Genomic DNA, 113,926 nt, shown 5'->3' on the forward strand with positions numbered 1-113,926 from the left:
CCCGCCGGTGCCCGCCCCCGTGCGTGTCGGTGGCCGTGCGGGGGAAGGGGAACGGCCATGGTTGAACGCATGAACGTCACCGACATCCTGACCGATGGGTACTCCCGCATCCAGGAGACCGTGCACGCGGCCGTCGAGGGCCTGGACCCCGACGCCCTCCACGCCCGGCTCGACGACGACGCCAACTCGATCGCCTGGCTCGTCTGGCATCTCACCCGCGTCCAGGACGACCACATCGCGGACGCGGCCGGCACCGAACAGCTCTGGACCGCCCAGGACTGGGCCGGCCGCTTCGACCTCCCCCTCCCCGCCGACGCCACCGGCTACGGGCAGAGCAGCAAGGAGGTCGCCGCCGTCCGCGTGGGCTCCGCCGATCTGCTCCTCGGCTACTACGACGCCGTCCACGAGAACACGCTCGCCTACCTCCGCGGCCTGGACGGACACGCGCTGGCCCGTGTCGTGGACGAGGCGTGGGACCCGCCCGTCACGCTGGGGGTGCGGCTGGTCAGCGTCCTGTCGGACGACCTGCAGCACGCGGGTCAGGCCGCTTTCGTACGCGGAGTGCTCGAACGCCGCGCATAGTGGCCCGGGCCCGTTCCCACGATCCGCTTGAAGTGGCGGGTCAGGTGCGACTGGTCGTAGAAACCCGCCGACGCGGCGACGGCCGACGCCGGGACCCCGCTGAGCAGCAGCCGCCGCGCCAGATCGACCCGCCTGCCCGTGACGTACTGGTGCGGTGCCATCCCGAACTCGCGGCTGAACGCCCGTACCAGATGGGCGTGATGGGCGTGCAGCCGCGCACCGGCCTCCTGGAGCGTGATGCCCTCGACATACGTCGCGTCGAGCAGCTCGCGCAGCCGGTGCGCGATCCTGCCGTCGTGGACGTACGGGGCCGAGCCGACCCGGTCGCCCAGGTGCTGTGCGAGCCGTTCCGCGACGAGGGCGAGCCGGCTGGCCGCCTCCAGCTCGTCACCCGGGTGCGCGAGCGTGCGGTGGAGGCTGTCGATTCGGCCGCGCAGCGCCGGGTCGTGCAGCACCGGCCGGTCCACCGCCCGGCCGATCAGCCGCTCGTCCACCTGGCCGGTGTCCAGATACAGCACGCGTTTGCGGAAGCCCTCGGGGGTGGCCGCCGCGCCGTTGTGCGGGACGTGCGGCGGCAGCAGCGTCACCGTGTGGGTGAGCACACCGTGCTCGTGGTGGTCCAGGTCGTAGCGCACCATGCCCTCGTCCACGACCAGCAGCGTCCAGGCGTCGTGCGTGTGCATGGGGTAGGCGTGGTCGGTGAAACGCGCGTGGAAGACCTCGGCGATCCCCTCCACGGGCGGCGACCACGCGGTGATCTCGGGACGTGCTGCGGCCATACGCCGATCGTACGCCGGGTGGTCGCCGCGCCCCGACGTGCAAAGTTCGTACAAGACCGGGCCCCGGCCGCCCCGGCAGGCTCGGGGCATGACAGCCGATACCGCCGCAACCGCCCCCGTCCGCTTCGACACCAAGATCGCCGTGCTGCTCCGCAACGACCTGGAGACCTGGCAGCGGCTGAACGTCACCGCCTTCCTGGTCAGCGGTCTCGGTACGGCCGCCCCGGAGCTGATCGGCGAGCCCTACACGGACGCGGACGACACCCCGTACCTGCCGATGTTCCGCCAGCCCGTCATGGTCTTCGAGGGCACGAAGGAGATGCTGACCACCGCCCACACCCGTGCTGTGGGCCGGGGCGTCGCGCTGTCCGTGTTCACCTCGGACCTCTTCGCGACGGGCAACGACCGCGACAACCGCGCCGCCGTGCGCGCGGTGCACCGCGACTCGCTGGACCTGGTCGGGATCGCGGTGCACGGCCCCCGCAACGCGGTGGACAAGATCCTCAAGGGTGCGTCGATGCACCGGTGACGACGGCCGCGCCGCCCGCCGGAACGAGGGGCGGCGCGGTGGCGTCACAGGGCGCGGTCCACGACGTACGGGAACAGCGTGAGCATCTCCTCCAGGGCGTCGGGCGCCGACGCGACGCTCTCCAGGCAGGCCCGCGCCCGCTCCAGGTGGCCGTGCGCCTCCGCCGTGGCGGCGGCCCTCCCGCCGGCCTCCTCCACCAGCCCGGCGGCCCGCCGCACCGATGCCTCGTCGAGCGGGCCGCCGCGCAGCAGCGCCGCCAGCTCCGTCGCGGCCGGGCCGCCCGCGGCGAGCGCGGCGAGCACCGGGTAGGTCTTCTTGCCGCGCCCGAGGTCGCCGTGCACCGGCTTGCCCGTGACCGCGGGATCGCCCCAGATCCCCAGCACATCGTCCGCCGCCTGGAACGCCACGCCCAGGTGGCGTCCCGCCGCGGCCAGCGCGTCGGCCTCCGTGCGCCCGGCGCCCCCGAGCAGGGCGCCCAGACCGGCGGCGCAGCCCAGCAGCGCACCGGTCTTCCGCTCGGCCATCTGCCGGTACTCGTGCGCCCGCACGGCGTCGGGACCGGTCCAGGGCCGCGACTCGAAGAGCAGGTCGTCGGCCTGGCCGTGCACCAGGTCGGTGAGGGTCCCGGCGAGCAGCCGCAGCGCCGGGGCGCACTGCCTGCCCGGCGCGTCGGTGAGGGTCCGCACCGCCTGGGCGAACAGCGCGTCCCCCGCGAGGACCGCCGGACCGGTTCCGTAGGCCTTCCAGGCGGTGGCGCGCCGCCTGCGCGTCTCGTCGCCGTCCATGATGTCGTCGTGGAGCAGGGAGAAGGTGTGGATCAGCTCGACGGCGACCGCTCCGGGGACCGCGTCCCGGGCCTCCGCCCCGACGGCCTCCGCGCCGAGCACGGCCAGCGCCTGACGTAGGCCCTTGCCCTGGGCGCCCGGCACGTCGTCGCCGTCCACGCCGTCCCACCCGAGCGAGAACGCGGTGATCTCGGCGTGCCACGGATGCAGTTGGCGCACGGCCCGGGACAGGGCGGGGCGGACCAGGGCGCGGCAGCGGGCCAGGATGCGCGGTGCGGTCACCGGGGAGGCCGTCGGGGACGTCATCGCCCACCGCCCGCGTCCGCGGCCGTGTCCCCGGCCCGCTCCACGCCGAGCTCCGCGTACGCCCGGTCGACCATGTCCCGGGCGTTGAGCAGCCCGATCCGGTCGAGCGTGGCCCGCAGCGCGTCCAGGTCGGCGGCCGTCTCCCCGGCGTCCCGCCCGAGCCGGGCGAGCGACTTCACCAGGCCGAGCCGCGCCAGCGCCTCGCCCCGGGGCTCCGCCATCGCCCGGAACTCCTCCAGCGCCCCCGCGTAGCCCTGCCGGGCCTCCTCGTGGCGTCCGGCGCGGTAGAGCACGTTGGCGCGCATCTTGTGGTTGTACGCCAGGGCGCTCGACAACTTCATCTCGCGGCAGGTGACCTCGGCCTCCGCCAGCAGTTCCAGGGCGCGGTCCGGGTCGTGGTCGCGTACGGAGATGATGTCGGCCATGCCGCGCAGCGCCCAGGCCCGGCCCCGCCGGTCGTCGGCGTCACCGGCCAGCTGGGCCGCCTCCTCGAACATCGCCAGGGCGGTGTCGAAGGAGCCGGTGTTGCGGTGGATCTGCGCGATGCCCTCCAGGGCCCAGACGGTGTGGCGCGCCTCGCCGCGTGCCCGGGCCTCGGCGAGCAGTTGCTCGTGCAGCGCGGCGACGGTCCGGTAGTCGCCCTGGATGCGCCCGGTCTCCGCAAGGCCGGCGAGCGAGTAGCCCCGGGCGACGACGTCCCCGCCCCTCTTGCCCATGTCGGCCGCCAGGCCCAGGAGCCGGAACGCGAGCCGGAGCCGGCCGCGCTGGCGGGCCAGCGTGCCGCCGCTCCACAGGGCCCAGGCCATCGCCCCGGCGTCGTCCGCCGAGCGCGCGGCGCGGTAACTCGCCTTCCACGCGGAGTCGGCGTCCCGGACCTGGCCGAGCCTGCGGTGCGCCTCGGCCACGGCGAGACCCGCACGGGCCACTTCCCGGGCGGAGCCGGAGCGTTCGGCCTCTGCCAAGTGGCGTACGCCCTCGGCGAGTACGTCCGTGAGGGAGGCGTTCACGGACATCTTGGTGAGGGCGCCCTGGTATTCGGGCGCCAGTGCCTTGCTGTGCATGGAAGCCTTTCGCGCGGGCACGGGCGGCCTCGGCCATGACTATACGCTGCATGTATACGCGCAGCGTATAGTAGGCCGGTTCTCCGGTCCGTGCTCAGGGGGGAGGGGCGAGAGTGGTCGTGTGTGCGGCGTGCCGCCTTGCTGTGGATCAAGACCACGGATCGGCGCCCGGGGTTGCCTCGTCCCGGGAATTGTCGTCGCAACGGTGGACCGGGCGTGCTCGTCGCCCCGTCAGGCGGCCCCGTCGGCCAGGTGTCCGGCGAACCAGTCGCGGGCCCGCTCGGCGACGTCGTCCAGCGTGCCCGGCTCCTCGAAGAGGTGCGTCGCGCCCGGGACGACGTCGAGCCGGTTCTCGCAGCGCAACTGCGCCTGCGCCCGGCGGTTCAGGTCCAGCACCTCGGTGTCCCGGCTCCCCACGAGCAGCAGTGTGGGGGAGCGGACCTCGCCCAGGCGGGCGCCCGCCAGATCCGGCCGCCCGCCCCGCGAGACGACCGCGCCGATGCCCGTCTCCCGGTCCGCACCCAGCACGGCCGCCGCCTGGAGTGCGGCGGCCGCGCCCGTGCTGGCGCCGAACACGCCGAGGGGCCCGGGCGCATGGGCCCGTACCCAGGCCGCGGCGTCCACCAGGCGCCCGGCGAGGGCCGAGATGTCGAAGACATGGCCGCCCTCCGCCTCCTCGTCCGCGGTGAGCAGGTCGAAGAGCAGAGTGCCGAGACCGGCCCGGTTCAGCGCCGCGGCGACCGACCGGTTGCGCGGGCTGTGCCGGCTGCTCCCGGAACCGTGGGCGAACACCACGAGCGCCCCGGAGTCACCGGCCGGGGTGAGGGTGCCCGGCAGGTCGACCCCGCCGGCCTCCACCAGGACGTCGCTGGTCAGCCGGGGCCCGGTCTGCCGCGCGGCCCGGGCCAGGAGCGCGACCACCTCCTCGTCCGGGGTCTGGCCGAAGTCCCGGTACCACTCGCCCACCGCCGAGAACGCGGCCGGTGACGACAGGCAGACCAGTTCGTCCGCCTCCTTCCGCAGCCGGGCCGCCGCGGACGGCGGTGCGACCGGCACGGCCAGCACCACATGCGCGGCGCCCTGCGCCCGGGCTACCGCGCAGGCGGCGAGGGCGGTCGCGCCGGTGGCGATCCCGTCGTCCACGACGACCACGGTGCGCCCGTCGAGCGGGACGCGCGGCCGGTCGCCGCGGAACTCGCGGGCCCGGCGGCGCAGTTCGGATTCCTCCGCCTCCTGGACGGCCGCGATGTCGGAGTCCGACACCCCGGCCCGGCGCACGATGTCGTCGCTGATGATTCGGACGCCGCCCTCCCCGATGGCCCCGAAGCCCAGTTCCGGGTGGCTCGGGACGCCCAGTTTCCGGACCACGATGACGTCGAGCGGGGCGCCGAGCTCCTGAGCGACGCGGAAGGCGACCGGCACACCGCCGCGCGGGAGTCCCAGCACGACGGGATCGCTCTGCGCGAGGGGCCGGAGGGCTTCGGCGAGCCGACGGCCCGCGTCGGGACGGTCGGCGAACAGCACAGGACTCACCCCACATCGAGGTCCACGCACGGCGCCCGCCCGTCTGTCGCCGGGTGACGCACGTACCTCATTCCAATCAACCGCGCTCGCCGGACCCGCGCAAATCGGCGGAAACGCACGGGATTCCGACAGCTAGATGACAATGAAAACGATTGTCGTTAACGTATGCGGGGTCGGGCGCGCAGCCTGCCGGCCGTCTGCCGGCGTGTGCCCGGAATTCCGCAACCGTGCGTCCAAGAGGGGGAGTTGTGGCTCATCTGCTGATGGTCGAGAGCTGGGTCGGGTCGATGAGCAGACTCTTGCCCAGAGCGATCCGGGAGGGCGGGCACGAGTTCACCTTCCTCACCCGCGATCTGCACCACTACCTGCGCTCGGCACCCGAGGGCACCCGGCACCCGCTGCTCTCGGCCCGGAACGTGCTGACGGCCCCCACCAACGACCCGGAGCAACTGCTGCCGTTCGCCGAACGGGCCCACCAGGCCCTGGGTTTCGACGCCGTGGTCTCCTCCTGCGACTACTACCTGCCGCTGGCCGCCCGGATTGCGGCCCGCCTGGGCCTGCCGGGACCCGCCCCGGAGGCGATGGAGAACGCCTGCCGCAAGGACGCCACCCGGGACGTCCTCGCCCGTGCCGGAGTGCCCGGGCCGCGCTACGCGGTCTGCGCCGACTGGGCCGGAACCGCCGAGGCGGCGGCCCGGATCGGGCTGCCGCTGGTCGTGAAGCCGGTGGACCTGTGCGCGGGGATGCTGGTGCGCCGCGTGGACGACGAGACCCAGCTCGCCGACGCCCACCGCGCCCTCGCCGACTTCCCGGTCAACGCACGGGGACAGCGGCGTTCCCCCGTCATCCTGCTGGAAGAGCTGCTGCACGGTCCCGAGGTCAGCGTCGAGACCGTCACGCACCGGGGGAGGACCCGGGTGATCGGAGTGACCGACAAGAGCGTCGGCGGCGCCCCGGCCTTCGTGGAGACCGGGCACATGTTCCCGGCCGCCCTCACCGGACAGGACGCCCGCGCGGCCCGGGACACCGCGGTCCGGGCGATCGAGGCGCTGGGCCTGGACGGCGTCGTCGCGCACACCGAGATCAAGCTGACGCCCGCCGGACCCCGTGTGGTGGAGGTCAACCCCCGCCCGGCGGGCAACCGCATCACCGAACTCGTCCGGCACGTGACCGGCATCGACCTCGCCGCCGCCTGTGTGAGCGTGGCCCTCGGCGAGGAGCCGGATCTGCGGCCGCACGACACCGGCCTGCGCAGCGCCGCCATCGGCTTCCTGGTGCCCGCCACCGGGGGAGTGCTGGACGGCATCGACGGCGGCGACACGGCCGGCGAGGCCGACGACGTGCTGGAGCTGAGCCTCGCCGCGCCCGGCACCCGGGTCACCGCCGAGGGCAGCAACAACGGATACCTCGGGCATGTGATGGCGGGCGACACCGACGGGCCGGGCGCCCGTGCCCGCGTGGAAGCGCTGCTGGCGGGCCTCCGCCCCCGGGTGGTGTCCCGATGACCGCGCCCACCGCCCCGGCCCCCGGCTCGTGCGACGAGCTCGTCTCCCGCGTCCTGTCCGGCGCGTACGGGCACGACCCGAAGGCCCTCCGTGTCAGCACCGCCTTCACCACCCGCCAGTCCGTCAGGCATACGGGACGGGCCGGCGGCTACCGCAACGAGGTCCTGAGCCTGCGCCTCGGTGCCGCCGTCGGCTCCTGCGCGGTCGAACCGGGCGAGCTGCCGGACGGCGCCGCCGACGACTGCGTCGGCACCGACGCCGCCACGCTGCTCGCCCACCCGCTGCGGCCGGTACGGATTGCCGCGCTCGACGCCTTCCTCATGCACGTCCTGCCGCATGGCCCCGCCTCGGGGGCCCGGCCGTTGCCGCTGCCCGCCGGGGGCTCCCTGGAGAAGTCGCGGGCCCGGGCGCACGCCGTCGTCGGCCTGCTCGACCTCCCGCCCGGCCGCTCGGTGCTCGTCGTCGGCGTCGTCAACTCGCTTCTGGAGGCGTTGCGCGAGCGCGGACTGCGGTACGTGCCCTGCGATCTGAAGGGCGGCACCACGGAGTGGGACGAGCCGGTACGGGGCGACGCCTCGGACCACCTCAGCCGCTGCGACGCCGTCCTCGCCTCGGGGATGACCCTCGGCAACGGCACCTTCGAACAGCTCAGGACCCACGCCCTGCGCCACGGCAAGCCCCTCGTGATGTTCGCCCAGACGGGCAGCGCGGTCCTGCCCCGGCTCATCGGTTCGGGGGTCACCGCCGTCTCCGCGGAGCCGTACCCCTTCTTCTGGCTCGACGGCGGCCCCGGCACCATCCACCAGTACGGAGGCACCCGGTGACCACGGCACTCCTGCGCCCCGCCGGCAACCGCGAACTGCTCGGCCTGGTCGGGCGCACCCCGCTCGCCCGGATCACCGCGCCCCTGCCCTGTCCGCACCCCGGTTTCTGGGCCAAGCTCGAAGGCTTCGGGGTGGGCGGCATGAAGGCACGCGCCGCCGTCTCGATGCTCCAAGGGGCCGAGGAACGCGGCGAACTCCGGCCCGGAGCCCCGGTCGTGGAGTCGACGTCCGGCACACTCGGCATCGGCCTCGCCTTCGCGGGCCAGGCACTCGGGCACCCCGTGATCCTGGTGGGCGACACCGAACTCGAACCGTCCATGCGGCAGCTGCTGCGCGCCCACGGGGCCCGGCTCGAACTGGTCGACCGCCCGGCCGAGGAGGGCGGCTGGCAGGCGGCCCGGCTCGCCCGGCTCCACGAGCTGCTGGCCACCCTGCCGGACGCCTACTGGCCCGACCAGTACAACAACCCCGACAACACCGCCGGTTACGCCTCGCTCGCCGCCGAGATCGCCGGCCGGCTCGACCGGGTGGACGTGCTGGTGTGCAGCGTCGGCACCGGCGGACACAGCGCCGGGACCGCCGCCCCGCTGCGCGCACACTGGCCCGCCCTGCGGCTGATCGGCGTCGACGCCACCGGCTCGGCCATCTTCGGCCAGCCCGCCCGCCCCCGGCTCATGCGCGGCCTCGGCAGCAGCATCCATCCCCGCAACGTCGCCCACGACCGCTTCGACGAGGTCCACTGGGTCGGCCCGGCCGAGGCCGCCGACAGCTGCCGCAGGCTCGCCAGGGGCAACTTCGTCAGCGGCGGCTGGAGCACCGGGGCCGTCGCCCTCGTCGCCGCCTGGGCCGCCCGCGTGCACCCGGGCGCGGTCGTGGCCACCATCTTCCCCGACGGACCGCACCGGTACCTCGGCAGCGTCTTCGACGACGGCTTCAACGCCCTCCACGGCCTCCGTACGGGTACCCCCGCGACCCGCCCCGTCGAGATCTCCCACCCCGGCGCGGCGGAGGCCACCGGCTGGACCCGCTGCACCACGGTCACGGACCCCCGGGAGCACCGATGAAGTGCACCCTCGGCACCGTGGAACTCCGGCTCGCCGAGCCGCTGCGGATCTCCCGGTCCACCACGACCGCCCGGCACGCCGTCCAACTGTCCGTCGAGCACCAGGGACTCCACGGCCACGGCGAGGCCGTCACCAGCGTGTACTACGGGCTGGACACCGGCGCCCTGCACCAGTGGCTGCACCGGTCCTCGCGCGCACTCGCCCGCTTCCCCGACCCCGAGACCGCCCTCGCCGCACTCCCCGAGGACGCCACCTCCACGCCCCCGGCGGTCACGGCCGCCGTCGAGTCCGCGCTGCTCGACCTCGCCGGCAAGCGCGCCGGGAAGCCCGTGCACCGGCTGCTCGGCACCTCCACCGCGCCCACCGCCGCCACCGCCCGGACCCTCGGCATCACCACGCCCTCCCGGGCCGCATCCTTCGCCACCCGCCTCGCGGACCGGGGATTCACGGTCCTCAAGGTCAAGGCCGGATCGGCGGACCCGGAGGACGACATCGCCCGGGTCCGCGCGGTCCGCGCCGCCGCCCCCGGCGTACGCCTGCTGCTCGACCCGAACGGCGGCTGGAGCGGGTCCGCCGCGCCCCGGCTGCTGGGGCGGTTCGCCGAACTGGGCGTCGAGGCCGTCGAACAGCCCGTGGCGCCGGGCGACCCCGAAGGGCTGGCCCGGCTCGCCGCACGGTCACCGCTGCCGGTGATCGCGGACGAGGACGCGGTCTCCTTCGAGGACGCCCGCCGCCTCGCGGGCCGCGTCCACGGCATCAACGTCAAGCTCGCCAAGTGCGGCGGACCGGGCGCCGCCCTGCGCATCGCCGCCCTCATCGCCGGAAGCGGAACGGATCTCATGCTCGGCTGTCTCACCGCCAGTTCGCTCGGTATCGCCCCCGCCGTCCACCTCGCCGACCGCGCCCGGTGGACCGACCTGGACGGCCACCTCCTGCTCGCTCACGACCCCTGGACCGGCATCGGCGGCGACGACGGCACCGTACGCGCGAGCACGCGACCGGGGCTCGGCGTCCATCCGAGCCCGGCGCCCGCCCCGGCGGAGGTGCGACCGTGACGACCTGGCGCGAGATCCGAAGCTTCAGCCCGGCCGTCCGGCTCCTGCTGGTCAACCAACTCGGCGTCAACACCGGCTTCTACCTCCTCATCCCCTACCTCGCCGTCCATCTGAGCCGCGACCTCGGCATGTCCGCCGCCGCCGTCGGCACCGTGCTCGGCGTGCGCAACCTCAGCCAGCAGGGGCTCTTCATCCTGGGCGGCTCGGCGGCGGACCGGCTGGGCGCCCGGGGCGTGATCATCACTGGCTGCGCGCTGCGGACCGCGGGCTTCGGCCTGTTCGCCCTCGGCGACGGAACGGCGGTGCTGCTGGCGGCCTCCGTGCTCAGCGGGCTGGCCGGCGCCCTGTTCAACCCGGCCGTCCGCGCCTACCTCGCCCAGGAGGCGGGGGAGCGCAGGGCCGAGGCGTTCGCCCTGTTCAACGTGTTCGCGACGACCGGCGCCCTCGTCGGCCCCCTCCTCGGCAGCGCGCTCCTTCTGGTCGACTTCCGGGCCGCAGCCCTGACGGCGGCGGGACTCTTCGCGCTCCTGACCGTCGCCCAGGCGCTGATGCTGCCCGCCGGACAGGTCGCCCCGGCCAAGGAGAGCGTGCTCGCCGACTGGCGCGAAGTGGTGGGGAACCGCGCGTTCATGGCGTTCGCCCTGGCCATGGTGGCCATGATCGCGCTGGAGAGCCAGCTCTATCTGCTGCTCCCCGAGGGCGCCCGCCGGGCCACCGGCTGGGACGGTGCGGCCGGACCGGTCCTCGTCGTGGCGACGCTCGCCGGGCTCGGGCTCCAGCTGCCTATCACCCGGGCGCTGCAACGCCGTGGCAGCCGGGCGGGCTGGATCAGCTGCGGCCTCGCGCTCATGGCAGCGGCCTTCGTACCGCCCCTGCTCGTGACCTCCGGACCGGGCACGGACCCGGGAGACCTGCCCGGCACCGCGCTGCGCATGGTCCCGGTCCTGGCGGGTGCCCTGCTCCTCCAGACCGGCCTCATGGTCGCCCAGCCCTTCGTGATGGAACTCGTGCCCGCCTTCGGCCGGTCCCGGCTCACCGGCACCTACTTCGGCGTCTTCTACGTGGTCTCCGGCATCGCGGCCGCCTTGGGCAACGCCGCCGTCGGCTGGGCGATGGACACCGGGGCGCGCATGGGCGCCGGGTGGCTGCCGTGGGCGTGCTGTACCGGACTCGGGCTCGCCTCGGCGGCCGCCGTCGCCCGGCTGCACCGCACCGGGGCCCTGCCCGTCGCGTCGGCGCCCCTGCCGGTCCGGGCGTGAGGGGGCCGCGATGAACGACAGGAACCTGCTCACCGACAGCCCCGCCCTGTACGAGACGCGCTTCCCCGACGCCGAACGGCTCGCCGGACGCTGGACCGAGGAGTGCCTGCGCGCCCACGGGTCCGGCGACCGCGTCCTGGACATCGGCTGCGGCACCGGCCGCGACGCCGCCCACCTGCAGGAGGCCGGCCGCACGGTGACGGGCGCGGACCTCTCCGACGCCATGCTCCGGTACGCCGCCCGGCACCACCCTGGCCCCCGCTACCTCCGGGCGGACCTGCGCCGCTTCGACCTGGGGGCGGGGAGCTTCGACGCCGTGGTCTGCCTGGACAGCGCGCTGCTCTACTGCCGGACCGACGCGGAACTCGCCGGATGCCTCGCCTCCTGCCACCGGACGCTCGCCCCGGGCGGCCTGCTCGTCGCGGAGATGCGCAACGGCGCCTACTTCCTGGGCCGCGCCCACCGCGACGGCGCCCCCGCCGCCCACGCGTTCACCCACGAGGGCGTCACCTACCGCTCCGTCACCCGGCTCCGCGTGGATGCCGCCGGACGCCTCCTGCACCGCTCCCGCACCTGGACCACGGACGACGGCTCGCCCCCGGTCGAACAGCGCTCCGCCTGGCGGCTGCTGCTGCCCGACGAGCTGCACCGCACCGTGACCGGGGCCGGATTCGAGGTGCTGGCCCTGCACGACGGGCCGGGACCGCGCACCGAACCCGCCTGGCGCGAGGGCGCCTTCCCCGCGGGCACCACGACCGGTGACCGCCTCCACCTCATCGCCCGTCGCCGGGCCCCGATACCCACCGCACAGCAAGGACGACCGTGATGCACGACGACCACTTCCCCGGCCTGCACCGCCGAGGCTTCCTGATCGCCTCGGGAGCCGCCGGAGCCGCCGGAGCCCTCGCCCTCTCGGGATGCGCGGGCACCCCCGCCCCCGCCAACTCCGACGCCAAGCAGGAAGCAGGCACCCCGAAACGCGGCGGACGCCTGAGGGCCGCCTTCGCCGGAGGAGGGGCGAGCGAGACCCTCGACCCGCACCTCAGCAACCTGTTCGCCGACGCGGCCCGCGCCAAGGCCTTGTACGACAAGCTCGCCGACTACGGCGCCGACCTCTCCGCACAGCCCCGCCTCGCCGCCTCCTGGGAACCGGACACCACTCTGAAGCGGTGGAAGGTCTCCCTGCGCTCCGCCGTCTTCCACGACGGGAAGCCCGTGACCGCCGCCGACGTCCTGCACAGCTACCGGCGGATCGCCGACCCGAAGCGCGCCTTCCGGGCCAGGGCCTCGCTCGAACCGATCGACCTGGCGGCCAGCCGGGCCCTGGACGAGCGGACCGTGGAGTTCGTCCTCAAGCGCCCGACCGCCGAATTCCCCAACGTCATGGCCGCGTTCGGCGCCTACATCATCCCGGCGTCGGCGCGCGAGGGCGACTTCGACCACGCACCCGTCGGCAGCGGACCCTTCCGCCTCGTCTCCTTCGCACCGGGGCGCTCCACCCTCCTGCGCCGCAACGACGCCTACTGGGAGGGCGCGCCGCATCTGGACGAACTGGAGTTCGTCGTCGCCGACGAGGAGTCCGCGCGCGTCAACGCCCTGCTCGGCGGTCAGGTGGAGTACGCCCACGAGCTGAACCCCGCCACCGCCCGCGCCCACGAGCACGGCGGGCGCGTGACCATCGTGCGGCTCCGCAACAGCGCCATGCAGTCCTTCGCCATGAAGTCCGACCGGCCGCCCTTCGACGACCGCCGCGTCCGCCAGGCGCTGTTCCTCGTCGCCGACCGCGCGGAGCTCGTACGCAGCGCCCTCTCCGGAGCCGGTGAGACCGGCAACGACCTCTTCGGCAAGGGGTACGAGTACTACGCGGACGGCCTCCCGCAGCGCGAGCAGGACCTCGGCCGCGCCCGGCGGCTGCTGAAGGAGGCGGGCGCCGACGATCTGCGGATCACCCTCGACACCTCACCGGTCGCCACCGGCTTCACCGAGGCCGCCGCCGTCTTCCGCGACCAGGCCGCGAAGGCGGGCATCACCGTCCGCGTACAGACCGGCAGCAAGGACACGTACTGGAAGGACATCCTCGACGCCGGCACCCTGTGCTGCTACCGCTCCGGGGCGATGCCCATCGAGTCGCACCTGTCGCAGCGCCTGCTCACCGACTCGACCACCAACGCCACCCACTGGCGCCACCAGGACTTCGACGCCCTGTACCGGCAGGCCCAGTCCACGAAGGACCCGAAGCAGCGCGCCGACGTCTACGCCCGCATGCAGCGCCGCCTGTACACCGAGGGGCCGTTCCTCATCTGGGGCTTCGCCGACTGGATACTCGGCACCGCCCGCAACGTCCGGGGCATCGAGCACCAGGCCCCCGCCAACACCCTGGACTGGGCCCGCTTCGACAAGGTGTGGCTGGCGTGAGCGCGACCGGACACCGGGTGGCGCGACGGCTGCTGCTCGGCGGCGCGCAGACCGCCGCCGTGGTCCTGCTCGTCTTCGCCGCCACCGAGGCCCTGCCCGGCGACGCCGCCGTCGCCCTCGCAGGCGACCAGCCCGACCCCGAACGCATCGAAGCCGTCCGTACGGCGATGCGGCTGGACCGGCCCGCCCACGAACGCCTCCTCGACTGGACGGCCGGGCTGCTCCACGGCGACCTCGGCACCTCGCTGACCTCCGGGCGGCCGGTCGCCGCCGCGCTCGCCGACGGCATCGGCCCCACCCTGCTGCTCGCCGTACCGACGGTCCTGCTGCTGGTCCCGGCCGGAATCGGCCTCGGGGTGCTGGCGGCCCGGCGCGAGGGAGGCGCGGTGGACCGGACCATCAGCGCGGTGCTGCTCGCCCTCTACGCCGTCCCCGAATTCGCCCTGGGAGCCCTGCTGGTCACCGTCTTCGCCCTGCGGCTCGGCTGGTTCCCGCCGACCGCGGTGGGGTACGGCACCGAGCTCTCCTCCCACCCCGCCGCGCTCGTCCTGCCCGTCCTGGTCCTGCTCGCGCGCCCGGTCTGCTCGCTCGCCCGGCTCGTCCGCGCGGGCATGCTCGACGCGCTGGCCTCCCCGTACGTGGCGCAGGCCCGCCGCTGCGGCCTCTCCCGCGCCCGGGTCCGCTATGCGCACGCCCTCCCCAACGCGCTCACCCCGGCCGCCCAGCAACTCGCCCGCACGGTCGACTGGCTGCTGTGCGGGGTGGTTGTCGTGGAGGCCCTGTTCGTGGTCCCCGGGCTCGGCACCGTCCTCATGAACGCGGTCGCGGAGCGCGACCTGCCCACGGTGCAGGGGCTCGCGGTGGTGTTCGGCCTCGTCACCGTCCTGCTCAACCTGGGCGCCGACCTGGTCACCCACCGCCTCGCGCCCCGGACGGAGGTCGCCGCATGATGGCCGTCGCGGTGGCCCGCTCCCGGCGCGGGCTGAAACGCATCGTCGTCGGCCGTCCGTACCCACGCACCCCGGGCGCAGCACGGCTCGTCCCCGGTCTCCTCGTCCTCGGAGTGCCGCTCCTGATCGCCCTGGCCGGGCCGCTGTTCGCCGGTGAGGCGGGACCGCGCGGCACCTCGCTGACCACCGGGGCCGGCCACCCGCTCGGCACCGACTTCACCGGCCGCGACGTGCTGCGGGAGATCCTGCTCGGCGGCCGGTCCGTCGTCCTCGTCGCCGTCGCCGCGACGGCCCTGACCTACGCGGTGGCGCTGCCCGTCGGTTTCGTCTGCGCCCTCACCCGGCGGGCCTGGCTGGAGGAGGTGCTGATGCGCCCCCTGGACGTCCTGCTCTCCGTGCCGTCCCTCCTCGCCGTCCTGCTGGTGGCCGCCGTCGTGCGGCCGGGCCCGGCCGGGCTCGCGGCCGTCGTCGCATTCGTCGGCATCCCGGACTCGGCACGGATCGTCCGGGCCGCCGGAGCGGAGGCCGCCGCGCGCCCCGCCGTCGAGGCGCTGCGTATGCAGGGCGAGAGCTGGGCGCGCCTGGCCCTCGGCTACGTAGGGCGGGCCATCGGCCGCACCCTCGCCGCGGACGTCGGCGTCCGCCTCACCGGCGCGGTCTACCTCGTGGCCACCGCCGCCTTCCTCGGCGTGGGCGTGGCCCCGGACGCGGCCGACTGGGCCGTCATGGTGGACCGCAACCGCACCGGCCTGTCCGTGCAGCCGTGGGCGACGGTGGTGCCCGCCCTGCTGATCGTCGCCCTCACCATGGGCGGCAACCTGCTCGCCGACGCCGCGCTCACCCGCCCGCACCGCACGGGGAAGAACCGATGACACCTGTACGCACCGCCGCGCGCGAGCCGGTCGCCGTGATCCAGGGGCTGCGGGTGGAGGTCGGCGGGCGCGCCGTGCTCGACGGGGTGGATCTCCGCCTGCGGCCCGGCCGGATCACCGCGCTGACCGGCGGGTCGGGCAGCGGCAAGACGACCACCGGGCTCGCCCTGCTCGGCGAGTACCCGCCCGGAGCACGGGTGACCGGCAGCGTACGGGTCCCGCAGGGCCTCATCGGCTACGTACCGCAGCACCCGGCCGCCGTGCTCAACCCGGCGCGCCGCATCGGCGCGTTGCTCATGGACATCGCCCGCGACCGGGTCCGGCACCTGCCCCGGCCGGGGCGCCGGGCGGCGGCGCGGGAACGCGTGCTCAACGCCCTCGCCCGCGTCCGGCTGCCCGCCGACGGACGTTTGCTGCGCCGCTTCCCGCACCAGCTCTCCGGCGGCCAGCAGCAGCGCGTCGTGCTTGCCCAGGTGCTGCTGCTCGGCGCGCGGGCCGTCGTCGCGGACGAGCCGACCACCGGTCAGGACCCACTGACGAAGCGCGGGATCGTCGACCTCCTCGCCGATGTGGCCCGGCAGGGGATCGCCGTACTCCTGCTCAGTCATGACATGGACGTCGTCCGGGCGCTGGCCGACGAGGTGGTGGTCCTGCACGACGGACGGGTACGGGACGCGGCTCCGGCGGACGCGCCCGCCCGGGCCCCGCTGGGCGGTGCGGAGCGGGAGGGCGTGGTGCTCGACGTGCGCTCCCTCGTCGCGCGTCACGGCCGGACGCCCGTGCTCGACCGCGTGTCGCTGACTGTCCGTGCCGGTGAATGCCTCGCCGTCGTGGGCCGGTCCGGAAGCGGCAAGACCACCCTGGCCCGCTGCCTGAGCGGCCTGCACCCCCGCCTCGGCGGGGACGTGCTCCTCGACGGCCGGTCCTTGCCGGCCGGGCTGCGCGAGCGTTCCCGGAGTCAGGTGGCCGGTGTGCAGTACGTGTTCCAGGACGCCAAGGCGGCCTTCGACGCGTACCGCCCCGTGCTCGACCAGGTCGCGCGGACGGCGGTACGCCTGCGAGGTGCGGTCCCGGCCGGGGCGAGGCGCGAGGCGCTGGCGCTGCTGGGCGACCTCGGGCTCCCGGAGGCGAAGGCGGCGCGCCTGCCCGCCCACCTCTCCGGCGGCGAACTCCAGCGCGCGGCACTGGCCCGCGCCGTCCTCGCCCGCCCCCGGGTCCTGGTGTGCGACGAGATCACCTCCGGCCTCGATCCGCTGACCCGGGACGCGGTGCTCGGCCTGCTCGGCGGGCTGCTGCGCTCGGGGCACACCGACGCGCTGGTCCTGATCACCCACGACCTGGCGACCGCCGCCCGGGCGGACCGGATCGCGGTGATGGACGACGGCCGGGTCGTGGAGGCGGGGGCGGCGGAGCGGGTGCTGGGCGCGCCGGAGCACGCGTGCACCAGGGAACTCGTGGCGGCGGACCGGTCGTTCGCGGCGGCGGGCTGAGGAGCGACCGGGGTGCGCCTTTCAGCCGTCCCCGTCCTTCAGCGCCTCGATCAGGAGCAGCGCGATGTCGTCGCTGCCCGGCGTGACGTCCTTCGCGTACCGGACGAGGCTGTCGGCCACGGCCTCCATCGGGCGGCCGGTGCTCCGGCTGAACTGGTCGGCGAGCGCCGCCGTCGACCGGTCGGGATCGGTGCCCGGCACCTCCACGAGCCCGTCCGTGTACAGCGCGAGCGCGGCACCCGGCGGCAGCGGGATCTCGGTCGTCGGGTAACGGGCCTCCCGGTCGACGCCGAGCAGCAGACCGGGCGGCAGCCGCAGCACCTCCGTGTCTCCGCCGGGATGGCGCAGCAGCGGCGGCGGGTGGCCCGCCGTGGCCAGCAGGGCGCGGTGGCCCGCCAGGTCCAGATGGACGTAGAGGCAGCTGGTGAACAGGTCGGCGTCGAGGTCGGAGAGCAGCCGGTTGGTGCGCGCCAGGACCTCGGCGGGCGGCGCCCCGGCCGAGGCGTGCACCGCCGTGCGTACCTGCCCCATCAGGGCGGCGGCCGTCACGTTGTGGCCCTGTACGTCGCCGATGGCCGCGGCCGCGGTGGTGGCGTCGAGCGGGATGACGTCGTAGAAGTCGCCGCCGATGCCCATGCCCCGGGTGGCGGGCAGATAGCGTGCGGCCACGTCGAGCCCGTCGATCCGGGGCAGCGTGTGGGGGAGCAGATGGGCCTGGAGGCTGTGGGCCAGTCGCTCCTTCGTGTCGTACAGGCGGGCCCGGTCCAGGGCCTGGGCGATGAGCCCGGCGATCGAGGTGAGCAGGGCCCGTTCCTCCGGCTCGAAGGAGCGCGTGCGGTCGTATCCGAACACCATCGTGCCGACTGGGCGCCCGGACGCGAAGAGCGGCAGGAAGGCCCACGCGGCCAGGCCCTCCTGGAGCGAAGCGGGCTCGAAGGCGCGCCGGAACTCGTCGAAGGTCCGGTAGAAGGCGGGCACACCGGTGCTCAGCACCCGCGCGACAGGGGCGCCGGAGGTCAGCGGCGCGCCCTCGAAGCACTCCATCAGCTCGTCACCGAAGCCCCGGTGCCCCTCGATGCGCAGCCGCCCCTCCGCCACGGTCAGCACGGCGAGCGCCTGGATGCGGAAGGCGGGCACCAGTTGCTCGGCGATCAGCTCCACCACGTCCTGGATGCCCACGGCCTCCGTGAGCGTCGCGGCCAGGTGCATCAGGTGGTAGAGCGCGACGGCGCGTCCCGGGGCGCTCGGCGAAGAGGCGGCGCCTGTGGCGGTGGGGAGCGCCGAGGCGTGCGGATCGGTGACCGGGGTGATGTACACGCTGATCCCGGACGCGTCCGGGTAGAGGCGGAACGACAGCCACTGGTCCGGTGGCCGCAGGGCCACGAAGGACATGGGCTCCCGGCTGATCATCGCGCCCCGGTACTGGTCCTCGAACACCGGATCGGCCATCCAGCGCAGTGACTCCCACGGCAGCGTCCCCACCAGGTCCTCGACGCGTCCCCCGACCAGTTCGGCGCCGGTCTCCGTGAGAAAGGTGATCCTCCCGTGCATGTCGAGGGTGCAGCAGCCGCCCGGCAGGCGGCCCACGAAGTCCGCCGCGGCGACCGCCTCGGTGTGCGCGGGCGGCGGAGCGGTGACCGGGGGCAGCACCCGTGGTCCCCGGCCCGCGCTCACCGGGTGGCCCCGCTCCCGCGCTTCGTGCAGCACCCGCGCGGCCTCGCCGCAGCAGTCGTGGACCGCCGCGCGCTCCTGCGGCGTCAGCTGCGCCGGGTGCGAGCCGGGCCACAGCAGCACGAGACCGCCCAGCGCCTCCGTTCCGCCGACCAGGGGCGCGGCGGCGAGCGCGAAGCGGTACGGCAGGACGAGCGCGGGGCGCGGATAGCGCCGGGCCAGCTCCTCCTGGCTGCCGAGCCACACCAGGTGCCGGTCCTTCACCGCGTCGGACACCGGTATGGGCGCGGACAACGGCACCCGCAGCCAGGGATCGGCGATCTCCGCCGGAATCCCGGCGAGCACGGCGAGCCGGAGCGTGGATTCACCGGGCGGCAGCAGATAGAGCATGGCCACGGCGGCGCCCGTCTCGCGCACGGCACAGGCCACCGTCGCGTCCAGCCGCTCCTCCGCCGAGTCCACGACGGATCCCACATTGCCCATAAACGGACAATACGCCCACGTCTCGCGGTGGACACCGCGATGGCGCCCACCGTGACGCGCTTCCCGGTGCCCGCCCGGACGAGTCGGTGCGTGCGCGGCCGGTCAGCCCGCCGCCGCCTCCCGGCTGATCTGCTCGAACCGCGCCCCCATCTCCGCGGCCAGCGCCTGTGCGGCCGACAGGGGGCGGACCATCACCATGAGGTCGTCGATCAGGCCTTCCTCGTTCAGGTGCAGGAAGTCGCAGCCGGTGATCTCCCGGTCGCCGACCTTCGCGGTGAAGACGAGCGCGTGGTCGCGCCCGTCCGGGCTCGCCATCTCCCGTACGTAGCGGAAGTCCCCGAACACCTCCGAGACGGCCCGCAGGATCGCAGCCGTGACCGGCTTCCCCGGGTAGGGCTTGAACGCCACCGGGCTGGTGAAGACGACGTCCTCGGCCAGCGCGGCCTCCACCGCCGCCAGATCGTGCGCCTCGACCGCCTTGCGGAACGCGAGCATCCAGGTCTCCATAGTCAATTTGTTGAATAGGTGCGATCGACATTAATCACATGGGTGCTAGCGTGTCCAGATGTCCCTCAAGTACGCGGTCCTGGCAGCCCTGCTCGAAGGCGAGGCGTCCGGGTACGACCTGGCGAAGGTCTTCGACGTCTCGGTGGCGAACTTCTGGTCGGCCACCCCGCAACAGCTCTACCGGGAACTGGACCGGCTCGCCGAGGACGGCCTGATCGAGGCGCGTGTGGTCGAGCAGGTGCGCCGGCCCAACAAGCGGCTCTTCACACTGACACCGGCCGGCCGCGACGCGCTCGGCGCGTTCACCGCCGAGGCGCCCCGGCCCACGGCCATCCGGGACGAACTGCTCGTGATGATCCAGGCCGTGGACATCGGCGACGCCGGGACGGTACGCGCTTCGGTCGAGGAGCGCATGGAGTGGGCGCGCGCCAAGCTCGCCCGCTACGAACGCCTGCGCCTGCGCCTGCTCGACGGCCGCGACGAGGCGGCGTTCCTCGCGGACACCGACCGCGTGGGCCCCTATCTGACGCTGATGCGCGGCCGGTCCTTCGAGGAGGAGAACCTGCGCTGGGGCGGGCGGGTCCTGGAGATCCTGGAACTCCGTTCCGCAGCAGGGGCGATGGGCGGCGCGGACGCGGGCTGACGGCGTTGTCGTACCCCTCCGCTAGGGTCCCCGGCATGACTGATTTCGTACTGGTGGCAGGCGCCTGGCTGGACGGGACGGCGTGGGACGAGGTGGTGCCGGGGCTGCGCGCGGCCGGACACGGCGTCCACCCGCTGACCCTGTCCGGGCTCGGCGGGAGGCGGGATCGGCCGGTCGGCCGGCAGACCCATGTGGCCGACATCCTCGGGGAGGCGGACCGGCTGGGCCTGCGCGACGTCGTCCTGGTCGGCCACAGCTACGCGGGCATCCCCGTGGGCCAGGCCGCCGAGCGCCTGGGCGACCGCCTGGCCCGTGTCGTCTTCGTGGACGCCTGCGTCCCGGCCGACGGCGAGTCGTTCGTCTCCGCGTGGTGGCAGGGGCCCGCCGCGCTCCAGGAGCAGCTGGACGCGAACGGCGGCCTCTGGGCCGTACCGGAGGCCGATGAGTTCGGGGGCCAGGAGCTGACCGGCGAGCAGATCGCACGGTTCCGGAAGGGCGCGACGCCCCACCCCGGAGCCGCCCTCGCCGACCCGGCCGTCCTGGACCGCCCGCTCGGTGAGCTCCCGGCGACCTACATCAAGTGCCTCCTCGACGGACCGGAACCGGGCGAGGACGTGGCCCGGCTGCTGACGAGCGAGCGGTGGGAGCTGGTCACCATGGACACCGGCCACTGGCCGATGTTCTCCCGCCCGGACGAACTGGCCGCCATCCTCGACAAGGCCGCCTCCGCTTCCTGAGCCCGGCGGCCCGGTGGCCCGATCGGACGACCCGGACGCGCGCGCCCGGGCCGTGCGGGCTGCAATGGACGGGTGACCGCGCCCCCCGACGACTGCCTCGCGCGCAACGAGTGGGTCTGCGGCGCCTACCTCAGCAGCCGCCGCCACATCCTCTGGGAAGCCGCGCTGCAACACGTCCAGCTGACCGCGGTCGCCGTGCTCATCGGCCTCGCCCTCGCCCTGCCGCTCGCCCTCGCCGCACGGCGTTGGCGCTGGGCCGCCGGTCCCGTCCTCGGCGTGACGACGATCCTGTACACCATCCCGTCGCTCGCCATGTTCTCGCTGCTGCTGCCGGTGTACGGGCTCTCCGCCTCGCTCGTCGTCGCGGGACTCGTCCTGTACTCGCTGACCCTGCTCGTACGCAACATCCTCGCCGGGCTGCGCGCCGTACCCGAGGACACCAGGCAGGCCGCTCGGGGCATGGGCTACGGCCCCGTGCGGCTGCTGGTCGCGGTGGAGCTGCCGCTCGCCCTGCCCGCCGCGATGGCCGGGCTGCGCATCGCCACCGTCTCCGCGGTCTCCCTGGTCACCATCGGCGCGATCGTCGGCTACGGAGGACTCGGCAACCTCATCTACGCCGGGATGAACACCTACTTCAAGGCCCAGGTGCTCACCGCGTCCGTCCTGTGCGTCGTCATCGCCGTCGCCGCAGACCTGCTCCTCCTGCTGCTGCAACGCCTGCTCACCCCCTGGACGAGGAGCCGGTCGTGAACACCCTGACGGACGCCTGGTCCTGGCTCACCACCTCCGCCCACTGGCACGGCCAGGACGGCATCTGGGCCCGCCTCGGCCAGCACCTCTACCTCACCGTCGTCTGCCTGCTGATCAGCTGCCTCATCGCGCTGCCCGTCGCCCTGCTCCTCGGCCACCTCGGCCGGGGCGGCGCGCTCGCCGTCAACATCTCCAACGTCGGGCGCGCCGTACCCACCTTCGCCGTCCTGGTGCTGCTCCTGCTCACCCCGGTCGGCCGCTGGGGCGAGGGCCCGACGGTCGTCGCGCTCGTCCTGTTCGCCGTGCCCCCGCTCCTCACCAACGCGTACGTCGGGATGCGCGAGGTCGACCGGGACGTCGTCCGGGCCGCCCGGGGCATGGGCATGACGGGCCGCCAGCTGCTCCTCCAGGTCGAGGTGCCGCTCGCCCTGCCCCTCATCCTCACCGGGGTGCGCATCGCCGCCGTCCAGCTCGTCGCCACGGCCACCATCGCGGCCCTCGCGGGCGGCGGAGGGCTCGGCCGCATCATCACCGCGGGCTTCAACCTCGCCTCCACCCCGCAGGTGGTCGCCGGAGCGGTCCTGGTCGCCGCGTTCGCCCTGGTCGTGGAGGGTGTCTTCGAGGCGGCCCAGCGGTTCGCGCCGCGCCGGTTCGGGCTGCGCGTGGCGGAGGCGACCGCGTGAGGGCCGGACCCCGAGTCCGGGCCGTCCGCCCGCTCGCCGCGCTCCTGCTGCTGGCGGCCACCGCCTGCACCGGCGGACCCACGCTGGAGAACCAGGGCGCCGTCACCGCCCCGCCCGGCGACAGCAAGCACCTGACCATCGGCTCCGCCGGGTTCACCGAGAGCGACCTCCTCGCCCAGATGTACGCCCTGCTGCTGGACCGCGCCGGATACTCCACCAAGATCATTTCCGTCACCAACCGGGAGATCTACGAACCCGCCCTGGAGAACGGCCAGATCGACGTCGTCCCCGAATACGCGGCCACCTTCGCCGACTGGCTCAACGCCAAGGAGCACGGCGCCGACGCCGCCCCCGTCGGCTCACCCGACCTCGACGCGACGATGAAGGCCCTGCGCGCCCTCGCCGCACCGCGCGGGCTCACCGTCCTCGACCCCGGCAAGGCCGTCGACCAGAACGCGTTCGCCGTCACCGCCGCCTACGCCCGGAAGCACCACCTCAAGACGCTCAGCGACCTCGGCCGCTCCGGCCTCCCGGTCCGCCTCGCGGCCGGCGACGAGTGCGTCCAGCGCCCGTACTGCGCTCCCGGGCTGAAGAAGACGTACGGCATCGACATCACCGCCGTCGACCCCAAGGGCGTCGGCACCACGCAGGCCAAGCAGGCCGTGCAGAGCGGCCGCGACCAGATGGTGCTGACCACCACCACCGACGCCACCCTGGACGACTTCGGGCTCGTCCTGCTCGCCGACGACAAGCACCTCCAGAACGCCGACTACCTCGTCCCCGTCGTCAACCGGGCCCGCGCGGGCGGCCCGGGGGTGCGCAAGGCCCTGGGCAAGCTGAACACCGTACTGACCACCGCGGACCTGGCCCGGCTCAACGAACAGGTCGACAGCTGGCGACGACTCCCCGAGGACGTGGCCCGCGCCTATCTGCGCTCCGAACACCTCATTCCCGGCGCGAAGGGGTGAGCGCGCGTGAAGGAGCCGCGCGCAGGCCGATGAGTCCGCGCCGCCGCACCAGTCAGTCTTTCGGAACACCCCCGGACAAGGCGGAGCGATGAGCACCCTGCGCGAAGTGATCGAGAAGCACGTCCACGACGGATCAATCCCGGGCGCCGTGGCCCTGGTGGCGCGCGACGGGCGCGTCGAGGCGGTGGCCGTGGGCAGCGCCGGTACGGACGACGGCGCCCCGATGGCCCGGGACTCGGTCTTCAGGATCGCCTCCCTCACCAAACCGGTCGTCGCCGCCGCGGCCATGCTGCTGATCGAGGACGGACGGATCGCGCCGGACGACCTGGTCGCGCGCTGGCTGCCCGAGCTGGCGGCGCCCGTCGTGGTCCGCACCCCGGACGGCCCGGTGGACGACGTGGTCCCGGCGTCCCGCCCCCTCACCCTGCTCGACCTCATGACCTCGCGCGCGGGCTACGGATTCCCGTCCGACTTCTCGCTGCCCGCCGCCCGCCTCCTGTTCAGCGACCTGAAGCAGGGCTCGCCGCTGCCGCGCGACGTCGTCCCCCCGGACGCCTGGATGGACACGCTCTCGCGCATCCCGCTGCTGGCCCAGCCGGGCAGCGCGTGGCTGTACAACACCTGCTCCGACATCCTGGGCGTGCTCATCGCCCGGGTCGCCGGGCAGCCGCTGCCGGAGTTCCTCGCCGAGCGGATCTTCGCCCCGCTCGGCATGAGCGACACCGGCTTCACGGTCCCGGCGGAGAAGCAGGGCCGCTTCACCACTCTGTACCGGCCGGGCGCGGACGGCGGGCTGGTGCTGGTCGACACCCCGGACGGGCAGTGGAGCGGCATGCCGGACTTCGCGTCCGGGGCCGGCGGACTGGTCTCCACCGTGGACGACCTGTACGTCTTCGCCCGCATGCTGCTCGGCGAGGGCACCGTGGACGGCCGGCGCCTCCTGACGGCCGCGTCCGTACGGCAGATGACGACGGACCACCTGACCCCCGCACAGCGCGAGGCCAGCGGGCTGTTCACCGAGGGGCAGGGCTGGGGCTACGGCGGCTCGGTCGACGTCGACAGAAGCGCCCCGTGGAACGTGCCGGGGCGCTACGGCTGGGTCGGCGGCACCGGCACCACGGCGCACATCGTCCCCGCCACCGGCACGGCCGCGATCATGCTCAGCCAGGTGGAGATGACCGGCCCCACCCCGCCGCGGCTGATGCGCGACTTCTGGCAGTACGCGGCGGACGCCTGACCGCCCACCGGAGCGCGCCCCCTCAGGCGTCCGCCACCGAGTCGAACCGCACCTCGTCGCGCCCCACGCCCTGCGCGTCCGCGTCCACCGAACGCCGCAGGGCCTCATGGAGCTTCGCCGGGGTCAGCACACCGAGGAACCGCGCCCCGTCCAGCACCGCGATCCACCCCGCGTCCCGCTGAAGCATCTCGCTGAACGCCCGCTTCAGCGGCGCGCCCACCGGCACCCACGCGTCCATCCGGCGGGCCAGCTCACCCACCGTGCCCTGGTCCCCGGCGATCCGCAGCGCGTCCGCCGACACCCAGCCGTGCAGCTCGCCCGCCTCGTTCAGCACGACCGCCCAACGCGCGCCCGCCGCGCCGAGCCGGGCAGCCGCCGCCCCCGCCGGCTCGTCCAGCCGGGCCAGCGGCGGCTGTTCCAGGTCGTCCGGCTCGATCGCGGTGACCGACAACCGCTTCAGCCCCCGGTCCGCGCCGACGAACTCCGCCACATACGGGGTCGCGGGCGAGCCGAGCACCGCGCCCGGCGTGTCGAACTGCTCGATGCGCCCCTCCCCGTACACCGCGATCCGGTCACCCATCCGCACCGCCTCCTCGATGTCGTGGGTGACCATCAGAACCGTCTTCCTCACCCTCGACTGGAGCTTGAGGAATTCGTTCTGCAGCCGCTCGCGCACCACCGGGTCCACCGCCCCGAACGGCTCGTCCATCAGGAGCACCGGCGGGTCGGCCGCGAGGGCCCGCGCCACGCCGACGCGCTGGCGCTGGCCGCCGGAGAGCTGCGCGGGGTAGCGGGAGCCGTACACCGACGGGTCCAGGCCCACCAGATCGAGCAGTTCGGCCGCCCGCTCCCGCGCCCTGGACCGCTTCCAGCCCACCAGGGCCGGCACGGTCGCCGTGTTGTCGAGGACCGTGCGGTGCGGGAAGAGCCCCACCTGCTGGATGACGTAACCGATGCCGCGGCGCAGCTTCACCGGGTCGGTCCTCGCGATGTCCCGGCCGTCCACCAGGATGCGGCCCGAGGTGGGCTCGATCAGCCGGTTCACCATCATCATCGTGGTCGTCTTGCCGCAGCCCGAAGGGCCCACCAGGGTGACCAGTTCTCCCTCGGCGACCTCGAAGGACAGCGCGTCGACCGCGGTCGTGCCGTCCGGATAGACCTTGCCGACCTGTTCGAACCGGATCATGAGAGCACGGTAGGAGCCCGGCGCCCCGGCCGCACACGGGCCGCGACCGTCCGGGGCACACCCGTGTGCTGAACTGTCCGGGAACCGTCCGATCCAGGAGCACCCTTGAACAGCTACCGGCAGCCCGGCCTCGTCCTCACCGACCACCGCTTCACCGTCCCGCTCGACCACGCCGACCCCGGCGGTGAGCAGATCGAGGTCTTCGGCCGGGAGATCGTGGCCGCCTCAAAGGCCGGCCAGGAGCTGCCCTGGCTGCTGTATCTGGAGGGCGGTCCCGGCTTCGGCGCCCGGCGCTTCACCGGCGCGGAGGCCTGGCTCGGGCGGGCCGTGCGCGAATTCCGGGTGCTCCTGCTCGACCAGCGCGGCACCGGGCTGTCCACCCCGGCCAACCGGCAGACCCTCCCGCTGCGGGGCGGGCCGCGCGAGCAGGCCGACTACCTCGCGCACTTCCGGGCGGACACCATCGTCCGCGACTGCGAGTTCATCCGCCCGCAGCTGACGGGCGGCGCGCCCTGGACCGTACTCGGCCAGTCCTTCGGCGGCTTCTGCGCCGTCCGCTACCTCTCCGCCGCCCCCGAGGGACTGAGCACCGTCCTGATCACCGGCGGTCTGCCCTCCCTCGACGCCCACGCGGACGACGTCTACCGGGCCGCGTACCCCCGCATCGAGCGCAAGGTCGCCGCGCACTACGCCCGCTACCCGCAGGACGTCGAACGGGCCCGGGAGATCACCGCTCACCTCGCGGAGCACCGCCCCGAGAGCGCCGGGCACCGGCTGACGCCCGAGGGCTTCCAGTCCCTCGGCATCATGCTCGGCGGCGGCAGCGGCAGCCACCAGCTGCACTACCTCCTGGAGAACGCCTTCGTCCGCACCCCGCACGGCACCGAGCTCTCCGACACCTTCCAGGAGGCGATGCGCGCCGCGACCTCCTTCGCGGGACACCCCCTGTACGCCCTCATGCACGAGGCCATCTACGGTCAGGGCGGGCGCCCCACGGACTGGGCCGCCGAGCGGGTGCGCGCCGAGTTCCCGCAGTTCGACGCCGCGACGGCCCTCGCGGGCGACGGACCGGTCCTGTTCACGGGCGAGTCCATCCACCCCTGGCACTTCGAGGTGGACCCCGCGCTGCGCCCGCTGCGCGAGACGGCCGAGCTCCTCGCCGCCCGCACCGACTGGGAGCCGCTGTACGACCCCGAGCGCCTGGCCGCCAACGAGGTCCCGGTGGCCGCCGCCGTCTACCACGACGACATGTACGTGGACACCGCCCACGCGCTGCGCACCGCCGCCGCGATCCGGGGGCTGCGCACCTGGGTGACCGACGAGTTCGAGCACGACGGGCTGCGCGCCGGCGGGCCCCGTGTGCTGGACCGGCTGCTCGCGCTGGTCCGCGACGAGGTCTGACGTACAGCGCGGGGCCGGTCGTACGGGACCGGCCCCGCGAGGTCTCAGCCCTGGAGGGCGTCCAGCGTCGCGTTCAGGCTCGGCGCCGAGCGCGGCGCGCGGTTGTGCGGAAGCTTCGACAGGACCGCCGCCATCCCGCAGGTGTCGGTGACGGCGGAGAAGACGAGACCGGAGCCGACACCGGCGGACAGCCAGCGCGCGGCCGGATACCGGATCCCCGCCAGCAGCCCGGCCACCACGAGCGAGCCGGCCGCCAGCCGGACCTGGCGCTCCATCGGCCAGGTGGCCCGCGCGCCCTCCGGGCGCTCCAGGCCGTGGCCCTCGCTCTCCCAGGCGGAGGTGCCGCCGGTGAGCGTCGCCGCCTCGATGTCGGCCGCCGACAGGAGGTCGCAGGCGCGCGTCGAGCGGTTGCCCGAGGCGCAGACCATGAGCAGCGCGCCGCGGGCGGACGCGGACTTGAGCGCGGGCAGCGCCTCGTCGAGCCGGTCGAGCGGTATGTTCACCGCCCCCGGCACATGCCCCGCCGCGTACTCGCCGGGTGCGCGTACGTCGATCACGGTGAACTCCGTGAGGCGGGCGGCCGCCTGGGCGGGGGAGAGGGATACGAGGCTGGTCACGAGCTGTGTTCCTTTCGTTCACCGGGGTACGGGACAGGTCTCGCTCTCCTGCCCCGGACGGCCCAGGATACCCCCCTGGGTATCAAGGCCGTTCGTGTCACGGGTCTCACCCCCCGCCTTGCCGGTTAGCCTGCGGATATGACCGAGCAGCTGAAGCCCATGCCCGAGGACTGGCGGCGCGCGCTCGCCGTGGTCGCACACCCCGACGACCTGGAGTACGGCTGCGCGGCAGCGGTGGCCGGCTGGACCGACGCCGGACGCGAGGTCACGTATCTGCTCGCGACCAGGGGCGAGGCCGGGATCGACACCCTCGAACCGGAGGAGTGCGGGCCGCTGCGCGAGCGGGAGCAGCGGGCGAGCGCGGCGGCCGTCGGTGTCTCCCGCGTCGAGTTCCTGGACCACCGTGACGGGGTGATCGAGTACGGCGTCCCGCTCCGCCGGGACATCGCGGCCGCCATCCGCCGGTACCGCCCCGAGCTGGTGATCACGCTCAACCACCGTGACACCTGGGGCGGGGTCGCGTGGAACACGCCGGACCACCGCGCCGTCGGCCGCGCCACGCTCGACGCGGCGGGCGACGCGGGCAACCGCTGGATCTTCCCGGAGCTGGGGGAGCAGGGCCTCGAACCGTGGGACGGCGTGCGCTGGGTGGCCGTGGCGGGCTCGTCCACTCCCACCCACGCGGTGGACGCGACCGCCGGTCTGGAACGGTCGGTGCAGTCCCTCCTGGCCCACCGCACGTACATCGAAGTCCTCACGGACGAGGACCCCGAGACCTACTGCCGCTCCTTCCTCACCGGCAACGCCGAGGCCGCCGCCGACCGCTTCGGCGGGCGTCCGGCCGTCCCGTTCGAGCTCTTCGCCCGGTAGCCGCACAGGGGGCGGGTGGCCGTAAAACCGCAGGTCGGCGCGTTGATGTTGTCCAGACCATTGACATGTAAGCGCCAGGATGTTGCATTCGGTGACGTTGTGTTGCGCGATTTTGGTGTCCTGAGTGACCAATGGAGGATCTGTGACGCCTCGCCCACCCCGCATCACCGCTCTCACCGCCGCCGCGGCCCTGCTCGTAGGCGGCATGCTGGCCGCCGGACCATCCGCCCGGGCGGCCGGAACCCCGCCCGCACCAGCCACGGCCCGGGACACGCCCTCGATCACCCCGACCCCGCAGTCCGCCGAGCCCCGCCCCGACCGGGTGACCGTCACCCCCACCGTCACCCTGGTCGCGGGCGAGACCGCCGACGGGTCCACGCTCGACGTGGTGGAGACGGTCCTGCGCGAGGCGGGCGCCCAGCACGTCGTCCGCGCGGAGCACCCCGTCCCCGGCAGGCTCACGGTGTACGCCGGTGACGCCGCCGCCCTCGCCCCGCAGAAGCTCGACGGGCCCGCCGGACTGCCCGCCGAGGGCTACGTCCTCGGGATCGGCGCCGGCCGGATCGTCCTCGCCGGCAAGGACACCACCGGCACCTACTACGCCGCGCAGACTCTGCGCCAGGTCCTGCCGCACCGGGGCCACCCGGGCGGCAAGGTCGCGGGACTCGCCGTGCGCGACTGGCCCGGCACCGCGCTGCGTGGGGTCATCGAGGGTTTCTACGGCACCCCGTGGTCGCACGAGGCCCGCCTCGACCAGCTCGACTACTACGGCGAGCACAAGATGAACATCTACGTGTACTCGCCCAAGGACGACGACTACCTCCGGGCCAAGTGGCGCGACCCCTACCCCGCCGACCGGCTGGCGCAGATCAAGGACCTCGCCGACCGGGCGGCCGTGCGGCACGTCGAGTTCACCTACGCCCTCTCGCCCGGTCTCTCGGTCTGCTACAGCTCCGACGCGGACGTGCAGGCGCTCATCGACAAGTTCCAGACGATGTGGGACATCGGCGTCCGCACCTTCGCGGTCCCGCTGGACGACATCAGCTACACCGACTGGAACTGCGACGCCGACAAGGCGAAGTGGGGGACCGGCGGCGGCGCGGCGGGCGCCGCCCAGGCCCATCTGCTCAACCGGGTCAACCAGGAGTTCATCGCCACCCACCCCGGTGCCCAGCCGCTCCAGATGGTCCCCACCGAGTACTACAACGTCAGCTCGTCGGCGTACAAGACGGCTCTGTCCGAACAGCTCGACCCCGATGTGCTGGTCGAATGGACCGGAGTCGGGGTCGTCGCCCCCACCATGACGGTGGCTCAGGCGGACGCCGCCCGTAAGGTGTTCGGCCACCCGATCCTGACCTGGGACAACTACCCGGTCAACGACTACGCGACCAACCGGCTTCTGCTCGGCCCGTTCAACGGCCGCGAGAAGGGGCTGCCCGGGCGGCTCGCCGGCATCACCGCGAACCCGATGATCCAGTCGTACGCGTCGAAGCTCTCGCTGTACACCGTCGCCGACTACGCCTGGAACGACGCCGCCTACGACCCGCGCGCGTCCTGGGGCAAGGGCATCGAGGAGTACGCGGGCGGCGACGCCCGGACCGCGAAGGCGCTGCGGGCCTTCGCGGACGTCAACTACAGCTCCGCGCTCAACACCGCGAAGGCGCCCGAGCTGTCCGCCGCCTTCGCCCGCTATTGGGAGACCGGGGACGCGAGGCGGCTCGACTCCGTCCTCGCCTCGCTGGGCGCGGCCCCCGCCCGGCTGCGCGCGGCCCTGCCCGACCGGGGCTTTCTCGCGGACTCCGGCCCCTGGCTGGACGCCACCGAGTCCTGGGCGACCGCCGCGCGCACGGCCCTTCGCATGGTCGAGGCCGCCCGCGCCGGGGCGGGCGCCAGGGCATGGGAGCTCCGGCAGCAGCTGCCCGCGCAGGTGGAGCGCGCCGCCTCGTTCACGTACACCGGGCTCGACGGGCGCAAGGTACCGGTGCTGGTCGGTGACGGACAGCTGGACGGGTTCACCGACGCCGCCACCGCCGCGTACGACCGCCTGCTCGGTGTGAGCGGCAGGCCGACGGCCTCGACGAGCCTGGGCACGTACCAGGACAACACCGTCGGCCGGATGCTCGACGGCGACGACTCCACGTACTTCTGGAGCGACGGGGCGCCCGCCGCCGGGGACCAGCTGACCGTGGACCTCGGCGCGTCCCGGGCCATCGGCTCCGTCACGCTCGCCATGGCCAAGCCGGGCAGCGCCGATGACTACCTCCACGAGGGCGTCCTCGAATACTCGGAGGACGGCAAGAGCTGGCAGAAGCTCGCGGACTTCTCCGGGAAGCCCGACGTCACGGCGGCCCCGCCGGCCGGGACGAAGGCGCGCTATGTGCGGGCCCGGGCCACCGCCGGGCAGAGCAGCTGGGTCGTCGTCCGCGCGTTCCAGGTCGCGACCACGGACGGCACGGTCGCCGGGAACCCGACCGCCGCCACCGGCTCCTCGCTGCGCGCGGCGGCCGACGGCGACCCGGGCACCGTGTACAAGGGCGCGCGGGCGGCCGTGAAGGGTGACGCGCTGGAGGTGGACCTCGGCGCCGCGCGGCCGGTCGGCTCGGTGACGGTGCTGCGGCCGTCCGGCGCCGAGGGCACCGCCGACGTCCAGCTGCGTACGGCGGACGGCACCTGGCACACGGTGGGCGCGCTGCACGGCGCCTACACCGCCATCGACGCCGCCGGACGCACCGCCGACGCCGTGCGGCTGGCCTGGCGGGCCGGACCGGCCGCGCCCCAGGTCGCCGAGGTGGTCGTGGGCGAGTAGCCCTCGCGTACGGTCGTGCGCCCGGCGCTCCGCGTTCCGCGTGGAGGGCCGGGCGCACGGGCGTGTCCGGGACCGTTGTTCCGAAGGTTGTCCCGCAGGTTGTTCCCACGGAGGCAAGCGACCGCTTAGTATGCGCCGGAGCAGTGGTAATGCCGACAGTGTTGTGGAGGCCCCTCATGCAGGCATGGCGAGTGCACCGGAACGGCGAGCCGAGCGAGGTGATGCGGCTGGAGGAGACGGACCGGCCGGTGCCCGGCGACGGGCAGGTGCTGGTCGAGGTGCTCGCGGCGAACATCAACTTCCCCGACGCGCTGCTCTGCCGCGGCCAGTACCAGGTGCGGCCCCCGCTGCCGTTCACCCCGGGCGTCGAGATCTGCGGCCGCACCGAGGACGGGCGCCGGGTGCTCGCCACCCCCGCCCTGCCGCACGGCGGCCTCGCCGAGTACGTCGTCGCCGACGAGGCGGCCCTGCTGGACGCCCCGGAATCCCTGGACGACGCGGAGGCCGCGGCCCTGCACATCGGCTACCAGACCGGCTGGTTCGGGCTGCACCGGCGCGCCCACCTGAAGGCGGGGGAGACCCTGCTCGTGCACGCCGCCGCCGGCGGGGTCGGGAGCGCCGCCGTCCAGCTCGGCAAGGCCGCCGGTGCCACCGTCATCGGCGTCGTCGGCGGACCGGAGAAGGCGAAGGCCGCCGCCGCGCTCGGCTGCGACCTGGTCATCGACCGGCGCACCGAGGACATCGTCGCTGCGGTCAAGGAGTTCACCGGCGGCCGGGGCGCCGACGTCGTCTACGACCCGGTCGGCGGGGACGCGTACGCCAAGTCCGTGAAGTGCATCGCCTTCGAGGGCCGCATCGTCGTCGTCGGCTTCGCCTCCGGCACGATCCCCACCCCCGCGCTCAACCACGCCCTCGTCAAGAACTACTCGGTCCTCGGCCTCCACTGGGGCCTCTACAACACCAAGGACCCGCAGGCCGTACGCGACTGCCACCGGGAGCTGACGCGGCTCGCCGCCGAAGGCGTCATCAAGCCGCTGATCAGCGAGCGGGTCGCGATGGGCGAGGCGGCCGCCGCCGTCCAGCGCGTCGCCGACGGCACCAGCACCGGCCGCATCGTCGTCCTCCCGTCAGGAGCCGCCCGATGACCGCACCCGACGCCGCCGAACTGCGCCGCCGCACGCGCGAACTGCTCGCCGCCCACCCCCCGGCGACCACCGGGCGCACCGACTTCCTCAAGGCGCGCTTCGACGCCGGACTCGCCTGGGTGCACTACCCGGCCGGGCTCGGCGGACTGGACGCACCGCGCTCCCTCCAGCCCGTGGTCGACGCCGAACTCGCCGCCGCGCACGCCCCCGACAACGACCCGCGCCGCATCGGCATCGGCCTCGGCATGGCAGCCCCGACCATCCTCGGCTTCGGCACCGACGAGCAGAAGCAGCGGTTCCTGCGACCCCTGTGGGTGGGGGAGGAGGTCTGGTGCCAGCTCTTCAGCGAACCCGGCGCCGGTTCCGACCTCGCCGCCCTCGGTACGCGCGCGGTGCGCGACGGCGAGGACTGGGTGGTCGACGGACAGAAGGTGTGGACCTCCAGCGCCCACCTGGCGCGCTGGGCGATCCTCATCGCCCGCACCGACCCCGACCTGCCCAAGCACCGCGGCATCAGCTACTTCATCTGCGACATGACCGACCCCGGCGTCGAGGTCCGTCCGCTCCGTCAGATCACCGGTGAGGCCGAGTTCAACGAGGTCTTCCTCACCGGAGTGCGCATCCCCGACAGCCACCGGCTCGGGCCCGTCGGCGAGGGCTGGAAGGTCGCCCAGACCACCCTCATGAACGAGCGCGTCTCCATCGGCGGCTCCCGCATCCCCCGCGAGGGCGGCATGATCGGCCCGGTCGCCAGGACCTGGCGCGAACGGCCCGAACTGCGCACCCACGACCTGCATCAGCGCCTGCTCACCCTGTGGGTCGAGGCGGAGGTCGCCCGGCTCACCGGTGAGCGCCTGCGCCAGCAGCTCGTCGCCGGGCAGCCCGGCCCCGAGGGCTCCGGCATGAAGCTCGCCTTCGCCCGGCTCAACCAGGAGATCAGCGGCCTCGAAGTGGAACTCCTCGGCGACGAGGGCCTGCTGTACAGCGACTGGACGATGCGGCGGCCCGAACTGGTCGACTTCACCGGCCGCGACGCCGGCTACCGCTACCTCCGCTCCAAGGGCAACTCCATCGAGGGCGGTACGAGCGAGGTACTGCTCAACATCGTCGCCGAGCGCGTACTCGGTCTGCCCTCCGAGCCCCGCAACGACAAGGACGTCGCCTGGAAGGACCTCTCCCGATGACCGCACGGACCGAAGCAGGCCAGGCGCCCGACCTCCTCTACTCCGAGACCGAGGAGGACCTGCGCGCCGCCGTCCGCTCCCTGCTGGCGGACCGGGCCGACGCGCCGTCGGTGATCGCGCGCACCGAGTCCGACACGCCGTACGACCCGCAGCTGTGGAAGGCCCTCGCCACCGGCATCGGCGCCGCCGGACTCCTGGTGCCCGAGGAGCTGGGCGGCCAGAGCGCCACCCACCGCGAGGCCGCCGTCGTGCTGGAGGAGCTGGGCCGCAGCGTCGCGCCCGCGCCGTTCCTGACCAGCTCCGTCGTCGCCACCGAGACGCTGCTGGCGCTCGGCGCGCAGGACGGGCCGGCCGCGGAACTCCTCGCCGGACTCGCCGAGGGACGCCAGGTCGCGGTGGTGGCCGTGCCGTTCGCGGCCACTTCGGCGGACGTGCGCGCCTCGGTGGCGAGCGGCGCCCTGGACGGCACGCTCGGCCCGGTCGCCGACGCGGCCGCCGCCGATGTGCTCCTGGTGCCCACCGCGGACGGCCTGTACGCCGTGGCCACGGACGCGCCCGGCGTCCGCGTCGAACCGCTCGTCGCGCTCGACCTCACCCGCCCGCTCGCCACCGTCACGCTCGACGGCGCCGCCGGAACCCGCCTCGCGGACGCCGGAGCCGGATCGCGCGCCGTGGACCGGGGGCTGCTGGCCGGGGCCGGACTGCTCGCCTCCGAACAGCTGGGACTCGCCGAGTGGTGCCTCACCGAGACGGTGCGACACACCCGGGAGCGCCACCAGTTCAACCGGCCCATCGGCTCCTTCCAGGCGCTCAAACACCGCATGGCGCAGCTCTGGCTGGAGGTCGTCTCGGCCCGGGCCGCCGCGCGAAACGCCGCCGACGCCCTCGCCACCGGCAGCCCCGACACGCCGTTGGCCGTGGCCGTCGCGCAGGCGTACTGCTCGAAGGTCGCGGTCCACGCCGCCGAGGAGTGCGTGCAGTTGCACGGGGGGATCGGGATGACCTGGGAGCACCCCGCGCACCTCTACCTGAAGCGGGCCAAGGCCGACGCCACCGCGTACGGCACGGCGGGACGCCACCGGGACACCGTGGCCGCGCTCATGGAGTTGCCGGCGCCCTGAGGTTTCGCCGCAGGGGGCGCGGGAACACCCCCGCGCCCCCTGCGGCGATCGATGCCTCTTCCCCGGTTCGGTGGCCACGACTCAAGCGCTACCCGTTTGGCGGACACGCCGGTGCGCCGGACGGCCCGCGGGCTGCGCCACACTGACGCCGAATGCCGCAAATCAGGCGCGGCGGAGGAGGCTGGCCATGGCAATTTCGATCTCAGTGGTGCTGCTTCTGCTGATTCTCGCGGTGGTCTTCCTCCGCAACGGCGGAATGAAACTCTCGCACGCGCTGGTGTGCGGCATGCTCGGATTTCTTCTCGCGGGCACCAGCATGGCCCCCACGATCCAGGACGGCATCACTGCCACCGCCGACGTGGTCAGCGGCATCAGGCCCTGACCGTTCGCGCGGCACATTTCGGCGGCCGGTCCCGTATCCGTACGGGACCGGTCATTCCGAGCCCGCCGCCTGCTCGGGGCCCGGCTGAAGCACCGGAACCGTCGCCGCCGAGCCCTGCCGGACCGCCTCCACGGCGGCCGCGTGCAGTGCGCGGCTCGCTTCCTCCGACGGACAGGGCACGGGGCTGCCCGCCATGGTGAACCAGTCGGCCGCATCGGTGTACTGCACGGTGATCTGTGCCGTGCCCTCGGCCCAAGTGGTGTGGATGGTCAGGTCACCGGACAGCGGCCCGACCTCATCGGTGAGCACGCCGCCGTGCCCCGAATACACTCCGCGTGTTGTCCAGGACGCCCAGGTCATGCTTTCAGGCTCGCACCAAAGCGGCCGGATCGCGACCCGCGTGACCAGGGAATTCGGACGGTCGTCGCATCTTCGCCCGCCGTGCACGAAATCCCCCCGAACCCCGGCGACACGCGGGACCGGGACGGGATGGCGATCGATCGGGTGACACTGCCGGGTCATCCCACATGCCGGGGCCGCGCGGCGGTTAAGCATGCGGGCATGACATGTGACTCCCCCTCCAAGAACACCGGATTCCTCCGTGCCCACCGCGTGCGCGCCGCCGGCGTCGCCTGCGTCGTGGTCACCGCCGCCCTGCTGACCGGCTGCGGTCAGGACAGCGGCAGCACCTCCGCGAGCACGAAGACCTCGGAGGCGGCCCGCGCCGTGCCCGAGGCCACGACGAGTCCGTCCCCCACCGGGAGCGAGAGCGCCTCGCCGGGCCAGATGACGGATGACCAGCAGGAACGCAAGGACCTGATCTCCGCCACCAAGGTCACCTACGACAAGGCCATCACCACGGCCGAGGGCGAGGTCAAGGGCGGCAAGCTCGTCGATCTCGAACTCATGACCGCCAAGGACGCGGCCGACGAGGACGAGAGCCCCAGCCCCTCCCCGACGGGCAGCCCCTCGCCCACCGGCAGCCCCTCGCCGACGGGCAGCGCCGCGGCCGGTGCCCCGCAGTGGGTCGCCACCGTCGCCGCCAAGACCGGCACCAAGCACAAGGTCCACATCGACGCCGTCTCCGGCAAGGTCGTCAGCTCCTCCGAGGACACCGACCAGAGCACCTCGGACAAGGCCAAGACGGCCAAGCGGATCACCCAGGCCAAGCAGACCCCGCAGCAGGCGGCGAAGGCCGCCCTCGCGAAGCAGCAGGGCACGGTGACCGCCCTCGACCTGGACGACAACGACCAGGGCACGCTCGTCTGGAAGACCGACGTCGTGACGAAGGACTGGAAGAAGACGACCTTCGACATCGACGCCTCCAACGGCTCGGTCACCCACCAGGAGACCGACAACGACTGAGCACCCCACGCTCCGAGCGCCCCCGGTCCGCACGGACCGGGGGCGCTCGCGTCAGGCGGACCCCACGGGCTCCTGCTCCTCGCCCGCCGCGTCCCCCGAGGCGAACTGCGTCCGGTACAGCTCCTCGTACCGGCCCCCCGCCGCCAGCAGAGCGGTGTGCGTACCCCGCTCCACCACCCGGCCCTCCTCCACGACCAGGATCAGATCGGCGGCCCGCACCGTCGAGAGCCGGTGCGCGATCACCACGGCGGTGCGGCCCTCCAGCGCCTCGGCCAGGGCCTCCTGCACGACCGCCTCGGACGTGGAGTCGAGGTGCGCGGTCGCCTCGTCCAGGATGACCACCCGCTGCCGGGCCAGCAGCAGCCGGGCGATCGTCAGCCGCTGGCGCTCGCCGCCGGAGAGCCGGTATCCGCGCTCGCCGACGACCGTGTCGAGCCCGTCGGGCAGCGACGCCACCAGACCGTCGAGCCGGGAGCGCCGCAGAGCGGCCCAGACCTCGTCCTCGGTGGCACCGGGCCTGGCCAGCAGGAGGTTGGCGCGCACCGAATCGTGGAAGAGATGCCCGTCCTGGGTGACCATGCCGAGCGTTTCCCGGATCGACTCGGCGGAGAGATCGCGTACGTCGACGCCGTTCAGCCGTACCGCTCCCTCGTCGGTGTCGTACAGCCGGGGCAGCAACTGGGCGATGGTCGACTTGCCGGCGCCCGACGAGCCGACCAGGGCGACCATCTGGCCGGGCTCGGCCCGGAACGAGACCTCGTGCAGCACCCGCGTGCCGCCTCGCGAGTCCAGCGTCGCGACCTCCTCCAGCGAGGCCAGCGACACCTTGTCGGCCGACGGGTAGCCGAAGGAGACCCCGTCGAACTCCACGGACACGGGTCCCTCGGGCACCGTACGGGCGTCCGGCTTCTGGGTGATCAGGGGCTTCAGGTCCAGGATCTCGAAGACCCGCTCGAAGCTCACCAGCGCGCTCATCACCTCGACCCGGGCGCCCGCCAGCGCCGTCAACGGGGCGTAGAGCCGGGTGAGGAGCAGCGCCAGCGTCACGACCGCGCCCGGCTCCAGGCTGCCGTGCAGCGCGTAGTAGCCGCCGAGTCCGTAGACGAGGGCCAGGGCCAGCGCGGACACCAGGGTGAGTGCCGTGATGAACGTGGACTGGGCCATCGCCGTACGGATGCCGATGTCCCGTACCCGCCCCGCACGCGCCGCGAACTCGGCGGACTCGTCGGCGGGCCGGCCGAAGAGCTTCACCAGGGTCGCGCCCGGCGCCGAGAACCGCTCGGTCATCTGCGTGCTCATCGCCGCATTGTGCGCGGCCGCCTCACGCTGCATGCATGCCATCCGCGAGCCCATCCGCCGGGCCGGAACGACGAACACCGGCAGCAGCACGAGCGCGAGCAGCGTGATCTGCCAGGAGATCGTCAGCATCACGGCGAGGGTCAGCACCAGCGTCACCACATTGGAGACGACGCCGGACAGGGTGTTGCTGAACGCCCGCTGGGCGCCGATGACGTCGTTGTTGAGGCGGCTCACCAGCGCCCCGGTCCGGGTCCGGGTGAAGAACGCCACCGGCATCCGCTGCACATGGTCGAAGACCGCCGACCGCAGGTCCAGGATCAGCCCCTCACCGAGCGTGGCCGACAGCAGCCGGGTGAGCAGCCCGAGCCCGGCCTCCGCCACGGCGATCACCGCGATCAGCAGGGCGATACGCACGACCATGCCGCTCTCCTTCCCCTGCACGATCGCGTCGACCACCCGGCCCGCCAGCATCGGCGTCGCCACGGCCAGCAGCGCGCTGACCACGCTGAGCAGCAGGAACCGGTACAGCTGTCGGCGGCGCGGCCGGGCGAACGAGGCGATCCGGCGCACCGTGGCCCGCGAGAAGGGGCGGCGGTCCGCTTGCGCGTTGATCGTGCTGTGCAGCGACGTCCACGCGGTCACTTCCATGCTCATACGGGTGCCTCCGGGGCAGAACGGATCGGAACGGCCCCGGCGGCCGGTGCGGACCGGGGGTGTGAGAAGAACGCTAGAAGCTCAAGCGAACTTGAGGTCAAACGTGCGGTGCCCCGTGCGGACCCGGCACCGGACCTGCGTAGAATCGGCCCCTGTTTCCGGCCGGACCACGGCAGACACGACCGATTGAGGCAGTTCGACGTGAGTTTCACAGACAGTTCCGACGCACCCATCTACGCCGGTCTCGTGGAGGAGCACGGGGATGTGATGGCCGAGGTGCGCCGGGTGGCTGAAGAGACCATGCGGGAGGCCGACCGGGCCATCGACTTCAGCGATATCCGCAGGTCACCGGCGTACCGCTAGCCCACGAACCGTCCTGGCCAGGGCTGACGTCCGAGCGCTTCCCGACCCGCCGGTCACCCCGGCCGGCCCGCGCGGACGGCCCGACCGTCCTACCCGCCCGGCACATTCCGGGGGCGGTGGGGCGATGTCTCGCACTGCGGACCCGGCTCTCCCGTCGGAGCATGGAACGAACAGTCGCCGACGGCATCGGGACGAAGGGAAGCCGGATGGGTGGTGAACGGCATGAGCCACCGACCGACGCGTTCGAGGCGGAGCTGGACCAGATCGAGGCGCTGAACCGGATGCAGGCGCCGGGCCCCGATCCGGCGCTCCCCCCGGGACCCGACAGCGGGACCCGCGCCGCGGGCACGCCGGAAGAGGCCAGGCGCCGCGACTCGCTGCTGCTCTCGGCCGGACACGCGGTCGCCGCCGCCGACACCCTCGACGAGGCCCTCAGACTCGCCGCCGGCCTGTACGCCCCCGATTTCCCGCTGGACGGCCAGTGCGTCTTCGGCGTCGCCGAGGGCAACCTCACCGCGCTCGGGCAGTACGGATTCCGGCCCGGCGGCGCGGGACGCGGCTTCCGGATGCCGATGAACACCGGCTACCCGGCCGCCGAGGTCGCCAGGACCGGGCGCGCCGTCTACCTCGCCTCCCCGGAGGAGTACCGCCGCCGCTTCCCGGCGACCTGGCACATGTCCGCGCGCAAGGGCCGCGAGGCGTGGGCCTTCCTGCCCCTGGTGACCGCCGGCCGGGTCGTCGGGGTCTGGCTGGCCGCCTTCCGCACCACCCTGGACTTCACCGCAAGCGAGCGCGCCCTGCTCACCGTCACCGGACGCATGATCGCCCAGGTCCTCGAACGGGCCCGGGCCAGCCGCGCCGAACTGGAGCTCTCCCGGGGCCTGCGCCGCAGCATGCACACGGCCGGGGCGGCCCTGACCGGCCTCAGCGTCGCCACCCGCTACGTGCCGACCGGCGGCGGCCTCATGGTCGGCGGGGACTGGTACGACAGCATCGACCTGCCGAACGGACGGATGGCCGTCGTCATCGGCGACGTCCAGGGGCACGACGTGCACGCCGCGGGGCTCATGGCCCAGCTGCGTACCGCCGTGCACGCGTACGCCGCCGAGGGGCACGGTCCCGACGCCGTCCTGGCCCGCGCCTCCCGCTTCCTGACCACCCTGGACGAGGACCGCTTCGCGACCTGCCTCTACATCGAGGCCGACCCGTCCACCGGCGACCTGCACATCGCCCGCGCGGGCCACCCCCACCCCGTGCTGCGTATGCCGGACGGCACATGTGTCCTCAAACACGTCAGCGGCGGGCTGCCGCTCGGACTGATGCCCGGCGAGGAGGACTACCCGATCGACACCGTGCGCCTGCACGAGGGCGAGATCCTCATGCTGTGCACCGACGGGTTCATCGAGAACGGCGGCCACGACATGTACACCGGCTGGGTGCGGGTGCGCGACGCGTTCTCGCCCGGCCCCACCGACGACCTGGAGGGCATGGCCGACCGGCTCATGGCGGCCGTCCTCGACCCCGGTCCCGGCGCCCGGGAGGAAGCCGTCGCCCGCGACGGCGACGACATCGCCCTCCTGCTGCTGCGCCGCGACGCCATCCACGCCCGCGCCGAGATCAGCCAGCGCCGCCTGATGCTCACCGTCGGCCAGGACCAGGGTGAGGGGCTGGCCGAGGCCCGCGCGGAACTCAAGGCGCTGCTGCACGACTGGGCGCGCCCGGACCAGGTGGACACCGCCGTGCTCCTGGCGACCGAACTCCTCGGCAACGTCCTCGTGCACACCGACCAGGACGGCGCCCTCAACGCCACCGTCTCCGGCGAGACCGGCACCCGCCGGCTGCTGGTCGAGGTCATGGACCGCGGCGACGAACTGCCCCACCAGCGCACCCCGGGCGAGCTCGCCTCCTCGGGCCGCGGACTGCTCCTGCTGGACATCCTCGCCGACCAGTGGGGCGTACGGCCCGAGCCGGAGGGGAAGACCGCCTGGTTCGCACTCAACGAGGCAGCCCCGGCCGACGGTGTGGACGCGCCGAGCATCTGAGAGCGGTCAGGCGCTGTCGTCCGGCCGCTGCGCCAGGACCGCGCCCAGGAGCAGCCCGGTGCCGATCGCGGTCACCAGGGTGATCAGCTCCGTGAGGTCCCGGAAGCCCTCGATCGCGTACCCGCCCGCCAGGGCCGTCAGCCCCCGCATCCCGAGCGAGCCCACCGTCAGCGTGAAGAAGCCCGGCAGCACCAGGACCAGGCGGGGCGGGCGGCCCGGCCGGCGCGCCAGCCAGGTCGTGGCCGCGCCGAGCACGACCGCCGCAGCGAACGTGCCGCCCACGTCGCCGAGCAGCTTGGTGAACCCCGTCTGCACGCCCACCGTCAGATACACGAGCACCAGGAGCATGCCCAGCAGCCGGGCGGGTACGGCGAAGGCGAGCAGGGCGCCCACGGTGAAGACGGTCCAGCTGGCGAACAGCACCCAGCGCGGCAGGTCCGCCGCGGCCGCCACGTCGAACAGGTCCTGACGCGGCCGGCCCGTGATGACCAGGCCCAGGACCACGCCCACATAGAGCTGCACCAGGAGGGCCACCGCGTACACCAGGCGCACCGCGCCGGTCGTGAGGTACCCGGCGGCGAGCTCGGCCGCCGCCGCGCTGAGGTAGTCACCGGGGACGAAGAAGAACAGCGCCGGAAGCATCAGCAGCACGGGTCCGCCGTGCTCGGGGGAGCGGGCGAACAGCTCCAGGGCCAGCAGCGAGACGGTCACCGCAGCGACCAGCGGCAGCACCTTCGCCAGCCGGGGCAGCCGGTCGGCCGCGACGGCGAGGCACGCCGCGACCGTGCCGAGGACCGCCGTGCTCCCGACCTCGTACCAGGTCGGCTGCATCAGCGGCGCGAAGCCCACCGAGAACAGCACCACGCCCAGCAGCTTCGCCCACCAGGGGTACGGGGGAGCGGCGCGGGTGATCGCGGCGAGCCGGTCGCTCGCCCTGCGGGCGTCCAGCCGTCCCGCCGCCACCTCGTCCAGGAGCGGCTTGAGCGCCACCACCCGGTCCATCCGGAAGACCTCGGGGAAGGCGCGCACCACGAGGGCCGAGCGGCGGCCGTGCGAGGTCACGGCGACCGTGGCGGCGTCGGGCAGCACCGCCACCGACGCGGTGCCGCCGAGCCCGCGGGCCGCCGAGGTGACGGAGCGTTCGACCTGCTCCGCGCCCTCGCCGCTGGTCCCGAGCAGGAGCCGGGTCAGCCCGTCGAGGAAGCCGACGAGGGCGTCGTGCTCCGCGTCGCGGTCGGTTCCCCGCACCGCGTTCAGCGCGGCGCGCGGGCGAAGGCGTGCAGGAAGAGGGCCTCCACCTGGGCCATGTGCTCGATCTCCGTCGGGTCGACGCTCTCGTTGGGCGCGTGGATGAGGCACCGCGGCTCTTCGACGCCCATCAGAATGATCTCGGCCGACGGGCAGACCTCCGCGAGGACGTTGCAGAGCGGGATGGACCCGCCCTGGCCGAGGTACGTCATAGGTTTGCCGTACACCGTCCGCATCGCCTCGCCGAGCGCCCGGTACGCCGGACCGTCCGTGGCCGCGCGGAACGGCGCACCGGCCTGTTCCGGCTCCACCTGGATCCGAACACCCCAGGGGGCGGCCCCGGTCAGATGGTCCGTCAGCGCGCGCTGGGCGGCCTCCGCGCCGGTGCCCGGCGGGATGCGCAGGCTCACCCGGGCCCGTGCGGTGGCGGGGACCGACGCGGAGGAGCCCACCACGGGAGGGCAGTCGATGCCGAGGACGGTGACGGCCGGGCGGGCCCACAGCAGGTCGGACACCGAGCCCGTGCCGGTGAGGGGCACACCGTCGAGGACGCCCGCGTCCTTGCGGAACTGCTCCTCCTCGTAGCGTGCCCCCTCCCAGGTGCCCGAGGCGTCCAGCCCTTGTACGCGGGTGGCCCCGGTTTCGGGGTCGCGCAGGGTGGAAAGCAGCTGGATCAGCGCGGCCAGCGCATCGGGGGCCGGGCCGCCGAACATCCCGGAGTGCACCTCGCCGGCCAGGGTGTCGACGGTCACCACGACGTTGACCACGCCGCGCAGGGAGGTGGTGGCGGTGCCGACGCCGACGGCCGCGTTCCCCGTGTCGCAGATCAGCAGGGCGTCGGCGGCGAACTGTTCGGGGTGCGCGGCCGCGTACGCCTCGAGGCCGCCGGTGCCCTGCTCCTCGGAGCCCTCGGCCACGAACCTCAGCCCGACGGGGATGTCGTCGCCGAGCGCGCGCAGGGCGGTGAGGTGCATGACGATGTTGCCCTTGCAGTCGGCCGTGCCCCGCCCGTACCAGCGGCCGTCGCGCTCGGTCAGCGTGAAGGGCGGTGTGGTCCAGGCGTCGTCGTCCAGCGGGGGCTGTACGTCGTAGTGGCAGTAGAGCAGCACGGTCGGGGCGCCGGGCGGGGGCGGGCGGTGCCCGATCACCGCGTTGCTGCCGTCCGGGGTCTCCACGAGGCGTACGCCGTGCAGACCCGCCTCGGTGAAGGCGTCGGCCACCCACTGGGCGGCCCGTACGCACTCCTCGGGCGGGTACTGCCGGGGGTCGGCCACCGAGGGGATGGAGACCAGTTCGGTCAGGTCCGCCTGTGCGCGGGACATCAGGCCGGAGATGCGGCCGGCGAGTTCGTCGGTGGCCATCAGCGCCTCACTGTGTTCTCGGTCTTGAGGTCGGCGATCTTGTCCTCGATCTTGTCCAGCTTGTCCGGACAGTAGATCTCCAGGATCTTCGCCTCCGCCCGGATCGCCTCGGTGTCCCCGATCACGGGGCGCATGCCGGGGCCGGTGGCGCCGTTGGAGATGCTGATCTTCCACAGCGCGGACTTGAGCGAGGAGCCGGGCTTCTCGCAGACCTGGCCGCCGTCGTCGCCCAGGGTGCGCTTGATGGTGCCTACGTCGGGCCGGGGGTAGCCGGCCGCCACGGCGGCGTCGGCCAGCTGCTCCGCTTTCTCCGTCGCCTTGTTGTTGGTCTTGACGTTCTCGTACCGGATGATGCCGACGACCACGAGCGCCACCAGGAGGACGATCGCGCCGATGTAGAGCCAGCGGTGCTCGGAGGCGAAGCGGGTCGGGCTCATGACGCGGCCTCCTCATCGGCCGCCGCCGTGCGCCAGCCGGGTTTGCGCAGTTTCAGGAACAGCCAGGGGATCAGCAGCCCGAGGATGACCAGTCCGCCGCCGACGATGGCCACGTACACCCCAACGCTGCCGCCGCCGAACTGGGAGGGCGGTACGAAGCCGATGGCCAGGGCGGCGATCGACGCCAGCAGACCGACCGTGCACAGCAGCCCGAGCGCCGGGACGCGGTAGCCGCGCGGGTGGTCCGGCTGGGTCTTCCGCAGCCGGACGGCCGCCACGAACATCAGCAGGTAGACGATGAGGTACACCTGCGTCGTGATGGTGGAGAAGATCCAGTAGACGCTGGACACGTTCGGGATCAGCGCGTACAGCAGCGCGATGACGGTGGTGACGATGCCCTGCGTGACCAGGATGTTCTGCTGGATGCCGTTCTTGTTGAGCCGCTGGAGATAGGGCGGCAGGTAGCCCTCGCTGCGGGAGATCTCCAGCAGGCCCTTGGACGGCCCGGCCAGCCACGTCAGCATCCCGCCGAGCGCCGCAGAGATCAGCATCACCGCGGCGATCGGCGTCATCCAGCCGACGTGGAAGTGGGAGAAGAACGCGTCGAACGCCTGCATCACACCGGCCGTCAGGCTCAGCTGGCTGGAGGGCACCACCCAGCTGATCGCGAGCGCCGGCAGGATGAAGATCAGCAGCACCAGACCCATCGCCAGGAACATCGACTTCGGGTACTCCTTCGCCGGATCGCGCAGCGAGGAGACGTGCACGGCGTTCATCTCCATGCCGGAGTACGACAGGAAGTTGTTCACGATGAGCACCAGGCTGGCGAGCCCCGTCCACTGGGGGAGCAGATGTGACGAGGTCATCGGCGCGGCGGAGGCGTTCCCCTGTCCGAGGAAGACCATGCCGAGCACGACCAGCACCGCGCCGGGGATCAGCGTGCCGATGACGAGCCCCCAGGAGGACAGGCCCGCCAGCGCCTTGGTGCCCCGGGACGAGACCCAGACACCGGTCCAGTAGAGCACCATGATCACGATCGCGGTGTACAGGCCGTTGGACGCGAGCGAGGGATCGATGACGTACGCGATCGTGGACGCCACGAAGGCCAGGAGGCTCGGGTAGTAGAAGATCGTCATCGCGAACTGGCACCACACGGCGAGGAATCCGAGCGGCTTGGACAGCCCTTCGCTCACCCAGCGGTAGACGCCGCCGGGCCAGCCCGAGGCCAGTTCGGCCGAGACCAGCGCGGTCGGCAGCAGGAACACGACGGCCGGCAGGAGATAGAGGAAGACACAGGCGAGTCCGTAGACCGCCATCGTCGGCGCGGCCCGCAGACTCGCCACCGACGCCGTCGTCATCAGGGCGAGCGTCAGCCAGCTGATCCTGGGCGCTGCCGGCCGCTCCCTGGCGGCGGTGCGTGCCGAATCCTTCGGCAGATCCGCCGGCATGTCCATCGCGCTCATCTGTACCTCCGGTCGCGACGCCACGGGTGCGTTCAGAACGCCAGCCTTGGCCGCTTCACGCCCGTTCGCGCGCGGGGTCACCCGAACGGGTGGCCTATGCGGTGTTTACGGGTGGCCGTCGCGCTGAAGAGGGCGTGCCGCAACCGTTGACAGCTCTCCCGGGAACTGGCTTCATGAGCAACGCCCTTGGGAGCGCTCCCACGCTCCGAGGGGCCCGCACGCACCCCCGCACACACCCGGCACCCCCACCGACGTGACGAAGGGAAAGTCCGTTGCGCTCGCTCCCCCTCCCCGCCCTGCGAAGGCGCTCCCGAAGACCAGGCCGCCCGCTCGGAGCCGTAGCCCTGGCGCTCGCCGTCGGCGCGGGCCTGCTGCTCCCGCTGTCCCTGCCGGCCGGCGCGGCGGCCGCCCCCGCCTTCGACTACGGCGAGGCGCTGCAGAAGTCCGTCCTCTTCTACGAGGCCCAGCAGTCCGGAAAGCTGCCCGACACCAACCGCGTCTCCTGGCGCGGGGACTCCGCGCTGGACGACGGCAAGGACGCCGGCCTGGATCTGACGGGCGGCTGGTACGACGCAGGGGACCATGTGAAGTTCGGCCTCCCCATGGCCTACTCCGCCACCATGCTCGCCTGGGGCGGCACGGAGCAGCGGGCGGCCTACGAGGCGTCGGGCCAGCTGCCCCACCTGCGGAACAACCTGCGCTTCGTGGACGACTACCTCCTGAAGGCCCACCCCTCGCCCAACGTGCTGTACGGCCAGGTCGGCAACGGCGGCGACGACCACAAGTGGTGGGGCCCCGCCGAGGTGATGCCGATGAAGCGCCCGGCGTACAAGATCGACGCCTCCTGCCCCGGAAGCGACCTGGCGGGCCAGACGGCCGCGGCCCTGGCCTCCTCCTCGATGGTGTTCTCCGACCGCGACCCGGCGTACGCGGCGAAGCTGATCACCCACGCGAAGCAGCTGTACACCTTCGCCGACACCTACCGGGGCAAGTACAGCGACTGCATCACCGACGCGCAGAGCTACTACAACTCCTGGAGCGGGTACAACGACGAACTCGTCTGGGGCGCCATCTGGCTGTACAAGGCGACCGGCGACACCGCGTACCTCGCCAAGGCCGAGTCGTACTACGACAACCTCTCCACCGAGCCGCAGACCACCACCCGGTCCTACCGCTGGACGCTCTCCTGGGACGACACCTCCTACGGGGCCTATGTGCTGCTCGCCCAGCTGACGGGCAAGCAGAAGTACATCGACGACGCGAACCGCTGGCTGGACTGGTGGACGGTCGGCGTCAACGGGCAGCGGGTGCCCTACTCACCCGGCGGCCAGGCCGTGCTGGACAGCTGGGGCTCCCTCAGGTACGCCGCGAACACCGCCTTTGCCGCGCTGAGCTATTCCGACTGGCTGACCGGTGACGCCACCCGCAAGGCCCGCTACCACGACTTCGCCGTCCGCCAGATCGACTACGCGCTCGGCGACAACCCGCGCGGGTCCAGCTATGTCGTCGGCTTCGGCGAGAATCCGCCGACCAAACCGCATCACCGCACGGCCCACGGCTCGTGGACCGACCAGATGACCAACCCGGTCGAGACCCGGCACACGCTGTACGGGGCACTGGTGGGCGGTCCGAGCGCACCCGACGACACGTACACCGACGACCGCGGCAACTACGTCAACAACGAGGTCGCCACCGACTACAACGCCGCCTTCACCGGGGCGCTGGCCCGGCTCTACGCGGAGTACGGCGGGAGCCCGCTCGCGGACTTCCCGCAGCCGGAGGAGCCGGACGGGCCGGAGATGTCCGTCCAGGCGTCGGTGAACGCGGCCGGAGCGAACTTCACCGAGGTCAAGGCGTATCTGATCAACCGTTCCGCGTGGCCCGCCCGCGCGCTCACCGACGCCTCGGTGCGCTACTACTTCACGCTGGAACCGGGCGTCGCACCCGGCGACATCAGCTTCACCACCAACTACAACCAGTGCGGCGAGGTGACGGGCCCGACGCATCTGACGGGCGACGTCTACTACGCGACGGTGGACTGCTCGGATACGGACATCGCTCCGGCCGGCCAGTCCGCGTACCGCAAGGAGGTGCAGTTCCGGATCAGCTCGGCCGGTGCCTGGGACCCGTCGAACGACTGGTCGTACCCGTCGACGGCGACGACCCCGGGCGGCACGCCGGTCGACGCCCCGCACATGGTGCTCCTGGAGGGCTCGGCGCCCCAGTGGGGGACCGCACCGGACGGCACGGACCCCGGGCCGGACCCCGACCCGACGACCACCCCCGACCCGACGACGACCCCCGAGCCGTCCCCGACGCCCGACCCGACGGACACGCCCGACCCCGAACCGGGGGCCTGTGACGTCACCTACCGGGTCAGCCAGGCGTGGGGCACGGGTTTCACCGCCGATGTGACGGTGAAGAACACCGGGTCGGCTCCGCTCGACGGCTGGCAGCTGGCCTTCGACTTCCAGGGCGCCGAGAGCGTCAGCAACGCCTGGAACGCGACCGCCACGCAGAGCGGCACCCGGGTCACCGTCAAGAACGCCGGCCACAACGGCTCCGTTCCGGCGGGCGGCAGCGCCTCGTTCGGCTTCCAGGCGAACGGCGCGCCGGGCGCCGACCCGCACTCCTTCACGCTCAACGGGAAGGAGTGCGGCTGAGACCGCTGGCTCAGCGCGGGCAGTTCCAGTGCCCCTTCACCCAGTGGGTGTCCCAGTGGCCGGGGACGTATGCCTTGGTCCAGTGGCCCTTGACCCACTGGGGGTGATGGGTCCAGTGGCCGGGCTTCCAGTGCCCGTGCCGGTCGTAGTGTCCGGGGTGCCAGACCTTCTGGTCGGCGTAGTGCCCCTTGACCCACTGCTTCGCCCAGTGGCCCTTGACCCACTGTTTCTGCCAGTGGCCCTGCTGCCAGGTGCAGTGGCCGTGGTGGTGGGTCGCGGCGGACACGGCGGCCGGTGCGGGGGCCGGTGCGGCCTGCGCCGCCCCGGCGGTTCCCAGGGCGGCCCCGCCGGCGAGCAGTCCGGTCGCGGCGGCGCCGGCCAGCAGGCGGCGGACTCGGGTGGAAGCGGTCATCGGACGCACCTTCCTCCTGTTGGAACGGATCCCCGAGCCCAGTGAAGGGAAAAGCCACGAAGACATAAATATAGCCCGAATGGGGGAATATGGCCGCTCTACCGGGGTGCGGCCGTCACGCCTCGGACGGCGTCCTCAGCGCCGCGTACGTCCCCGCCACCGCCGCCAGCAGCATCACGCAGCCCGTGAAGACCAGCCCGGCATCGCGCAGCCCCACCGCGGTCGCCAGCGCGCCCACGCCGACCACCGGCAGGGAGATCCCCGTGTAGGCGACGACGAAGAACGCCGAGATGGTGCCGCCCCGGTGCTCGGCGGGGGCCGCCTCGCTCACGAGCGTCAGCGCGGCCCGGAAGGCGAGCCCCTGCCCGATGCCCCCGCAGACGGCACCCAGGACGAGCAGCACCAGTGACTTCGCCAGCAACGAGGAGGCGACCAGCAGAAGCCCCACGATCAGCACACCGCACCCCAGCGGCAGCGCCCGGCGCGCCCCGATGCGCGGGGCCAGCGACTGCCCGATCGTCGAGGCGCAGAACACCGAGAAGACCACCGCGCCCGTCACCGCCAGGTTGTGCACGTCCAGCGTCTCGGCCGCGAAGCTGGGCGCGACCGCCGTGAACAGGCCGAGCAGCGCGAAACCGGCGAAGGCGGCCAGCGAGGCCGGGACGAACACGCCCTTCACCTCGGCGGGCACCCTGACACCCTGCGGCTGGAGCCGGGGCCACCGCCGCGGCTCGGCCACCGTCTCCGCCAGCCGCCACGTGATGAGGCACGCCACGGCGACCAGACCCAGGTGCACCCAGAACGGCAGGGACAGCGGCCAGGGCGTGTACTCGGCCAGCACCCCGGAGAGCAGCGGGCCGCAGCCCAGACCGCCCATGTTCGCGGCCGTCGCGGCGAACCCGGCGCGCGCCTTCTGCCCCGGGGCCGCGAGCTCGATGACCGCCGCCGTCGCCGCGCCGCTCAGCAGCCCCGCCGCGCCGCCGGACAGCACCCGGCCGGCGAAGAGCAGGGGCAGCCCGCTCTCCAGCAGGAAGCACCCCGCACTCGCGGCGGACAGGGCCATGGCGGCCAGCAGCACCGGCTTGCGGCCCACCTTGTCCGAGTAGTTGCCCGCCACCAGGAGCACGGAGATGACCGCGACCGCGTACACGGCGAAGACCACGGTCACCATCAGCTCGGAGAACCCGATCTCCTTCTGGTAGAGCCCGTACAGCGGCGTCGGCAGCGTGGTGCCGGCCATGCCGATGGCGAAGACCACCGCCGCCGCCAGGTAGCCCGCGCGGCGCCCGCCCGTCCGTCCCGTATCCTCACGCACCATCACGCACGCCACTCTATGCAGCGGGCGGCCCCCGGTCGGAGCGACGGGCGGCAGCCCGTCGCAGCCCGAAAGAGAGCCACCATGAGGATCGCCGACGCGCAGGTCGTCGTCACCAGCCCCGGCCGCAACTTCGTGACGCTGAAACTGACGACGGACGACGGTGTCACCGGTCTCGGCGACGCCACGCTGAACGGCCGCGAGCTCGCCGTGGTCAGCTACCTCACGGACCATGTGGTGCCTCTGCTCACCGGCCTGGACCCGCACCGGATCGAGGACACCTGGCAGTACCTCTACCGGGGCGCCTACTGGCGGCGCGGCCCGGTCACCATGGCCGCCATCGCCGCCGTCGACGTCGCCCTGTGGGACATCAAGGCGAAGGCCGCCGGACTGCCCCTCTACCAGCTGCTCGGCGGCGCCTCCCGTGACCGCCTCGCCACCTACGGCCACGCCAACGGCCGAGACATCCCCGAACTCCTCGACTCCGTGCGGCAGCGGCTGGACGAGGGCTACCCCGCCGTCCGCATCCAGACGGGCATCCCCGGTCTCAAGGCCGTCTACGGGGTGCACACCACCGACGAGCAGGGCGAGCGCGTCCTCCACCAGCAGACCCGGCCCCTGGTCGAGGACTGGGACACGGACGCCTACCTGCGCCACACCCCCGCCGTGTTCGAGGCGGTACGCGCGGAGTTCGGCGCCGGGATACCGCTCCTCCACGACGCCCACCACCGCCTCACACCCATTCAGGCGGCCCGGCTCGGCAAGGACCTGGAGCCTTACCGCCCGTTCTGGCTGGAGGACTGCACCCCCACCGAGAACCAGGAGGCGCTGCGGCTGGTGCGCAGGCACACCACCACGCCCCTCGCGACCGGCGAGGTCTTCAACACGGTGTACGACTACCAGACGCTGATCACCGAGCAGCTGATCGACTACGTGCGCAGCGCGGTCACCCACTTCGGCGGGGTCACCCCGCTGCGCAAGCTCTTCGACTTCGCCGCCCAGTACCAGATCAAGAGCGCGATCCACGGACCCGAGGACATCTCCCCGGTCGGGATGGCCGCCGCCATCCACCTCGGCTACGCCGTGCACAACTTCGGCATCCAGGAGTACTCCGGCCACAACGCCCTCACCGAGGAGGTGTTCCGGCACGCGTACACCTTCACCGACGGCTTCCTGCACCCCGGCGAGGCGCCCGGAATCGGTGTGGAGCTGGACGAGGAGCTCGCGGCGGCCCACCCGTACGAGCAGACCTATCTGCCCGTGAACCGGCTCCTGGACGGCACCGTCCACGACTGGTGAACGAGGGGCCCGGGAGCGCCCGGGCCCCTCCGCCGCTAGGGGAACGCCGGCTGAAGGCCCGCGTACACCCCGTGGCGGCCCAGCAGTTCCTCGTGCGTGCCGACCTCCACGACCCGGCCGCCCTCCATCACCACGATGCGGTCGGCGCCCTGGATCGTGGAGAGGCGGTGCGCGACGACGAAGACGGTCCGGCCGTGCACCAGCCGGGACAGCGCCTCCTGCACCAGCGCCTCGGAGCGGTTGTCCAGCGCCGAGGTGGCCTCGTCGAGCACCAGGACCCTCGGATCGCGGATCAGCGCCCGGGCGATCGCCAGCCGCTGCTTCTGGCCGCCCGAGAGCCGGGCCCCACGCTCACCGACCACCGTGTCCAGGCCCTGGGGCAGGCGGCGGACGAACTCCATGGCGTTGGCGTCCTCCAGGGCGCTGAGCAGCGTCGCGTCGTCGGTGTGCCCGAGGCCGTACGTGACGTTGTCGCGGATGCTGCCCTCGAACAGGATCGACTCCTGCGGCACCACCGAGAGGAACCGCCGATAGCTGCGCAGGTCGAGCCCGGCCATGTCGGTGCCGTCCAGCAGGATGCGCCCCGCGGTGGGCCGGATGAACCCGATGAGCAGGTTGAGCACCGTCGACTTGCCCGCCCCCGACGCGCCGACCAGGGCGATCGTCTCGCCGGGCCGCGCGGAGAGCGTGAACCCGTCGACGGCCGGCCGCTCGTCCTCGTACGCGAAGGAGACGTCCTCGAAGTCGATGCGCCCGGTGACCTGCTCCACCTGCGCCTTGCCCGCGTTGTGCTCCAGGTCCGGTGCCTGGAGCACCTCACCCGCCGAACGCACCGATTCGAGGCCCTTGGTGAGGATCGGGGCGAGCCCGAGCAGCGTGGTCACCGAACCGGTCAGGACGGTGAAGAAGGCGCTCAGCATGACGACGTCACCGGCGGTGACGGCCAGCCAGCCGTGGTACGCCACCAGCGCGGACCCGGTCAGGCAGAGCACACCCAGGGTGTTGAGCAGGACCCAGGCCAGCGAGCCGAAGCGGCCGTTGAGCATGTCCAGGCGCAGACCGGCGACGAACACCTGCCGCAGGGAGCCGTCCACGCGCCCCAGAGCGGTCCGCTCCAGGCCGTGGGCGCGTGTGATGGGGATGAGGGTGGTCATCTCGCCGACCCGGGACGACAGCTGCTCCACCTCCCGCCGGAAGGACTCGTTGTGGCTGCGCAGCCTGCCCCGGAGCTTCATCACGAGGAACCCGGCGGCGGGGACGACGACCAGGAAGACGGGCAGGAACGAGGGGACCCGGACACCGATGACGACGAGCCCGCCGACCAGCGTCACGACGGCCCCGAGCCCCATGTCGGCGCTCTGCTGCACCATCTGCTCGACGGCTTCGACATCGCGGACCACTTTGGCCTGGAGCACGCTGGAGCTGACCCGGGCGTGGTACCCGACGGACAGCTGCTGCATGCGGCGGCAGAGCGCGGAGCGCAGCGTGATGCCCATGCGGCGGATGCTGCCGCCGAGGCACCGTACGTACCACTGATGGAGCGGGTAGTTGAGGACGAGGATGAACAGCAGGAGGCCGGTGGCCTGCCAGAGCTCGGACTCCGCACCGTGCTGGACCACCACGTCCAGCACGGTGGCGGTGATCAGGGGGAGCAGCCATATGGGGCTGTGCTTCACGGTGAAGAGGACGACGGCGAGGGCGAGTCGCCCCCGGTCCGGGCGGAGGAGGAGTGCGAGGGTGCGGACCGGGTGTTCGCCGCGGTAGCGGTGGTCCAGGTGGTCGAAGGGTGCCAGGGATTCGGCGGAGGGTGGGGATACCGCTTTCTGCATGACACCATCCCAACCCGCGACCGATGCCCGGGGCAACTGTGTTCCACGTATGGGACAGGGGACCTTCGGCGGTACGGAAGCGGTCAGCGCACGGGGACCCCGGCCGGCCGCGGCTCCGGTGCCGGTTCCTCGCGGCGCGGGCGGCCCACCGTGGCGATCGCGCTGGTGACGAGGCCGGCCAGCAGCCCCCAGAACGCCGAGCCGATGCCCAGCAGCGTCACGCCCGAAGCGGTGGCCAGGAAGGTGACGACGGCCGCCTCGCGCGACGCCCTGTCGGCGAGAGCGGTGGCCAGCGAGGACTCGATGGTCGCGAGCAGCCCGATCCCCGCGACGGCCAGGACGAGTTCGTGCGGCATCGCCGTCAGCAGCGAGGCGACGGTCGCGCCGAGAAGCCCCACGCACAGGTAGAAGAACCCCGCCCACACCGCCGCCAGATAGCGCTTGTCGCGGTCCGGGTGCGCCTCGTCCCCCGTGCAGATCGCGGCCGTGATGGCGGCGAGGTTGAGCCCGAAGGCCCCGAAGGGCGCCAGCACGGCGTTGGCCGCGCCGGTCCACGTCATCAGGGGGGACACCGGCACGTCGTAGCCGGAACCGCGCAGTACTGCGACTCCGGGCAGGTTCTGCGAGGCCATGGTCACGACGAACAGCGGTGCGCCGACGCTGATCAGCACCTTCCAGTCGAACTCGGGCGCGGTGAAGACCGGGGTGGCCAGGGAGAGCCGTACCTCGCCGGTCCGCCAGCCCCCGGTGAACAGGGTGGCCACCACGCCCGAGGCCAGCGCCAGCAGCACCGCGTAACGCGGCAGCAGACGACGGCCCAGCAGGTAGACCACGAACATCGGGAACGCGACCGCGAAGCTGTGGTGCATGGTGCTGAACAGGCCCGTACCGAACCTCAGCAGCACCCCGGCGAGCAGTGCGGCGGCCAGCGGGACGGGGATGCGGTTCATGGCCCGGGCGAACCATCCGGTGACACCGCTCACCACGATGAGCAGCGCCGAGAAGATGAACGCGCCGACGGCCTGGGCCATGGACACCCCGCTCAGACCCGTCGTCAGCAGGGCCGCGCCGGGCGTCGACCAGGCGGTCACGACCGGTGCCCGGTGACGCAGCGACAGACCGGCGCAGGTGCAGGCCAGTCCGACGCCGAGCGCCAGCATCCAGGAGGAGATCTCCCGCGCGTCCGCCCCCGCCGCCTTCGCCGCGGTGAAGACCAGTGCGGCGGAGCTGGTGACCCCGACCATGACGGCGATCAGCCCGGCCGCCACGGCGGAGGGAGGTGCGGCCGAACGTATGCGGGTCAACGCGGACATGAGTGTGCCACTTCCGGGAAGCTGCCGGGCGTTCCGTATATGGAACGTTCTGTTTGTGGAACACTAGGGACGCGGGCCGGTGCCCGTCAACCGGATGGGCGAGCGAGCGGACGGCGATGGGGCTGAACGAGGACGTGGGGCGCAGGCTGCGGGCCCTGCGGCACGGCATGGACGTGTCGCTCTCCGAGCTCTCCCGGCGCTCCGGGGTCGGCAAGGGCACGCTCTCGGAGCTGGAGAGCGGCCGGCGCAACCCCACGCTGGAGACCCTGTACGCCCTGACCACCGCCCTCGGCCGCCCCCTCAGCGCGGTACTGAGCGACCCCTTGCCGGACGGCGCCCCCTCCAAGCAGCGGGCGGGCGTGTCGGGCAGCGCCGTCACCGCCGTGCTGATCGAGCGGTACGAGGACGGGGAAGCGGTCACCGACGTGTTCCGGGTGACGATTCGCGCCGGGGCGGTCCAGGAGTCGGAGGCCCATGTGCCGGGTACGTCCGAGAGCCTGATGGTGCTCGCCGGCACGGCCGTCGTCGGGCGGCCGGACGACCTCAGCGCCGTGGGGCCCGGGGCCTCCGCCCGGTGGCGGGCCGACGTGCCCCACGTCTACAGCGCGCCCGACGGCGACGTGCAGGGAATCCTCTTCGTGCGCTGCCCGGTCAGCCCGCGCCGAGAAGGTTGACCAGGCGGATGTAGCGGACCCAGTCCCAGTTCGGGCCGGGGTCGGTGTGGTCGGTGCCCGGGACCTCGACGTGTCCGAGGATGTGGGCCCGGTCCTTGGGGATGTTGTAACGGTCGCAGATATTGGCCGTGAGCAGCGCCGACTGCTCGTACATGGAGTCGGTGAAGTACTCGGGCTGGTCCACCCAGCCCTCGTGCTCGATGCCGATGCTGCGGGTGTTGTAGTCCCAGTTCCCCGCGTGCCAGGCGACGTCCTTCTCCCGCACCATCTGGTTGACGTACCCGTCGCCCGAGCGCACCACATAGTGCGCCGACACCTGCTTCGCCGGGTTCTGGAAGATGGACACCGTGTTGGAGAACGTCTCCTGGGTGACATGGATGATGACGTACTGGACGGGGTACGCCGAAGGGCGCGAAGAGACCGTGTAGTTGGACGTCGAAGCGGGAACCCAGTGCCCCGCCGGGTAGTCCGTGGCACCGGTCGTCGCGGCTGCGGCGCGGACGGAGGGGGGAAGCAGCGCTCCCACCGCCGCCACCGCGGCGCCCTGAAGGATTCTTCTGCGTTCCATGCGAACTCCTGTGGGGGGTGAGACGGGCAGGGATACGGAAGGCGCGGCGCCGAGTGCGGCCCCACGGTACGGGCGCCGCGCAGGTCGCGGAAGACGGCAGGAACCCCAAATCCTGTTCATGCAAGGGGTGTTCAGGCGGAGCCGACCCGTCGTCAGACGCCTTGCGCCTCCGCCCAGGCGGCCGCCGGGTCGTCGTCGGACGGCCCCGCCGGGAACCACTGACCGTTCTCCTTCCGGTACGGATACCAGCGCCCGTCCGGTCCGTAGCGGAGTTGGAGGCCGCCGTCCGCCGACGTCCAGCGGCTGCGCTCGGCCCGCAGCCGGGGCGCCTCGTCCTCCTCCCACGCCTCGGCCAGCCGGGTCCTGGCCCGGGCCAGCGCCTCGCCGTCCAGGGGCCGGTCCTCGTCGAGCACGGCGAGCGCGGTCGCCCCACCGTACCGCCAGGCCGCGGCCGCGGCGGGGAGCCCGGCGCGCGTCCTTCCCGCGCCGCTCGCCAGCCGGTGGACGATCCACGGCTCCGGGCGCGCGTCCGCCGCCAGTCTGACCGCGTCCTGGCGCACCGTCAGCGACTCGGGCACCGGGCGGCCTTCATGACCGGGCGTCAGGGCGTCGGCGAGCATCCGGTGCGCCCGGGCCGCCGCGTCCCGCGCCAGCATCTCCAGCGCCGTCGGGTCCACCCCCGCCTCGGGGTCCGTCTCCGTGTCCAGCGAGGGGGCGGCGCCGGGCTCCCCGGGAAGCTCAGGAGGCGCCGGCAGCGCGGGCAGGATGGAGCCGGCTGCGTACGCCTGCTCCGCCGGTACGCCGGACACGCCCGGGTCCGGCACCGGCTCCTCGGCCTCGGCCGCGACGTCCGGGGCACCGGCCGTCGCCGCGATCCGCTCCTGGAGCCCGTCGAGCAGCATCCGTTCGCCGCGCCCCCGCATCAGCAGCAGCACGAACGGGTCCTGGTCCAGAAGCCGCGCCACCTGATAGCAGAGCGCGGCGGTGTGCGGGCAGTGGTCCCACGCCTCGCACGTGCACCGCGGTTCCAGGTCACCGATCCCCGGGAGCAGATCCATCCCGGCCGCTGCGGCGTCCTCGACCAGGTGCGGCGGCATCTCGCGGTCGAGCAGCGCCGCGATGTGCCCCGTCCGCTCGGTCGCCATGCCGAGGAAACGGTCCCACTCCTGCTCGTCCAGCTCCTGAAGCAGCACATCGCTGCGATACGTACTGCCGTCCCGCTCACGCACCACCGCCGTGATCCGGCCCGGCCGTACGGACACGGCACCGACCCCGCCCTCCCGTGCCACACGGCGCCCCGCCTTCAGCTGCCGCAGGTCCAGAGCGGTGTCCTCCAGCGCCTTGAGCCACGCCTTTCCCCACCAGGAAGCGGCGAAACCGCGGCCGGGCGCCGGAGGCAGGGCGGCGAAGGTGCGCTCCTGCGCGGCCAGCCCGTCCTCCCGTCCGTCGCCACCGTCGGTGAACTCCTCGGCCTCGTATCCGTCGCTCATCGCGTCCCCCCTCGAAGCTCCACCAGATCGGCCAGTTCCGCGTCGCTGAGTTCCGTCAGGGCGCTCTCCCCGGACCCCAGCACCGCGTCGGCAAGACCCTGCTTGCGGGCGAGCATGTCCGCGATCCGGTCTTCGATCGTCCCCTCGGCGATCAGCCGGTGGACCTGCACCGGCTGGGTCTGCCCGATCCGGTACGCGCGGTCGGTGGCCTGCGCCTCGACCGCCGGGTTCCACCAGCGGTCGAAGTGCACCACATGACCGGCCCTCGTCAGGTTGAGGCCCGTGCCCGCGGCCTTCAGCGACAACAGGAACACCGGCGCCTCGCCCGCCTGGAATCGGTTCACCATCTCCTCCCGCGCGGCGACCGGAGTGCCGCCGTGCAGGAACTGCGTGCCGATGCCGCGTGCCGCCAGATGCCGTTCGAGGAGCCGGGCCATGCCGACGTACTGCGTGAACACCAGCACCCCGGCGCCCTCCGCCACGATGGTGTCCAGGAGTTCGTCCAGCAGTTCCAGCTTCCCCGAGCGGCCGGCGATGCGCGGCTCGTCCTCCTTGAGGTACTGCGCCGGGTGGTTGCAGATCTGCTTGAGCGAGGTCAGCAGCTTCACCACGAGACCGCGCCTGGACATGCCGTCGGCCTCCGCGATCGCCGCCAGCGTCTCCCGCACCACCGCCTCGTACAGCCCCGCCTGTTCGGGCGTCAGCGACACCGCCCGGTCCGTCTCCGTCTTGGGCGGCAGCTCCGGCGCGATGCCGGGATCCGACTTGCGCCGACGCAGCAGAAACGGCCGTACCAGCGCGCCAAGCCGCTCGGCCGCCGCCGGGTCCCCGCCCTCCACCGCCCGCGCGTACCGGGTGCGGAACGTGCCGAGCCGCCCCAGCAGCCCCGGTGTCGTCCAGTCGAGGATCGCCCACAGCTCGGAGAGGTTGTTCTCCACCGGGGTGCCGGTCAGCGCCACCCGCGCCCCGGCGCCGATGGTGCGCAGGGCGCGGGCCGTCGCCGAGTACGGGTTCTTCACATGCTGCGCCTCGTCCGCGACGACCATGCCCCACCGCGCCGAGGCGAGCCTCGGCGCGTCCAGCCGCATCGTCCCGTACGTGGTGAGCACGAACCCGTTCTCCGGCAGATCGTCCAGAGTGCGGGACGCGCCGTGGAAGCGGCGGACCGGGGTGCCGGGGGCGAACTTCTCGATCTCGCGCTGCCAGTTGCCCATCAGCGAGGTCGGGCAGACCACGAGCGTGGGCCCGGCGCCCCCTTCAAGGGTCTGGCGGTGCAGGTGCAGCGCGATCAGGGTGATGGTCTTGCCGAGCCCCATGTCGTCGGCGAGGCAGCCGCCCAGCCCGAGCGAGGTCATGGTGTGCAGCCAGTTCAGACCCCGGAGCTGATAGTCCCGCAGCGTCGCGGTGAGCGCGGCCGGCTGACCGACCGCCGGCTCCCCGTCCTGCCGGGCCGGGTCCGCGACGCGCTCGCGCAGCCGCTCCAGCCAGCCGGTGGCCCGGACCTCGACCCGGCGGCCGTCCACCTCGGCGGAACCGGTCAGCGCCGCGCCCAGCGCGTCGATCGGGGTGACCTTGCGGTCCTGCGTCTCCCGGGCCCGCCGCGCCTCGTCGGGGTCGATGAGCACCCACTGGTCGCGCAGCCGCACCAGCGGCCGCCCCGCCTCGGCCAGCCGGTCCAGCTCCGCACGGCTCAGCTGCTGGTCGCCGAGGGCGAACCACCAGTTGAAGGTCAGCAGGGCGTCGGACGACAACAGCGGCGCGGCGTCCGACGCGGTCCGCGCGAGACCCCGGGGCGCGCCGCCGTCCGCCTCGTCGCCGTCCGGTCCGATCACCGCGCGCGCCGTGAGCCTGCGGGCGGTCAGCTCCCTGGGCCAGTGGACCTGGACGCCCGTCGCGGCGAGCGCCCGCGCGGCGGGTCCGAGGAGTTCGGTGATCTCCTCGTCGGCCGGCTCCACCGCGTCCGGCACGGCCGCCGAGAGCAGCGGGGTGAGCGTCGGCCAGGCGCGGGCGGCCCGGCGCAGCATCAGCAGGGTGTCCATCCGGGCGCGCGGCCCGAATGCCTCCGCGGCCGGGCCACCGCCCGCCCACACCTCGGCGGCATCGGCGACCACGGCCGGATCGCTGACGCTGTGGATCTGCGGCACCACGCGGAACGAAGGCCCGGTTCCCGGTCCGTCGCCCCGGTCGAGCCCCGCCACCTCCACGCGCAGCGACAGCCGGACGCCCGCGTCGTGCCCGGCCGCCACATCGGCCGCCCATGCCCGGTGACCGGGCAGACGCTGCGGCTCCCACGCGGTGAACGCCGGACCGCCCGCGGCGAGCGGTGCGGCGGGGGTCCGGGGCAGGGAGTCGGCGACCGCGTCGAGGAACGCCCGTACCAGGCGCTCCGGTTCGGGCAGCAGGAGCGGCCGGGCAGCCGCGTCGACGGGCACGGCGTGGGCGGTGGGCGGCATGGAGGCGGCCAGGGTGCGGACGCGCATCAGGTCGTCGGCGGTCAGCGGCCCGGACCGCCAGCTGTCGTGGTCCGTCCCGCTCAGCCCCGGAAGGAGCAGGCCCCGGGCGGCGAACTGCAGGGCGAGCAGCCCCGCCGCGCCCCAGAAGGCCACGGCCGCTGAGGCATGCGCCGCCGACCGCGCGCGCGTGAGGACGGGGAGCCCGTCGGCGACGGAGAGGAGGCGCGCCGGCACCTCGTACGGCAGGGCGTCGGGGCCCGCGACCGTCAGCGTGCCGGTCTCGCCGGGGCCTTCGGGCGGGCTGCTGCCGTCGGGGTGCCAGAAGGCGAGGTGGCCGGTGCGGGAGGGATCCGAGGGCAGGAAGACCACGGAACAGCCGGCGAGCGCGGAGATTTCGGAGAGGGAAGCGGAGGAGGGGCGGTGCACAGCGATGTCAGAGTCCTCAAATTTGACTAGCCGACCGAGTCGCCGAGGGTACCCCAACTTCCGTGCCCCGGGGCCGTCGATGCGTGTGAGGTGCGCCACGCGGTGGTGCGGGCACGGCTCCCCGGTGCAGTCGGCCCCCCACCCAGGGAGGGTGCTGGCACCACCATGCCCCGGGTGGTGGCGCCATGGCTCCGAGGACCCCGCGAACCGTACGTTTCCTGAGGTCGGAGCGGATTCGAGACCGGAGACACCATGCCCCAGGCCACCCTTGCCGCAGCGGAACACACGCGTGACGGCGCCCGAAGCCCAGGAAGCGACTTCGCGCCCCTGCTGCGCGACGTCAAGGCGCAAGGACTCCTCGAACGGCGCACCGGCTGGTACGCCGCAGGCATCACCGTCAACCTCCTCGCCCTGGCCGCCGTGGTCACCGGCATCGTCCTCCTGGGCAACACCTGGTGGGTGCTGCCGCTCGCCCTGCCCCTGGCGCTCCTCTGGGCCCGTACCTCATTCGTGGGGCACGACGCGGGGCACGCCCAGATAACCGGAAACCGGAAGGTGAGCCGTGTGATCGGCCTCTTCCACGGCAACCTGCTGCTCGGCATGAACGAGGCGTGGTGGAACGACAAGCACGTACGCCACCACGCCAATCCGAACCACATCGACAAGGACCCCGACGTCGGCGTGGGCGCCCTGGTGTGGACGCAGAAGCAGGCCGCCCAGCGTGAGGGCTTCGCCCGCTGGCTCACCCGCAACCAGGCCCGGCTGTTCTTCCCGATGCTGCTTCTCGAAGGCATCGCCCTCAAGGTCTCCGGCTTCCAGTACCTGAAGCAACAGTCCCCGCGCGAGCGCGCCCTGTCCGGATTCCTGCTCCTCTCGCACCTCGGCCTCTACGCCACCCTGCTCCTCACCGTCATGTCCCCGGGGAAGGCGGTCGTCTTCGCGCTCGTGCACCACGCGCTCTTCGGACTCCACCTCGGCATGGCCTTCGCCCCGAACCACAAGGGCATGGAGATGCCCGACCCCGACGGGGACCGCTGGGACCACCTGCGGCGCCAGGTCCTCACCTCGCGCAACGTACGCGGAGCGGCCCTCACCGACTGGTTCCTCGGCGGCCTCAACTACCAGATCGAGCACCACCTCTTCCCGAGCATGCCCCGGCCGCACCTGCGCCTGGCCCAGCCCATGGTCAAGGCCCACTGCGAGGCCGTCGGCCTGCCGTACGCGGAGACCGGACTGATCGAGTCCTACCGGCAGGCGCTCACCCATATGCACGAGGTCGGTGCGCCGCTACGGTGACCGGCCGCTCCGCGTACGAGGGAGCGGGAATCAGGAACCGATGAGGGCGCGCGGACGTTCTCACCATCAGAGGCGGCCACGGGCCGCGGAGGAGGTACGGACGATGTCGAACAGCGCCAAGGTTGCCATCGGGGGAGTCGTCGTCGCGGTCGTCCTGATGCCCTTCATCGGGTTCTGGCTGTCCCTGCTCGTGCTCGTCGGAGTGCCCACGCTCGCGTATCTCGCCCTGGACCCCTCCCAGCGCCGACGGCTCCGTAGGATCACACGCAAGGAGATCGGCCGCTGAGGGCCGGTCGCTGAGAGGGGTATCCGCTGTGAGTGGCACCGTGACCGCCGTCAGCAGGAACGAGACCTACAGCTTCACCAAGCCGAACCGCGACAGCGTCACCCTGCTCGCCGGCCTCGGCGTGGAGGGCGATGTGCACGCGGGGGTCACGGTCAAGCACCGCTCCCGGATCGCCCAGGACCCCACCCAGCCGAACCTGCGCCAGGTCCACCTCATCCATGAGGAGCTGTTCGAGGAGGTCCGTGCGCTGGGCTTCGAGGTGGCGCCCGGCGACATCGGGGAGAACATCACGACCCGGGGGATCGATCTGCTGTCCCTGCCCGTCGGCACCCTGCTGCACCTCGGTGAGGAAGCCGTTGTCGAGGTGACCGGGCTGCGCAATCCGTGCATGCAGATCGAAGACTTTCAGGGCGGCCTCCTCAAGCAGGTCGTCGGCCGCGACGAGGCGGGCAACATCGTCCGCAAGGCCGGCATCATGAGCGTCGTCACGGCCGGTGGTGTGGTCAGGCCGGGAGACCCGGTCAGGATCGAGCTCCCCGCCGAGCCGCACCGGCCGCTCGAACGCGTCTGACCCCCGTCCGGCCGCGTCGGCGGTCGTCCTCGCCGGTGGTCAGGACGGGCGTACGGCTATGGCGTCCAGGGCCTTGAGGAGACCGGGCAGCTCGGGCCCGCGCCGGACGGGCAGGATCTCGCCCGGGACCTCGTCCAGGAGCATGAAGGCGATGTCGTCGGTCCTGGCCACCATCGACCAGCCGGGGCCGTCGGCCCGGATCATCCGGGCGTCCCCGGGGGCGAACGAGGACCGGACGCGGCCCGGGGGCGGCGGATCGTCCAGATAGCCGCGTGCCTCGGCCAGCGCCAGCCGGATACCGGGGTGCGGGCCGGCGACGGCGACGGGTGACTGCGGCGCGTCGTCGTCCGGGGCGGAGCCCGTTGCTCCGTCGTTCGGGGCGGCGCCCGTCCCGTCGTCCATCTGCGCGCGCCAGTCGGCCCACTGCGAGGCGATGGCGTCCGCGCCCAGGCGGCGTTGGGCGGGCCCCCACACCTCGGTGTCGGGCGGCGACAGGGGGGCCGGGGCCTCCCCGTCCGCCTCCGGGTCGGGCTCCGGGTCGTGCGGGGCGGGAACCCCGGGCGCGGCGACGGCCACGGCGAGCGGCCAGCCGGGCAGCGCGCAGACCACCGAGCCGTCGTCCGGCGACAGGTCGTACTCCATGCCGCAGTCCCATGAGGCGATCGCCACCGCGACCAGGGACACGTCGTCCACGACGACGGTCCACCGGGCGCCGTCGGAGTCCTGGCCCAGGACCAGCCCGTACCCCTCGGCGTACGGTTCGAGGCCCAGTGCCGCGCACGCCGCCGGATAGTCGTCGCCGAGCACGCTGGGGAACTGCGCGGGCGTCAGCAGGATCGCGGTCAGCACATACAGCGCGTCGTCGTCGGCGACCGCGTCGTCCGTCCCGGTCACTGCGTTCTCCTCGTCCGTCATGGATTCCGTCGGCGCACCCTAACCAGTGGGTAACCCCGCCGTCGAGGCCCTGACAAGGACGGATGTCCCACGAGCGCGTTCCCCGCGCCCACCCGGATCAGGCGTCGGACAGGCCGAGCAGTTCCCGCGCCACCACCTGCGGCGATTCGTTCCGTTCACGGGCCAGCGCGATCACTGCCCGGCAGGCCAGCTCGCTGACGCCGAAGGAGAGCTGCTCCGGCGACACCCAGCCGCTCGCTTCGTCCATCCGCTCCTCGTCGTCCTCGGCCGACGCCGCGACGTAGACGGCCGCCGCATCGAACAGGTTGTGCTGCCTGCGTCCGGCCGCCGCGGGGACCGTCGCCGGGCGGCCGGCCTTGCGGCCCGTGGTCACGGCTCTGCGCAGGACACCGAATATCGCGGCCATGGGAAACCCCGCCTTTCATCCATACGTCAACACGTCAACGCGCGTGCGTCGCGCGTACTCACCGTCTTGCCCCCGGACGTAGGCTGGGACACTCGACCTGGACAAGGGGGACGGTGCGGTGAAGCGTTACGACCGGCTGAAGGAGATCCAACGCCTCGATCCCGAGCGGGACTTCCTGGAGATCTACCGGACCACCGTCACCCTCGAGTTCCCCTGGGACATCACCCGCGCCCTCGAACTCGCCCTCTACCGCACCTATGCCGTCCCCAGCATCGGGCGTCTCCTCGCTGAGACAGCGGAACTGACGGACCGTACGCAGAAGCGGTACGACGACACCGCGCTCCTCCTGGACACCGTCGTGGAGCACGGCTTCGACAGCGATCCGGGGCGCACCGCCCTCCGCCGGATCAACCGGATGCACGCCGCCTACGACATCAGCAACGACGACATGCGCTACGTCCTGTGCACCTTCGTCGTCACCCCGAAGCGGTGGCTCGACGCGTACGGCTGGCGCCGGCTCTGCGACCACGAGCTGCGCGCGTTCGCCGCGTACTACAGGATGCTCGGCGCCCACATGGGCATCAAGGACCTGCCGCAGACGTACGAGGACTTCGAGCGCACCCTCGACACCTACGAGGACGCGCACTTCGGCTGGGACGAGGGCGCGCGCTCGGTCTCCGACGCCACGCTGGACCTGATGGCCTCCTGGTACCCCCGCCCCCTCGCACCGCTCGTACGCGGCGCGAGCCTCGCACTCCTGGACGACTCGCTGCTGCGCGCCTTCCGCTACGAGCGCCCGGCGCCCCTGGCCCGCGGCCTCACCCGGGGCGCGCTGCGGCTGCGCGCCCGCGCCGTACGCCTGCTGCCCCCGCGCACCACACCGCACTACGCGCGGCAGAACCCCGAGATCAAGGGCTACCCGGACGGATACGAGGTGGCGACCCTGGGCACGTTCCCCACCCCCGGGGTGCGCGGCTGCCCGGTCCGTGACCTCGCGCCCTAAGCCCCTGGATCGGCGCGGCGCAGCTGCGCCAGCTCCTCGTTCATCGCCTGCAGGAAGCGGATCACGACACGGAGCTCGTCGTCGGCGAACTGCCTGCGCGCCGCTTCCGTGCCCGCCGCCAGCGGCTTGAAGAAGTCACGGGCCACATGTTTCGCGGCGGCCGCGTAGTGAAGATGCACCACACGTCGGTCGCCGCTGTCCCGTACCCGCCGGATGTGTCCCGCGCGTTCCAGCCGGTCCAGACACGCGGTCACGGCCCCCGAGGTGAGATCCAGCTGTTCACGCAGGCGCCCCGGTGTCATGGCGCGGCCGTCCTCGCCCCGGTCCGCGTCGAGGATGGCGACGAGGGCCTGCATATCCGTCGGGTGCAGCCCCTGGGCATGGGCGAAGTCATGTGCGATGCGGTTGAACTCGCCGTTCATGCGGCGCAGCAGCACAGCGAACGACTGGAGGCTCGTGGGCCCGTCGTCCGTGCCTCTGTCCGGGCTCTCGTCTGTGGTGCGCATGGCTCTACAGTAATATCTCTTGATCATTGAGATAATGAATGACCGAGAGACTTCGGGTCATGTGTGTCATGTGTCGATCCCTGAGGAAGCAATGAAGCCCCCATCGAGGCACCGTGTCGTCCGCTGGCTCGTCCCCGTAGCGCTGCTTGTCGTCTGGCTCGGAATCGGTGGGACGCTCGGCCCGTACGCCGGAAAGCTCGGCGAGGTGGCCACCAACGACCGGGCGGCGTTCCTGCCGCGCAGCGCCGAGTCGACCCAGGTCGCGGACGAGCAGAAGGCGTTCCAGCGGGCTGGGACCGTGCCCGCGATCGTCGTCTGGACCGGCGACGAAGGCGGACTCCCGGACGGCGCCCGCGCGTCCGCGACCCGCGCGCTGGCCTCCCTGGCCGGGAAGCCCGGCGTGGTCGGCACACCGTCACCCGCGCTGCCGTCCGAGGACGGCGAGGCCCTGTCGGGCGTCGTGCAACTGCGCTCCGACCTCGGCGACGAGCTCCCGGACACCCTGGACCGGGTGCGCGACGCAGCCGGTTCGGTGGCGGGCACGAGCCCCGAGATCGCCGGACCAGCGGCCACCCAGGCCGACCTCAAGGACGCGTTCGCCGGGATCGACGGACTCCTGCTGGGGGTGGCGCTGGCCGCCGTCCTCGTGATCCTGCTGCTCGTCTACCGCAGTGTGCTGCTGCCCTTCCTGATCATCATCAGCGCCGTCTTCGCCCTCGCGCTGGCCTGCGCCATCGTCTACGTCCTCGCGGACCACGACGTCGTCCTCGTGGACGGCCAGGTCCAGGGCATCCTGTCGATCCTGGTGATCGGCGCGGCCACCGACTACGCGCTCCTGCTGACCGCGCGCTTCCGGGAGGAGCTGGCGGTCCACGGAGACCGGACGACAGCCGCCCGCGCGGCTCTCCGCCGCTCCTTCGGCGCCATCGTCGCGAGCGCCGCCACGGTGGCGCTCGGGCTGCTCGCGCTGCTGCTCAGCGACCTGACGAACAACCGGGCGCTGGGGCCCGTCGGCGCGATCGGCATCGTCTGCGCGGTGCTCAGCACGATGACCTTCCTGCCCGCCGTGCTGGTGCTGTGCGGGCGGGCGGCGTACTGGCCGGCCAAGCCGCGCCCCGTGGACGAGGCGACCGGCGGGCACGGGATCTGGCGCCGGGTCGCCGCGCGCGTCGACGGGTCCCCGCGCAAGGTGTGGCTCTCCTGCGCGGTCCTGCTGGTCGCCTGCGCCGCGTTCGCCCCCACCCTGAAGTCCCACGGCGTCCCGCTGGACGAGATCTTCGTGAACGACGCCCCCTCCGTCTCCGCCCAGGCCACGCTGAGCAAGCACTTCCCGGGAGGCTCCGGAAACCCGGCGGTCGTCATCGCCGAAGCGGACAGCGCCGACGAGGTGACCGAGGCCGCCGAGGCGACACCGGGCGTGGCCTCGGCCGCCCCCGTCACGGCCTCGGGCCGGCCCGGCGGCGGCAAGCCGCTCGTGGTCGACGGCCGGGTGCGCGTCGACGTCACCCTGAAGGACGCGGCGGACAGCGACGCGGCGACGGAGACCGTCAAGCGGCTGCGTACCGCCGTCCATGCCGTACCCGGCGCGGACGCGCTCGTCGGCGGCTACACGGCACAGCAGTACGACACCCAGCGCACGGCCGAGCGCGACCGGAACATCATCGTTCCGGTGGTGCTCGTCATCATCCTGCTGATCCTGATGGGTCTGCTGCGGTCGGTCCTGGTGCCGGTGCTTCTGGTGGCCACCGTCGGACTCAACTTCCTGGCGACCCTCGGCGTCTCGGCCCTGGTCTTCAAGCACGCCTTCGGCTTCAGCGGTACGGACGCCTCGGTGCCCCTGTACGGATTCGTGTTCCTGGTGGCCCTCGGCGTCGACTACAACATCTTCCTGATGTCACGGGTCCGCGAGGAGGCGCTGGAACACGGCGCGCGTCAGGGCATGCTGAGGGGCCTGGTGAGCACCGGCGGCGTCATCACCTCGGCGGGCGTGGTGCTGGCGGCCACCTTCGCCGCACTGATCGTGATCCCGCTCGCCTTCCTCGCGCAGATCGCGTTCATCGTGGCCTTCGGCGTCCTGCTGGACACGCTGGTGGTGCGGTCGCTGCTGGCCCCCGCGCTGGTCGTGGACATCGGGCCCAGGGCGTGGTGGCCGAGTGCCATCAGCCGTACCGCGCGCGAAGGGGAGCCGTCGCACTCGGGCTGAGGGCCGCCCGGACGGAGCCGGCCCGGCCACCGCTGACGCGGAGCCGGGCCGGTGGGGCGGTCGCCCTCAGACGTTCACGCCGAAGTCCTTCGCGATACCCGCCAGGCCGGAGGCGTACCCCTGGCCGACCGCACGGAACTTCCACTCGCCGCCGTGTCGGTACAGCTCGCCGAACACCATCGCGGTCTCCGTCGAAGCGTCCTCGCTGAGGTCGTACCGGGCGAGCTCGACACCGTTGGCCTGGTTCACGACGCGGATGAACGCGTTGCGCACCTGGCCGAAACTCTGCCCCCGGCTCTGCGCGTCATGGATGGAGACCGGGAAGACTATCTTCGCGACGTCGGCGGGGACCGCCGAGAGGTTCACGTTGATGGACTCGTCGTCGCCCTCGCCCTCACCCGTCAGGTTGTCCCCGGTGTGCTGGACGGAACCGTCCGGGCTGTTGAGGTTGTTGTAGAAGACGAAGTGCAGGTCGGAGACCACCTTTCCGTGATCCGCGCACAGCAGCGCACTGGCGTCGAGGTCGTAGTCGGCCCCCGTCGTCGTGCGTACGTCCCAGCCCAGGCCGACCGTCACCGCGGTCAGGCCGGGCGCCTCCTTCGACAAGGAGACGTTGCCGCCCTTGGCCAGGGTCACACCCATGAACTTCCTCCAATGATCCCGTGGTTCACCGACCGCGTCCCGCACGTTCCAGCGGGCCGCGGTCCGGCCGTCGCCCGGAACGGACGGCGGCTGTCCCTCACTCTTCAGGAAACGCGAGGATTTGCCCAGGGCGCGGGTGGCGTCCCGCCCGATTCATCGCGGAGCGGGCGGGGAAGACGCCCTTCGACCCACCGGCCTCCGGCGTCTTCCGGTCAATGTTTCCTGTGACCCTGTGGGGAGAGGGGTTCGGACTGACGATGGTCAGGTCCGGGGCGCACGAAGGCATCGCACGTCACGACCAGAAAACCGCACAACTGCACGACCGCACGGGAGTCGCCGGGAGGCGACCCCGCGCGGCAGCCGTACGAACGGGGTGGCCCATGGCAAGCAGGAACAGAGCGACAGGGACGGGGAGGAGGGGGAGCCGACTGCGGCGGACGGCCGTGTCCGCGCTGTCCTTCCTCGTCCTGCTGGTCGCCGGGATCGGCTGGGGATATCTGAAACTCACCGGCAGCATCGACACGTTCAGCGCCGACGGCATCTCCGGCGACCGGCCGCCCGGTTCCTCCGGCGGACAGAACGTCCTCGTCATCGGGTCGGACACCCGCTCGGGCAAGAACAAGGGGCTGGGCGGCGCCACCGGCGAGGTCGGCCGCTCGGACACCGTGCTCCTGCTGCATGTTTACGCCGATCGTCAACATGCCGTGGCCGTATCCGTACCCCGTGACGCCATGGTCGACATCCCGGCCTGCCGCAAGCCCGACGGCAGTTGGACCGCCCCGCGCCGGCACAGTCAGTTCAACGGGGCGTTCTCGGTGGGGGAGACCGTCGAGGGCAACCCGGCCTGTACCCAGAACACCGTCGAGCAGTTGACCGGACTGCGCGTCGACCACACCGTCGTCATCGACTTCGCGGGGTTCTCCGCGCTGACCTCGGCCGTCGGCGGAGTGCCGGTGTGCCTGCCGAACGACATCTATCAGCGCGACCTGAACCCCAAGCGCACGACCCGGGGCACCCTGGTCTTCGAGAAGGGTCCGCAGAAGGTCTCGGGCCAACGCGCCCTGGACTACGTACGGCTGCGCCATGGAATCGGTGACGGCTCCGACATAGGGCGGATCAAGCGGCAGCAGGCATTCGTCGCCTCCCTGGTCAAGAAGGTCAAGTCGCGCGGCATGAACCCCACGACCCTCCTGCCGCTGGCCGACGCCGCCACCGACGCGATGACCGTCGACCCCGGACTCGGCTCGGCCGACAAGCTGCTCTCCTTCGCCCTCTCGATGAAGAACATCGACCTGCACAACACCAAGTTCGTCACCGTTCCGTGGCGCTACGAGGGCGAGCGCGTCGCCGTCGTGGAGCCGGACGCCGACGCGCTGTGGGCCGCGCTGAAGGCCGACCGCCCCCTGGACGCCAAGGCGAGCAGCACCGCGTCCCCCAAGGCTTCACGGTCCCCCGTCTCGGGCAAGGGCATCCAGGTCGCCGTCTACAACGGCACCACGGTGCCCGGGCTCGCGGCCAAGGCGGCCGGGCTCCTGCGCGCGCACGACTTCACCGTCACGAATACGGCCACCGCGCAGGACCAGACCCGCTCCGCGACGGTCGTCGCGTACGGCCCCGGCCTGCGGGACGAGGCCCGCCGCACGGCCGGGCTCTTCCCCGGCGCACGGGTCACCGAGTCCGCCGACGCGGGAAGCGGCATCCAGGTCACCGTCGGACGGGACTACGCGGACAACCCCTCGGCCGCACCCGACGGTGCGTCCGCCACGCCGGAGGTGCCGGCGGCGATCGCCGACGAGGCCCGGTCGGCGGACGACGACCTGTGCGAGAACCTCTCCTACGGCTGAGCGGAGGTGGCCGCTTCCCGACCTGTGGCGGGAGCGGGGTGCTTGCCCGTACGTGACCCGTGCGCAAGGCTGGCCCACGAGCGAGGCACGGGGAACGCGTGAACGGGGAGGAAACAGAATGGCGATGGACAGGGGACTCGACTGGCTCCTGGACGACCTCACCAAGCGGGTGGCGCACATACGCCACGCCCTGGTGTTGTCGAACGACGGTCTGGTCACCGGTGCGAGCTCCGGGCTCGCCCGTGAGGACGCCGAGCACCTGGCGGCCGTCTCGTCGGGGCTGCACAGCCTGGCCCGCGGTTCGGGCCGGCACTTCCGTGCCGGAAAGGCCCGGCAGACCATGGTGGAGTTCGACGAGGCATTGCTGTTCGTCACGGCGGCGGGGGAAGGCAGTTGTCTGTGCGTGCTGAGTGAGGCGGAGTCGGACGTCGGTCAGGTGGCGTACGAGATGACGCTGCTCGTCAACCGGGTGGGCCAGCACCTCGGCGTGGACTCGCGGCAGGACGGGACCGGGGGAGTCAACCGGCTCTGACAGTCCCGACGCACTCCGGCCGCCGCCGGGTCCGTGGAGTTATCCACAGGCCCGGCGGCGGTTGACTTTCCCGGACTACTCTGGTTGCAGAGAGTAATTGCGAAGCGCGGGGGAGTGACGTCATGACTACGGCGAAACAGCTGAAGAACACGGACTTCGGGGTCGATCAGGACTCTGGAGGGGAGCCGGCGCCCAGCACCGTGCGTGAGGAAGGCGGGTGCACATTCGGTGCGGCCCGCGCCGCTACGGAACTTGGTCTCAAGCGGAACGAGTTCGACCTCGCTGTGTACCTGGGAGCGGTCCGGGTGAGGACCGGACCGGACGGCCGGCCCAGGACCGACCGCGAGGAGCTCGAGCGCCTGCGGGCCCAGGACGGATTTCCCGAAGCGCTGCGCGAACGGGTGCGCACGGTCGGGACCGCCGAGGGGGCCCAGCTGCTCGGGATCAGCCCGGTCCGGTTCGCCCGGCTCGCCCGGGCGGGATGCCTCACACCTGTCGCCTTCTACCTCAACCGGTACCGGGCGGTGGTGTGGGTCTATCTCGCCCAGGAGCTCGAAGCGTTGGCTTCCCGGTCGCCGGAGCTCCTGGTGGGCAACAGCCCGGCCTGGATGCGCGGCAGGCTGGATGCCGGGGCCGACTTGCGGCCGCGCAACTGGCGCTCCCGGCGGATCGAGCGCCTGCTCGCCCTCACCGACGACCCATGGGTGCGCGCGGCGATCGTCGCTCAGGGCCTGGATCCGGTTCAGCTGGCCGAGGTGGTGGACGACCCCTACGAGCGGGCCCACTTCGCCCGGGTCAGGCCGGAGGCGGTCTTCGGGCGACGAGGGTCGACCGCCGGTCGAGAGGCGATGGAGCGGCTGATGCCCGCCGACGATCCGGACGAGATCCTGTGGCGCCGGATCAGCCTGATCGCGGAGCTGGACGCCGCCCGGGAGGCGCGTCCGGCGCCACGACCGGGGGAGGGGCCGGTGGATGCGGTGCTCGCCGGGCCGGCTGCCTCGGTGTCGCCGCCCTCTGTGCCCGACGGGGCGGGCGCGCCCGGTGAGCCTGCCGTGCCCGGGCCGGAGGCCGCCGTGCCCGGGCCGGGGCTTGCCGGGTCCGGACTGGAGCCCGGCAAGTCGGGACCGGAGGCTCCAGGGCCGGGGGTCCGCCCCGTCGGGCATGCCCGCCCCGGGAGCCAGCCCGGGTTGCTGGCCCGGCTGCGGGGGCGCGCGGCCCGGGGGTTGGGGCTCCGTCGCCCCCGGCACGGCGGGCTGCCGCGTGCAGCGCGGCCCGGCGGGCGCCGGAGGGCCGGGGGCCGGGCCGGTGCGTACGCGGGGCGGGGCGGCGGGCCCGGCTCGGGTGGCCGCCCGGGGCGGGACGGGGCGGGGTGCTCCGGATAACCCCTGGTGATCGCGGCGCTGACCAGGCATTCTGTGCCCCATGCTGATCAGGGAAGCCACCCCCGAGGACTGGCCCGCCATCTGGCCGTTCTTCCACGAAATCGTCGCAGCCGGCGAGACCTTCACCTACCCCCTCGACCTCCAGGAGGCAGACGCCGCCGACTGGTGGCTCCTCAAGCCACCCAACCGGACCGTGGTCGCGGTCGCCGACGACGGCACCGTGCTCGGCACGGCGAAGATGAACAAGAACCACATGGGCAACGGCTCCCACATCGGCAGCGCCAGCTACATGGTCGACCCCCGGCACTCCGGGCGCGGTGTCGGACGCGCCCTGTGTGAGTACAGCATCGACTGGGCGCGCACGGCCGGGTACCGGGCCATGCAGTTCAACGCGGTGGTGGAGACCAACACCGCCGCGGTGAAGCTGTACCGCTCACTCGGCTTCGACATCCTGGGCACCCTGCCCGAAGGATTCCACCACCCGGTCGAGGGCTTCGTGGGGCTCCACATCATGCACCGCCGGCTCTGAACGCGCGGCGGAGAACCGGGACAGCCGGGGCGGTCCGGCCCGTGTCCGGCATGTCCCAACCGGCGACGGTGTGGGGGCGGTTGTGACGCAGAAACGGCTGTGGGGCGGGTGCACACCGTGGGGAAGGGGGCAGTACTGTGCGCTGCACCGCCCATACGGGCGCGAAACATCTGCGGAGGAAATTTCCATGACCATACCCAGGAGATCGTGGCGCGCAGCGGGAACTCTCGTCGCCGCCGCGGTGGTCGGTCTCTCCGGCGCGGTCCTCACCGCCGGTCCGGCCGCAGCTCACACCCCCACCTGGGACGTGACCTGTGACGCAGTGAGCCTGCACCTCACTCAGTACAACGCCAATGTCACCAACGAGGTGACCGTCAGCGTCGACGGCAACGACCTGCTGCCGACGGAGACGTTCGGCAAGGACTTCGAGAAGAAGCTCGAGCTGCCCGAGCACGACCAGCCGCTGACGGTGCGCCTCGTCGTCAAGGCAGGGGACGGCGACCAGTACTCGAAGGACGAGACCAAGCAGGCGCCGGTGTGCGAAGGCACCCCGCCGTCGACGCCGACGCCGAGCCCGACCGAGTCGAAGCCGTCCGAGACGCCCACCACGGCGTCCCCCAGCCCGAGCGTCAAGCCGAGCGAGTCCGCCTCGTCGTCCGCGCCCGCCGCGGCGACGCCGAGCCCCAGCTCGCCGGACCTGGCCGAGACCGGTTCCTCGTCCGCCACGCCGGTCATCGGTGGCGCGGCGGTGGCCGTGCTGCTGGCCGGCGGCGGCATCATGTGGTCGGTGCGCAAGCGCCGCACCGCACAGCACTGACGTAATCCCCGCCGCCCCGTCGCGCACAGCGAAGGGGCGGCGGGGCCGAGGGGCGTACCGTCACGCGCGACGTGGCGGTGCGCCCCTCACCGTTGCGCGCCCCCGCCTCCCGGGCCGTCCCCTGGCGGTTCGGCGGCGTGCCGGTGCACCGGCGGTGTGGTGGGCGGCGCGCTCGGCCCGATCTCGCACCAGACCGCCTTGCCCTCGCCCCGGGGTTCGATGCCCCAGCGCGTGGAGACGGCGTCGAGCAGCAGCAGCCCCCGGCCCGACGTCGCGGTCTCGCCCGGTGACCGGCGGCGGGGCCACGCGCTGGACCGGTCCTGCACCGACAGCCGCACCCGGCGGACCGGTTCGGGCAGCACCTCCAGGGTCAGGACGGCCCCGCCCTCCGTGTGGAGCAGCACGTTCACCAGCAGCTCACCGGTCACCAGCTCGGCGTCGTCGGCCAGTTCGGCCATGTCCCAGTCGGTCAGGGCCTGGCGCACGATGGTCCGCGCCTCGGACAGCCCCTCCGGGTCGGCCTGGTGGATGTACTGGTGGAGCCTCGGTGCCCGGGGCGACCCCGGGTCCGGGCTGCGGCGCAGCACCAGCAGGGCGACGTCGTCACCCGAGCCCCACCGCTCCCACAGCCGGTCCGACAGATGGTCGGCCAGCGCCTCCGCGCCCGCCGGACCCGCGCTGACCTCGGTGATCAGCGTGCGCACCCCCGCGTCGATGTCGGCGCCCGGCTCCTCCACCAGCCCGTCGGTGTACAGCACCAGCGTCTCGCCCGGCACCAGGTCGAGCCGGGTCTCCGGATACTCCTCGTCCCCGAAGTCGGTCGAGATGCCCAGCGGCATGCCGCCACGCACCCGGGGGCTGCCGACCCGGCCGTCCATGTGCCGGATCAGCGGTCCGAAATGACCGGCCCGCACGACCCGCACGGTCCCGGTCTCCAGGTCGACCTGGGCATAGGCGCACGTCGCGAACCGGTCCGTGTCCAGCTCGGCGAGGAACCGCGAGGCGCGGGCCAGCACCGTCGAGGGAGGGTGCCCCTCGGCGGCGTACGCGCGCAACGCGATCCGGAGCTGTCCCATGATCGCCGCAGCATGCGTGTCGTGCCCCTGGACGTCACCCACCACGATCCCGAACCGCCCCTTGGGCAGGGCGATCACGTCGTACCAGTCACCGCCGACCTGGCGGCCGCTCCACGCCGCGTGGTAGCGGACCGCGATCTCGCCGCCCTCGATGTCATGGATGCGGCGCGGCAGCATCGCGGACTGCAGCCCGGTCGCGAACTCGCGCTCCTCGTCGAACAGCTTGGCCCGCTGAAGGGACTGGGCGACGATCGCGGCGAGTCCGAGGCACAGGTTGCGCTCGTCGGCCGTGAAGGCGGTGCGCTGCCGGTAGAAGAGGGCCAGGCCGCCGAGCGTCCGTGCCTGGGCGACGAGCGGCAGATAGGCCGCCGCCTGAAACCTCAGCCGTCCCACGTACGGCTCCAGCACCGGGTAGCGCCGCGTCAGCGCCGCCAGCGAGCCGACGAAGCGGGGGCGCCCGCTGAGTACCGTGTCGGCCAGGGGAAGCGTCGGGTCGAGCCGGCCCGAACCCAGGTCGTCCAGGACCTCCAGGGACTCACCGCTCAGCGCGATGACGTTCAGCGCCGCGTTGTCCAGCAGCCCGAGGGCCAGCCCGTCGGCGCCCAGCCTCGCGAGCCCGCCGGGACCGGTCAGGGCGGCGGTCACATCGTCCACCGTCACCGCACGCGACAAGGCACTCGTCGTACGTTCAACTATGTCGGTCTGTCGGCGTCGGCGTTTTTCCAGCTCCAGCACGAAGTCCGAATGGGTGACCTCGGCTGTCGCGTCCCGCACCAGACCGATCACCCGGCGCGCCTTCCCGCCCTCGCCGCGCAGGATGCGTCCCTGGACATGCGTCCACTGATCCCGGCCGTCGGCGAGCGGAATCCGGAAGTGGACGTTGTACGAGCTGCCCGCTCCGTTCAGCGCCTCGTCCGTCGCCACGCCCAGACGGGTCCGCTCCTCCGGGTCCAGCACCTCCGCCAGGGACTCCGGGCGCGCGTCGAACGCGGCCGGGTCCAGACCGAAGACCAGCAGCCCCGCCTCGTCCATGTCCATGGTCCAGGCTTCGAGATCCCAGTCGAAGCTGCCCGTACGGTTCATGGCGAGCCGTTCCGCCGTACCGGTCTCGCCGACCGGCGTCGTGCCCTCCGGCCGGCCGGGCGGTCCGGGGACGACCGGCGGCCGGTTCTGATCGGTCATTCCAGCTCCGAGGATCGTCCGGCGGGTCCGCCGTACGGCGTGCCTCAATTGTCCGGCCGGTCCGGCACGCCTGCCACAGCGGAAACCACCCCGCACCGACCGCCCCCAGGGGGCCCGCGCACAATGGCAGCGGAGGACCGTCCCCCGACCGGCGGACGGCACGGCACCCGGGCTGAGCGGAGCGCGCGCATGAACCACGAGGACCCCGTCCTGCTGCACACCGAAGGACGCGTCCGCCACCTCACGCTCAACCGGCCCCGCGCCCTGAACGCGCTCAACCACGCCATGGTGCGGCTCATGGCCGACGCGCTCGACGCAGCCGAGAGCGACGAGGCCGTCGTCGCCGTGCTGCTCACCGGCGCGGGGGAGCGCGGCCTGTGCGCGGGCGGCGACATCCGTGCCGTCCGCGACGACGCCCTGGCCGGGGGCGCCACCTCGTTGGACTTCTGGCGGGACGAGTACCGGCTCAACGCGCGGATCGCCCGCTTCCCCAAGCCGTACGTCGCCCTGATGGACGGCATCGTGATGGGCGGCGGCGTCGGAGTCTCCGCCCACGGCTCCGTCCGGATCGTCACGGAGCGCTCCCGCATCGCGATGCCGGAGACCGGCATCGGGTTCGTCCCGGACGTCGGCGGAACGCACCTGCTGGGCGCCGCGCCCGGCGAACTCGGTACGCATCTCGCGCTCACCGGCGAGGCGGTCGGCGCGGCCGACGCGCTGCTCTGCGGACTCGCCGACCACTTCGTCCCCGCCGAAGGGCTCGCCGCGCTCGTCGCCGCCCTGGCCGAGTGCGCGACCCCCGAGGCCGTCACCGCGACCGTCGCGGACCACGCCCGCCCCGCGCCCGGCGGCGAGCTCGCCGCGCACCGCGCCTGGATCGACTCCTGCTACGCGGCGGACACCGTCGAGGAGATCGTGGACCGCCTCGCCGGCCACGGGGACCCGGCCGCCAAGCAGGCCGCGGCGACCATCCTGGCCAAGGCGCCCACCTCGCTCAAGGTGACGCTCGAAGCCGTGCGCCGGGCGCGCCGCCTCGGCGGGCTCGAAGCGGTCCTCGACCAGGAATTCCGCGTCTCGACCGCCGCCTTCGCGGGACCCGACCTGGTGGAGGGCGTCCGCGCCCAGATCGTGGACAAGGACCGCAACCCCCGCTGGCACCCCGCCGAGCTCGCCCAGGTCACGGACGAGGACGTGGCCCGCCACTTCGCGCCCCTCGGCGACCGTGAACTCGGCCTCGCACCACTGCCCGAGGCCGGCTGAGGCCCCAGCGGCGGGACCGCTCCGGCGCCCTCCTCAGTGGCCGCTGCCCGTCAGGCTCGGCCGGAGCGACCCGACCAGTTCGAAGAACCGCGTCTCGTTGCCCGCGAACCCCGCCCGCCGGAGCGCCCCGTCCGCCTCCTCCATCGGTGACGTGAGCAACGGCAGGTACACCGGGGCGTCGTCCGGGTCGGAGAGGGCCGCCCGGGTGGCCTCCAGTAAACGGACATACGCCTGCGCCGCCGCGAGTTCGTCCTTGCGCATCTCAGCATCTCCAGGGTCAGAGGTGTCGGACCCCACCAGCATCCCCCATGGGTCTGACAACGGCGGCGGGCCAGCGGCACGGCACGGCGACTATCGGCCGTCCGGCCGACCCGCCGGCGGCTCGACCTCCAGGAACCGGCGACCGCGCGGGCCCCGGTACAGCAGCGCGGTCCAGCCCGACTCCCGCAGCGCACCGGCGCACCGGTTCAGCTCGCCGTCCTCCTCGTACGCCGCCCCGCTCCCGGCCGGCCCCAGCCACTCCACCCGCACGGTGCCCGGCGATGCCCCCGCCGTCACGCGGTAACCCTTCCCCGTACGCGTCCCTGACGGCCCGACGGCCGAGGCGGGCAGCCCCGCGGCTTCCAGGGCCAGGGCCACGGCCCGTACCGGACGGTGCAGTTCCCAGGGCGCGGGCACCGACTCCGGATCGGCCCGGCCGCTGTTCGTCAGCCGCCTGATCTGCACCAGCCCCGCCCACGCCGACCGCACCGAAGCGGCGCGCGCCACCGCATCGCCGGGAGCCGGAGGGCCGTCCCCGGTCGCCGGTTCGAACCCGCTCTCCTCCTCGCCGCCCATCCGCGACCCCCTCCGTCCCATCCCCGCAACGCACTCCTGCCAGTGTGCGCCGCACCACCGACAACGGCCGACCGGAGGCGAAGCCGATAGGCTCCGGTGCTGCTCACGAACACCGGCCCGAAGGATCCACCCACCGTGCCCGACACCGACCGACCCTCCGGCACCGACCGCCAGGACGGAGACGGCCGAGACGCTCTGCGCGCCGACTGCGGCAACTGCTTCGCCCTGTGCTGCGTCGCGCTGACGCTCACGCGCTCCGCCGACTTCGCCGTCGACAAGGCGGCGGGCACGCCCTGCCGCAACCTCCGGGACGACTTCCGCTGCGGCATCCACGCGCGGCTGCGCACCGAGGGATTCCCCGGCTGCACCGTCTACGACTGCTTCGGAGCCGGTCAGAAGGTGTCGGTGGAGATCTTCGGCGGCCGGGACTGGCGCGGCGCACCGGAGACCGCGCAGCAGATGTTCGAGGTCTTCCCGGTCGTCCGGCAACTCCACGAACTGCTCTGGTACCTGACGGAGGCGGCCGGCCTCGCCCCCGCCCGCCCCCTGCGCGGCGAGATCCGGCGCACCCTCGAAGCGACCGAAGCCCTGACCCGCCTCGACGCCACCGCCCTGGCGGAGCTCGACGTGGCCGCCCACCGGGGCGAGGTCGCCGTACTCCTCGGACGCGTGAGCGAACTCGTGCGCGCCACGGCCCCCCGCCCCACGACCGGCCGCAAGAAGCGCAGCCACCGGGGCGGCGACCTCATGGGCGCCCGGCTCAGGAAGGCGGACCTGCGGGGCGCCGATCTGCGCGGCGCCTACCTCATCGCGGCGGACCTCGGCGGCGCCGACCTGCGCCTCGCGGACCTCATCGGCGCGGACTTCCGGGACGCGGACCTGACGGGCGCCGACCTGACCGGGGCGTTGTTCCTGACGCAGGCGCAGGTGAACGCCGCCCGGGGGAGCGCCACCACCCGGCTTCCGTCGTCGCTGCACCGTCCCGCGCACTGGGCGGCGTGACCCTCAGGCGTCCGAGGACTCCAGCGCGGCCTTGAGGCGGTCGAGCGTGGTGCGGATGTTCCGGCGCTGGAACACGGCGAAGGTGTGCCCCCGGGTCGCCACCCGGTCGAAGGCGTTGGCCACGAAGTCCGGCCAGGCGCGGCGGTCGTCCGTCCAGGTCTCCGTCACCCGGGTCCCGCCCTCCACCGCCTCGAAGCGGTACTCCCACGTGGCGATCGGCCCCCGCAGCAACGGCCGCCGCGCGCCGATCGCGTGGACCCGGAACGCGAACCGCTGCCCCGGGTCGGCCGCCGTCACCGTGCACCGCGTCGTCCAGCTCACCGGCCCCCGCTTGTTGCGGCCGTCGAAGACCATGCCGACGTACGCCTCCCGGCGCTCCCCCCGCACCCGCGCGCCCAGGTTCTCCGGGCTCCAGCGGCCCATCGCCGTGGGGTCGCTCAGCCGGGCGTAGACCTCCAGCGGCCCGGTGCGCACGACGACGCTGTCCGACACGGACATGGTGCGGGGCATGGGGCACTTCCGTTCCGCGGCCGGCTGCGGTCACCACCGGGCGTCGGACCGGCCGCACGGCCGACGGGCTCCCGCCCCCACACCTTACTGACCGGTCACATAGGATCGGGAGGCGGGGAGTGACGCATCCGGCAGCCGGGAAGAGAACGCCCCGCGGCCGCGGTTCGTTGCACAGACGTCGCATCCGGAACACGCCGACGACCGACCGAGGAGCCCGCACATGCCCAGCCGCACCGATCCCAGCCGCACCGAGCCCGGCAGCGCAGACCGCACCCGGCTCGTCGAACGGCTGATGGAGCAGTTCCCGCACGTGCCGCGTGAGGCCGTCATCAAGGAGGACCTGCTCCGCGGCGGCGTCGCCTTCGACGAGTCCGCGCTCAGCGACAACGAGGGCGGCGACGTCAAGCCGAAGTCGTACTTCATCTTCTCCTTCGACCACGGCACCCTGCCGGAGCTGGGTGCGGCCGCCCTGCGCCGCCCGCCGGAGGAGATCGTCCTCACCGGCGGCCCGTACGACCTGCGGCGCACCGTCGTCTCCGTGCGCGTCAACCCCGCGTCCCCGTACCGCGTCGCGGCGGACGCGGACGGGATGCTCGGGCTCTACCTCGACGGCAGGCGCATCTCCGACGTCGGCCTGCCCCCGATGCCCGACTACTACCGGCACACGCTCGCCAACGGGAAGTCCGTGATGGAGGTCGCCCCGACCATCCAGTGGGGCTACCTCGTCTACCTGACCGTCTTCCGCGTCTGCCAGTACTTCGGCGCGAAGGAGGAGTGCCAGTACTGCGACATCAACCACAACTGGCGCCAGCACAAGGCGGCGGGCCGCCCGTACACCGGGGTGAAGCCCGTCGAGGAGGTGCTGGAGGCGCTGGAGATCATCGACCGGTACGACACGGCGAAGACCTCCACCGCGTACACCCTCACCGGCGGCGCCATCACCTCGCACATCGGCGGCCGGGACGAGGCGGACTTCTACGGCCAGTACGCCAAGGCCATCGAGGAGCGTTTCCCGGGCCGCTGGATCGGGAAGGTCGTCGCCCAGGCGCTGCCCAAGGCGGACGTCCAGCGGTTCCACGACTACGGGGTGCAGATCTACCACCCCAACTACGAGGTGTGGGACCGCCGCCTGTTCGAGCTGTACTGCCCGGGCAAGGAGCGCTACGTCGGCCGTGACGAGTGGCACCGCCGCATCCTCGACTCCGCGGATGTGTTCGGCGCGCGCAACGTCATCCCGAACTTCGTGGCCGGAGTGGAGATGGCGGAGCCGTTCGGTTTCGCCACGGTGAAGGAAGCCATCGACTCGACCACGGAGGGCCTGCGCTTCTTCATGTCGCACGGCATCACCCCGCGCTTCACCACCTGGTGCCCGGAGCCGACGACCCCGCTCGGCAAGACCAACCCGGACGGGGCGCCGCTGGAGTACCACATCCGGCTCCTGGAGTCGTACCGCGCGACGATGGAGGAGTTCGGGCTCAGCTCTCCTCCCGGCTACGGCCCGCCCGGAGCGGGGAACGCGGTGTTCTCCGTCAGCTCCTTCATGGACAGCCTGCCGGCCGCTCCCGAGGCTGCCTCCGAAGCGGGGTGAGTGGTTACGCTCCCGCGGCGAGTTCGCGCACCACACGGGCGAAGCCCCGTACCAGCGCCGTGTCCGCGCCGTCCGCCCAGGCCAGGACCACGCGCAGCGGCTCGACATCGGTCAGGGGCACCCAGGACAGGTCGGGGCGCGCGTAGTAGCGGGCCATGCTCTCGGGGGCGAAGCAGATCGCGGACCCCTGCGCCACCTGCTCCAGCATCTCCTCGACGTTGTCGTTGGTCGGCCCCCAGACCGGGGCCGACCCGTCGGGGCGCGGGTTGACGGCCCACCAGTCCACCCACTGCCGGGGCGCCCGCCGCGTCCACAGCAGCGGCTCGTCCTTGACCTCCAGGACGGAGACGCCGGAGCGGGACGCCAGCGGGTGCCCGGTGGGCAGGCCGACGACGCGGGGCTCGGTGTGCACCGGCTCGTACGTCAGCCCGGTCAGGTCGTTGGGCAGCCAGACGAACGCCACGTCCGTGAGGCCGTCCCGCAGCGCGTCGGCCTCCTGCCCCCAGTCGTAGCGCTTGGGCGCCACCCGCACCCCGGGATGGAGGCGGGCGAACTCCGCCCGCGCCCGGGTGGTCAGTTCGCCCGCCCCGCTCGCCTCGAAACCCACCCGCAGCACCCCGGTCTCGCCCCGTGTGTGCCGCTCGGCGGCCGCAGTCACCCGCTCGGCCTGGCGTACGGTCAGCAACGCCTCGGCGATCACATCGCGCCCCGCCGACGTGGCCGAGACGCCACCCGCGTGACGGTCGAAGAGCTTGACGCCGAGCTCCGCCTCCAGACTCTTGAGCGCGTACGAGAGCGCCGGCTGGCTGACGAAGAGCCTGCGGGCGGCCCGGCCCAGGTTCTCCTCCTCGGCTATCACCGTGAGGTAGTGCAGCTGGCGCAGTTCCATGGCGCGATCATAAGCCGTCTTTATCGCTCCGGAGGATTCATGTCTTGGACCGTTCCCGGGCGCGGGTGACATAAAGGGATCACCGCAACGCGCCGACGAAAAAACGGAGTTGGACATGAACACCGCACCCGCCACCCCTGCCCGCGACCACGCTTCGGGCCGCGTCTGGCTGATCACCGGCGCCTCCTCGGGCTTCGGCCGGTCCATCGCCGAGGCCGCCCTCGCCGCCGGGGACACGGTCGTCGCCACGGCGCGCCGGCCCGAGGCGCTCGACGCCCTCGTCGCCGCACACCCCGACCGCGCGGTCGCCGTCCAGCTCGACGTCACCGACACCGCCCGCATCGCCGACGTCGTCGCGGACACCGTCCTCTGGTACGGGCGGATCGACGTGCTCGTGAACAACGCGGGCATGGGGCTCGTCGGCGCGGTCGAGGAGACCAGCGACCGCGAGCTGCGCGACCTCATGGACCTCCACTTCTTCGGCCCCGCGGCCCTGGTCCGGGCCGTGCTGCCGCACATGCGCCGCAACGGTACGGGTGCCGTCGTCCAGATGAGCAGCATGGGCGGCCGGTTCACGTTCCCCGGCGTCGGCGCCTACTCCGCGACGAAGTTCGCCCTGGAGGGCCTGTCCGAAGCGCTGGCCGCCGAGGTGGCCCCGCACGGCGTCAAGGTCCTGATCGTGGAACCCGGCTCCTTCCGCACCGGGTTCGCCGGTGGCGGCGCCCTGCGCCAGTCCGCGCCCCTGGACGCCTACGCGGACTCCGTCGGCCCGGTCCGCAGCAGCCTGCCCGACTCGGACGGCAAGCAGGAGGGCGACCCCGCCAAGGCCGCCGCGGCCATCCTGACCGCGCTGGACGCCGAGGACACCCCGCTGCGGCTGCCGCTGGGCAACGACGCGACGGACGCCGTACTCGGCGCGCTCGACGCCTCCCGCGCCGAAACGCTCGCCTGGGAGAAGGTCAGCCGCTCCACCGGATTCGACGCCTGATGCATAGCGGGCGCGCGCCCGCCCGCGCGTGTGTGCCGGAGCGTGCGCCCCGGCACACACGCGCATTCGTGCTTCAAGTGAGGGTGGGGAACGGACGATCAGGGAAAGTAAGCGGAAGAGAGCACCCCGATTGTAAAGGCGGCGCCCATGCTGCACGGTGTCGATGTCAGCGCCTATCAGTCCTCGTTCGACACGGACGGACTGGACTTCGTCTTCATCAAGGCCACCGAGGGCCGTTCGTACGTCAATCCACGTCTGTCCGACCAGACGAAACGGGCCCGCGACGCCGAATGCGTCGTCGGCTTCTACCACTTCCTGTGGCCCGGAAACATCGCGGCGCAGGCCGAGTACTTCCTGAGCAAGGCGCCCGAGAAGGCGGGCGACCTGCTCGCCGTCGACTGGGAGCAGAACGGCGAGGGCACCCGGCCGAGCAACGCCGAGAAGGACCGCTTCATCCGCGAGGTCAAGCGCCTGCGGCCGCACCACCGCGTCCTGCTCTACTGCAACCGCTACTTCTGGCTGAACCACGACACCACGTCGTACGCCGGGGACGGGCTCTGGATCGCCGACTACGTCAAGGCGGGCCACCCGCGCATCAAGGCGTCCTGGCGCATCCACCAGTACACCGACCGGCCGCTCGACAAGGACGTCGCGGACTTCTCCTCCCGCTCCGCCATGCGCGCCTGGGCCAAGAAGTGACGCCGGAGGGCACCGGTCAGTAGGACTGGAGCTCCACGAGATGCCCCTCGGGGTCGCGCACATGGGCGGTGCGCAGCCCCGGCCCCCACTCCGGGCGGTCGCACGCGGGCGCGGTCAACTCGGCGCCGTGGCCGAGGCAGAGGGCCAGCCCCGCGTCGACGTCCGCCACACGGAGGACGAACATCGACCGGTCCTGCGCCGGGGGAGGGTCCGCGGGCAGGTGCTTCGTGCCGGTGACCGCCGCCATCGCGCTCCGGTCGAACAGCACCAGCACGCCCTGGTCCTCGACGTCCCAGTGCGCGTACGGCCCCGACGCGCTGCCACTGGCGCGTACGGCACCGATCAACTCCGGCAGCACGGCGTCGTAGAAGCGGAAGCAGTCGGCGAACCGGTCGACCAGCAGGCGGGGATGCAGCGCGTCCATGGAGGCTCCTTCAGTAGGTGCACACCCATCATGGGTTTGGCCCTACGATATACCTGATGAACGAAACCCCTCCCAGTCTCCTGGGTATGACGACCTATCTCATGTCCAAGACCGGCAAGGCGGCGCGCGGCCGGCTCGCCGACCGGCTGGCCGAACGCGGGCTGAGGCTCTGGCACATGGCGGTGCTCGCCGCGCTCGCCGACTTCGGCCCCCATGTGCAGCGCGAACTCGCCGCACGGCTCTCGATCGACCGCAGCGACGTCGTGAAGATCGTGGACGGGCTCGGCGCGTCCGGCTTGGTGGACCGGGCCCGCGACACCGCCGACCGGCGACGCGTCACGGTCACCGTCACACCGGCCGGCCGCGATCTGCTGGAAAGCCTCAAGTCCGAGGCGCTGGCCGTACAGGACGACGTCCTGGCGCCCCTGACGTCCGGCGAACGCGCCCAGCTGACCGCCCTGTTGCTCCGCGTCCACGACGGGGCGCGGGAGAACACACCGGCACGGCCAGGTCGCTGAACCATTCGGGGCACCCGGTGCGGCAGAATTCCCCGGTGACCACACCCGCGGCCCAGCCGCCTCGTGACCGTGCGCTCGGGCGCGGCATCACCACCCTCATTCCGCAGGCCGCGCCCGCCACACCGGCCGAACAGGCGGCGGCCGTCCTGACGGCCATGCGGTCCGTTCCGGTGCGCGTCGGTGTCCTCCAGGCAGCAGTGGTGCTGCTGGAGGAGCGGGTGCGCGCCACGCAGGACGAGGCGGAACGGGCCGCGGCGGCGACCACCGTGGCCATGCTCCGCAGCGCCATCGGACATTCCGGCTGACCGACCCCTTGATCACCTCCGTCGAATTCCCGTCGCGCCGGTGCCGGAAGTGAGCCATCCTGATCACCGCTCTCAGCAGGGGAGCGGTGAGCGAAGGGCAGCGGGGACGCGTTGACCAAGAGCGGTGTGTACGAGACGGCAAGCGGTCGGGTACGCGGACGCGCACCGCGCAACGATGTCGTCGCCGTCCTCGGAATCCCCTACGCCGAGCCGCCGTTCGGCGAGAACCGCCTCCGTGCCCCGCGCCCGCGCACCCCGTGGCCCGGGGTCCGCGACTGCACGGAGTTCGGCCCCGTCCCGCCCCAGTCCGCCGAACTGCCGGGCGCTCCCTCCTGGTCGCCCGGCGACGAGGACGTCCTGAGCCTCAACATCTGGGCCCCCACGAGCGCGCCGGGCCCGCTGCCTGTGCTGGTCTGGATCCACGGCGGCGCCTACACCTTCGGATCGAGCGCCCAGCCGGATTTCGACGGTACGGCCCTGGCCCGCACCGGCCTCGTCGTCGTCACCCTCAACTACCGCGTCGGCTTCGAGGGATTCGGCCACGTCCCGGACGACGCCTGCCCGCCCAACCGGGGACTGCTCGACCAGATCGCCGCCCTCGCATGGGTCCGCGACAACATCGCCGCGTTCGGGGGAGACCCGGACAACGTCACCCTGGCAGGACAGTCGGCCGGAGCCACCTCCGCGGTCTGCCTGATGGTGATGGACCGCGCGCACGGGCTCTTCCGCCGGGTGATCGCCCACAGCGCGGTCGGCCCCGTCTTCGCCCCGGAGCTGGCCGAGCAGGTCGCCGCCCGCGTCACCGCCGCCACGGGGAAACCCTTGACCGGAGCCTCCCCGCAGGACCTGCTGAAGGCTTCGGACCAGGTCGTCGGGGACTACCGCGCGGACCCCGGCTCCGGGGCGCTGCACTGGGACCCGGTCATCTACGGACCGGTCGCCGACGGGGAGGTGCTGCGCGACGACCCGCTCGCCCTCGTCGCCGCAGGGGCGTCCCGGGACGTCGACCTGCTCGTCTGCCACACGACCGAGGAGTACTGGCTGATGGATGCCGTGGGCAGCGCCTGCGCGGTCCCCACGGACGAACGGCTGAAGAGCTTCGCCGCCGACTTCGGCCTGCCGTCCGGGCTCATCGACGGGTACCGCGCGCTCATGCCCGGCGCCGGACCGTACGACCTCCACCTCGCCGTCTACGGGGACCTGATGTTCGGCGTGTACAGCAGCAGGCTCGCCGAGGCCCACACGGCGGCGGGCGGCCGCGGCTTCCTGTCCCGGTTCGACCGCAAGGGCGGGGGAGCGCGGGCCTGGCACTGCGCCGACGTGCCCTTCGCCTTCGGCAACGTGGACGACGAGGCCATCCGGTTCCTCATCGGCGGCGCCGCGCCGACGCCCGGGGACCGGGCCCTCGCGGACCGGATGACCGCTGCCTGGGCCGGGTTCGCGGCCACCGGCGACCCGGGCTGGGAGCCGGGCGCCGGCCACGTCAGGGTGTGGGGGACACCTGACCGTGCGGCGGCCTCCGGGCACTGGCGGGACGGCGACGCGCTCCGTGCCCTGTGGGCTCCGTACACCTACCGCCCCGCCCGCTCCTGACGCACCGGTTCACATCGGGGGCAGTCGCAGCGGTCCCCGGCCCTCGCGGACCTTGCCGATCTCCCGCAGCTCGCCCAGCAGCCGCCCGTCCAGGTCGGTGGTCGCCAGCACGGCCCGGTCGCCCAGGCAGGTCTTGTCCCCGTCGGGCTCCTCGCAGTACAGGACGTACCCGGTGAGCCGGTCGACGGTCCCGGGCTCCAGGCGCCAGATCCACTCGTAGTCGCTCACCTGCACGCGGGGGTGGGCCGCCCGGAGCCGGTCCTTGACGGCGCTGTGGACGGCGGCGGCGAACTTCTGGCGCTCGGCGAAGGGGCGGACGATGCGGGCGCTGCCCGACGCCGGGTCGACCCGCCCGTCCTTCGCGGAGTAGCCGGCGCTGTAGTACGCGTGCGAGCCGAGGGCCGCGAGCAGCGAGGTCGCGCTCAGGCGCATGGCCGTCGGTTGCGACGTCTTGCCCGTGGGCCGCTTCCCGGCGACGGCCGGGGAGACCAGGTTGACCGACGCGCCCTTCACCTTGGTCCTGCCCTTCCACTCCCGCGCGCACGCTCCGATGTCCTTGAGCAGGCCGGAGACCGTCGCGTTGGTGGGGGAGGCGGCGATCCAGGGCGCCCCGGTCTGCGGGTCGACGGCGATCACCTCGTGGCCGCAGCGCCGGAACGCGCCGACGAGCACCCGCAGCGCCGCCGCCTCGCGCCGCCCGCGCTCCACCGCGTCGTCCATCACGCCCCGGCAGTCATGGGTGTTGCAGGTGCCGGCGTCGGCGTCCACCCGCATCCGGACCACCGCGTCCGGGTCGTCGTTCATCGCGAAGGTGATCTCCGAACCGCTGGAGTGCGGGATCAGGGTGTGCGCCTCGATGACGCGGAGAATGCCCGGGTAGTACTTCTCGGCCAGCTTCTCGGCGTACGCGCGGTCCTCCTTCGTGGTGGTCACCAGCCCGCACCCCGTGAGCGCGGCCGCGAGGCCGAACACCAGTGCCCCGGCCACCCCGGCCGCCGTTCCGCGCCGTCTCGGCGATCCGCCCATCTTCGCCCGCCCCCTGCTCGCGTTCCGGCCCGCCCAACGGCCGGACCTGCTCCTTCATCTGATGTGACGGTAGGACGGGGCCGCGCGCGGGGGATGAGTACGGCTACTCAGCCGGCAGCTCGTACGGTCACCCATGTCATTGGCATGGACCTGCTAACGGCTTCTCCGCTACAGTCCGGAACGGCACACTCTGAGAGCGCTCTCAACGAGGCGCCTCGGACGCCTGCTGTTCCTCCCCCACCCAGCCGGAACAACAGAAGGGCCAAGACCTTGAGACGCTCCACAGCCTTGAGAACCGCACTCTCCGCCGTACTCCTCCTCGGAGCCTGGGCGGGCGCGGGCTTCCCCTCGGCCTCCGCCGCCGACGCTCCTACCGCCGCCCCCGCACCCGCGTCCGACGGCCTGCTCACCGCCATGCAGCGGGACCTCGGCCTGACGGCAACTCAGGCCAAGGCGCGGATCGCCCAGGAGAAGACCGCCACCGCGCTCCAGCCGAAGGCCCGGCACGCCGCCGGTGCGGCGTACGGCGGCTCCTGGTTCGACCCGGCGACCGGTGGCCTGACCGTCGCCGTCACCGACGCCGGACAGGCCGACGCCGTACGGGCCACGGGCGCCGCGGTGCGCATGGTGACCCACACCGAGAAACGCCTCGACTCGGTCAAGGCGAAGCTCGACAAGCTGGACGCGCCGCAGGGCGTCAGCAGCTGGCACGTCGACCCCCGCACCAACTCGGTCGTCGTGGACGTGGTCGCGTCCCAGCGTTCTGACAACGATGTCCAGGCATTCGTGCGCAAGGCCCGGGCGACCGGTCCTGTCACCGTCGAGCAGACCACCGAGGCGCCCCGGACCTTCTCGGCCGGGACCGTCGGCGGTGACCCGTACTACACGGGCAACGTACGGTGCTCCATCGGCTTCTCCGTCTACGGCGGCTTCGTCACGGCCGGCCACTGCGGCCAGGCGGGTGCCGGGGTCAGCGGCTGGGACGGCTCCTTCATCGGCAACTTCCAGGGCTCGTCGTTCCCCGGCGACGACTACGCGTGGGTCAGCGTGGGCAACGGCTGGTGGACGGTCCCCGTCGTCCTCGGCTGGGGCACCGTCTCCGACCAGCTCGTCCGGGGCTCCAACGTGGCCCCGATCGGCGCCTCGATCTGCCGCTCCGGCTCCACCTCGCACTGGCACTGCGGCAATGTCCTCGCGACCAACGACACGGTCAACTACTCCCAGGGCGCGGTCTACCAGATGACCAAGACCAGCGTCTGCGCGGAGGGCGGTGACTCCGGTGGTTCGTTCATCAGCGGTGACCAGGCGCAGGGTGTCACCTCGGGTGGCTGGGGCAACTGCAGCTCCGGCGGCGAGACCTGGCACCAGCCGATCAACGAGATCCTGAACCGGTACGGGCTGACGCTCCACACCGCCTGACCGCGTTCCGCGCGACCCGGGGCCCGCCGAGCGCAACGGCGGGCCCCGGTGGGTGTGTGTGCGGCCGTCAGGCGAGCCGGAGGTCGATGAACGGCACGGTGTCGCCCGGCAGGACGTACCGCTCGGTCTCCACGAAACCGTTCCGCAATGCGAACCGCAGGCCCTCGGGGTTCGACTCCAGGACACACGTCTCGATGGCCTCGGCGCCGAGCCCGCGGGCCAGCTCCAGCCCGTGCGCGTACAGCTGCCCGCCGAACCCCTGGCCCCGGTGCTCGGGCAGGATGCGGGCGATCACGGTCCCCACCGGGTTGTCCGCGCCGGGCGGGCGCACCGTCGAGCATCCCACCAGCACGTCCCCCGCATACGCGACGCACAGCCGGTTGCGCCCCGCGCGCTCCGTCACTTCCGCGAACGACAGGGGGGCCGTGGGGATGATGGCGTTGTGGACGAACTGCCAGTCCAGGAGCGAGGCGCCGCCGTCCACCTGTTCGATACGAAGATCGTTCATCGCGCCAGGAAACCGGCCGCCGTGGCGCGCGTCAACCGTCGGCCCTGTCACACCCCGGGCTCCCCGCGCACCTTCCTGGGGCGGGAGATATCCGAGGAGGCCCCCGTGACCACAGTGACCGGACCCGGTTCCGTGCAGACCGGTGTCGTGCCGGCGCCCATCAGGCGGGTTCGCGAAGTGCCTGTTTTCCGCAACCGCTTCGGCACGTTGTACAACGACGACGTCGTCGCCCCGTCCGGGGCCACCGGGCACTACCTGCGCTGGCAGGCGCGCAAGGAAGGCGCCGTCGTCGTACCCGTCGGACCGGCCGGGTACGCCTTCGTGTCGAACTATCGTTACCCGATCCAGGCCGCCTCCCTGGAGTTCCCCCGGGGGTCGGGCGACGACGGGGAAGGGCTCGCGGCGGCCGCCGCCCGCGAACTGCGCGAGGAGACGGGGCTCGTCTGCGCGTCGCTGCGGTCCCTCGGGGTCATCCACGCCGACACCGGCATCCTCGCCGATCCCATCCAGGTGTACGTCGCCGAGGTGGACGCGGCGACCGCGGTGCCGGCGGAGCCCGAGGCGATGGAATCGCTCACCGAACCCGTGTGGGTCACGCCCGAGGAGCTGCCGGGGTGGCTGGCCGAGGGGCGGATCACCTGTGGCATCACCCTCGCGGCGCTCGCGCTCCTCCACGCGCACGGCCCGGTCGGGAGGTGCTGAGCGGGCTTCACCCGAGACACCCGGCCGCTCAGGCGGCCCAGGTCCCGCGCAGCGCGGCCGTGGCGAAGCCCGGCCCGTACGCGACGGTGATCCCGTCGGCGCCGGGCGGCGGCGGTTCGGCGTGGGTGCGTTCGAGGATGCGGAGCACGGAGACACCGCCGAGGTTGCCCTCGTCGGCCAGGGTGGCGGTGGAGTGCCGGGTGTCGTGGGCGTCGAGGCCGAGGGCCCTCGCGGTGTCGCTGATGATGCGCGCGCTGCCGGGGTGGATGACCCCGAACTCGACGGAGGGCCGGCCGAGCCAGTCCAGCAGACTCGGCAGCACATCGTCCGCCGCGCTCAGCGCCTCCTTCGTACTGTCGAAGTGGAACCCGGCCGGATCGACGCGCCCGGCGTACCGGGTGAGGCTGTCCGGCAGGACGTGCTCGTAGGTGTCGGCCGGGGAACCCACACGGAAACCGGGGCCGAGCGGGGCGTCGGTGACGAGGGTCGCCGCCGCGCTGTCCCCGAACAGCACCTTGTAGATCATGTGCTCGACGGCGTCGTCCTGATGGTTGTACACGGCGGAGATGACCTCGGCAGCGACCACCAGGACGGTCGCCCCGGGTCTCGCGGCCAGCAGCTCGACGGCCCGGATCAGCGCCTGGGTGCCGCCCGCGCAGGCCAGCGTCGTCAGGGCGATCCGGCGGACGTCCGGCCGGAGCCCCAGCCGGTCGATGAGGTGGATGTCCATGTTGGGGACGGACCAGCCGGTCGAGTGCGTCGTGATGATCGCGTCCACATCGCCCGGCCCCAGCCCGTACGCCCCGAGCACACCCCGTGCCGCCTGCTCCGCCATGTCCAGCGCGTCCGCGAACGCCGCCTCGCTCCGGGCCGTGACACCGGCGTCCCCCGACACCGTCGGAGCCGTCAGCGGCCGGGTGAAGTACCTGCTGCGCACCCCGGTGTTGGCCACGATGCGGAGGATCGCGGCGAGTCGCGGGTGGTCCGGGTGATGGGCGCGGATGTCGTCCGCGATCTCACCGGTGGTCACTTTGTGGGCGGGGAACACGGTGGTGGGGCGGGCTATGTAGGCGGGCACGACATCCTCCGGCGGGCACGGTGCGGCGGCGATGTGGGGGTGGGCACAACCTAAGCCACAAATGGCCGTGCCGCCCTGATCACAACACCGCGGAACCCGGGAGGGAAGCCTTTACCGGGCGCGCAGGACCGGAACGCGGCTGTGCGCGCGCCGCGCGCCCGCGTGGAAGACGAGAACGATCATGCGCGCGCCCGGGGCGGCCATGGGCTGCGCGGCACACATCGTCACCCACCCCGGGCCGTCGACGGCGTGCCGGATGGGCCGTTCGTCGCCGTCGGGGTGGATGTGCGCGCCGCCCGACTCCCAGATCGGCGCACACCCCGGGTCGGCCAGCACGTCCTTCTCCAGCCGGCGGAGCACCTCGTCGTCGGGCCGGCTGGCGAGCGCCGCCCGCAGCTGCGGCACGACCAGCGGCGCCCAGGCGGTGTCCCAGTCGATGAGCATGTCGCGGCCCTGCGGTTCGAGGAGCATCCACCGCATGGTGTTCTCGGGCACGTTCCCGCCGGGGAAGAGCCGCGCGAACTCGTCGTTGTGCGCGATGAGCTCCCAGGACGCGTCGGTGATGTACGCGGGGTGGGTCATCCCGTCGATGGCCTCCTGCCACACACCCGGCACCTCCTTGCCCGAGCGGGCGGTGAGCGGGCCGGGCGGGTCGCCTATTCCCGCGTACCGGCACAGCGACACCCACTCCTGCTCGTTGAGGGCGAAGAGCATCGCCACATCACGGAGGAAGCCGGTGTCCGGCCTCGGCCAGGCGCCGGACTCCAGCCGGCGGTAGGTACCGGGGGTGCGGTGCAGCAACTGGTCCACCTGGTGCTGGGACAGTCCGGGTGCGCGGCGCCCCTGGCGGGACGAACGGTGGAAACCGTGTCCGGTGGGGTCGATCAGTGCACGTCGGACTCTGAGCAGTGTCCGAAGTGCCGTCTTGTCCGTGTTGGTCATGCGATCAAATCCCCCGCGTATGGGCCCGGTTGCGCGGGCGAGAGCCTAATTGGCGCGACGTGGCTTAGCGCTAAAAACTGGACGTAGAAAACAGTCTGTTTACCTTCCATGCTGGAGCCCGTGAGGCAGCGGACCGCGGCTCTTCGGGGCGGTGGACCCGCGCCTGACGTGCGGTCTTCCTGCTGTCCTCTCCTGGCAATGTTCGCAGCTGGAATTCCGCACCCGTTCAGAACGGTGGCGGGAAGGGCTTGACCAGCAGACCGTATTTCGTCCCCCGGTGGGGGCGGACTGCGCACCACGGTCCGCTGATCTGGCTCTTTCCGTCACCCACCTCGGTCTCCCGGGCCGAGGCGGGGCGGTACTCGGTGCGGTCGGCAGCCCCCCTGCCGGCCGCACCATTCTCATCCCGGCGGGCACTGCTCCATCCGGAGCCGGGCCGACCGCCTCCGGTGCTCCGGTCCGGTGACGCGGTCGCGGACGTCCGGAACGCCACCACCCCCTGATTCCCGGTGAGTACGGCCCCATCAGCACCTTTCCCGGGCATCCGGCGCGACGCGAAGTCGTTGCTCTCTGGTGGAGAGGGGTTTCGCCATGTAGCGTCATCGCCGGAAGTCGTGGTTCGCCGAAACCGCCCGTGCTCCGGCGCGGGCGCCTTGCTGTGCAGGGGCGGACCGGGACACCACTGGGACCGCGTGGTGCGGCTCCCGATATCGACTGAGAGGCACCGGCATGGCCAGCGGAACCGTCAAGTGGTTCAACGCCGAAAAGGGTTTCGGCTTCATCCAGCAGGACGGCGGCGGGCCGGACGTCTTCGCTCACTACTCGAACATCAACGCCTCCGGCTTCCGTGAGCTCCAGGAGGGCCAGGCGGTGACCTTCGACATCACGCAGGGCCAGAAGGGCCCGCAGGCGGAGAACATCACGGCCGCCTGACGCCGTAGTACCACCGTCCGGCCCCCGGGGAGCACGCTCCCCGGGGGCCGGACGCGTGAGACGGCCCTGTGCCGCTCAGCCGGCCGCCCGGGCCGTCCCGCCCTCGGCCGGGACCGGTTCGGTCGCGGTGTACATGGCCGTGCCTTTCTGGATGCCCTTGCCGACGACACCCCGCTTCACCAGGGTCTCCAGGGTGTTGCGCACCACCTGCACCGAGGTGCCGCGCTCCGGGTGCGCCTCGGTCAGATCCGCGTGCACCTCGCGCACCAGGCGCGGTTCGCCCAGGGGCATCAGGGTGCGGATGAGCTGGTGCAGCGGAGCGGTCGCCGCGGCCGCCGCCTTCTTGCCGCTCGTCCTCGCCCGGGACGGCCTCGCCTTCGCGCGCCCGGCGGGCCGGGGGGCCGGGACGGGGGTGCCGGCCGGGGCCTCACCCTCCGCCGGCTTCTCCCCGGTACGCGGCGCGCGGCGCGGCCGAGGGGGTGCCGTCTCTCCCGGCAGCGCGGCCTGCATCCCGGCCAGCCAGGTCTCGTCCGCCCTGAGCCGTTCCAGGCGGGCCCGCAGCCGCTCGATCTGCGCGGTGAGCTCCTTCTGCTCCGCACGGTTGTCGGTGAGATCGGTGGCGAACCGCTCGGCATACATCGTTTGTACGCTCTGCGACGCACTGTCCGCGTTGTTCATGATGGTCCACGCTCCTCGGGCCGGGGGTTTGCTGTCGCACGCCCCCATTCACCACCCGGAAGGACGCGAAAGGTGTAATTTGTGCCCAAGATCCAGCCGAAGGGATGAATGCCCGGCCGGGTCCGGGGCGATCTCATCGGACGGGCGGCATAAGCGCGTCGGATTTCTCAACTCCGTTTGTGTGTACAGGTCTTGCATTGACGCATGCGTGTGCTGTTCATAACATCGCAACACCTGAAGCCGCGATTGACCGGATCTCGCCGGTGGCGAGACCGTTCGGCCGCCGCGGTATTCCCGTACCGCCGCGCCGCTCCGCCCCCCACACGCTCCACACGTCCCCATTGACCTGAAGCAAGCGCACACCACGCCGCTCGGCGTGCGCGCCGAGGGAGTCGGATGAGTACCCAGGCCGTCCAGTCGCACCTGACGCATGGCCAGAAACGTCTGTGGTTCCTGCACCAGATGGACCCCGACGACGCCTCGTACAACATTCCGCTCGTCCTGCGCCTCTCCGGCGAGCTGTCCGAGCCCGCCCTGCGCGCGGCCTTCGACGCGGTGACCGCCCGGCACGCGGCGCTGCGCAGCAGCTTCCCCGCCGAGGAGGGCGAACCGTCCGCGCTGGTGGCCGCACCGGGCCCGGCCGACGTGGAATGCCTCGACCTGCGCGACCGGGGCGACCGGCTCGAACCGCTGATCGCCGAGCGCACGAACCGCGCCTTCGACCTCGCCCGGGGCCCGTTGCTGCGCGTCGCCCTCTTCCGTACGGGAGACACCGAGCACGTCCTGTGCGTGGTCCTGCACCACATCGTCGCCGACGGCTGGTCCCTCAACATCCTGCGCGAGGAGCTGGCGGCGCACTACACCGCACACCTCCGGGGCGGTACCGCCGACCTGCCCGCCCCGCCCGCGCACCCGCACGGGCAGGAGCGGGACGCGGACGAGGAGGAGGCGCGCGAAGCCCTTGCCTACTGGCGGGAACGCCTGGACGGCGCACCCGCCCTGGAACTGCCCCTCGACCGCCCCCGCCCCGAACACCCTTCGCCCGAGGGCGCCTTCCACACCCGGATCCTCACCGGCGCGGGGCCCCTGATCGACGCCCTGGCCAGGGCCCGGCGCTGCACCCCGTTCATGGTGCTGCTCGCCGCCTACCAGGCGACCCTGCACCGCTGCACCGGGCAACGCGACTTCTGCGTCGGCGTTCCCACCGCGGGCCGCTCGGGACCCGACGCCGAACAGGCCATCGGCTACTTCTCGCGGACCCTGGTCCTGCGCTCCGACCTGACCGGGACGCCCACCTTCGCCGACCTGCTCCGCCGCGCCCGCACCACGGTGCTCGGCGCCTTCGCCCACCACCGCGTCCCCTTCGAGGAACTGGCCGAAGCCCTGCGCCTGGACCGGGACCCGGGGCGCACCCCGCTGTTCCAGACGATGCTGACCGTCCACACCCAGGACGCCGGTCTGCTGCGCGACGCGTCCTTCGCCGGTCTCGGCTGCACCGAGCTGGACCCCGCCATGCGGGCCTGCAAGTTCGACCTCACCCTCGACGTGCGCCGGGACGGCGAGGACGTGGTCGCCGTCTTCGGCCACCGCACGGACCTGCTGGACGGCGACCGGGTCGCCCGCCTCGCGCGCTGGTTCGAGACGCTGCTGCGCGGAGCGGTGGACGGCCCGGACACCCCGGTCCACCTCCTGCCGCTGCTGGACGGACCCGAGCGCGCCGCCCTGCGCGCGGCAGGCCGGGGACCCGCCCTGCCCGACGGCCCGCCCACCGTGCACGACGCCATCGCCCGCACCGTCCGCGAACGCCCGGGCGCCGAGGCCCTGCGCGGGCGCGGCTCCTCGCTCTCGTACGCCGAGCTGTGGCAGCGCGCGGGCGGCCTCGCCGCACGGCTGACCGCCGAGGGGGTGCGGCGCGGGGACACCGTCGGCGTGCTGCTGCCGCGCGGACCGCACGCCGTCGTGGCGATGCTCGCCGCCTGGCGCGCCGGTGCCGCCTACCTCCCCCTGGACCCCGACTACCCGCCCGCCCGGATCGCGTACATGGCCGCCGACAGCGGCGCCCGCACCGTCCTGACCACCCGCGACACCTCACGGCCCGAGCTGCCCGGGAGTGTTCGGACGCTGTACGTGGAGGACGCGGCGGACACCGGACCGGCGGGGGAGGGGCCCACCGACCGCACCGCGCCCCTCCCCGACGACCCCGCGTACCTCGTCTACACCTCCGGCTCGACCGGCAGGCCCAAGGGTGTCCTCGTCCCGCACCGGGCGCTGGCCGAGCGGGTGCGCTGGATGCGCGAGGGGTACGGAATCACCGCCGAGGACCGCGTCCTGCACTGCGCCTCACTCAGCTTCGACACCTGCGCCGAGGAGCTGTTCCCCGCGCTGGCCGCCGGGGCCGCCCTCGTCGTGGCTGACCCCGGAGCCACGCTGCCCGACCAGCTCACCGAGGACTTCACCGCCGACGTCACGGTCATGGACCTGCCCACCCCGTACTGGCAGCACCTCGTCGGCGACCCGGACGTCGTCGCCTGGCCGGACGAGCTGCGGCTGCTGATCCTGGGCGCCGACCAGGTCCAGGCCGGCGCCGTCCGGGCCTGGCGCGAGCGAATCGGGGACCGGGTCCGCCTCGTCAACTCGTACGGCCCCACCGAGACCACCGTCATCGCCACGACCGCCGACCTCGACGACGCGGACACCCGCACCCGCCCGCCCATCGGCACCCCGATCGGCGGCGTCACCGCCACCGTGTGCGACGAGCACGGCGGCCCGGTCCCGCCCGGCACCCCCGGCGAACTCCTCCTCGGCGGCACGGGGGTGACCTACGGCTACACCGGACGGCCGGGCGCCACCGCGCGCGCCTTCGTCCCGGACCCGTACGGCCCGCCGGGCTCCCGCCGCTACCGGACCGGCGACCTGGTGCGCCGCCGGGCCGACGGCGCCCTGGAATTCCTGGGCAGGCTGGACGGCCAGCTCAAGGTGCGCGGCTACCGCGTGGAGCCCGGCGAGACCGAGAATGCGCTGCTCGCCCAGCCCGGGATCGCCGAGGCAGTGGTCGTCGCCCACCGCGACACCCTGGTCGCCTACGTGGTCCCGGCCGCCACGGGCCTCGATCCCGTCGCCGCGCGGAGCGCCGTGGGAGCGCTCCTACCGGCCCACCTCGTGCCCGCCGCCGTCCTCGTGCTGGACCGGCTGCCGCTCACCCCGAACGGCAAGCTGGACCGCGCGGCCCTGCCCGCTCCCGAGCAGCGCCCGGAGCTCCGCGCGAGCTATCTGGCCCCGCGCACCGAGGCAGAGGAGCTGGTCGCCGACATCTGGCGTGAGGTGCTGGACGTCGAACGGGTCGGCGCCCTGGACGACTTCTTCGACCTGGGCGGGCACTCCCTGCTCGCCACCCGGGTCATCGCCCGCGTCCGGGCCACCGCCGAGCTCACCGTCCCCCTGCGCACCCTCTTCACCCACCGCACGGTCGCGGCCTTCGCCGAGGCCGTGGAGGCCGCCCTGACGGCCGAGATCGACGCCCTGTCCGAGGAGGAGGCGGCCGCCCTCCTCGCCTCGGACAGCGGCACCCTGGAAGGAACCGGTACGCCGTCATGAGCGACACCACCACAACCCCCGCCGGGCTCTCCGACGCCAAGCGCGCTCTGCTCAGCCGCAGGCTCACGGCAGGCCGCGCCGCCCCCTCCCGCCCCGTCGTCCCCCGGAGACCTGAGGGCGTCGTTCCGCCGCTCTCCTTCGCGCAGGAACGCCTGTGGTTCATGGAGCAGTTCGCGCCCGGCACCGCCGCGTACAACATCCCCGTCGCACGCAGGCTGCGCGGTGCACTGGACCGGGAGGCACTGGCCCACGCCCTGGACACCGTCACCGCCCGGCACGAGACGCTGCGCTCCCGCTACCCGGTGACCGATGACGGCCGCCCCGTGCTGGAGATCGCGGAGCCCGCGCCCGCGCCGCTCCCCGTCGTGGAGGCTCAGGACGAGGAGCACGCCGCGCGGCTGGTGGACGAGGCGGGGGCCGAACCCTTCGACCTGGCCGCCGGTCCTCTGCTGCGTACCCTGCTCGTACGCGTGGCCGACCGCGACCACATCCTGCTGCTGGTCGTCCACCACAGCGTCAGCGACGGCTGGTCCAGCGAGATCCTGATCTCCGAGATCCTGCGCTGCTACGCGGCCCACGTCGCGGGGGAGGGCGACCCCCTGCCCGAACTGCCCCTCCAGTACGGCGACTTCGCCCAGTGGCAGCGCGACCGGCTGAACGGGGACGCGCTCACCACCGAAGTCGCCTACTGGGCGGACGAGCTCGCCGGAGTGGAACCGCTCGTCCTGCCCACCGCCCGGCCCCGCCCGGCGCGGCAGACGTTCGACGGGGCCGGCTACGGATTCCAGGTGGAGCGCGCACTCCTCGACCGGCTCGCCGCCCTCGGCAAGGCACACGGGGCGACGATCCACATGGTGCTGCTCGCCGCCTTCCAGGAACTCCTGGCCCGGTTCAGCGGCCAGCGCGACTTCGCCGTCGGATCACCCGTCGCGGGCCGCCCCGAACCGGAACTGGAGGGCCTGGTCGGCATGTTCGTCAACGTCCTGGCCCTGCGCGCCAGGCTCGACGGTGACCCCACCTTCGCCGAGTTGCTGGACCGCACCCGCGAGACCTGCCTGGAGGCCTACGCCCACCAGGAGTTGCCGTTCGCCCAGCTGGTCACCGAGCTGAACGTGGAACGCGATGTCTCCCGCTCGCCGGTCTTCCAGGCGGTGCTCGCCGTCCAGAACTACGCCACCGGACGCCAGGCCACCACCGGTCCGGGCCTGGACGCCGAGACCTACGGACTGCGCGCCTCGGGCACCCGGTTCGACGTCGAACTGTTCCTCATGGAGTGGCCGGACGGGCTGCGCGGCGCCTTCAACTACAACACCGACCTCTTCGCCGAGGCGGACATCGCCCGGCTCGCCGCCCACCTCGACCGGTTGCTGCACGCCGTGGCCGACCGGCCGGACGTGCCGCTGTCCGACATCGACCTGCTGTCGGACGACGAACGCGCCCTGGAGACCGAGGACTTCAACCGTACGGAGGCGCCGGTCCCGGCCGATGCCACCCTGGTCTCCCTCATCGCCGAGCAGATCGCCCGTACTCCCGACGCCACCGCCGTGACGGCCGACGACGGCAGCCTCACCTACGCCGGGCTGGACGCCGCCGCCGACCGCATCGCCGCCCGGCTCTTCGCGGCGGGCACCGGCCCCGGGGACGTCGTCGCCGTCGGCGCGGAACGCTCCCTCGAACTGGTCGCCGCCCTCCTCGCCGTCCTGCGGGCCGGAGCCTGCTACACCCCGCTCGACGTCGAATATCCGCCCGAACGGCTCGCGTTCATGCTGGAGGACAGCGGGGCGCGGGTGCTCCTGACCCAGCGGGACATCCCCGTCCCCGAGGGCTGCAAGGCCACCGTCCTCCACCTCGAAGACGACGGCGACCTGTCTCGCGGGAGCGCTCCCACGATGTCGGTGCCGACACCGGACGATCCCGCCTACCTCATCTACACCTCCGGCTCCACCGGCCGCCCCAAGGGTGTGCCGAACACCCACCGCGCCATCGTCAACCGGCTGTTGTGGATGCAGCGGAGCTACCCCATCGGTCCCGAGGACTCTGTGCTCCAGAAGACGCCGGCCGGGTTCGACGTCTCCGTCTGGGAGTTCTTCTGGCCGCTGATGACCGGCGCGCGTCTCGTGCTGGCCCGTCCCGGGGGCCAGAAGGACGCCGCCTACCTCAGCGAGCTCATCCGCTCCGCACCCGTGACCGTCGCCCACTTCGTCCCCTCGGTGCTGCCGCTCTTCCTCGCCGAGGAGGGCGCGGGGCGGTGCACGGCCCTGCGCCGCGTCGTGTGCAGCGGCGAGGCGCTGCCGCCCGACACGGCGCGCGCCTTCCGCGAGGCGCTGCCCGGCTGCGCCCTGGCCAACCTGTACGGGCCCACCGAAGCGGCGGTGGACGTGTCGGCCTGGGAGTGCGAAGGGCCGCTGGACATGGTCCCCATCGGCTTCCCGGTCGACAACATCCGCCTCTACGTCCTGGACCGGGCACTGCGGCCGGTGCCCCCGGGCGCACCCGGTGAGATCCACATCGCCGGGACCGGGGTCGCCCTCGGCTACCACCGGCGACCGGGGCTCACCGCCTCCCGGTTCGTCCCCGACCCGTACGGTCCGCCGGGATCGCGGCTCTACCGCACCGGCGACCTGGGCAGGCGCCGCCCGGACGGGGCCCTGGAACACCTGGGCCGCATCGACCAGCAGGTCAAGCTGCGCGGCCTGCGCATCGAACCCGGCGAAATCGAGGCGGCCCTGCGCGCCCTGCCCCCGGTGAGCGAGGCGGCCGTCGTCGTACGCGAGGACACCCCGGGCGACAAGCGGCTCGCCGCCTACCTCGTCACCGCCGACGAGGAGCCCGCGCCCGACCCGCAGGACCTGCGCACCGCGCTCAAGCAGGTGCTGCCGGACTACATGGTGCCCGCCTCCTTCACGGCTCTCCCGGCCCTCCCGCTCACGCCCAACGGCAAGCTGGACCGCCGGGGGCTGCCCGCTCCGCAGATCCACCGGACGACCGGCGCGGCCAGTGCCCCCGGGACTCCGGCGGAACGGGTGCTCGCCGAGGTGTGGGCCGATGTGCTCGGGCTGGACGAAGTCGGTGTGGACGAGGACTTCTTCGACCTCGGCGGCCACTCGCTGCTCGCCACCCAGGTCGTCGCCCGCGCCCGGAGACTGCTCCCGGAGGCAGGCGCCCGGCCGGTCAGCGTGATGGACCTGTTCACCTGCCGGACCGTCAGGGACCTTGCCGCGCTGGCGGACATCCCCGAGGACGCCCGGGGTCCCCGCAGGCTGCTGCACCGCCTCACCCCGCAGGCCCCGGCCGGACGCCTGCGCGCCACTCTGGTCTGTGTTCCGTACGGCGGTGGCAGCGCGGTCGTGTACCAGCCCGTCGCGGATCTCCTGCCCGAGGGCTACGCGTTGTGGTCTGTCGCCATTCCGGGCCATGACGTCGGTGTGACGGAGGAACATCTGCCGTTCGGGGAACTCGCGGAGAGCCTGGCCGCCGAGATACGCGAACGGGTCACGGGCCCGCTCATCGTGTACGGGCACTGCGGTGTCGGCACCGCGCTGGCCGTGGCGACCGCGCGCCTGCTCGAAGCGTCGGGCCGCGAGCTCGAAGCGGTGTACGCGGGCGCGCAGTTCCCCTTCGCCAAGCCGCGCGGACGGGTGCTCGGCGCACTGTCCAAGGTGGCCTCGCTCGAGTCGCTGCTCGGCAACCGGGTGTACGTCAACTGGCTCACCGGCATGGGTGTCGACACCTCCCAGCTCGACCGGGAGCAGACCGAGTTCATCGTGGGCAACATGCGCCGCGACAGCCAGGCCGCCGAGGAGTACTTCACCGGGGCCATCGCGGACGTCGAGGCGGGCGCCCCGAGGCTGCGGGCCCCGCTGGTGTCGCTCGTCGGCGACCGCGACCCGGCCGCCGACTTCTATCAGGAGCGTTACCGGGAGTGGCTGCTCCTCGCGGAGCGGTCGGCGGTCGCGGTCATCGACCAGGGCGGCCACTTCTTCGTGAAGTACCGGGCCGCCGAGGTCGCCGAGGCGGTGACGAGCGTCCACGAGGCGATCCGCGTGGGGACCACCGCGACCCTGCCCGCGCGCTCCCCGGACACGGCCTGGTGGTTCCACGCGGAGACCGGGCCGCCGGGCGACGCCGAGGCGGACCCGGCGGACGGTGACGACGCGAAGGGTTCGGGTGTCCCGGCCCCGGGCACCAAGCGCTTCCTCGCCGTCGTGCTCGGGCAGTTGGGGTCGATCGTGGGTTCCGCGCTCACGGAGTTCGCCCTGCCGATCTGGATTCTGCTGGAGACGGGCTCCCTGGCACGGTTCGCGCTGTACTCCGTGGTGGCCATGCTGCCGGGCATCCTCGTCGGCCCGCTGGCCGGTGCCGTCGTGGACCGGTTCGACCGGCGCAAGGTGATGCTCGCGGGCGACCTCACGGCGGGGCTCAGCCAGGTGGCCATGCTGTGCCTGCTGCTCGGCGGTGTACTGGACACCTGGTATCTGTACGTGCTGCTCGGCAGCCTCTCGGTGGCGCTGACCTTCCAGCGCCTCGCGTACAGCTCCGCGATCCCGCAGCTGGTCCCCAAGCGCTATCTCGGCCATGCCAACGGGGTCGTCCAACTCGCCTTCGGTGCGGCTCAGTTCGTGGTGCCGCTCGTCGCGGTGGCGCTGATGGCGGGCATCGGTCTGCGCGGCATCCTGATTCTCGACATCGCGAGTTACGTGGTAGCGGTCGCCGTACTCCTCTGCGTCAGGTTCCCCCGCACCCTGCCCTGGACCCGCCGGGAACCGGTCATCGAGGAGATCAAACAGGGTTTCGCCTACACCTGGCGGCACAAGGGCTTCCGCTCGATGCTCCTGTGGTTCGCCGCGCTCAACCTCTTCCTGTCGCCGCTGTTCCTGCTGGTGACGCCCCTGGTGCTGTCCTTCGACACCCTGGACGGGGCGGCGGCGGTGGCCACGGCGGGCGGGGCCGGGGCCGTCGCGGGCGGGCTGATCATGGGGGTGTGGGGCGGGCCCCGCAGGCACCGGGTGCGCGGCATGCTGGCGCTGGCCGGGGTGTTCGCCCTGGCCGGGGCGGTGACCGGGCTGCGGGCCGACCTCTGGGTGATCGGTGCCGGTGCCTTCGGGATGTCCTGCGCCATCGCCCTGGTCAACGGGGTGTACTCGACCATCGTCCAGGTGAAGGTCCCGCAGCGGTTCCACGGCCGCGTCTTCGCCCTGAACACCATGGTCGCCTGGTCCACCCTCCCCATCGGGCACGGACTCGTCGCACCCCTGGGCGCCCGGCTGTTCGACCCGTTGCTCGCCGACGACGGTGTGCTGGCCGACAGCGTCGGACGGGTGCTGGGCACGGGGCCGGGGCGTGGGATCGGGCTGATGTACCTGCTGTGCTGCCTGGTGATGCTGGCGCTGGTGGCCCTGGCCCTGCGGCTGCCGGTCCTCGCCCGCTTCGACCGCGACGTGCCGGATGCCGAACCCGACGACCTGATCGGACTCCGTGAACGCGCGGCCGCGCTCGCCGCTGCGGGGGATGACCGGTGAGCCCCGCCGCGCCCCCGCGCTCCCTGATCGAGCTACTGGTCCACCGCGCCGACCTCCACCCGGACCGCGTCGCCCTCCGCAACGGCCCGCGCGCCCTGGACTTCGGCACCTGGCGCGACCGGGCCGCCGCCCTCGCGCACGGCCTGCTCGCCCGTGGCCTGCGCCCCGGCGCTCCGGTCGGGCTGCGCTACGGAAGTACGGAGTGGACCGATTACGCGGTCGCCTACTGCGGGGTGCAGTGGGCGGGCGGCATCGCCGTACCCCTGTCCGACCGGCTGGCCCCGGCCGCCGCCGCGCACATCGTCGGGGACAGCCGGTGCGCGGGCGTCCTGCACGGCGAGGGCGGGCCACCGCCCCGGCTGCCCGCAGGGGTGTGGCGGGCGGCCGGCGACGACTTCGAGACCGGGGCCGGGGACGGGCTGCCGTTCCCCGACCCGTCCGCACCCGCCCAGTACCTCTACACCTCCGGCACCACCGGCCTCCCCAAGGGCGTCCGGGCCACCCACGCCAACCTCGCCCACGGTTGCACCCTGGACGAACGCCGCAGACCCCTGCGCCACTCGCGCACCTTCCTGCACAGCTTCCCGATCGGCACCAACGCCGGACAGACGATGCTCGTGAACTGCCTGGACACCGCCGCCACCGGTGTCGCCGCCCCGCAGTTCACCCCGCTGCGGTTCGCCCGGCTCATCGAGGAGCACGCGGTCGGCAGCGTCTTTCTGGTGCCCGCGACCGCCATCGAACTCCTCGCGTCCACCGCCCTCACCCGCCGCGACCTCAGCACGGTCAAGCTGGTCGGCTCGACGGCTGCGGCACTCCCGCAACCCGTGGCGCTACGGCTGGCGCAGGCGTTCCCCGGAGCGCAGATCGTCAACTACTACACCTCGACCGAGGCCGCGCCCGCCCAGATCACCCTGCTGTTCGACCCCGACCACCCCGACTCACCCGGCCGCCCCGCCTCACTCGACCACCTGCGCATCACCGACGCCGAAGGGCGCCCGGCGGCCACCGGCGAACCCGGCGAAATCTGGCTGCGCTCACCCACCGCTCCCCGCGCCTACCTGGGCGCCCCCGACGCGGACGCCGAGGTCTTCCGGGGCCGCTGGGTGCGCATGGGCGACATCGGGCGGCTCGACGCGGACGGCTACCTCCACCTGCTCGACCGGGAGCGCGACGTCATCAAGTCCGGCGCCCACAAGGTGTCCACCATCCAGGTCGAGAACGCGCTGCACGCCCACCCGGACATCGCCGACGCCGCCGCGTTCGGCATCCCGCACCCCGTGCTGGGGAGCGTCGTCGCCGCCGTCGTCGTGCCCCGGCAGGGCGAGCCGGACACCACCCGGCTGCGGGCCTTCCTGCTCGACCGGCTCGCCGCGCACGAACTGCCGGCCCGGATCCTCTTCCGCGCCACCCTGCCCCGCAACGAGGGCGGCAAGGTCCTCAAACGTGAACTCCACCGGCTCCTGGACGACGAGGCGACCCCATGACCCCCATCTTCGACACACCGGCCCCGCTCGACCCGGCCCAGCACGGGCTCTGGGTCACCGAGCAGACCCTCGACACCGAATCGGCGTACCACCTCAGCCTCGCCCTGCACATCCAAGGGCCCCTGGACCCCGCAGCCCTGGCGACGGCCTGGGGCGACTACGTACGGGCCACCCCCGTGCTCGCCTCCCGCACCGATCCCGCAGGGCCGGGCCTGCTCCCGGGCGAGGCACCGCCCCTGCGCCTGGTCACGGCCACGCCCGGCGACCTCGGCAAGCTCCGCGAGGAGGAGACCGCCGCCCGCTTCTCACCGGGTGAGGCCCTGGCACGCGCCACGCTGTTCACCACCGCCCCGGACCGGCATCTGCTGCTCGTGGTCGCCCACCACCTCGTCTTCGACGGCGAGTCCAAGGACCTTCTGGTCACCGGAGTGGCCCGGGCGTACCGGGCGGTCACGGGGGAGACCGGGCAGCTCCCGGCCGCCGAGGCACCGGCACCCGCGCCGCCCGTCTCCGAGGCGGATGTCCAGGACGCGACCCGCTTCTGGGCGGGCCGCCGGCACGACACCCAGGCTCCCGCCTTCCCCGGTCTCACCGCCCACCAGGCGGACCCCATCGCCCCGGCCCCCGGCAGCGCCTGCGGTTTCCGGCGCGACGGGGCGTGGCACGCCCGCCTGGTCACCGCCGCCGCGACGCTCGGCGTCACCCGCTTCGAACTCCTCACGGCGGCCTGGCACGCCCTGCTGCTCCGGTACGGCAACACCGCCCCCGCCACCGCGATCGAACTCTCCACCCGCGTGCCCGGCGCGCCTCGGCAGGTCGGCCTGCACGTCAACGAACTGCCCCTCTTCACCGACCCGCGCCCCGAGCCCACCTTCGCGGACTTCGTCCAGGAGGTCCGGGCCGAGCTGCGCGCTCTCTACGCCCACCGCACCGTCCCCCTCAGCCGTGCGGTGCGCGGACTCACCCCGCGCACCGCGCTGTGCCCGGTCTCCCTCAGCTACCGGCGGCGCGACACCTCCCGGCCCGCCGACTTCGGCCCCGGCCTCGACGTGCGCGCCGAGTGGACCGGCTTCGCGCGCACCGCCCGCAACCTCGCCCACCTCCAACTGGTCGACGCGCCCGACAGCCTGGAGGGCAGCCTCCAGTACCGCACCGCCGCCTTCGAGAGCGAGGCGCCCGCCCGCGTCCTGGACCACTTCCTCACCCTGCTCGAAGGGGCCCTGGCCGCCCCGGACACCGCCCTCGGCCTGCTGCCGGTCCTGCCGCCCCGGGAACGTGCGACGCTGCTCGCCGACACCACCCGCGCCCCGGGCAACGCCCCCGCCACCCTGCCCGCGCTGTTCGCCGCCCAGGCCGCCGCGACCCCGGACGCCGTCGCCGTCATCGAGGGCGACACCACCCTCACGTACGCCGAACTCGACGCCGCCGTCCGCCGCCGCGCCCACCGGTTGCGCGCCCAGGGGGCCGGTCCCGGCGCCCTCGTCGGCATCGCCCTGCCCCGCTCGGCCGCCCAGCTCGTCGCCGCGCTCGGCACGCTCACCGCCGGTGCCGCCTACCTGCCGCTGGACCCCGACCACCCGGCGGAGCGGCTGGCGTTCCTCCGCGCCGACTCCGGGATCAGCGTGGAGACCGCCACCGATCCGGGGCCGGAGGACCTGGACCGGCTGCCCGACGCCCCGCCCGCGCCCGCGCCGCCCGCCCTCGCGGACCCCGCTTATGTGCTCTACACCTCCGGCTCCACCGGTGTGCCCAAGGGCGTCGAGGTGTCGCACGGGGCCCTCGCCAACCTCCTCGCGGCGCTGCGGGACACCACCGGCACCGGTCCCGGCAGCCGTTGGCTCGGGCTCACCTCGCTCTCCTTCGACATCTCCACCGTCGAACTCTTCCTCCCCCTCGTCACGGGCGGCACCGTCGTCCTCGTCCCGGAGGGCCGCCACCGCGACGGCACGGCACTCGCCGAGCTCGTCGACCGGCACCGGCTTACCCACGTACAGGCCACCCCCAGCGGCTGGCGCACCATGCTCGCCGCCGGGCTCCACGCGCCGGACCTGGTGGCCCTGACCGGGGGAGAGGCCCTGCCCGACGCCCTCGCCCGCGAACTGCGCACGGCCGTGGGCCGGTTGGTCAACGTGTACGGGCCGACCGAGACGACGGTGTGGTCCACGGCCGCCGAGCTCGGATCCGACGACCCCGTGACCATCGGCCGCCCGCTCGCCAACACCCGCACCTACGTCCTGGACGCCCTCCTCCAGCCGCTGCCGCAGGGGCTGACCGGCGAGCTGTACATCGGCGGTGACGGTGTCGCCCACGGCTACCGGGGCCGCCCCGGGCTCACCGCCTGCCGCTTCGTCCCGGACCCGTTCGGCCCGCCCGGAGCCCGCCTCTACCGCACGGGCGACCTCGTCCGGCGCACCGCCGACGGCCGCCTCGCCTTCGCGGGCCGGTCCGACACCCAGGTGAAGGTGCGCGGCCACCGCATCGAACTCGGCGAGATCGACACCGCCCTCGGCAGCCACCCGCAGGTCGCCCAGGCGGTGACGGTGCTGCGGGAGACCCCGGACGGCGAGTCCGGGAGGCTCGTGGCCTACGTGGTGGCCGCGCCCGACCACGTACCACCCACGCCCCAGGCACTGCGCGACCACCTCGCCCGCTCGCTGCCCGCGGCGGCCCTGCCCGACGCCTACGTGGCGCTCGACGCGATGCCGCTCACCCCCAACGGCAAACTCGACCGGGCCGCCCTGCCCGAACCACCGCGTGAACGAGTGACCGGCGAAAGCCCTGTTGTGGGCGCGGGCGACGAGGGCGTCACCGCCACCGTCCTCGCCATCTGGCGCGAGGTGCTGGACCTCGACGACCTCGGCCCCGACGAGGATCTGTTCGACCTCGGCGGCCACTCCCTCACCATCACCGCCATCGCGGGCCGCATCCGCAAGGAGTACGGCGTCGCCGTGCCCTTCGACGTCTTCTTCGACAGCCCTACCGTCCACGGCATCGCCGCGTGCGTCGCCGCACTCATCGAGGAGAACCAGTGAACACACCCGCCCTGCGCTACCTGGTGGCGGTCAACGACGAGGAACAGCACGCCCTCTGGCCTGCCGAAACCCCCTTGCCCGCCGGGTGGCGGCCCGAGGGGTTCAGCGGTACGGAGGAGGAGTGCGTGGCCCACGTCGACCAGGTGTGGCCCGACATCAGGCCCCTGAGCCTGCGCCGCCGCCTCGCCGCCGGGGAGGACAGGTGAGCACCGCCCAGGACCCGGCCACCGGTCCACGCGCACGGCTCGCCGGGCTGATCAGCGCCGCCATGGACGGGCAGCTCGCCACGGCCGAGATCCTCACCGCCCGGGGCACTCTCACCGAACTGGGCGTCAACTCCCTCGCGTTGCTCCGGCTCGCCGACACCCTGGAGGACGAGTACGGCGTAGAAATCGACCTCGCCGACCCGGCGTTCTACCAGGAGAGCATCGACAGCCTGGCGGCCCGGCTGGTGACCGGATGAACGACCTCGCCACCGCCCGCACCCTGCACATCCCCTTCGCCGGGGACAGGGCGGGCACGGCACCCCTCACCTGGGGCCAGCGGGCGATCTGGAACGCGATCCTGCGCACCGCGCCCAACGACGTCTACTTCAACATCGGGCGCCTCCTCCCGCTGGGAGAGCGCGGACGCGTCACGGACCTGGCCCGGTTCGCCACGGCTCTCACCGCCCTGATGGAACGTCACGAGGCTTTGCGCACACGGCTGTACGACGATGAGGGCGGCGAACCCCGCCAGTCGCTCACCGACTGCGGCGCCCTGCCGGTCACCCTGGTGGACGAGCCCGACCCGGAACGGACCGAGGCCACCGCCCGCACCCTGCTGGACGAACTGACCGCCGCCCGCTTCGACTACGCGCGGGAATGGCCGCTGCGCGTCGGCGCCGTCTGCCACCGGGGCCGGGTCACGCATGCGGCGCTGGTCCTCTGCCACCTCGCGGCCGACGGCCACGCCGCCGAACAGGTGGTACGCGACCTGCGGCTGCTGGTGCGCCGGGGCTCGGCCGGGCGGGCTCCGCGCACCAACCCCCTCGACCTCGCCCGGGACCAGCACGGACCGGCCGGTGTCCGCCGCAGCGAACGGGCCCTCGCCCAGTGGGAGAGCTTCTACCGGACCATGCCGCCGACCATGTTCCCCCGGCAGGCCGCCGCTCCCCGCACCCCCCGCTTCTGGAGCGGCCGTCTGGTGTCCGAGGCGCTGATGAGGGCGACGGACACGCTCGCGGCCGCCCACCGGATCAGTGGGTCGACGGTCCTGATGACCGCCCTGGCCGCCCTGGTCGCCGCCGAGGGCGGCCACCCCACGGCGGCCATGATGCCCATCTCCGCCAACCGGGCCGCCGAGGACCGGCGGGACCTGGTGGCGATGCTCTCCCAGGACGCGCCGTTCCTGCTCGACACGGCCGGATCCGAACGGTTCACGGACCTCCTGCCGGTGGCGTGGCGCGCGGCCCTGGCGGGATACCGGGCCGCGTCCTACGACCCGGTCGCCTGGGAGGCCCTGCGCGAGCGCGTCGGCCGGGAACGCGGCACCCCCGTACACCCGTACTGCTGCTACAACGACCAGCGGTTCTTCGTACGCCCGCCGGGCGAGGGGCCGCCGCCGGGTGCGGCGGAGCTGCGTGCGGCACGGGCCCGTACGGAGTTCGGCTTCCCGGCCACCGAGGACAAGCTCGGCTGCCGGTACTGCGTCCACGTCACCGAGGAGGAGGGCGTCCTCGCCGTCATGCTCACCGCCGACACGGCCTACCTCCCGCCGCCCAGGATCAGGGCGCACCTGTGGGCACTGGAGGAGCTGGTCGTCGCCTCGGCCTGCGGCGAGGCCCCTCTCCTCGCCGGTCTCCCGGCTCTCCTGGCGCGTGCGGAGGCGGCCGCCTGACATGCGAGCCACTGCCTACGGCTGCCGAGGGCGGCGCCCCCACGCGGAGATCATCGGCGCCGTCGCGAGGTCGAGGCCGCCGGTCTCGACGTTCGTCAGATGACGGTCGATCTCCTCGTCGGTGGCCAGCCCCGCCGCCACCAGCCGGCCCCGGATCTGGCGCACCGTCGCCGCCTCCAGGACCGTGCACGCCGGGGAGGTGATCGGGAAGTACGCGTCGGCCCGGACGTCTTCGAGACCCGACTCGCGCAGCAGCCGGGGCAGCGTCCTGCCGTACTCCAGATCCGCCCCGCGCCCCGCCATCAGCGACCGGAAGCCCGAGCGCAGCCGGTTGGCGAGCCGCTGCTCCGGCCCCGACTCGTCCGGGCACAGCAGCGGCTGCAACCCCGGATCGGCGTCCTCCAACAGCAGCACGCCGCCGGGCCGCAGCGCCCCGACCATCCGGCGCAGCGCCTCCGCGCGGTCGGTGACATGCACCAGGACCAGCCGGGCGTGCACCAGATCGAAACCGCCCTCCGGCGGCGGGTCGGCGGCCACGTCGTGCTCCAGCACCTCGATCACCCCGCCGGCGATCCCCCCGGTCCAGGACACATCGATGTCGGTGGCGACCACCGCCCCGTCCGGACCGACCCGCTCGGCCAGACCGAGCGGCACGGACGGCCCGCCCGCACCGACCTCCCAGCACCGCATGCCGGGCCCGATGCCCAGCTGGTCGACATGGCGGAACGTCACCGGGTCGAAGAGTTCGGAGAGCGCGCCGAAGCGGACGCCCGCCTCCGACTGCTGGTTGTCCAGGAGATAGCCGTGATCGGGTGTGTGCTGAGCCATGGCGCAATTCTGACAGCCTGGCCGGAAACGGCCGGACGGCCCGCCCCGGCGCGGAAATCGGCTCGACAGGCGGGCGCGCGGCACCGTGTGATGGTCCGGACCGCCCGCCGCACGCAGTGGGCCGAGGACAGGGAAACGCCGTTGGCAGCCACGAGCGACCGCCCCACGATCGACACCCCGCTGGTCAGGCGGCTGGTCGACAGCCAGTTCCCGCAATGGGCCGGACTGCCGCTGGAACGGCTCACCCAGGCCGGTGCCGACCATGTGATCCACCGGCTCGGCGGCGAGCTCTCCGTAAGGCTGCCGCGCTACGCCGGTGCGATCGGGCAGGCCCGCAAGGAGCTCACCTGGCTGCCCCGGCTCGCCCCGCACCTCCCGCTCGCCGTCCCCGAGCCCGTCGCGGTGGGGGAGCCGGGCCTCGGATACCCGTGGCCGTGGGCGGTGACCCGCTGGCTGGACGGCGAGCCCGCCACCGTCGAGGCCCTGGGCGACTCGCACGGGACCGCCGTGGCGCTCGCCGGATTCCTGACGGCCCTGCGACGCCTCGAGCCCGTTCCGCTCACCCCCGACCTCGACCGCACCGCGGACTCGCTGCACGGCCGGGACCCGGCCACGCGCGCGGCGATCGCCGCACTGGACGGTGTGTTCGACGCCGGGGCCATGACGAAGGTGTGGGACGCGGCACTGGACGCGCCTGCCTGGGACCGGCCCCCGGTCTGGGTGCACGGCGACTTCCACACCGGCAACCTGCTCACCCGCGACGGCCGCCTCAGCGCCGTCATCGACTTCGGCGGGCTCGGCCTCGGCGACCCGGCCTGCGACATGATGATCGCCTACACCCTGCTGTCGGCGGACAGCCGGGCCGCCTTCCGCGCGGCGCTCGGCCCGGACGACGCGACCTGGACACGAGGGCGCGGCTGGGCGCTGGCCACGGGGCTCAACGCCTACACCTTCCACGCCGCCACCGACCCGCGCGTGGCCGCGCAGACGACCCGCCAGATCAACGCGGCTCTCGCCGGCTGAACACCCGGGCCCCGTCGACCGCACGGAACACCGGCAGGCAGACTGGGTGCCGTGACGACACTGAGCAAGGGCGCCAACATGCCGGTGGCCCCGTCCGCCGTCCGGGCCGTGCTGAGCTGGACGGCCGGGCCCGGTGTGCCCGACGTCGACGCCTCCGCGCTGGTGCTGGGCGCGGACGGGCGGGTCCGCTCGGACGGCGACTTCGTCTTCTACAACCAGCCCCGGCACGCCTCCGGGGCCGTCCGCCACCTCGGCAAGCAACCCGGCTCCGACACCCTGGAGGCCGACCTCGCCGCGCTGGGCCCCGAGGTGGAACGGATCGCCCTCTGCGCCTCGGCCGACGGCGGTACGTTCGGGCAGGTGCCGGGTCTCCATCTGCGGCTGCTGGACGCTGGGTCCGGAGCGGAGCTGGCCCGCTTCGACATGGCGGCCGGCCCGGAGACCGCCTATGTGTGCGGGGAGCTCTACCGGCGGGCCGGCGGATGGAAGTTCCGCGCCGTGGGCCAGGGGTACGCGAGCGGGCTCGCCGGCCTGGCGACGGACTTCGGTATCAGCGTGGACGAACCCCGTACGGCACCGGCCCCCGCCGCCCCCGCTCCGCCGCGCCCCGGCAAGGGCGAGGAGCACCTGCCGGTCGACATGCGCAAGCGCCTCTCGCTGCGCAAGCAGCAGGTGGCCGTCAGCCTGAGCAAGCACGGCCTGGACCGGTTGACCGCTCGCGTGATCCTCGTCCTCGACGCCTCCGGATCGATGAGCGCCCTCTACTCGCGCGGCACCGTCGCCGGGGTCACCGAGCGCATGGCGGCCGTCGCGGCTCAGCTGGACGACGACGGCGATATGCAGGCGTGGACCTTCGCCTCGAACCCGGCCCGGCTCCCCGATCTGACCATCGGTGAACTGCCCGAGTGGCTGCGGCTGCACGTGCGGGTCGGCCAGGTCAGCCTGTTCGGGCGGAAGAAGCCCCAAAAGGGACTGGCCCCCGGCCAGGTCGACATGCGGGCGGTCGGCATCCAGAACGAGGAGCAGAAGGTCATCGCCGAGGTCCGCGCGTATGTACGCGCCAACCCGGTGCCCGCGCCGACGCTCGTCCTCTTCTTCTCCGACGGCGGTGTGTACCGCAACGACGAGATCGAGCGCGAACTGCGCGCGGCGGTCGAGGAACCCGTCTTCTGGCAGTTCATCGGCCTCGGACGGGGGCAGTACGGAGTCCTGGAGCGGTTCGACACCATGCCCGGACGCCGGGTGGACAACGTCGGCTTCTTCGCCGTGGACGACATCGAGCAGCTCTCCGACCAGGAGCTGTACGACCGGCTGCTCTCGGAGTTCCCGTCCTGGCTGCGGGCGGCCCGGCAGGCCGGCATCCTGCGCTGAGCCGTACGGGTCATGAGCCGCCGGACGGCCGGGTTACGGCACCTATGGCCGGGAACCCCGGGCTTACGGTGGCGGCCGGCCACCCCCGGCTCACGGAAGGCTCGTCCATGAAGATCACGGTCATCGGCGGTACCGGACTGATCGGCTCCCGGCTCGTGTCGAAGCTGCGCGAGGCCGGGCACACGGCGGAACCCGCCTCCCTGTCGACCGGCGTCGACCTGCTCACCGGCCAGGGCCTCGGCGAGGCGCTCAGCGGCGCGGAGACGGTCGTCAACGTCACCAACTCGCCCACCTTCGACGCCGCGTCCCCCGACTTCTTCCGTACGACCATGGGAAACCTGCTGACGGCCGGTGAGCAGGCCGGTGTACGCCACCAGGTCGTGCTGTCCATCGTCGGGGTCGACCGGGTACCCCAACTGGACTACTACCGGGCCAAGACGCTCCAGGAGGAGCTGCTGCGCAACGGGCACACCGCGTACTCCATCGTGCGCGCCACGCAGTTCTTCGAGTTCATGGACGCCGTCATGTCGTGGACCTCCGACGAGGACACGGTCCGGCTCCCCGCCACCCGCCTCCAGCCCATCGCCGCGGCCGACGTGGTCGCCGCCCTCGCGGACACCGCCACCGGCGCGCCGCTCAACGGGACGGTCGACGTGGCCGGGCCCGACGTCTACCCGCTCGACAAGCTCGGGCGCCTCACCCTGGCCGCCCGGGGCGACCACCGCACCGTCGTCACGGACGACCGGGCGGGCATGTTCGCGGCCGTGAAGGGCGACCCGCTGATCGCGGGCCCCGGGGCGCGCATCGCCACGACCTCGTACGACGAATGGCTCGCCGGGACCCGCTGAGACGGGAGGGCGGCCACACGGTGCGAGCCGGAGCCCGTACCGTGTGGCCGCCCTCTGTCCAGCCGGTGTCTCAGGTGTTGTTGGCCAGAGCCAGCAGCCGGGTGGCGTCACCGTTGAACCGGTCGCGGTCCACGGCTCCCGAAATGCCGCCCACCGAACCGGAGTCGGTGTACTGCCAGAACGTCCAGTACGGGAAGCCCTTCGGGATGGTGGGGCTCGCCGCGCTCGTCCAGTGCGCGGTGAACAGCGGGCTGCGCGCCGACATGCCGCTCCAGCCGCCCGTGCACGAGTTCCACCAGCTCGCACTGGTGTAGATGACGACGTCGCGGCCCGTCTTGGCCTTGTACGTGTTGTAGAAGTCGAGGATCCACGACTGCATGGCGGAAGCCGACTTGCCGTAGCAGCCGCCCTCCAGGTCGAGCATCCCCGGAAGTGTCAGGTTGTCCCGCGACCACGCGCCGCCGTGGCCTGCGAAGTAGGTGGCCTGGGCCGCTCCGCTGGACAGGTTGGGACGCGCGAAGTGGTACGCGCCCCGGATCACCTTCGCGTTGTAGGCGTTGAGGTAGTTGGCGTTGAAGTTGGGGTCCTTGTACGTGGTGGACTCGGTGGCCTTGATATAGGCGAACTTGATGCCCGCCGACTTCACCGACGACCAGTTGATCGAGCCCTGGTAGTGCGAGACGTCGATGCCGGGGAGCGTCGTCGCCTGGATGGAGGCGCTGCTCTCCGGAGTGAGGTCCACGTGCCGGTTGTCCGGGGCGAACGTGTCGCCGTCGGCGAGGTAGCCGGCGCCCATGTACCCGTCGCCGAGCGGGATGGCCCCACTGGACGACGCGGGCGGCTGGGGCGACGCCGAGGCCGGCACGGCGGTGACGGTGGGCACCGCCACCATGCCGAGACCGACGGCTCCGAGGGCCACCAGCTTGCGGAGTGCGGGTCTGCGGCTGCGGATCGATAACACGGGAGCCTCCTGGGGTGAGCGGCGCGAAGGGGGGTCTACTCGCGTAGCATGTGGAGCGGTTCCGAGCGTAGCGGCGGGTCCGGGAGATGGCCTGTCACGGAGTGCGGGAGAGCCGCATTCTTGACGAGGGCACGCCACGAGTGACGCATGAACACCACTGCGTCGTAAAGGGTTTCGGATTGGTCTCTGTGGTCCAGTCCAGTGAAGAATCCGCCGAGCTGGGGCGACACC

100 protein-coding genes are annotated in these 113,926 nt (G+C 72.9%); 62 read left to right on the forward strand and 38 right to left on the reverse strand.

Going from position 1 to position 113,926, the window contains the following annotated elements:
- Window positions 1-69: 69 nt before the first annotated feature.
- Window positions 70-582 carry a mycothiol transferase gene (locus AMK18_RS06515; protein WP_020207229.1) on the forward strand — a complete coding sequence of 171 codons (513 nt, stop codon included), beginning with the start codon at window positions 70-72 and terminating at the stop codon, window positions 580-582.
- On the opposite strand, the gene AMK18_RS06520 is transcribed toward AMK18_RS06515, so the two are convergent.
- Entirely contained in the window at window positions 540-1,361 is an 822-nt protein-coding gene (locus AMK18_RS06520) for an AraC family transcriptional regulator (protein ID WP_073861998.1), read from the reverse strand. The two genes, AMK18_RS06515 and AMK18_RS06520, sit on opposite strands and share 43 nt — an antisense overlap.
- A gap of 88 nt (window positions 1,362-1,449) precedes the next feature.
- Here AMK18_RS06520 and AMK18_RS06525 point away from each other — a divergent pair, with 88 nt between their 5' ends.
- The gene (locus AMK18_RS06525; protein ID WP_073861999.1) at window positions 1,450-1,890 is read left to right on the forward strand and encodes a DUF2000 domain-containing protein; all 441 of its coding nucleotides are present in this window, start codon (window positions 1,450-1,452) and stop codon (window positions 1,888-1,890) included.
- 44 nt (window positions 1,891-1,934) lie between these two features.
- Here the strand turns inward: AMK18_RS06525 and AMK18_RS06530 are convergent, their stop codons facing one another.
- From AMK18_RS06530 to AMK18_RS06540, 3 genes are all read right to left on the reverse strand, one after another.
- Window positions 1,935-2,981 (reverse strand): polyprenyl synthetase family protein, encoded by a 1,047-nt coding sequence (locus AMK18_RS06530; protein WP_073862000.1) that lies wholly within the window; start codon window positions 2,979-2,981, stop codon window positions 1,935-1,937.
- Entirely contained in the window at window positions 2,978-4,042 is a 1,065-nt protein-coding gene (locus AMK18_RS06535; RefSeq protein ID WP_073862001.1) for a tetratricopeptide repeat protein, read from the reverse strand. The genes AMK18_RS06530 and AMK18_RS06535 overlap by 4 nt, the downstream gene beginning before the upstream one ends.
- Before the next feature lie 231 nt (window positions 4,043-4,273).
- Window positions 4,274-5,566, reverse strand: a complete 1,293-nt coding sequence (locus tag AMK18_RS06540; RefSeq protein ID WP_073862002.1) for a phosphoribosyltransferase — start codon at window positions 5,564-5,566, stop codon at window positions 4,274-4,276.
- 248 nt (window positions 5,567-5,814) lie between these two features.
- Between AMK18_RS06540 and AMK18_RS06545 the strand changes: the two genes are divergently transcribed.
- Genes AMK18_RS06545 through AMK18_RS06590 form a run of 10 tightly spaced genes read left to right on the forward strand, consistent with a single transcriptional unit; the run spans window position 5,815 to window position 17,000 of the window.
- Entirely contained in the window at window positions 5,815-7,071 is a 1,257-nt protein-coding gene (locus tag AMK18_RS06545; RefSeq protein WP_073862003.1) for an ATP-grasp domain-containing protein, read from the forward strand.
- Window positions 7,068-7,895: a Rossmann-like domain-containing protein gene (locus AMK18_RS06550; protein ID WP_073862004.1), complete on the forward strand. Its 828-nt coding sequence runs from the start codon at window positions 7,068-7,070 to the stop codon at window positions 7,893-7,895. The genes AMK18_RS06545 and AMK18_RS06550 overlap by 4 nt, the downstream gene beginning before the upstream one ends.
- A complete protein-coding gene (locus tag AMK18_RS06555) occupies window positions 7,892-8,959 on the forward strand; it encodes a PLP-dependent cysteine synthase family protein (protein ID WP_073862005.1) in 1,068 nt (355 codons plus the stop codon). The genes AMK18_RS06550 and AMK18_RS06555 overlap by 4 nt, the downstream gene beginning before the upstream one ends.
- Complete coding sequence (locus tag AMK18_RS06560) at window positions 8,956-10,014, forward strand: enolase C-terminal domain-like protein (RefSeq protein WP_073862006.1); 1,059 nt, start codon at window positions 8,956-8,958, stop codon at window positions 10,012-10,014. The genes AMK18_RS06555 and AMK18_RS06560 overlap by 4 nt, the downstream gene beginning before the upstream one ends.
- Window positions 10,011-11,273 carry an MFS transporter gene (locus AMK18_RS06565; protein ID WP_073862007.1) on the forward strand — a complete coding sequence of 421 codons (1,263 nt, stop codon included), beginning with the start codon at window positions 10,011-10,013 and terminating at the stop codon, window positions 11,271-11,273. The genes AMK18_RS06560 and AMK18_RS06565 overlap by 4 nt, the downstream gene beginning before the upstream one ends.
- 10 nt (window positions 11,274-11,283) lie before the next feature.
- Window positions 11,284-12,099 (forward strand): class I SAM-dependent methyltransferase, encoded by an 816-nt coding sequence (locus AMK18_RS06570; protein WP_073862008.1) that lies wholly within the window; start codon window positions 11,284-11,286, stop codon window positions 12,097-12,099.
- The gene (locus AMK18_RS06575; protein WP_073862009.1) at window positions 12,099-13,688 is read left to right on the forward strand and encodes an ABC transporter substrate-binding protein; all 1,590 of its coding nucleotides are present in this window, start codon (window positions 12,099-12,101) and stop codon (window positions 13,686-13,688) included. Before AMK18_RS06570 ends, AMK18_RS06575 begins: the two co-directional genes overlap by 1 nt.
- A complete protein-coding gene (locus AMK18_RS06580) occupies window positions 13,685-14,638 on the forward strand; it encodes an ABC transporter permease (protein WP_073862010.1) in 954 nt (317 codons plus the stop codon). Before AMK18_RS06575 ends, AMK18_RS06580 begins: the two co-directional genes overlap by 4 nt.
- Entirely contained in the window at window positions 14,638-15,510 is an 873-nt protein-coding gene (locus AMK18_RS06585) for an ABC transporter permease (protein WP_073862011.1), read from the forward strand. Before AMK18_RS06580 ends, AMK18_RS06585 begins: the two co-directional genes overlap by 1 nt.
- On the forward strand, window positions 15,507-17,000 hold the full coding sequence (locus AMK18_RS06590; protein ID WP_073862012.1) for an ABC transporter ATP-binding protein: 1,494 nt from the start codon (window positions 15,507-15,509) through the stop codon (window positions 16,998-17,000). The genes AMK18_RS06585 and AMK18_RS06590 overlap by 4 nt, the downstream gene beginning before the upstream one ends.
- A gap of 21 nt (window positions 17,001-17,021) precedes the next feature.
- Here the strand turns inward: AMK18_RS06590 and AMK18_RS06595 are convergent, their stop codons facing one another.
- Together AMK18_RS06595 and AMK18_RS06600 are read right to left on the reverse strand one after the other, a co-directional pair.
- A complete protein-coding gene (locus AMK18_RS06595) occupies window positions 17,022-19,154 on the reverse strand; it encodes a SpoIIE family protein phosphatase (RefSeq protein ID WP_073862013.1) in 2,133 nt (710 codons plus the stop codon).
- Window positions 19,155-19,256: 102 nt separating this feature from the next.
- Window positions 19,257-19,649, reverse strand: coding sequence for a nuclear transport factor 2 family protein (locus AMK18_RS06600; RefSeq protein WP_073862306.1), 393 nt, complete (start codon window positions 19,647-19,649; stop codon window positions 19,257-19,259).
- 70 nt (window positions 19,650-19,719) lie between these two features.
- Between AMK18_RS06600 and AMK18_RS06605 the strand changes: the two genes are divergently transcribed.
- The 6 genes from AMK18_RS06605 to AMK18_RS06630 all read left to right on the forward strand — a co-directional run bounded on the left by AMK18_RS06605 (window position 19,720) and on the right by AMK18_RS06630 (window position 24,679).
- Entirely contained in the window at window positions 19,720-20,304 is a 585-nt protein-coding gene (locus AMK18_RS06605; protein ID WP_073862014.1) for a PadR family transcriptional regulator, read from the forward strand.
- A gap of 35 nt (window positions 20,305-20,339) precedes the next feature.
- Window positions 20,340-21,041 carry an alpha/beta fold hydrolase gene (locus AMK18_RS06610; RefSeq protein ID WP_073862015.1) on the forward strand — a complete coding sequence of 234 codons (702 nt, stop codon included), beginning with the start codon at window positions 20,340-20,342 and terminating at the stop codon, window positions 21,039-21,041.
- A gap of 72 nt (window positions 21,042-21,113) precedes the next feature.
- Window positions 21,114-21,791: an ABC transporter permease gene (locus AMK18_RS06615; protein WP_018105051.1), complete on the forward strand. Its 678-nt coding sequence runs from the start codon at window positions 21,114-21,116 to the stop codon at window positions 21,789-21,791.
- On the forward strand, window positions 21,788-22,474 hold the full coding sequence (locus tag AMK18_RS06620; RefSeq protein WP_073862016.1) for an ABC transporter permease: 687 nt from the start codon (window positions 21,788-21,790) through the stop codon (window positions 22,472-22,474). The genes AMK18_RS06615 and AMK18_RS06620 overlap by 4 nt, the downstream gene beginning before the upstream one ends.
- Window positions 22,471-23,442 (forward strand): ABC transporter substrate-binding protein, encoded by a 972-nt coding sequence (locus tag AMK18_RS06625; protein WP_073862017.1) that lies wholly within the window; start codon window positions 22,471-22,473, stop codon window positions 23,440-23,442. The genes AMK18_RS06620 and AMK18_RS06625 overlap by 4 nt, the downstream gene beginning before the upstream one ends.
- An 88-nt stretch (window positions 23,443-23,530) precedes the next feature.
- Window positions 23,531-24,679, forward strand: a complete 1,149-nt coding sequence (locus AMK18_RS06630) for a serine hydrolase domain-containing protein (RefSeq protein WP_073862018.1) — start codon at window positions 23,531-23,533, stop codon at window positions 24,677-24,679.
- Window positions 24,680-24,701: 22 nt separating this feature from the next.
- Here the strand turns inward: AMK18_RS06630 and AMK18_RS06635 are convergent, their stop codons facing one another.
- A complete protein-coding gene (locus AMK18_RS06635; RefSeq protein ID WP_018105047.1) occupies window positions 24,702-25,865 on the reverse strand; it encodes an ABC transporter ATP-binding protein in 1,164 nt (387 codons plus the stop codon).
- A gap of 105 nt (window positions 25,866-25,970) precedes the next feature.
- On the opposite strand from AMK18_RS06635, the gene AMK18_RS06640 reads away from it, so the two are divergent.
- Complete coding sequence (locus AMK18_RS06640; protein ID WP_073862019.1) at window positions 25,971-27,266, forward strand: alpha/beta fold hydrolase; 1,296 nt, start codon at window positions 25,971-25,973, stop codon at window positions 27,264-27,266.
- A 44-nt stretch (window positions 27,267-27,310) separates the two neighbouring features.
- Here AMK18_RS06640 and AMK18_RS06645 read toward each other — a convergent pair whose 3' ends face one another.
- The gene (locus AMK18_RS06645; RefSeq protein WP_073862020.1) at window positions 27,311-27,883 is read right to left on the reverse strand and encodes a rhodanese-like domain-containing protein; all 573 of its coding nucleotides are present in this window, start codon (window positions 27,881-27,883) and stop codon (window positions 27,311-27,313) included.
- Window positions 27,884-28,021: 138 nt separating this feature from the next.
- Here AMK18_RS06645 and AMK18_RS06650 point away from each other — a divergent pair, with 138 nt between their 5' ends.
- The 6 genes from AMK18_RS06650 to AMK18_RS06675 all read left to right on the forward strand — a co-directional run bounded on the left by AMK18_RS06650 (window position 28,022) and on the right by AMK18_RS06675 (window position 35,391).
- Window positions 28,022-28,753: a PIG-L deacetylase family protein gene (locus tag AMK18_RS06650; RefSeq protein ID WP_018105044.1), complete on the forward strand. Its 732-nt coding sequence runs from the start codon at window positions 28,022-28,024 to the stop codon at window positions 28,751-28,753.
- Between the two features lie 142 nt (window positions 28,754-28,895).
- Window positions 28,896-31,559 carry a beta-N-acetylglucosaminidase domain-containing protein gene (locus AMK18_RS06655; RefSeq protein WP_073862021.1) on the forward strand — a complete coding sequence of 888 codons (2,664 nt, stop codon included), beginning with the start codon at window positions 28,896-28,898 and terminating at the stop codon, window positions 31,557-31,559.
- Window positions 31,560-31,735: 176 nt separating this feature from the next.
- Window positions 31,736-32,704: an NADPH:quinone oxidoreductase family protein gene (locus tag AMK18_RS06660; protein ID WP_073862022.1), complete on the forward strand. Its 969-nt coding sequence runs from the start codon at window positions 31,736-31,738 to the stop codon at window positions 32,702-32,704.
- The gene (locus tag AMK18_RS06665) at window positions 32,701-33,888 is read left to right on the forward strand and encodes an acyl-CoA dehydrogenase family protein (RefSeq protein WP_073862023.1); all 1,188 of its coding nucleotides are present in this window, start codon (window positions 32,701-32,703) and stop codon (window positions 33,886-33,888) included. The genes AMK18_RS06660 and AMK18_RS06665 overlap by 4 nt, the downstream gene beginning before the upstream one ends.
- The gene (locus AMK18_RS06670) at window positions 33,885-35,009 is read left to right on the forward strand and encodes an acyl-CoA dehydrogenase family protein (protein ID WP_073862024.1); all 1,125 of its coding nucleotides are present in this window, start codon (window positions 33,885-33,887) and stop codon (window positions 35,007-35,009) included. Before AMK18_RS06665 ends, AMK18_RS06670 begins: the two co-directional genes overlap by 4 nt.
- Window positions 35,010-35,196: 187 nt before the next feature.
- On the forward strand, window positions 35,197-35,391 hold the full coding sequence (locus tag AMK18_RS06675; protein WP_026171777.1) for a hypothetical protein: 195 nt from the start codon (window positions 35,197-35,199) through the stop codon (window positions 35,389-35,391).
- 51 nt (window positions 35,392-35,442) lie between these two features.
- Here AMK18_RS06675 and AMK18_RS06680 read toward each other — a convergent pair whose 3' ends face one another.
- A complete protein-coding gene (locus tag AMK18_RS06680; RefSeq protein ID WP_026171776.1) occupies window positions 35,443-35,751 on the reverse strand; it encodes a hypothetical protein in 309 nt (102 codons plus the stop codon).
- Window positions 35,752-35,952: 201 nt separating this feature from the next.
- Here AMK18_RS06680 and AMK18_RS06685 point away from each other — a divergent pair, with 201 nt between their 5' ends.
- Window positions 35,953-36,756: a PepSY domain-containing protein gene (locus AMK18_RS06685; RefSeq protein ID WP_073862025.1), complete on the forward strand. Its 804-nt coding sequence runs from the start codon at window positions 35,953-35,955 to the stop codon at window positions 36,754-36,756.
- Window positions 36,757-36,807: 51 nt separating this feature from the next.
- Here the strand turns inward: AMK18_RS06685 and AMK18_RS06690 are convergent, their stop codons facing one another.
- Window positions 36,808-38,709 carry an ABC transporter ATP-binding protein gene (locus AMK18_RS06690; protein WP_073862026.1) on the reverse strand — a complete coding sequence of 634 codons (1,902 nt, stop codon included), beginning with the start codon at window positions 38,707-38,709 and terminating at the stop codon, window positions 36,808-36,810.
- A 201-nt stretch (window positions 38,710-38,910) separates the two neighbouring features.
- Here AMK18_RS06690 and AMK18_RS34830 point away from each other — a divergent pair, with 201 nt between their 5' ends.
- Window positions 38,911-39,072: a hypothetical protein gene (locus AMK18_RS34830; RefSeq protein WP_164629374.1), complete on the forward strand. Its 162-nt coding sequence runs from the start codon at window positions 38,911-38,913 to the stop codon at window positions 39,070-39,072.
- 206 nt (window positions 39,073-39,278) lie between these two features.
- Window positions 39,279-41,114 (forward strand): ATP-binding SpoIIE family protein phosphatase, encoded by a 1,836-nt coding sequence (locus AMK18_RS06695; RefSeq protein WP_073862027.1) that lies wholly within the window; start codon window positions 39,279-39,281, stop codon window positions 41,112-41,114.
- A 6-nt stretch (window positions 41,115-41,120) separates the two neighbouring features.
- Here the strand turns inward: AMK18_RS06695 and AMK18_RS06700 are convergent, their stop codons facing one another.
- Genes AMK18_RS06700 through AMK18_RS06715 form a run of 4 tightly spaced genes read right to left on the reverse strand, consistent with a single transcriptional unit; the run spans window position 41,121 to window position 45,623 of the window.
- Window positions 41,121-42,362: a threonine/serine ThrE exporter family protein gene (locus AMK18_RS06700; RefSeq protein WP_073862028.1), complete on the reverse strand. Its 1,242-nt coding sequence runs from the start codon at window positions 42,360-42,362 to the stop codon at window positions 41,121-41,123.
- Window positions 42,363-42,367: 5 nt separating this feature from the next.
- Complete coding sequence (locus AMK18_RS06705; RefSeq protein ID WP_073862029.1) at window positions 42,368-43,723, reverse strand: dipeptidase; 1,356 nt, start codon at window positions 43,721-43,723, stop codon at window positions 42,368-42,370.
- Window positions 43,723-44,160: a hypothetical protein gene (locus tag AMK18_RS06710; RefSeq protein ID WP_018105031.1), complete on the reverse strand. Its 438-nt coding sequence runs from the start codon at window positions 44,158-44,160 to the stop codon at window positions 43,723-43,725. The genes AMK18_RS06705 and AMK18_RS06710 overlap by 1 nt, the downstream gene beginning before the upstream one ends.
- Window positions 44,157-45,623, reverse strand: a complete 1,467-nt coding sequence (locus AMK18_RS06715; RefSeq protein ID WP_073862030.1) for an APC family permease — start codon at window positions 45,621-45,623, stop codon at window positions 44,157-44,159. The genes AMK18_RS06710 and AMK18_RS06715 overlap by 4 nt, the downstream gene beginning before the upstream one ends.
- A gap of 272 nt (window positions 45,624-45,895) precedes the next feature.
- Here AMK18_RS06715 and AMK18_RS06720 point away from each other — a divergent pair, with 272 nt between their 5' ends.
- Window positions 45,896-48,286: a glycoside hydrolase family 9 protein gene (locus tag AMK18_RS06720; protein ID WP_073862031.1), complete on the forward strand. Its 2,391-nt coding sequence runs from the start codon at window positions 45,896-45,898 to the stop codon at window positions 48,284-48,286.
- 10 nt (window positions 48,287-48,296) lie between these two features.
- Here the strand turns inward: AMK18_RS06720 and AMK18_RS06725 are convergent, their stop codons facing one another.
- Both AMK18_RS06725 and AMK18_RS06730 read right to left on the reverse strand, forming a co-directional pair.
- Entirely contained in the window at window positions 48,297-48,698 is a 402-nt protein-coding gene (locus AMK18_RS06725) for a YXWGXW repeat-containing protein (RefSeq protein WP_073862032.1), read from the reverse strand.
- A gap of 115 nt (window positions 48,699-48,813) precedes the next feature.
- Complete coding sequence (locus AMK18_RS06730) at window positions 48,814-50,016, reverse strand: MFS transporter (RefSeq protein WP_073862033.1); 1,203 nt, start codon at window positions 50,014-50,016, stop codon at window positions 48,814-48,816.
- Between the two features lie 81 nt (window positions 50,017-50,097).
- Here AMK18_RS06730 and manD point away from each other — a divergent pair, with 81 nt between their 5' ends.
- Window positions 50,098-51,312, forward strand: coding sequence for a D-mannonate dehydratase ManD (gene manD / locus AMK18_RS06735; protein WP_018105026.1), 1,215 nt, complete (start codon window positions 50,098-50,100; stop codon window positions 51,310-51,312).
- Between the two features lie 35 nt (window positions 51,313-51,347).
- On the opposite strand, the gene AMK18_RS06740 is transcribed toward manD, so the two are convergent.
- Window positions 51,348-53,141: an ABC transporter ATP-binding protein gene (locus tag AMK18_RS06740; RefSeq protein WP_073862034.1), complete on the reverse strand. Its 1,794-nt coding sequence runs from the start codon at window positions 53,139-53,141 to the stop codon at window positions 51,348-51,350.
- A gap of 83 nt (window positions 53,142-53,224) precedes the next feature.
- Complete coding sequence (locus AMK18_RS06745) at window positions 53,225-54,454, reverse strand: benzoate/H(+) symporter BenE family transporter (protein WP_073862035.1); 1,230 nt, start codon at window positions 54,452-54,454, stop codon at window positions 53,225-53,227.
- Window positions 54,455-54,570: 116 nt separating this feature from the next.
- Between AMK18_RS06745 and AMK18_RS06750 the strand changes: the two genes are divergently transcribed.
- Entirely contained in the window at window positions 54,571-55,128 is a 558-nt protein-coding gene (locus tag AMK18_RS06750; RefSeq protein WP_073862036.1) for a helix-turn-helix domain-containing protein, read from the forward strand.
- Here AMK18_RS06750 and AMK18_RS06755 read toward each other — a convergent pair.
- The 3 genes from AMK18_RS06755 to AMK18_RS06765 all read right to left on the reverse strand — a co-directional run bounded on the left by AMK18_RS06755 (window position 55,106) and on the right by AMK18_RS06765 (window position 60,065).
- Complete coding sequence (locus tag AMK18_RS06755; RefSeq protein WP_018105022.1) at window positions 55,106-55,696, reverse strand: N-acetylmuramoyl-L-alanine amidase; 591 nt, start codon at window positions 55,694-55,696, stop codon at window positions 55,106-55,108. The genes AMK18_RS06750 and AMK18_RS06755 overlap by 23 nt on opposite strands.
- Window positions 55,697-55,848: 152 nt before the next feature.
- Window positions 55,849-57,186 (reverse strand): SWIM zinc finger family protein, encoded by a 1,338-nt coding sequence (locus AMK18_RS06760; RefSeq protein ID WP_073862037.1) that lies wholly within the window; start codon window positions 57,184-57,186, stop codon window positions 55,849-55,851.
- Window positions 57,183-60,065 (reverse strand): DEAD/DEAH box helicase, encoded by a 2,883-nt coding sequence (locus tag AMK18_RS06765; RefSeq protein WP_073862038.1) that lies wholly within the window; start codon window positions 60,063-60,065, stop codon window positions 57,183-57,185. Before AMK18_RS06765 ends, AMK18_RS06760 begins: the two co-directional genes overlap by 4 nt.
- 252 nt (window positions 60,066-60,317) lie before the next feature.
- Here AMK18_RS06765 and AMK18_RS06770 point away from each other — a divergent pair, with 252 nt between their 5' ends.
- The 3 genes from AMK18_RS06770 (at window position 60,318) to AMK18_RS06780 (ending at window position 62,218) form a co-directional block, all read left to right on the forward strand.
- Window positions 60,318-61,361 carry a fatty acid desaturase family protein gene (locus AMK18_RS06770; protein WP_073862039.1) on the forward strand — a complete coding sequence of 348 codons (1,044 nt, stop codon included), beginning with the start codon at window positions 60,318-60,320 and terminating at the stop codon, window positions 61,359-61,361.
- A 103-nt stretch (window positions 61,362-61,464) separates the two neighbouring features.
- A complete protein-coding gene (locus AMK18_RS06775; protein WP_073862040.1) occupies window positions 61,465-61,647 on the forward strand; it encodes a hypothetical protein in 183 nt (60 codons plus the stop codon).
- 28 nt (window positions 61,648-61,675) lie between these two features.
- On the forward strand, window positions 61,676-62,218 hold the full coding sequence (locus AMK18_RS06780; protein ID WP_241836467.1) for an MOSC domain-containing protein: 543 nt from the start codon (window positions 61,676-61,678) through the stop codon (window positions 62,216-62,218).
- A 39-nt stretch (window positions 62,219-62,257) separates the two neighbouring features.
- Here AMK18_RS06780 and AMK18_RS06785 read toward each other — a convergent pair whose 3' ends face one another.
- Together AMK18_RS06785 and AMK18_RS06790 are read right to left on the reverse strand one after the other, a co-directional pair.
- Window positions 62,258-63,112 carry a hypothetical protein gene (locus AMK18_RS06785; RefSeq protein ID WP_073862308.1) on the reverse strand — a complete coding sequence of 285 codons (855 nt, stop codon included), beginning with the start codon at window positions 63,110-63,112 and terminating at the stop codon, window positions 62,258-62,260.
- Window positions 63,113-63,230: 118 nt separating this feature from the next.
- Window positions 63,231-63,539, reverse strand: a complete 309-nt coding sequence (locus tag AMK18_RS06790) for a hypothetical protein (RefSeq protein WP_073862041.1) — start codon at window positions 63,537-63,539, stop codon at window positions 63,231-63,233.
- Between the two features lie 118 nt (window positions 63,540-63,657).
- Between AMK18_RS06790 and AMK18_RS06795 the strand changes: the two genes are divergently transcribed.
- Window positions 63,658-64,542: an oxygenase MpaB family protein gene (locus AMK18_RS06795; RefSeq protein ID WP_073862042.1), complete on the forward strand. Its 885-nt coding sequence runs from the start codon at window positions 63,658-63,660 to the stop codon at window positions 64,540-64,542.
- Here AMK18_RS06795 and AMK18_RS06800 read toward each other — a convergent pair.
- Entirely contained in the window at window positions 64,539-65,048 is a 510-nt protein-coding gene (locus AMK18_RS06800; protein ID WP_073862043.1) for a MarR family winged helix-turn-helix transcriptional regulator, read from the reverse strand. The two genes, AMK18_RS06795 and AMK18_RS06800, sit on opposite strands and share 4 nt — an antisense overlap.
- A gap of 91 nt (window positions 65,049-65,139) precedes the next feature.
- Here AMK18_RS06800 and AMK18_RS06805 point away from each other — a divergent pair, with 91 nt between their 5' ends.
- Entirely contained in the window at window positions 65,140-67,251 is a 2,112-nt protein-coding gene (locus AMK18_RS06805; RefSeq protein WP_073862044.1) for an MMPL family transporter, read from the forward strand.
- Window positions 67,252-67,317: 66 nt separating this feature from the next.
- Here AMK18_RS06805 and AMK18_RS06810 read toward each other — a convergent pair whose 3' ends face one another.
- Entirely contained in the window at window positions 67,318-67,893 is a 576-nt protein-coding gene (locus tag AMK18_RS06810; RefSeq protein ID WP_018105010.1) for a TerD family protein, read from the reverse strand.
- Between the two features lie 380 nt (window positions 67,894-68,273).
- Here AMK18_RS06810 and AMK18_RS06815 point away from each other — a divergent pair, with 380 nt between their 5' ends.
- The 5 genes from AMK18_RS06815 (at window position 68,274) to AMK18_RS06835 (ending at window position 72,997) form a co-directional block, all read left to right on the forward strand.
- Complete coding sequence (locus AMK18_RS06815) at window positions 68,274-69,737, forward strand: LCP family protein (protein ID WP_198956945.1); 1,464 nt, start codon at window positions 68,274-68,276, stop codon at window positions 69,735-69,737.
- 118 nt (window positions 69,738-69,855) lie between these two features.
- Complete coding sequence (locus tag AMK18_RS06820) at window positions 69,856-70,269, forward strand: roadblock/LC7 domain-containing protein (protein ID WP_018105008.1); 414 nt, start codon at window positions 69,856-69,858, stop codon at window positions 70,267-70,269.
- Window positions 70,270-70,391: 122 nt separating this feature from the next.
- Window positions 70,392-71,651: a DUF6397 family protein gene (locus AMK18_RS06825; RefSeq protein ID WP_073862046.1), complete on the forward strand. Its 1,260-nt coding sequence runs from the start codon at window positions 70,392-70,394 to the stop codon at window positions 71,649-71,651.
- Window positions 71,652-71,691: 40 nt separating this feature from the next.
- A complete protein-coding gene (locus tag AMK18_RS06830; protein ID WP_018105006.1) occupies window positions 71,692-72,180 on the forward strand; it encodes a GNAT family N-acetyltransferase in 489 nt (162 codons plus the stop codon).
- Window positions 72,181-72,367: 187 nt separating this feature from the next.
- Window positions 72,368-72,997 carry an LAETG motif-containing sortase-dependent surface protein gene (locus AMK18_RS06835; RefSeq protein WP_161271585.1) on the forward strand — a complete coding sequence of 210 codons (630 nt, stop codon included), beginning with the start codon at window positions 72,368-72,370 and terminating at the stop codon, window positions 72,995-72,997.
- A gap of 86 nt (window positions 72,998-73,083) precedes the next feature.
- Here AMK18_RS06835 and AMK18_RS06840 read toward each other — a convergent pair whose 3' ends face one another.
- Complete coding sequence (locus tag AMK18_RS06840) at window positions 73,084-75,255, reverse strand: SpoIIE family protein phosphatase (protein WP_073862047.1); 2,172 nt, start codon at window positions 75,253-75,255, stop codon at window positions 73,084-73,086.
- A 189-nt stretch (window positions 75,256-75,444) separates the two neighbouring features.
- Between AMK18_RS06840 and AMK18_RS06845 the strand changes: the two genes are divergently transcribed.
- Window positions 75,445-76,515, forward strand: coding sequence for an enoyl-CoA hydratase/isomerase family protein (locus tag AMK18_RS06845; protein WP_073862048.1), 1,071 nt, complete (start codon window positions 75,445-75,447; stop codon window positions 76,513-76,515).
- A 33-nt stretch (window positions 76,516-76,548) separates the two neighbouring features.
- Here the strand turns inward: AMK18_RS06845 and AMK18_RS06850 are convergent, their stop codons facing one another.
- Together AMK18_RS06850 and AMK18_RS06855 are read right to left on the reverse strand one after the other, a co-directional pair.
- Window positions 76,549-76,776: a hypothetical protein gene (locus tag AMK18_RS06850; protein WP_073862049.1), complete on the reverse strand. Its 228-nt coding sequence runs from the start codon at window positions 76,774-76,776 to the stop codon at window positions 76,549-76,551.
- 90 nt (window positions 76,777-76,866) lie between these two features.
- Window positions 76,867-77,352, reverse strand: a complete 486-nt coding sequence (locus tag AMK18_RS06855; RefSeq protein ID WP_073862050.1) for a hypothetical protein — start codon at window positions 77,350-77,352, stop codon at window positions 76,867-76,869.
- A 135-nt stretch (window positions 77,353-77,487) separates the two neighbouring features.
- Here AMK18_RS06855 and AMK18_RS06860 point away from each other — a divergent pair, with 135 nt between their 5' ends.
- A complete protein-coding gene (locus tag AMK18_RS06860; protein ID WP_073862309.1) occupies window positions 77,488-78,354 on the forward strand; it encodes a pentapeptide repeat-containing protein in 867 nt (288 codons plus the stop codon).
- Window positions 78,355-78,357: 3 nt separating this feature from the next.
- Here the strand turns inward: AMK18_RS06860 and AMK18_RS06865 are convergent, their stop codons facing one another.
- Complete coding sequence (locus tag AMK18_RS06865; RefSeq protein WP_073862051.1) at window positions 78,358-78,864, reverse strand: SRPBCC family protein; 507 nt, start codon at window positions 78,862-78,864, stop codon at window positions 78,358-78,360.
- A 220-nt stretch (window positions 78,865-79,084) separates the two neighbouring features.
- On the opposite strand from AMK18_RS06865, the gene AMK18_RS06870 reads away from it, so the two are divergent.
- Window positions 79,085-80,452, forward strand: a complete 1,368-nt coding sequence (locus AMK18_RS06870) for a radical SAM protein (RefSeq protein ID WP_073862052.1) — start codon at window positions 79,085-79,087, stop codon at window positions 80,450-80,452.
- A gap of 4 nt (window positions 80,453-80,456) precedes the next feature.
- Here AMK18_RS06870 and AMK18_RS06875 read toward each other — a convergent pair whose 3' ends face one another.
- A complete protein-coding gene (locus tag AMK18_RS06875) occupies window positions 80,457-81,341 on the reverse strand; it encodes a LysR family transcriptional regulator (protein WP_073862053.1) in 885 nt (294 codons plus the stop codon).
- A gap of 115 nt (window positions 81,342-81,456) precedes the next feature.
- On the opposite strand from AMK18_RS06875, the gene AMK18_RS06880 reads away from it, so the two are divergent.
- Window positions 81,457-82,329 (forward strand): oxidoreductase, encoded by an 873-nt coding sequence (locus tag AMK18_RS06880; RefSeq protein WP_073862054.1) that lies wholly within the window; start codon window positions 81,457-81,459, stop codon window positions 82,327-82,329.
- Window positions 82,330-82,476: 147 nt separating this feature from the next.
- A complete protein-coding gene (locus AMK18_RS06885; protein WP_018104995.1) occupies window positions 82,477-83,028 on the forward strand; it encodes a glycoside hydrolase family 25 protein in 552 nt (183 codons plus the stop codon).
- Window positions 83,029-83,044: 16 nt separating this feature from the next.
- On the opposite strand, the gene AMK18_RS06890 is transcribed toward AMK18_RS06885, so the two are convergent.
- Entirely contained in the window at window positions 83,045-83,452 is a 408-nt protein-coding gene (locus tag AMK18_RS06890; RefSeq protein ID WP_073862055.1) for a VOC family protein, read from the reverse strand.
- An 86-nt stretch (window positions 83,453-83,538) separates the two neighbouring features.
- Here AMK18_RS06890 and AMK18_RS06895 point away from each other — a divergent pair, with 86 nt between their 5' ends.
- From AMK18_RS06895 to AMK18_RS06905, 3 genes are all read left to right on the forward strand, one after another.
- Complete coding sequence (locus AMK18_RS06895; protein ID WP_079199234.1) at window positions 83,539-83,970, forward strand: MarR family winged helix-turn-helix transcriptional regulator; 432 nt, start codon at window positions 83,539-83,541, stop codon at window positions 83,968-83,970.
- Between the two features lie 35 nt (window positions 83,971-84,005).
- On the forward strand, window positions 84,006-84,275 hold the full coding sequence (locus AMK18_RS06900; RefSeq protein ID WP_073862057.1) for a hypothetical protein: 270 nt from the start codon (window positions 84,006-84,008) through the stop codon (window positions 84,273-84,275).
- Window positions 84,276-84,401: 126 nt separating this feature from the next.
- Window positions 84,402-85,868 carry a carboxylesterase/lipase family protein gene (locus tag AMK18_RS06905; protein ID WP_241836468.1) on the forward strand — a complete coding sequence of 489 codons (1,467 nt, stop codon included), beginning with the start codon at window positions 84,402-84,404 and terminating at the stop codon, window positions 85,866-85,868.
- Between the two features lie 9 nt (window positions 85,869-85,877).
- Here AMK18_RS06905 and AMK18_RS06910 read toward each other — a convergent pair whose 3' ends face one another.
- Entirely contained in the window at window positions 85,878-86,894 is a 1,017-nt protein-coding gene (locus tag AMK18_RS06910) for an SCO7460 family lipoprotein (RefSeq protein WP_241836469.1), read from the reverse strand.
- 270 nt (window positions 86,895-87,164) lie between these two features.
- On the opposite strand from AMK18_RS06910, the gene AMK18_RS06915 reads away from it, so the two are divergent.
- Window positions 87,165-88,313, forward strand: coding sequence for a S1 family peptidase (locus tag AMK18_RS06915; protein WP_198956946.1), 1,149 nt, complete (start codon window positions 87,165-87,167; stop codon window positions 88,311-88,313).
- A gap of 67 nt (window positions 88,314-88,380) precedes the next feature.
- On the opposite strand, the gene AMK18_RS06920 is transcribed toward AMK18_RS06915, so the two are convergent.
- Window positions 88,381-88,821, reverse strand: a complete 441-nt coding sequence (locus tag AMK18_RS06920; RefSeq protein ID WP_073862061.1) for a GNAT family N-acetyltransferase — start codon at window positions 88,819-88,821, stop codon at window positions 88,381-88,383.
- Window positions 88,822-88,926: 105 nt separating this feature from the next.
- Between AMK18_RS06920 and AMK18_RS06925 the strand changes: the two genes are divergently transcribed.
- The gene (locus tag AMK18_RS06925) at window positions 88,927-89,523 is read left to right on the forward strand and encodes an NUDIX domain-containing protein (RefSeq protein WP_241836470.1); all 597 of its coding nucleotides are present in this window, start codon (window positions 88,927-88,929) and stop codon (window positions 89,521-89,523) included.
- Window positions 89,524-89,551: 28 nt separating this feature from the next.
- Here the strand turns inward: AMK18_RS06925 and AMK18_RS06930 are convergent, their stop codons facing one another.
- Complete coding sequence (locus AMK18_RS06930) at window positions 89,552-90,601, reverse strand: PhlD (RefSeq protein WP_073862062.1); 1,050 nt, start codon at window positions 90,599-90,601, stop codon at window positions 89,552-89,554.
- Between the two features lie 111 nt (window positions 90,602-90,712).
- A complete protein-coding gene (locus tag AMK18_RS06935) occupies window positions 90,713-91,543 on the reverse strand; it encodes an MmyB family transcriptional regulator (protein ID WP_026171767.1) in 831 nt (276 codons plus the stop codon).
- 729 nt (window positions 91,544-92,272) lie between these two features.
- On the opposite strand from AMK18_RS06935, the gene AMK18_RS06940 reads away from it, so the two are divergent.
- Window positions 92,273-92,476, forward strand: a complete 204-nt coding sequence (locus AMK18_RS06940; protein WP_018104984.1) for a cold-shock protein — start codon at window positions 92,273-92,275, stop codon at window positions 92,474-92,476.
- Between the two features lie 75 nt (window positions 92,477-92,551).
- On the opposite strand, the gene AMK18_RS06945 is transcribed toward AMK18_RS06940, so the two are convergent.
- Window positions 92,552-93,154, reverse strand: a complete 603-nt coding sequence (locus tag AMK18_RS06945; RefSeq protein WP_073862063.1) for a hypothetical protein — start codon at window positions 93,152-93,154, stop codon at window positions 92,552-92,554.
- 396 nt (window positions 93,155-93,550) lie between these two features.
- Between AMK18_RS06945 and AMK18_RS06950 the strand changes: the two genes are divergently transcribed.
- The 7 genes from AMK18_RS06950 to AMK18_RS06980 are packed head-to-tail and all read left to right on the forward strand — an operon-like array spanning window position 93,551 to window position 108,664.
- Window positions 93,551-96,748 carry a non-ribosomal peptide synthetase gene (locus AMK18_RS06950; protein ID WP_073862064.1) on the forward strand — a complete coding sequence of 1,066 codons (3,198 nt, stop codon included), beginning with the start codon at window positions 93,551-93,553 and terminating at the stop codon, window positions 96,746-96,748.
- Window positions 96,745-102,267, forward strand: a complete 5,523-nt coding sequence (locus AMK18_RS06955; RefSeq protein ID WP_073862065.1) for a non-ribosomal peptide synthetase/MFS transporter — start codon at window positions 96,745-96,747, stop codon at window positions 102,265-102,267. Before AMK18_RS06950 ends, AMK18_RS06955 begins: the two co-directional genes overlap by 4 nt.
- Window positions 102,264-103,754 carry a class I adenylate-forming enzyme family protein gene (locus AMK18_RS06960; RefSeq protein ID WP_073862066.1) on the forward strand — a complete coding sequence of 497 codons (1,491 nt, stop codon included), beginning with the start codon at window positions 102,264-102,266 and terminating at the stop codon, window positions 103,752-103,754. The genes AMK18_RS06955 and AMK18_RS06960 overlap by 4 nt, the downstream gene beginning before the upstream one ends.
- Complete coding sequence (locus tag AMK18_RS06965; RefSeq protein WP_073862067.1) at window positions 103,751-106,786, forward strand: non-ribosomal peptide synthetase; 3,036 nt, start codon at window positions 103,751-103,753, stop codon at window positions 106,784-106,786. Before AMK18_RS06960 ends, AMK18_RS06965 begins: the two co-directional genes overlap by 4 nt.
- Entirely contained in the window at window positions 106,783-106,992 is a 210-nt protein-coding gene (locus AMK18_RS06970) for an MbtH family protein (RefSeq protein ID WP_018104978.1), read from the forward strand. Before AMK18_RS06965 ends, AMK18_RS06970 begins: the two co-directional genes overlap by 4 nt.
- A complete protein-coding gene (locus AMK18_RS06975; RefSeq protein WP_073862068.1) occupies window positions 106,989-107,249 on the forward strand; it encodes an acyl carrier protein in 261 nt (86 codons plus the stop codon). Before AMK18_RS06970 ends, AMK18_RS06975 begins: the two co-directional genes overlap by 4 nt.
- On the forward strand, window positions 107,246-108,664 hold the full coding sequence (locus AMK18_RS06980) for a condensation domain-containing protein (protein WP_073862069.1): 1,419 nt from the start codon (window positions 107,246-107,248) through the stop codon (window positions 108,662-108,664). The genes AMK18_RS06975 and AMK18_RS06980 overlap by 4 nt, the downstream gene beginning before the upstream one ends.
- A 15-nt stretch (window positions 108,665-108,679) precedes the next feature.
- On the opposite strand, the gene AMK18_RS06985 is transcribed toward AMK18_RS06980, so the two are convergent.
- Window positions 108,680-109,492 (reverse strand): class I SAM-dependent methyltransferase, encoded by an 813-nt coding sequence (locus AMK18_RS06985; protein ID WP_073862070.1) that lies wholly within the window; start codon window positions 109,490-109,492, stop codon window positions 108,680-108,682.
- A 90-nt stretch (window positions 109,493-109,582) separates the two neighbouring features.
- Between AMK18_RS06985 and AMK18_RS06990 the strand changes: the two genes are divergently transcribed.
- From AMK18_RS06990 to AMK18_RS07000, 3 genes are all read left to right on the forward strand, one after another.
- Window positions 109,583-110,515 (forward strand): aminoglycoside phosphotransferase family protein, encoded by a 933-nt coding sequence (locus AMK18_RS06990; RefSeq protein ID WP_073862071.1) that lies wholly within the window; start codon window positions 109,583-109,585, stop codon window positions 110,513-110,515.
- A gap of 51 nt (window positions 110,516-110,566) precedes the next feature.
- Entirely contained in the window at window positions 110,567-111,886 is a 1,320-nt protein-coding gene (locus AMK18_RS06995) for a VWA domain-containing protein (RefSeq protein ID WP_073862072.1), read from the forward strand.
- Between the two features lie 107 nt (window positions 111,887-111,993).
- Window positions 111,994-112,734 (forward strand): SDR family oxidoreductase, encoded by a 741-nt coding sequence (locus tag AMK18_RS07000; protein ID WP_073862311.1) that lies wholly within the window; start codon window positions 111,994-111,996, stop codon window positions 112,732-112,734.
- Between the two features lie 70 nt (window positions 112,735-112,804).
- Here the strand turns inward: AMK18_RS07000 and AMK18_RS07005 are convergent, their stop codons facing one another.
- The gene (locus tag AMK18_RS07005) at window positions 112,805-113,695 is read right to left on the reverse strand and encodes a GH25 family lysozyme (RefSeq protein WP_241836471.1); all 891 of its coding nucleotides are present in this window, start codon (window positions 113,693-113,695) and stop codon (window positions 112,805-112,807) included.
- Window positions 113,696-113,926 lie beyond the last annotated feature (231 nt).

The organism is Streptomyces sp. CB01249, assembly GCF_001905735.1.
Lineage (GTDB): Bacteria > Actinomycetota > Actinomycetes > Streptomycetales > Streptomycetaceae > Streptomyces.

Excerpts from the sequence above, each read along its gene's own strand:
- AMK18_RS06550 (WP_073862004.1), top strand. The coding sequence starts at position 7,068 with ATGACCGCGCCCACCGCCCCGGCCCCCGGCTCGTGCGACGAGCTCGTC.
- AMK18_RS06880 (WP_073862054.1), top strand. The coding sequence starts at position 81,457 with ATGAACACCGCACCCGCCACCCCTGCCCGCGACCACGCTTCGGGCCGC.
- AMK18_RS06775 (WP_073862040.1), top strand. The coding sequence starts at position 61,465 with ATGTCGAACAGCGCCAAGGTTGCCATCGGGGGAGTCGTCGTCGCGGTC.
- AMK18_RS06755 (WP_018105022.1), bottom strand. The coding sequence starts at position 55,696 with ATGGAACGCAGAAGAATCCTTCAGGGCGCCGCGGTGGCGGCGGTGGGA.
- AMK18_RS06840 (WP_073862047.1), bottom strand. The coding sequence starts at position 75,255 with ATGACCGATCAGAACCGGCCGCCGGTCGTCCCCGGACCGCCCGGCCGG.
- AMK18_RS06600 (WP_073862306.1), bottom strand. The coding sequence starts at position 19,649 with ATGCTCGCGTTCCGCAAGGCGGTCGAGGCGCACGATCTGGCGGCGGTG.
- AMK18_RS06770 (WP_073862039.1), top strand. The coding sequence starts at position 60,318 with ATGCCCCAGGCCACCCTTGCCGCAGCGGAACACACGCGTGACGGCGCC.
- AMK18_RS06745 (WP_073862035.1), bottom strand. The coding sequence starts at position 54,454 with ATGTCCGCGTTGACCCGCATACGTTCGGCCGCACCTCCCTCCGCCGTG.
- AMK18_RS06635 (WP_018105047.1), bottom strand. The coding sequence starts at position 25,865 with ATGATCCGGTTCGAACAGGTCGGCAAGGTCTATCCGGACGGCACGACC.
- AMK18_RS06725 (WP_073862032.1), bottom strand. The coding sequence starts at position 48,698 with ATGACCGCTTCCACCCGAGTCCGCCGCCTGCTGGCCGGCGCCGCCGCG.
- AMK18_RS06525 (WP_073861999.1), top strand. The coding sequence starts at position 1,450 with ATGACAGCCGATACCGCCGCAACCGCCCCCGTCCGCTTCGACACCAAG.
- AMK18_RS06560 (WP_073862006.1), top strand. The coding sequence starts at position 8,956 with ATGAAGTGCACCCTCGGCACCGTGGAACTCCGGCTCGCCGAGCCGCTG.
- AMK18_RS06830 (WP_018105006.1), top strand. The coding sequence starts at position 71,692 with ATGCTGATCAGGGAAGCCACCCCCGAGGACTGGCCCGCCATCTGGCCG.
- AMK18_RS06610 (WP_073862015.1), top strand. The coding sequence starts at position 20,340 with ATGACTGATTTCGTACTGGTGGCAGGCGCCTGGCTGGACGGGACGGCG.
- AMK18_RS06825 (WP_073862046.1), top strand. The coding sequence starts at position 70,392 with ATGACTACGGCGAAACAGCTGAAGAACACGGACTTCGGGGTCGATCAG.
- AMK18_RS06680 (WP_026171776.1), bottom strand. The coding sequence starts at position 35,751 with ATGACCTGGGCGTCCTGGACAACACGCGGAGTGTATTCGGGGCACGGC.
- AMK18_RS06710 (WP_018105031.1), bottom strand. The coding sequence starts at position 44,160 with ATGAGCCCGACCCGCTTCGCCTCCGAGCACCGCTGGCTCTACATCGGC.
- AMK18_RS06805 (WP_073862044.1), top strand. The coding sequence starts at position 65,140 with ATGAAGCCCCCATCGAGGCACCGTGTCGTCCGCTGGCTCGTCCCCGTA.
- AMK18_RS06515 (WP_020207229.1), top strand. The coding sequence starts at position 70 with ATGAACGTCACCGACATCCTGACCGATGGGTACTCCCGCATCCAGGAG.
- AMK18_RS06590 (WP_073862012.1), top strand. The coding sequence starts at position 15,507 with ATGACACCTGTACGCACCGCCGCGCGCGAGCCGGTCGCCGTGATCCAG.
- AMK18_RS06980 (WP_073862069.1), top strand. The coding sequence starts at position 107,246 with ATGAACGACCTCGCCACCGCCCGCACCCTGCACATCCCCTTCGCCGGG.
- AMK18_RS06850 (WP_073862049.1), bottom strand. The coding sequence starts at position 76,776 with ATGCGCAAGGACGAACTCGCGGCGGCGCAGGCGTATGTCCGTTTACTG.
- AMK18_RS06945 (WP_073862063.1), bottom strand. The coding sequence starts at position 93,154 with ATGAACAACGCGGACAGTGCGTCGCAGAGCGTACAAACGATGTATGCC.
- AMK18_RS06570 (WP_073862008.1), top strand. The coding sequence starts at position 11,284 with ATGAACGACAGGAACCTGCTCACCGACAGCCCCGCCCTGTACGAGACG.
- AMK18_RS06950 (WP_073862064.1), top strand. The coding sequence starts at position 93,551 with ATGAGTACCCAGGCCGTCCAGTCGCACCTGACGCATGGCCAGAAACGT.
- AMK18_RS06730 (WP_073862033.1), bottom strand. The coding sequence starts at position 50,016 with ATGGTGCGTGAGGATACGGGACGGACGGGCGGGCGCCGCGCGGGCTAC.
- AMK18_RS06740 (WP_073862034.1), bottom strand. The coding sequence starts at position 53,141 with ATGCAGAAAGCGGTATCCCCACCCTCCGCCGAATCCCTGGCACCCTTC.
- AMK18_RS06685 (WP_073862025.1), top strand. The coding sequence starts at position 35,953 with ATGACATGTGACTCCCCCTCCAAGAACACCGGATTCCTCCGTGCCCAC.
- AMK18_RS06705 (WP_073862029.1), bottom strand. The coding sequence starts at position 43,723 with ATGGCCACCGACGAACTCGCCGGCCGCATCTCCGGCCTGATGTCCCGC.
- AMK18_RS06835 (WP_161271585.1), top strand. The coding sequence starts at position 72,368 with ATGACCATACCCAGGAGATCGTGGCGCGCAGCGGGAACTCTCGTCGCC.
- AMK18_RS06800 (WP_073862043.1), bottom strand. The coding sequence starts at position 65,048 with ATGCGCACCACAGACGAGAGCCCGGACAGAGGCACGGACGACGGGCCC.
- AMK18_RS06650 (WP_018105044.1), top strand. The coding sequence starts at position 28,022 with ATGACCGAGCAGCTGAAGCCCATGCCCGAGGACTGGCGGCGCGCGCTC.
- AMK18_RS06875 (WP_073862053.1), bottom strand. The coding sequence starts at position 81,341 with ATGGAACTGCGCCAGCTGCACTACCTCACGGTGATAGCCGAGGAGGAG.
- AMK18_RS06630 (WP_073862018.1), top strand. The coding sequence starts at position 23,531 with ATGAGCACCCTGCGCGAAGTGATCGAGAAGCACGTCCACGACGGATCA.
- AMK18_RS06595 (WP_073862013.1), bottom strand. The coding sequence starts at position 19,154 with ATGGGCAATGTGGGATCCGTCGTGGACTCGGCGGAGGAGCGGCTGGAC.
- AMK18_RS06870 (WP_073862052.1), top strand. The coding sequence starts at position 79,085 with ATGCCCAGCCGCACCGATCCCAGCCGCACCGAGCCCGGCAGCGCAGAC.
- AMK18_RS06695 (WP_073862027.1), top strand. The coding sequence starts at position 39,279 with ATGGGTGGTGAACGGCATGAGCCACCGACCGACGCGTTCGAGGCGGAG.
- AMK18_RS06665 (WP_073862023.1), top strand. The coding sequence starts at position 32,701 with ATGACCGCACCCGACGCCGCCGAACTGCGCCGCCGCACGCGCGAACTG.
- AMK18_RS06920 (WP_073862061.1), bottom strand. The coding sequence starts at position 88,821 with ATGAACGATCTTCGTATCGAACAGGTGGACGGCGGCGCCTCGCTCCTG.
- AMK18_RS06940 (WP_018104984.1), top strand. The coding sequence starts at position 92,273 with ATGGCCAGCGGAACCGTCAAGTGGTTCAACGCCGAAAAGGGTTTCGGC.
- AMK18_RS06530 (WP_073862000.1), bottom strand. The coding sequence starts at position 2,981 with ATGACGTCCCCGACGGCCTCCCCGGTGACCGCACCGCGCATCCTGGCC.
- AMK18_RS06855 (WP_073862050.1), bottom strand. The coding sequence starts at position 77,352 with ATGGGCGGCGAGGAGGAGAGCGGGTTCGAACCGGCGACCGGGGACGGC.
- AMK18_RS06910 (WP_241836469.1), bottom strand. The coding sequence starts at position 86,894 with ATGGGCGGATCGCCGAGACGGCGCGGAACGGCGGCCGGGGTGGCCGGG.
- AMK18_RS06790 (WP_073862041.1), bottom strand. The coding sequence starts at position 63,539 with ATGGCCGCGATATTCGGTGTCCTGCGCAGAGCCGTGACCACGGGCCGC.
- AMK18_RS06520 (WP_073861998.1), bottom strand. The coding sequence starts at position 1,361 with ATGGCCGCAGCACGTCCCGAGATCACCGCGTGGTCGCCGCCCGTGGAG.
- AMK18_RS06865 (WP_073862051.1), bottom strand. The coding sequence starts at position 78,864 with ATGCCCCGCACCATGTCCGTGTCGGACAGCGTCGTCGTGCGCACCGGG.
- AMK18_RS06955 (WP_073862065.1), top strand. The coding sequence starts at position 96,745 with ATGAGCGACACCACCACAACCCCCGCCGGGCTCTCCGACGCCAAGCGC.
- AMK18_RS06575 (WP_073862009.1), top strand. The coding sequence starts at position 12,099 with ATGCACGACGACCACTTCCCCGGCCTGCACCGCCGAGGCTTCCTGATC.
- AMK18_RS06895 (WP_079199234.1), top strand. The coding sequence starts at position 83,539 with ATGACGACCTATCTCATGTCCAAGACCGGCAAGGCGGCGCGCGGCCGG.
- manD (WP_018105026.1), top strand. The coding sequence starts at position 50,098 with ATGAGGATCGCCGACGCGCAGGTCGTCGTCACCAGCCCCGGCCGCAAC.
- AMK18_RS06750 (WP_073862036.1), top strand. The coding sequence starts at position 54,571 with ATGGGGCTGAACGAGGACGTGGGGCGCAGGCTGCGGGCCCTGCGGCAC.
- AMK18_RS06810 (WP_018105010.1), bottom strand. The coding sequence starts at position 67,893 with ATGGGTGTGACCCTGGCCAAGGGCGGCAACGTCTCCTTGTCGAAGGAG.
- AMK18_RS06715 (WP_073862030.1), bottom strand. The coding sequence starts at position 45,623 with ATGAGCGCGATGGACATGCCGGCGGATCTGCCGAAGGATTCGGCACGC.
- AMK18_RS06660 (WP_073862022.1), top strand. The coding sequence starts at position 31,736 with ATGCAGGCATGGCGAGTGCACCGGAACGGCGAGCCGAGCGAGGTGATG.
- AMK18_RS06985 (WP_073862070.1), bottom strand. The coding sequence starts at position 109,492 with ATGGCTCAGCACACACCCGATCACGGCTATCTCCTGGACAACCAGCAG.
- AMK18_RS06690 (WP_073862026.1), bottom strand. The coding sequence starts at position 38,709 with ATGAGCATGGAAGTGACCGCGTGGACGTCGCTGCACAGCACGATCAAC.
- AMK18_RS06675 (WP_026171777.1), top strand. The coding sequence starts at position 35,197 with ATGGCAATTTCGATCTCAGTGGTGCTGCTTCTGCTGATTCTCGCGGTG.
- AMK18_RS06760 (WP_073862037.1), bottom strand. The coding sequence starts at position 57,186 with ATGAGCGACGGATACGAGGCCGAGGAGTTCACCGACGGTGGCGACGGA.
- AMK18_RS06965 (WP_073862067.1), top strand. The coding sequence starts at position 103,751 with ATGACCCCCATCTTCGACACACCGGCCCCGCTCGACCCGGCCCAGCAC.
- AMK18_RS06585 (WP_073862011.1), top strand. The coding sequence starts at position 14,638 with ATGGCCGTCGCGGTGGCCCGCTCCCGGCGCGGGCTGAAACGCATCGTC.
- AMK18_RS06845 (WP_073862048.1), top strand. The coding sequence starts at position 75,445 with ATGAACCACGAGGACCCCGTCCTGCTGCACACCGAAGGACGCGTCCGC.
- AMK18_RS06605 (WP_073862014.1), top strand. The coding sequence starts at position 19,720 with ATGTCCCTCAAGTACGCGGTCCTGGCAGCCCTGCTCGAAGGCGAGGCG.
- AMK18_RS06820 (WP_018105008.1), top strand. The coding sequence starts at position 69,856 with ATGGCGATGGACAGGGGACTCGACTGGCTCCTGGACGACCTCACCAAG.
- AMK18_RS06535 (WP_073862001.1), bottom strand. The coding sequence starts at position 4,042 with ATGCACAGCAAGGCACTGGCGCCCGAATACCAGGGCGCCCTCACCAAG.
- AMK18_RS06885 (WP_018104995.1), top strand. The coding sequence starts at position 82,477 with ATGCTGCACGGTGTCGATGTCAGCGCCTATCAGTCCTCGTTCGACACG.
- AMK18_RS06890 (WP_073862055.1), bottom strand. The coding sequence starts at position 83,452 with ATGGACGCGCTGCATCCCCGCCTGCTGGTCGACCGGTTCGCCGACTGC.
- AMK18_RS06815 (WP_198956945.1), top strand. The coding sequence starts at position 68,274 with ATGGCAAGCAGGAACAGAGCGACAGGGACGGGGAGGAGGGGGAGCCGA.
- AMK18_RS06670 (WP_073862024.1), top strand. The coding sequence starts at position 33,885 with ATGACCGCACGGACCGAAGCAGGCCAGGCGCCCGACCTCCTCTACTCC.
- AMK18_RS06935 (WP_026171767.1), bottom strand. The coding sequence starts at position 91,543 with ATGACCAACACGGACAAGACGGCACTTCGGACACTGCTCAGAGTCCGA.
- AMK18_RS06990 (WP_073862071.1), top strand. The coding sequence starts at position 109,583 with ATGGTCCGGACCGCCCGCCGCACGCAGTGGGCCGAGGACAGGGAAACG.
- AMK18_RS07000 (WP_073862311.1), top strand. The coding sequence starts at position 111,994 with ATGAAGATCACGGTCATCGGCGGTACCGGACTGATCGGCTCCCGGCTC.